The organism is Erwinia sp. CGal63 (assembly GCF_037026505.1).
Taxonomy (GTDB): domain Bacteria; phylum Pseudomonadota; class Gammaproteobacteria; order Enterobacterales; family Enterobacteriaceae; genus Erwinia.
In genome coordinates this window covers 115,343-229,030 of the sequence record NZ_JAKUMN010000003.1, presented here as the reverse complement: position 1 = coordinate 229,030, position 113,688 = coordinate 115,343, and the positions used below count along the sequence as shown (strand labels likewise).

Here is a 113,688-nt window from a genome sequence, read left to right as displayed (position 1 = left end):
ATCTCGGCGTCGGGCAAAATGACGCGAAAACCCGCCTGCGCCAGCGCCACGCCAAAATAGCTGTAAACCTCTTTCGACGAGGTGAAACCGTGATAAAAAAGAACGGTGGGCAGCGGTTCGTCTCTTTTGCCCGCTGGCGCGGCGTGCAGGCATTCAATACCCGCGAAAAATTCCGTACTGACTTCAATCATCGCTTTCCCCTTAAGTCATCGCACTACAGGCTATAAATACAAATAGCCAGCTAATCATGCTGTTATTTGAGTTTATTGCTTATTTCGTTGATCTATCTGCTGAATTCGCCACTAAATATTTCCCGCTGCCCGCCGTTAACCGTTATGACCCCTTCTTATAATCAACAGGTTATTTTATGAAATTTCTCGCATTCGGGCGCTGGAGCCTCGGCGTTAAGCTGTCGGTGATCACCTCGCTAAGCGTAGCCGCGCTGTTTTTAGTTTTGACTCTGGCGTTAACCAATAACGCTTCAAACCAGATGCAGGCACTGACGCTGGAAAACATGGAAAACCAGGTCGACGGCATCGGCGATATGGCGACGATGTTCAACAGTACGTTAAGTGAAGAAGTTGCCAACTATACCGCGCTTTTTCAAAGCTTTTTGCCCAAACAATTTTCTGTCGATGCGACCCAAACTGTTGCTATCGGCGCAGAGCAGGCGCCCGTGCTGCGCGCAGGGCTGAAAACCCTGAACCTGGATGAGGGCCTGGTCGATGATTTTCTGGCACGTACCGGCGCAATCTCTACTATTTTCGTGCGTACCGGCGACGACTTCCTGCGCGTTTCTACCTCGCTGCGCAAAGAGAATGGCGATCGCGCTATCGGCACGCGTCTGGATCGCAGCAGCCCGGCCTGGAAACTGGCGCAGCAGGGCCAGATTTTTCAGGGCGTCGCCATGCTGTTCGGTAAACGCTATATCACGCAGTATCAGCCGGTGAAAGACGCCAGCGGCCAGGTGGTAGGCATTCTCTTCGTCGGCGTGGATATCACCAAACAGTACGCGCTGATCAGGGAAAAAGTACTGTCGAAGAAGCTGGGCGAAAGTGGCCACTTCTCCGTGCTGAACGACGCGGAAGGCAAAAGTCGCGGCCAGTATGTCTTCCATCCTGACCGCGAAGGCCAGCTGCCTGCGTGGCCGGAAGCGACCCGCCAGCTGCTGCTGAGCAAAAGTTCCGGTACGGTGCAAGTGCAGGACGCCAACGGCGAAACGCAAATCATGGCCTGGCACCATCTGCCGGACTGGCATTGGGTCATTCTGGGCGAGGTAAATAAAGCCAGCCTGTTGGCGCCAATTCAGCACACGCGCAACCTGTTCCTGATGCTGGGCGCCGCGCTGGTGTCGCTGTTCGCGCTGGGCTTTATCACCACCACCCATCGCTGGGTCAGCAAACCGCTGCAGCAGGTGATTGAACTGGCTGAGCACTACTCCGCCGGCAACCTGCAGGCAACGCTGGAAACCCGCCGTCATGACGAGGTCGGCAAGCTGATCGTCGCTATCAACGGCATCGGCGACGGCCTTGACCGCATCGTCTCCCAGGTGCGCGAAGCCGCGCAGGAGATCAGCAGCGGCACCGACGCCATCGCCTCCAGCAGCGAAAACATCAGCGAGCAGATTACGCGCCAGGCGGCCAGCGTTGAAGAGACGTCGGCCAGCATGGAGCAGCTTAGCGCGACCGTGGCGCAGAACGCTGCTAACGTCTCCCAGGCGCTGACACTGGTCGGCGAAGCGGCAGAGGCGGTCGGCAAGGGCGGCGAAACGGTTTCGCGCTCCGTTGTGACCATGACCGATATCAAAAGCGCCTCGCAAAGTATCGCCGATATCACCCATGTGATTGAGTCGATCGCTTTCCAGACCAATATTCTGGCGCTTAACGCCGCAGTGGAAGCCGCCCGAGCCGGCGAACACGGTAAAGGCTTTGCGGTGGTGGCGGCAGAAGTGCGCGCGCTGGCGCAGCGTAGCGCCACGGCGGCGAAAGAGATTGATGGCCTGATCGAAAACTCACTGAGCAAAGTGGTTCAGGGACACGATCTTTCCGAGCAGACGCGCCAGTCGATGGAAAATATCGTCGGCCGCATCGAACAGGTGAAAGTGCTGATGAGCGAGATCAACATCGCCTCGAAAGAGCAGTCGGCGGGCATTGGTCAGGTCAATATCGCCATGAACCAGATTGGCCAGGCGACGCACGAAAGCACCGAACTGGTCGCTACGTCGGAACTGACCGCGCATGAGCTGAGCCGTAAAGGGCATCACCTGACCGATCTGGTGCAGGTTTTCCGCGTCAAGGCATAAAACGCGGGGATAGCTTACACTTGAGGCTGACCCTCCGGAGAAGCCTCTATGCGCAAGTTATCCCTGTTTTTCATGCTGCTGCTGGCGGGCTGTAGCCAGTTCAAAACCACGCCGGAACCGCCGCCGCCGGTAAAAGCGCAGGCGCAGGAGATTACCCGCGCGCAGAGCATGACGCTGACGCGGCTCGGCACCGTCAGCGTCTCGGTTCGCGGCTCTCCGGACGACGCCCAGCGCGCGATTGCCGCAAAGGCCAACGCGGCCGGCGCGAAGTTTTACCTGATCCAGATGGTCAGCGAAACGGTGATGCCGGGCCGCTGGTACTCGACCGCCATCCTGTACGGCCCGTCAGCTTCCGCCGGTAGCGCGCAGTAGCAAACGCTGACAAACTTTTTCCGACAGCGGCGACGCTCCGCGCAGCTGTCGGCACCAGGCATCGGCGATACAGGGTTCCAGCTGTGTCAGCACCTGCACGCCGCAGGCCAGGCTGAACAGGCTTTCACAAATCGCGCGCGCCTGCGTTTCCTGCGGATGACGCAGCAGCAGTTTCAGCTGTCGCCACGCGCTGTCAAAATAACGGCTCTGCCCTTTTACCGCGTCAAATTCTTCCGCCAGCAGCGCTACAGCGGCTGGCTGCTTGCCGAGCACGCGCAGCACGTCCAGGCACATGACGTTGCCAGCGCCTTCCCAGATGCTGTTGACCGGCATCTCACGGTAGATCCTTGGCAGTTCGCTCTCTTCGCAATAGCCGACGCCGCCCAACACTTCCATCGCCTCCGCCACAAAGCTGATGCCGCGCTTGCAGACCGCGTACTTGGCCACAGGCGTAAACAACCGGCTGAAAAGCTTCCCTTTTTCGCCGCTTTCCGGTGACCACGCGCCGGCAAGCCGCATCAGCATCGCCGTTTGCCCTTCCAGCAGCAGCGCCTGCGTACAGAGCTGCTGGCGCATCAATGGCTGATCGACCAGCTTCTTGCCCTGCACCTGACGCTGGTGCGCATGGTAGAGCGCCACGGAAAAGGCGCGCCGCATCATGGCGTGGCTTGCCAGCGCGCAGTCGAAGCGCGTATAGCCGCCCATTTTTAAAATCTGTTTTACGCCCTGCCCCTCTTCGCCGATCGGCCAGCCGCTGGCGGCCGCAAACTCCGCTTCGCTGCTGGCATTAGAACGGTTGCCCAGCTTCTCCTTCAGCCTTTCCAGCCTTACCGCGTTGCGGCTGCCGTCCGGCAGCAGGCGCGGCACAAAGAAACAGGAAAGTCCGCCTTTGGCCTGCGCCAGTACCAGATGCGCGTCGCTCTGCGGTACGGAGAAAAACCATTTATGGCCGGTAAGGCGGTATTCACCGCCGCCGATGGCTTCGGCACGCGTGGTATTGCTTAGCACGTCGGTACCGCCCTGTTTTTCGGTCATGCCCATACCGATAAGCAGGCCGCGCTTCTGCCCGCCGGGCTGCAGATGCGGATCGTACCGGTCGGAAAGTAGAGGCGTCAGCCAGTCGCGATAAGGCGCGGGCAGCTGCGCCTGCAGCAGAGGAATAGCGCCGAAAGTCATGGTAACAGGACAAAGCGTGCCCGCTTCCACCTGCGCATGCAGCATAAAGCGGGCGGCCCGCGCGACGAATGCCGCTGGCGGCGCGTTCTCCTGCCACGGCAGATTATGCACGCGGTTGCTGCACAGGCCCTGCATCAGCAGATGCCACGCGGGATGAAAGCGCAGATCGTCCAGCCGCTCGCCACGAGGATCGTAACGCAGCAGCTCTGGCGGATAGCTGTTAGCCAGCCTGCCCAGCTCCAGCGATTCGGCGCTGCCCAGCTGCTGCCCGACAGAGGCCAGCAGATCGCTGTCCCAGTCCGCCCCTTCACGCACGACGGCTTCGCGTAGCGGCGTATCGGAAAGAAACAGATTGCTGTTGGTCAGAGGTCGGGGTTGATTAAAAACGGTATGGGTTTTGTCCATCCTGACGTCCTTCTCGTTCACACACACTAAGTATGCGAAAGAGCGCGCGACAGGCGAGCAGCAGAGCGGAATTTCGGGGCGCAGGTCACGCCCCGGAAGGATTATTTAGCGCGCTGGCGCACCGCCTCGAACAGGCAGATGCCGGTAGCGACCGACACGTTCAGCGAGGATACCGTGCCCGCCATAGGGATGCTAATCAGCTCGTCGCAGTGCTCGCGGGTCAGACGACGCATACCTTCGCCTTCTGCACCCATCACCAGCGCCATCGGGCCGGTCATTTTGCTCTGGTAAAGCGTGTGGTCGGCTTCGCCCGCCGTGCCGACGATCCAGACGTTGGCTTCCTGGAGCATACGCATGGTGCGCGCCAGATTGGTCACGCGGATTAGCGGTACGTTTTCCGCCGCGCCGCAGGCGACCTTTTTCGCCGTAGCGTTCAGCTGGGCGGAGCGATCTTTCGGCACGATCACCGCGTGGACGCCAGCGGCATCGGCGCTGCGCAGGCAGGCGCCCAGGTTATGCGGATCGGTGACGCCGTCCAGGATCAGCAGAAACGGGGTTTCCAGCTTTTCCAGCAGATCCGGCAGGTCATTTTCCTGATACTGGCGGCCAGCCTTGACGCGCGCCACGATGCCCTGATGCACGCCACCTTCGACCTGGCTGTCCAGCCACTGACGGCTGGCGAGCTGGATGACGATGCCCTGCGCTTCCAGCGCTTTCACCACCGGCTGCAGACGGCGATCGTCGCGGCCTTTAAGGATAAAGACTTCCTGAAAGCGCTGCGGATCGCTGTCGAGCAGCGCCTGCACGGCGTGGAGTCCAAAAACTATTTCACTCATTCACTGTTACTCAACTGGTCGTGGCATGCCGCATCCGGGATGCGGCGAAATAATGCGCCTGACCGCATTCAGGATGCGGCGGTGTCGTTCTTTTTCGCGGCGCGTTTGGAACGGGTCGCGGCGGCGATTTTACGGGTTTTGTCCGACGGCTTGCGCGGTTTTTTCTCGCTTTTCGCGCTTGCCTCTTTGCCTTTGCCGCCACGGAAGGCGCTGTCCGGCTCAAAGTTGACCTTTTTGCCCTGATCGCGACGACGCTTGCCGCTATTCTGGGCGGCCGGCTTTTTGGCGCGATCGCGTTCGGTTTTGCCTTCGCCGCGCGGCTTGCGCGAGCTGGAGATCAGGGCAAAGTCGATTTTACGCTCGTCCATATGCACTGCGTCCACGCGCACTTCCACCGTATCGCCCAGGCGATAAGTTTTGCCGCCGGACTCGCCAATCAGGCGCTGGCCTACAGCGTCGAAACGGTAGTAGTCGTTGTCCAGCGTGGAGACATGCACCAGGCCATCGATAAAGAGATCGTTCAGGCGGACAAAGAAGCCGAATCCGGTGACGCTGGAGATAACGCCGGTAAAGGTTTCGCCTACCTGATCCTGCATGAAATCGCACTTCAGCCAGTCGGCTACGTCGCGCGTCGCCTCATCGGCGCGGCGTTCGGTCATCGAGCAGTGCTGGCCGAACTGCAGCATCTGCTGCATCTCATAGTGGTAGCCGCCGGTTGGCGTAGTGTTGCCCTGCAGCGTATTGTTTTCTTTCGCCAGCAGATATTTGATTGCACGGTGCAGCAGCAGATCGGGATAGCGGCGGATAGGCGAGGTAAAGTGCGCATAGGAAGCCAGCGCCAGGCCAAAGTGGCCGCGGTTTTCCGGATCGTAGACCGCCTGTTTCATCGAGCGCAGCAGCATGGTTTGCAGCATTTCGGCGTCCGGGCGCGACGAGATTTGCGTCAGCAGCTCGGCGTAGTCCAGCGGATGCGGTTTCGCGCCGCCGCCCAGCGTCAGGCCCAGCTCGTTGAGCACCGAACGGAAGCTTTTGATGCTCTCTTCGGTCGGACGATCGTGATCGCGGAACAGCGCAGGCTCGTGGTTTTTCTCCACAAAACGCGCCGAGGCGATGTTCGCCAGGATCATGCACTCTTCGATAAGCTTATGCGCATCGTTGCGCGTCACCTGCTCTACCCGCTCGATGCGGCGATCGGCGTTAAAGACAAATTTGGCTTCGTCGGTTTCGAAAGAGATGCCGCCGCGCTGCTCGCGGGATTTCTCCAGCACCAGATACATGCGGTGCAGCTCTTCTAAATCTTTCACCAGCGGCTGATACTGTTCGCGCAGCTCCTGGTCGCCCTGCAGAATGCTCCAGACCTTGTTGTAGGTCAGGCGCGCCCAGGAGTTCATCACCGCTTCGTAATGCTTGTAGCCGGTGAGCTTGCCGGTGGCGGAAATGGTCATCTCGCACACCATGCACAAACGATCCACCTGCGGGTTCAGCGAGCAAAGGCCGTTGGAGAGCACTTCCGGCAGCATAGGCACTACCTGCGACGGGAAGTAGACCGACGTGCCACGGTTGACCGCTTCATCATCCAGCGGCGTGCCCGGACGCACGTAGTAGCTGACGTCCGCGATAGCTACCCACAGGCGCCAGCCGCCGCCGCGCTTTCTTTCGCAGAAAACGGCGTCGTCAAAGTCGCGGGCGTCTTCGCCATCAATGGTTACCAGCGGCAGATCGCGCAGATCCACGCGGCCCACTTTGGCTTCTTCCGGCACTTCTTCTTTCAGTTTGGCAATCTGGCGTTCCAGCGCTTCCGGCCAGACGTGCGGAATATCGTGGGTGCGCAGCGCCATTTCCACGGCCATGCCGGTGCCCATATTGTCACCCAGCACCTCCACCACTTTACCCACGGCTTTGCTGCGGCGGGTCGGACGCTGCGTCAGCTCCACCACCACCACGAAGCCCATGCGGGCATTCATCAGCTCTTCCGGCGGGATCAGGATATCGAAGCTCAGGCGGCTGTCGTCCGGCACCACGAAGCCTACGCCAGCTTCGGTGAAATAGCGGCCGACGATTTGACTGTTGCGGGGCTCCAGCACGCGCACCACGCGCGCTTCACGGCGGCCTTTACGGTCGGCGCCCATCGCCTGAGCCAGGATCACGTCGCCGTGCATACACATCTTCATCTGCTCGGCGGAGAGATAGAGATCGTCTTTGCTGCCTTCGACGCGCAAAAAGCCGAAGCCGTCGCGGTGACCGATAACTTTGCCGCGCAGCAGGTCCAGACGTTCCGGCAGCGCATAGCACTGACGACGAGTGAAAACTAACTGGCCGTCGCGCTCCATCGCGCGCAGGCGACGGCGCAGCGCTTCGATTTGCTCTTCGCCGTCGATAGAGAGTTCGGCCGCCAGCTCTTCACGGCTGGCGGGTTTTTCGCGTTTATCTAAATGGGAAAGGATAAATTCGCGACTGGGAATGGGGTTGTCATATTTTTCAGCCTCCCGTTCCTTAAATGGATCTTTTGACATTGCGGTTCCTCCGTTGTCATCAGCTGCGGACTAAGGGTTGCTCAATCTGCAGCAATTGGTAGAGCGGATGGTTGTCGGCCACCAGGTCGGCCAGCGTGTAACTGTCCAGCACGGCAAGAAAGCTTTCCACGGCCTCATGCAGCGCCTTTTTCAGCCGGCAGGCTGGCGTGATATGGCAGAAGTCGCTGTGGCAGTTCACCAGCTGGAGCGGCTCCATATCGCGAACGACCTGGCCTACCACGATCTCGCTGGCCGGTTTTCCCAGCCGTAGACCGCCGTTTTTTCCGCGCACGGCGGCGATATAGCCTGCCCGACTAAGCTGATTAACAATCTTGACCATATGGTTACGCGATACGCCGTAAGTCTCGGTGACTTCGGTGATGCTGGTCATTCTGCCTGGGGGCAGAGCGGCCATAAAGATCAGCGCGCGTAGGCCATAATCAGTAAAACTTGTTAGCTGCACGGTTACCTCGGCGGCATAGCGCGACAAGCGCCAGCAATCCGCTCAAAAATAATATTGTAAATGATGATAAACCAGCCTTCGTATTCGAGGCCATTTTATTTCAGTAAGCGCTGATAAAGAGAGAGCGGGACGAGAGAGCGGGAGAAGGAATCAGGCCGGGCAATGCCCGGCCTGGATAACATCTTATGCGTCAAAAGGGTCACGCAGGATCATCGTTTCGCTACGGTCAGGGCCCGTAGAGATGATGTCCACCGGCACGCCGGTCACTTCTTCCACGCGCCTGATATAGTCGCGCGCCGCCTGCGGCAGGCCTTCCAGCGTTTTCACGCCGAAGGTGCTTTCGCTCCAGCCTGGCAGGGTTTCGTAAATCGGCTCAATGCCTTCCCAGCCTTCTGCCGCCAGCGGCGTGGTGGTCACTTCACGGCCGTCCGGCATACGATAGGCGACGCAGATCTTCACCTCTTTCAGGCCATCCAGCACGTCCAGCTTGGTCATGCAGAAGCCGGACAGGGAGTTGATCTGCACCGCGCGGCGTACCGCGACCGCATCCAGCCAGCCGGTACGACGACGACGGCCGGTGGTGGCGCCGAACTCGTTGCCCTGCTTACACAGGAACTCGCCGGTTTCGTCAAACAGCTCGGTCGGGAACGGGCCTGCGCCGACGCGGGTGGAGTAGGCTTTCACGATGCCCAGCACGTAATCGACATAGCGCGGGCCGATGCCGGAGCCGGTTGCGACGCCGCCAGCGGTGGTGTTGGAAGAGGTCACGTACGGATAGGTGCCGTGATCGATATCCAGCAGCGTACCCTGCGCGCCTTCGAACATGATCAGCTCGCCTTTCTTACGCGCGCCGTCCAGCAGCTCGGAAACGTCCACTACCATGCCGGTCAGGATATCGGCGATCGCCATGATATCGTTCAGCACTTTGTCGTAGTCGACCGCTTCTTCTTTATAGAAGTTCACCAGCTGGAAGTTATGATAGTCCATCACTTCTTTCAGCTTGGCGGCAAAGGTTTCTTTGTTAAAGAGATCGCCAACGCGCAGACCGCGACGGGCGACTTTATCTTCATAAGCCGGGCCGATGCCGCGACCGGTAGTGCCGATCGCTTTCGCGCCGCGTGCTTTTTCACGCGCCACGTCCAGCGCGACGTGATATTCGAGGATCAGCGGACAGGCTTCGGAGATAAACAGGCGGTCGCGTACCGGAAAGCCGCGATCTTCCAGACCCTTCATCTCTTTCATCAGCGCGGCCGGAGAAAGCACCACACCGTTGCCGATGATGCTGGTAACGTTTTCACGCAGAATACCAGAGGGAATTAAGTGGAGGACGGTTTTTTCACCGTTGATGACCAGCGTATGGCCAGCGTTATGACCACCCTGATAGCGAACCACGTATTTCGCACGTTCGGTCAGCAGGTCAACAATCTTTCCTTTACCTTCGTCACCCCATTGGGTGCCCAGTACGACGACGTTCTTACCCATTTCTAAAATCACCGATTGCTTAAAAATGGATTCTACCACCGTAAAACACGTCTTTCAGCTCTTTTAGCACACGTTTGCGTACTTTTTTCCCCGTCGCGCGGGCCGACCGCGACGGGCGCTTTTTCGTCCGTCAGCGACCGCCGTGTACGCTGACCATATACCAAATCACCACGCCAGCCACCACCAGACCGCCGCCGAAACGCCGCAGCAGTCGGTCAGGCGTCTGCGCCATCGTCAGCACGAAACGCCGCCAGATGCGCGGCAGCAGCATCGGGCCAATTCCTTCTAAAATCAGCACTAACGCCAGTGCCAGCCACACAGTTGCATTCATAAATAACTATCCGGGAAAAAGAGCCGTAGTATGCCACGGCTTTTTACCGGGTTGACCGGGAAAATGAAAGAATTCATGTTCAGCCGTTAAAATCGCACCTCTGCTTTCAGCCACCACGAACTGGCGCTGCTGGCGCGCGCGCTGCGACGTCCGGAACCCGAATAAAAACGCGAGGATGGAGCAAACCAGGCGGCGCTGGCCTCGAGCTTCACGTGCGGGTTGATTCGCCAACCCGCCACGATATCCAACGCCGATCCCAGCGTTTTGGTGGTCAGGCGATCGTATTTCGGATCCAGTTCCGTGCTGTTTTTTACCAGCGCCGCCAGCCGATGCTGGCGATAGTAGTGGTAAATAAAATCAAGCGAAGTCTGACTGGTCGGGCTGATGCCGATACCTGCGGTAAAAATATGCATATTGCTCAGTTCGGGATCGAGCGTATCGCCATAGAGCTTGTATTTGGTTTCGCCGCCGAGCCAGGTTTCATTTCCCTGCTGTCCGGTCTGGCGATAACGTCGAGAGACGCCGTCGCCGCTGTCGTCGTCACCGCTGCCCCAGGCGTAGCCCAGCGTCAGTCGTGGACGCAGCGGCAGCGGCTGATACGTCCAGGTGACGCCGCTATCCAGCGCGTAGCCGCGCAATTTCTGCTCATCTTTTTGCCCCCGCACCGCGCCGATATCCAGCCAGTGGCTGAAGGCCTGCCGCGGCGGAGAATAAGAGCGCAGACCAACATTGAGCTGACGCCCGCTTTCCGTCGCGCGGTTGTATTGCCAGAAGGCGTAGCCGCCGATGCGCCAGTAGTCATCCATTTTGTAGCGTGAGAACAGCATCAGCAGATTGGTTTTATCGCCGCGCGTGTCGCTATCCAGCAGATTGCGCTGCCAGTAGTTGATGCGGCCGGCGCCCACTTCTGTTTTCAGCCTGTCGCCGAAGCGCGCGTAAACGCCATCCACGTTTTCATCGATCAGCCATTCACGCTCATCACGCAGCAGCCAGCGCCCCAGCCGCAGATCGGTGTCCGGCAATAAGGATTCGTCAAAACGCAGCCAAAGCTGATTGAAGTTCAGCGTGTCCGTAGTAGTGGGCGCGCTGCCCGTCTGACGCTTTCTTTTTTGAATAAACTCCAGCTCGCTGAAAAAAGAAATCGGCTCGCCCTTAAAACCGCGAACGTTCAGCCGCAGAGTCGGCTCGGTCTGAATTTTGTTGCTGCGATCCTCGCCATAGCGAAGCTTGCTGTTCTTTAACTCTTTCGCTTCATAAATCGCCCGCAGATGAAAAGTTATCGGCCCTTCGGGCGTTGGCGGCTCCGCCCGACCGGCCAGCGAGAACACACAGAGCAGACAACAGAGGGATGCGCCGCGCGTCTTCATCAGCGCGTCTCCCATTCAGGCAGACGTTTCAGGCGGCGTTCGCACAGGCTCAGCAGCGCTTCCGTGGTGTGATGGCGTCCCGGAAACAGCAGGCTGATTGCGATATGACGCGCCAGCGCCAGCGTGGTAAAGATGCTGAGATTGGCGATATCGGCGTCTGTCGACGCCGCCAGCCAGGCATCCACAAAAGCGTCTTCATGAGCGACCAGCGCATCGGGAGCGCCATAGTCGCGCAGCGCCTGCTCGCGAAGATGGGCAACGTAGTTGCCCGCATCCAGAGACGGCGGCCCAATCGCCGCGAGATCGAAATCCAGCACGGCAAGCTGACCCGATCGCGCGGACGCCAGCAGCAGCTGAGCCGGATAAAAATCGCGATGCAGCAACCAGCTGGCTGAAGGCGTCAGCGTGGAGGCCAGCTGTACGCAGGCCCGGCTGACGCTGGCGATCCTCTCCGCCCAGGCTGGTCGTGCGGCGGCAGCCTGCGTCAGCTGCTGCCGCAGCATCGCCAGTTCATCATCGACCGTCCAGCTTTTGCCCGCCACGGCGCGCAGCGCGGCGCGGCTGTGCTGCAGCCTGGCCAGCGCCCTGCCAACAAGCGCGCCGGTCGCCGCCAGCCGATTGTCGCCCGCAATCAGCGTCTCCGTAACGCGCTGGCCCGCAACCTGCCGCTGCAGCCAGAGTTTTTTCTCCGCAAGCGCGGCCAGCGGTTCAGGCACGATAACCTCGCTGTCGCCGCGAAAACCGTCGTGCCACAGCGCCTGCTGGACATTAAAGCCGTGCGGATCGAATCCTTTCTGCCGGTACTTACCAATAACCCTCAGGTCGTCCGGCGCTGACCGCCAGCGATACGCCAGCACCGCGCGGCGGCCGGGCTTGCTGGTAAGCAGCGTCGCTTCCGCCAGCGTGGCCGATGCAGGCAAGCTCAGCGCCTGACGCAGCGGCTCCGCCATGCGATCGCTGTTCAACAACCCGGACAGCGCCGCCGTGAACCTGTCTTCCACCGACGGCTCGCTTTGCGCCATCAGCTGTTCGACGCGCTGCAGCAGCAAAATAATCTGCTGCGGCCACTCCGTGGCGCGCTTGCGGAAAGGTTCGGCGGCCAGCTGCAGCAGCGCCAGCGCCGTAAAATCGGCAAGCGATAAAGGAAGCTCGCCGCGCTGCCGCCGATAGCCCGCATGAAGCGCGGCGATGGCCCGGCTGGCCTGTAAAGGCGTCAGGGTTTTTTCAATCACCTGCAGCTCCAGCCTGGCCTGAAAGGTCGCCAGATCGGCTGCGGGATCGCCGGCTCTGCCCCTGTCCCAGTCAATAAGCTGTAGCCGGTTATCCGCCGCGCGCCTGACAACCTGATCGAAAGTGAAATCGCCGTGACTCGCTACGCTTTGCAGCGGATGATTCGCCAGCTTTTGCTGCAGCCTGTGCAGCAGCCCGGTAAACAAAACAACCCGATCGGGAATAACGGCGCGCAGTGTGTTCAGTACCTGTCCGGCTTCCTCAATGCCGCTTCGCGGCGGCGCTTCGGGCAGCGTCAGTTTCAGACGATGCACGTCTGCCAGCCGGCGTCCCAGTTGATAAACATCCTGTTCCGGCAGGCTGCCGCCCTGCTCCGGACAGAGCGTGTGGCCCTCAACCCAGCGCACGATCAGCAACCGAAGTTTGGGCAGCGTCGCCAGCAGCGCGATCTCGCCGGTGGCGTGACCCAGCTGGTTGCCCGTCAGCATCGCCGCAAAGCGTTCCGCGCTGGCAAAGCGCAGCGTGGCCCAGGGTTTGCCGTCGCAGCTCAGCAGCGCCAGCAGCCGACGCTCCGGCTTGTAGCGCAGAATCTTCAGCTCAAGGTGCGCCTCTTGCGCTATCTCCGGCAGCCAGCGACGCAGCTGTGCATCACGCTCTGGCGAAGCGTTAAGCAAAGAGAGGCAAAGTTCCCGATCGTGCTGCGGATAGCTCAGGATGATCCCCAGCGCCGGGATCGCCAGCGGCGCGAAGGGATCTTTTTCGATCACCAGCTTTTGCCGTTTGGGATGGCGCCAGGAAACCTCAAACCGCGCCAGCGTCAGCGCTTTGGCGGCAAGATGGCATCGCTGCCCGTCGGCCAGCTTCAGGATCAGCGTGGCGACGCAGCTGGTGCCGGGTTTATAGCGTAGATAGTCGATGCTGAGCGAGCGCAGCCCGGCAAAAGGCGGTAAAGCGCGCAGCTTTTCCGTAAGAAGGTCATGATCAAGCAGCGCCGCCAGTCCCGGCAGATCGCGATCTCGCTGCGCCAGCTCGACGTCTTTATCCTGTAGCATAAGATACGTCCCTGTTGTTGCTTTGCTGTAGCGCCCAAAGCTGGGCGTAGCGTCCCTGGCTGACCAGCAGCGCCTTATGCGTTCCCTGCTCCACGATCTCGCCCTCTTCCATCACGAGGATCCGCTGCGCCCGCGCGGCGAAAGAGAGATTGTGCGTCACGATAATCGTGGTGCGATCGGCCATGAGTTGCAGCAGCGCGTCGATCAGCAGATGTTCGCTTTCGCTGTCCAGTCCGGTGCCCGGCTCATCCAACAGCAGTACCGGGCTTCGCCTGATGGCGGCGCGCGCGATGGCGATGCGCTGTCGCTGGCCGCCGGAAAGCGAATTGCCTCTTTCGCTGAGCACGGTGTCGTAACCCTGCGGCAGCCGCATGATGAAATCGTGCGCTCGCGCCAGCCTGGCCGCGGCGTAAACCTGTTCGTCCGTGACCTCATGCAGCGCCGCCATCGCGATATTTTCCCGTACGCTCAGGCCGAACAGCAGGCTGTCCTGCGGCACATAGCTGATGTTTTCCCGCACGCTTTTAATCGTGCAGTGCCGCAGATCCTGACCGTCGAGCAGGATGCGGCCCGCCTGCGGATCGTACAGCCGCAGCAGCAGGCTGAGCAGCGTGGACTTGCCGGTGCCGGAAGGCCCGACGATAGCCAGCGACTCGCCGGGGCTAAGGTGAAAGCTGACGTGGCGCAGCGTGCCGCGCGCTTTCGGGCCGCGATAGCTGAAGCAGAGGTTTTCGCAGCAGATCTCGCCGCGCACGAGGCTTAATGTTCGCGCGTCGGGGCGATCGGTGATCTCAGGCTGCACATCCATCAGGCCGGTGATGCGTTCGCCCGCCGCCAGCGCCTTCGACAGGCGACCCGCATATTTGGCGTATTCGCGTACCGGCCGGAACGAATTTTTAAGGTAGGAGACGAATATCAGCAGATCGCCCGGCGACATGCGGCTTTTTAACACTTCGCTCGCGCCGTAATAGAGCACTATCGCGGTGGCGAAAGCGATAATCAGATCGACCTTGCGCTCCAGCCCGGCCAGCAGGCGGCGGGAGCGAACGTTCTGCTGCAGGCTTTTCCCGTCGTCGGCGGCGAAACTGCTGGCCGCGACCGGCTCCAGCGACAGCGCCTGTACCACGCCAATGGCGCCGAGGAACTCGGCGGCGCTGGCGGCCAGCGCGCCTTCCCGCTTGCGCTGATCGCGGCTGACCTTATGCACCTTTTCGCTGGTGCTGCGGGTGCTGAACAGCAGCAACGGCATCAGCAGCAGCGACAGCAGCGTCAGCTCCCAGTTGATATAGAGCATCATGCTGAACATGCCGGTCAGGATCAGGATATTGGCCAGCATCGGCACCATCGCCGTGATAATCGCCTCACGCAGCATTCCGATATCGTTAATCAGCCGGGTAGTGAGATCGCCGGTCTTCGCCTGCCGGTGAAAGCTCAGCGACAGGCTCTGCAGATGATGAAACAGCGCCAGACGCAGCATACTGATGATCCGGCTGCCGGCGATCGCAAGACCAATAGTGCTCAGATAGCTCAGCCCGGCCTTAACGGCAGCAATCAGGATCACGCTGGCGGCGCAGAGCAGCAGCAGCTTCTCCACGCTGAGCTGCGCTACCAGGCTATCCAGCTTGCCTTCGACCGGCACGGTATGCTGCGTCAGCAGATCGTCGATAATAAACGCCAGCGGCCACGGCTCCAGCAGGCGCGTGCCCGTCGCCAGCAGCAGGAAAAGCAGCGAGCGCAGGATCAGGCCGCGCTGCTGGCGCAGCCAGGGAGAAAAGCGGGAAGCGACCCGCAGCCACGGCAGGCGCATTACGGCGCGCTCCCCGACGGCTGGAACGCTATCCGCAGGATCTCCCTCGCCACTCGATCCCAGCTGTGATGCTCGGCCACAAAGCGGCGGGCAGCCTCGCCCAGGCGCCTGCGCAGCTGTGGCTCATCCACCAGCTGACGCAGCGAGGCGCACAGCGCCAGCGGATCGTCCGGCGGCACCAGCAGCCCTGTTACGCCGTGGTTGATGACCTCGGACAGGTGGCCGACGCGCGTAGCGACTACCGGCAGCTGCGCCGCCATATATTCATAGATTTTCAGCGGTGAAAAATAGAAGTCCGCCAGCTGCGGATAGGGCGCGACGGCAATATCCATTCTGCTCAGCCAGTCCGGCACCGTGGCCGGATCGACGGCGCCGGCAAAAGCGACGCCGGAGATCGATCTGGACTGCACCATTTTCTGCAATTTCTGCCGCTGCGGCCCGTCGCCGACGATCAGCAGCCAGACGTCCGGCCTTTGCAGCTGCAGCAGCGCAAAAGCCTCCACCAGGGTTTCCACGCCGTGCCAGGGTTTTAACGTACCCACAAAACCGATAGTGACCGCGTCCTGCGCCTCGCCCGGCTGCGGCGCGGGCGCAGGCATAAAACGCAGCGGATCGACGCCGTTGGCGATAACGTGAATGCGTTCAGCGGAACCGGTAAAACCGGTCAGCCACTTTTTCACGCCCGGCGATACCGCAATCACGGCCGTGGCGCTGGCAAGCAGCTTTTTCAACACCCCGACAGCCTGGCGCTCCGCCACCAGCTCGCGGTAGCGCCTTTGTTCCTCAATCAGCGGCGCATTGACTTCCAGTATCGTACGCCAGCCCTGCCGATGCGCATACACCAGACCGGCGAAGCTCCACAGCGAGTAGCGCTCATAGACCAGATCGAACGGCCCTTCCGCCTGCAGCGCCTGCTCCAGTTGCGCGTTGGCGGCCAGCGCCGCTTCCGCGCGCACCCGCGCGTCACCGGCCGGCAGCGGTTCCAGCGCGACCAGTTTGACCTTTTGCAGATCCTCCGGCGGCGTAGCGAGACGGCGGGCGAAAAGTACAATCTCCGCGCCCTCTCTCAACAGCGCGCGCAGGACTTCCTGAATATGAACGGAGGCGCCTTTGCAACCAAAAACGGGGATCCCGCCATCTGCACAGATGAAGGCAATTCGCATGGGTGAAAAATCCTTTTTTGAAACGCAGAACTCATTTCTGCTTCAGAGTAAATATTTCGCGCAGTCTGCCGCTGTTACGATCGGCATCGTAATCGCGAACGATCGTTTTACGCGCCTGCCGCGCCAGCTTTTCCCGCAGATCCTGGCCGCTCAGCAACATCGCCATCGCCTCGGCCAGTTCGCTGTCGCTGCCGGGCGTGACGCACAGGCCGGTTTGTCCATTGATGACCAGCTCGGGAATGCCTGCGACCTGAGTTGAGATCACCGGCGTGCCCAGCGCCATCGCTTCCACCAGCACGGTTGGCAGGCCGTCGCGATCGCCATCTTCGCTAATCACGCAGGGCGCGACCACCATCGCGCTCTCCTGAATAATGGCTGCCACTTCCTGACGCGGCAGTATCCCGGTAAAGGTCACTTTTTCCTGTAGCTCACCGGCAATGACCGCGGCCTCCAGCGCTTCCCGCTCCGACCCGTCGCCGATCAGCGTACAGCGAAACGGAATCGCTTTGGCCTGTAGCCGCGCCAGCGCGGCAATCAATACGCGAAACCCCTTTTTGGCCACCAGACGTCCAACGCCCAGAATATGCGCCGGACGCCTGTGCGGCGAGAGCCAGGGAAACTGGCGCAAATCCAGCCCGTTATAAAGCCGACTCACTTTTCGCCGATCGCCGCCGTAGCGTTCGCACAGCCAGGCGAGATTATAATCGGACACGGTTACCACATGGCTGGCTTCCCGGATTTTACGGGCCAGCTGGATATCCGTTTCATAGCGGTAATAGATATCTTTCGCATGGGCGGTAAAGCTCCAGCTGACCTCGCTGAACTTCGCGGCCAGGCGCGCCACCGTAGCGGCCTGGGTACCGAAGTGTGCATGCAAATGCTGAAGCTGACGCTGCCGAACCTCCAGCGCCAGCCCGATGGCCTGCGCCAGTTCATGCACGTTCTGCTCCCGCTCTTCTTCCAGCCGCGCCGCAAAATTCGGCAGCGCTTTCATGCCCTCGTTCACCAGGTTCCAGAACTGCTCGACGTTGCGCTGCTTATCCGTCATGCGAATCACCGGCGCTTTGACCGCGCCGATATCGGGCTGAAAATGCGACTCCATCACCGGCCCCAGCGCGAAGATAGCAAGGCTGAGCCCGGCACGTTCGTGCGCCAGAATCTCGTTGACGATAAAGGTTTCTGAAAAACGCGGGTAGCGCTTCAGCACGTAGCCGACGCGTAACGAATTCAATGCCATGAAATGCTCTCCCTGACCCTTGCCTGACCGACCGCCTCTCTGACGCTGGCGGCAACCTGTTCCAGGCCGTCGAAACTGAGCTTCTCACGGGGATCGCTAAAGTGCCTCGGCTGCGCGAGCCAGTCGCTGAGCCGCTGCGGCGTCAGGCTGTCAGGATGCAGGACGTCGACCAGTCCCATGTCAGCCAGCCTGCTCGCCCTAATCCACTGTTCCTGACGAGGCGAAACGCGCGGGACGATCAGCGCCGTTTTATGAAAAGTCAGAATTTCCGTCAGCGTGTTGTAGCCGCCCATCGCGACCACGCGGCTGGCGTTGCGCAGCAGCTTAAGCGGCTCCGCCACGAACTCCACGATGCGCTTTTCCGGGAAAATGGCGGCAAGCCGCTTAAGTTGCAGCCGCTGCGCCTCCGGCATCATCGATCCGGTTACCAGCATACCGCTCATGCCGGCGGGCAGCCTGGCGCTGATAAAACTCTCTGCCAGGCGAAACCCATCCTGACCGCCGCCCACGACGCAAAGCGCATAGGGCTGAGCTACTGGCGCGACGGCGTCATTATCGTGCGGCGTTTGCAGTCGGCGCGTTGCGTCAAGATAGCCGGTGAAGCGCATTTTGTTTTTAACCACGGCATCGAAACCGTACTCTTCGCCTGAATCATAAAGTCTTTTGTCGCCATAGACCCAGATAGCGGAATAGAACTCGCCAATAGCCGCGCTGTTATCCTGCTTTAGCCACTGCTGTCTTACCGCCTCAGGCTCGTCCAGAATATCGCGCAGCCCCAGCACCAGATGCGTTTTCCTTGCGGCCAGCAGCGGCAGGCTGAGGTCGAGTTCGCGCATGGCGCCTCGTGGAACGTTGTCCACAATCATAATATCGGGAGAGAAGGCGTTGATCGCCGCATAAATTATTTGCGCACGCAGTTTGACCAGCGGTTTAATCTTTTTGCCCAGCGCCCGGGGACGATATTTTCCCTCGGCGGTTTTGTACCATGAAGGTAATATCAGGCTGTCTGCGCCGGGCGGCAGCGTAAATGCGCCAGCCTCGCGCACCCCGGAAATAAGTAAGATTTCCGCCTCAGGGCAGGCTGCCGTTATTGACTGGCTGAGCAACATATTCCGGCGAATATGACCGAATCCCATCGTGTCATGGGAATAAAAAACACAGCGTGTTTTTCTGGAGGAATCCATTTCCATTTATCCTGTTATTAGCGCCACTTCCTGTTGAGTTAACCCGTTTATTTAATCCATAAAAGCGGTCAACAGAATGAAAATGGCGCAGAGGCGATCCATCATGCTTAATTTATTAACAGAATTAACTGTTTCCTGAATTAAGAAAAAAAGGCTACACAAAGCCAAAGCGGACGTCAACGCAAAGAAATAAAATGCGGAATAATCACATTTTAGGGCGGATGCTCATTAAAAAACAGGCGATGTAAATCAGAACTAACCGACAAATAACCATAAAAAAAGCCGGGAAACTTTCCCGGCTTCTGAGTAAAAACAGCGGTTAGCGCGTGGCTTTCGAAGGCGACTGCATAAAGCGGAAGAAGTCGCTGTCCGGGCTGAGCACCATCACGTCCTGACTGCTGTTAAAGCTGCTGTCATAGGCGCGCAGGCTGCGGATAAAGGCATAGAAGTCCGGATCCTGGCTGAAAGCGTCGGCAAACAGCTTCGCGGCTTCCGCATCGCCTTCACCGCGCGTCATCAGCGCGGTACGCTGCGCTTCCGCCAGCGTGCGGGTAACTTCATAATCCGCCGCCGCGCGCAGTTTTTCCGCCTCTTCCTGGCCCTGTGAACGCTGGCTACGGGCAACGGCTTCACGCTCGGCGCGCATACGGTTATAGATGGCATCGGAGACTTCGGTCGGCAGGTTAATCTGCTTGATGCGCACATCCACGACCTGAATCCCCAGCGCGGCCATACTGTTCGGGTTCACCGCAGGCTCTTTGCTGCTGGTTTCGCGCTCTACCCTGGCCGCTGCGGAAGCGATAGCGTCGTCTGCCGCAGGCGTGGCGATTTCGTCATCCTGGCCGGCGCTGCCGGTATTCAGGGCGTCGCGCACGTCGGTAGTCAGACGTCCACGCGAATCGGTCACGATATCCTTCACGTCCAGGCGACCGATTTCGGAGCGCAGACGGTCGCTGAATTTACGCTTCAGCAGCACTTCCGCCTGGGAAACGTCGCCGCCGCCGGTAGCCAGATAGTAGCGGCTAAAGTCGCTGATGCGCCATTTGATATAGGAGTCCACGATCAGATCTTTCTTCTCTTTGGTAACGAAGCGATCGGCCTGGTTATCCATCGTCTGCAGGCGCGCGTCCAGCGTCTTAACCGACTCCAGGAACGGCACCTTGAAGTGCAGACCCGGCTCGTAAACCAGCGGTTTATTTTCGTCGTCGCGCAGAACCTTGCCAAAGCGCATCACAATGCCGCGCTGGCCTTCCTGCACCACAAACAGCGACGCGTAAAGCGCCACCAGCACCACAATTAGTACCACGATTAATGGCTTACGCATCCTTAATCTCTCCCTTCGCGCTGGGTGTCGTTACGCTGAGCATTCACCCGACGCTGATCCATAATGCTGTCCGGGCTGAACGACGAGCCGTTGCTGGCGCGCGTGTTGTTGCCCGAGGCTGGCGGCAGACGCAGCAGGTTGCCGCTCTCCTGACCCGCCGACGGCGCGGCGCTCTGGCCCCGCATCAGCTGATCCAGCGGCAGCACCATCAGATTGTTGCCTTTGTCGTTAACCAGCACCTTACGGGTATGGCTGAGCACGCGCTCCATCGTTTCGATATAGAGGCGTTCGCGAGTAATTTCCGGCGCGGCTTTATATTCCGGCAGCAGCTTGGCGAAACGAGCCACTTCACCCTGCGCTTCCAGCACGATACGGGTTTTGTAAGCGCGCGCTTCTTCCAGAATACGCTGCGCCTGACCGTTGGCACGCGGCTGTACCTCATTGGCGTAGGCTTCCGCTTCACGCACGTACTGCTCACGGTTTTCGCGAGCGGCAATAGCGTCATCAAAAGCTGCTTTCACCTCTTCCGGCGGACGAGCGGCCTGGAAGTTGACGTCCAGCAGCGTGATGCCCATATCGTACGGGCGAATCGTCTCTTCCAGCTCGCGCTGGGTATCGCTACGCACCACGGTACGGCCTTCGGTCAGAATGCGATCCATGGTGGAGCGCCCAATGACGCCGCGCAGCGCGCTGTCCGTTGCCTGACGCAGACTGTCGTCCGCGCTGGTGACCGCAAACAGATAGCGTTCCGGATTGGTGACGCGATACTGGACGTTCATCTCGACGCGTACCACGTTCTCATCGGAGGTCAGCATGGTGCCAGACGCGGCCAGTTCGCGTACCGCCTCAACGTTAACGGCGCGAACCTGATCGATAAAGGTCGGTTTCCAGTTCAGGCCCGGCTCCACCAAATGGCTGAATTTACCAAAGCGTGTCACCACGCCGCGTTCCGCTTCTTTGATCGTATAGAAACCGCTGCCCGCCCAGATAACCACGGCGGCGACCGCGACAATCCCAATCAGGCGGCCGCCGCGACCCGTAGTCGGCTGGCCGTTGCCGTTACCGCTACCGCCAAAGCCGCCAAGCTTTTTGCTCAGCTTGCGGAAAATATCATCCAAATCAGGAGGCCCTTTATCGCGCCCTCCTTTGTTTCCCCCGGAGTTGCCGCCTTGATTATTGCTGCTCCCCCACGGGTCGCGGTCCTGTCCGTTATTCCCGGGCTGATTCCACGCCATGTTTCTGCTCCATTTATTGTGTATGCGGTGTTATCCCAGAGCCGGGATACGCGAGTCGGGCGTTAAACAATATAATCCACCAGCTCCGGCTCCTGTTTACACAGGCGGCGCCAGTCAACGATGGGCATGCGCACCTGTAGCCCTACGCTGCCGTCATCTTCATTCCACTCTTTCTCTATCGCCTGCAACTGATAAAAACGACTGCGCAGCCGCCCCGCTTCCGGCGGCAGCCGCAAATCATACTGCGCAATCTCGCCTGCCAGCCGCTCGGTAAGCGCCTGGAACAGCAAGGGAATGCCTTCGCCCGTTTGCGCGGAAAGCCAGACACGTACGGGCAGGTTCTCTTCGTTGCGATCGATGCGCGGCTCGAAACCTTCCAGCGCATCTATCTTATTCATTATTTGCAGTGTGGGAATCTCGTTGGCTTCGATCTCTTCCAACACTTCTTCAACGGCTTCGATGTTTTCATCCACGCGCAGATCGGCGGCGTCGATGACGTGTAGCAGCAGCGTAGCCTGGCGCGTCTCCTGCAGCGTCGCCTTAAAGGCGGCGACCAGGTCGTGCGGCAGATGGCGGATAAACCCTACGGTATCCGCCAGCACTACTTCGCCCACGTCCGCCACGTCCAGCCGACGCAGCGTGGGATCCAGCGTCGCGAACAGCTGGTTGGCGACGTAAACTTCGGCGGAAGTGATGCGGTTAAACAGCGTGGATTTGCCGGCGTTGGTATAGCCGACCAGCGACAGCGTGGGCACATCGGCCTTGTTGCGCGCCTGACGTCCCTGCTCGCGCTGTTTTTCCACTCTCTCCAGGCGAGAAAGAATAAGCGTAATGCGGTTGCGCAGCAGACGTCGGTCGGTCTCCAGCTGCGTTTCGCCAGGCCCACGCAGACCGATGCCGCCTTTCTGGCGTTCAAGGTGGGTCCAGCCGCGCACCAGTCGCGTGGCGAGATGGCGCAGCTGGGCCAGCTCAACCTGCAGCTTACCTTCATGGGTGCGCGCGCGCTGGGCGAAGATATCCAGAATCAGGCCGGTACGATCGATCACGCGGCACTGGCACAGCGCCTCGAGGTTGCGCTCCTGCGCCGGACTCAGGGCGTGATCGAACAGCACAAAAGAGGCACCGCTGGCTTTAACCGCCTCGGCTATCTCTGTGGCTTTACCTTCGCCAACGAAATATTTCGGATGTGGCGCCTTGCGGCTGCCGGTAACTACGCGTAATGCTTCGACACCAGCGGAAGAGACAAGAGTTTCAAACTCCTGTAGATCTTCCATATCTCTGTCCTGGGAGAAATAGATGTGTACCAGTACGGCCTGCTCACCGGCATCATAACGGTCAAACAAACTTGAAACCTCTCAGAAACCTTGTTGAACCTGCTTTACGATGGCCATACTGCTTAAAATCAGGTGCGAAACGCACGATTGCGCCACAGGTTTATGGCGCGGTGCCCGTTTCGCTTTAACGTCGTCTAAGCGCGGGTCGGCATGTCATTGCCAGGACGGGCTGACCCGTCCTGAAAGAAAAGCGATTACTCTGCGTCGTCACTTTCCTGCTGAGGCTGCGATGAAGCCCCCTGATTGTTGCCACCGTGATGATAGTTGCTGCTTCCGCCACCCGTGTTGTTGCTATGATGGGAGACCGGACGGGACGGAACAACGGTAGAGATAGCGTGCTTGTAAACCATCTGGCTGACCGTGTTTTTCAGTAAAATTACAAATTGGTCAAATGATTCAATCTGACCCTGCAGTTTAATGCCATTCACCAAATAAATCGAAACCGGAACACGTTCGCGACGCAGTGCGTTCAAGAACGGATCTTGCAATGATTGCCCCTTAGCCATTCTATCTTTTCCTTATATGCTTGTTGTTTACTACTTAAGAGCCTGCGCTCTGAAATACTGCGTAAAAATTTGCGCACGATAACGCACCAATTGTACACAATCACCCGGCCTTCGCACTAATAACCTGTAATACGTTCGCCAGCGCCGCCTCGGGTTGTTCGCTATCCAGCCAGTGAACATCCTTCCAGCCGCGCAGCCAGGTTATCTGGCGCTTGGCCAACTGCCGCGTCGCGCAAATTCCCCGATAAACCATTTCATCGTAATCGATCTCGCCCTGCAGATATGACCACATCTGGCGATAACCGACACAACGAATGGAAGGCATGTCCGTATGCAAATCACCTCGTGCAAAAAGTGCCCGAGCCTCCGCTTCAAAGCCTGACGCCAACATCTGCTGAAAGCGCAGCGCGATACGCTGATGAATCAGTTCGCGCTCCCGCGGGGCGATCGCGAACTGCACGACCTCGTACGGCAACGCTTCGCCAGCGGTTTTCGTCAGTTCTGTTAAAGTTTTACCTGAAATAAAAAAAACTTCCAGTGCTCGCGAGAGTCTCTGGGGATCATTCGGATGAATACGATTCCCGGCAACGGGATCTATTTCACATAATTGACGGTGAAGCGCTTCCCAGCCCTCTTCACTCGCCCTTTGCTCTATACGCTGGCGCACCTCGGGATCGGCCGGGGGCAGCGGCGATAATCCTTCCAGCAACGCCTTGTAATAGAGCATGGTGCCACCAACAAGCAGCGGAATCCTTCCGCTTTGGGTAATCTCCGCCATTTCCGCCAGCGCATCGCGACGGAACTCCGCCGCCGAGTAGGCTTCCGCGGGATCGCGAATGTCCAGCAAACGATGGGGCGCAAGCCGCAGCTCCTCTGCCGAGGGCTTGGCGGTGCCGATATCCATGCCGCGATAAATCAGGGCGGAATCAACGCTAATCAGCTCAACCGGCAGCTGCTGACGCAGGGCAATCGCCAGCGCCGTCTTGCCGGAGGCCGTAGGCCCCATCAAAAATATAGCCTTAGGCCGGCCAGCCGTGGATAAGTCACTCATGCTTCAGGGCATTCATCGCCAGTTCAGTCTCAACGTACTGTAATAATCCGGAAGGCGGCGCTTTAATCAGCTGCGGACAGAGCCTTTCGACTTCGGCCAGCAGCGCAATCGCCTGCGAGTGATTCCAGTGCGGACGATCGGTTACGGCATGACGCGCTAACCATTGCGCTACCTGCGTAACAGAGACCTCCGGCTGTTCGGCAAGATAGCCTAACAGTTCTGGAATCAAGATTTGTAAATTTTGTTGGCGCAATGGTAAAGGTACGGCGCGCAGCGTGATGTGCTGCCCTTCCGCTTCCAGTTCTACGCCCATTCTTTTTAATAAAGCCGCATGATGGCCCGACGCTTCGCGTTCGGGTTTCGCGACTTTCATTCTGACCGGAATCAGCAGCGGCTGCGGTTTCAGCCCCTCTTCGCCCGGCGCCAGCTGCGCCTGTTTCAGCCAGCGCTCGGCGACGCACAGCGAAATCAACGCCAGACGCTCGCGGGATTCCACCAGCGCGAATTCATTGTGCAACACGGTAAGCACGCGGCCGAAACTTTCGCTATGGGCACTGAGCGAAGCTTCAGTGCCAGCTTGCTCGCGAGACGGTTTTTTCTCTGTCGGGCGCGGCTGAGCTTCCTGCGCGGCAGGCAGATCGGGCGTTTGCAGCAGCTGACGATAAAGCTCGCCCTCTTTTTTCTGGTAGCCCGGCTCCTGATGTTGCCAGCTGCCTGATTTCTGCTGCCCCGATTCCCGCTGCTGCCAGCCGCTTGATTTCTGCTGGCCGGGTTCCTGATATCGTCCGCTCGCCGTTTTTTCGCCGCTGCTCTCTCTGCCGCCGCCAGCGCTTCTGCCCGGCGCGGGCGCGGAAAAATGGTTGCCGCCAGCGGCCTGGCGGTTCTCTGGCTGCCAGCGTGCGGCTGGCTCTTCTGCGGCGATGCCCGGCAGCGTTTCGCCGCCGGTTTCCTGCAGCACGCTAATCACGCCCTGATAGATAAAGTCGTGCACCAGCCGCGACTGATGGAAACGAACCTCATGCTTGGCGGGATGCACGTTAACATCCACCTGATGCGGATCTATGGTCAGATAGAGCACATAGGCCGGCTGATGATCGCCCAGCTTGTCCTGATAGGCCTGGCGGATCGCATGATTGATCAGGCGATCGCGCATCATACGTCCGTTGACATAGCAATACTGCAGCTCGGTGACGGCGCGCGAGCCGGCCGGATCCGCCACCCAGCCCTGCAGTGCAAGATCGCCATGTTGCCACTCGATCGCCAGCGCGTGGCTAAGGAAAGCGGTGCCGCAGATAGCGCCTAGACGGCGCTCGCGCTGTTTGCTGTCGCTGACGCCGCGATACTGGCGAATCAGCTTGCCGTTGTGGGTCAGGGAGAAAGCCACGTCAAATCTTGCCAGCGCAATACGGCGGATCACTTCATCAATATGCGCAAACTCGGTTTTCTCCGTGCGCATAAATTTACGGCGGGCCGGCGTGTTATAGAAGAGATCCAACACTTCCAGCGTGGTGCCGACCGGATGCGCGGCGGGTTTGATGGTGACGTCCATATCGCGCCCTTCCGCGTAGGCCTGCCAGGCTTCAGCCTGGTCAGCGGTGCGCGAGGTCAACGTCAGGCGGGAAACGGAGCTGATACTGGCCAGCGCCTCGCCGCGAAAGCCCATTGTCATAATGGCTTCCAGATCGTCGAGGGTGGTGATTTTACTGGTCGCATGGCGAGCCAGCGCCATCGCCAGCTCCGCTTTGTTGATGCCGCAGCCGTTATCGCGAATGCGGATCAGTTTGGCGCCGCCCTTGTCTATCTCGATATCTATCCTTGTCGCGCCAGCATCCAGGCTGTTCTCCACCAGTTCCTTCACCACCGACGCCGGACGCTCCACCACTTCGCCTGCGGCGATCTGGTTGGCAAGCTGCGGCGGCAGTACCTGAATCGGCATAAAAAATCCTTGTCTACGAGGTTGGAATAGTTAACGTCTGTCCCAGCATAACATTCTGCGTTTTCATGTTATTAGCCTGCTGTATGGCTTTTGGGCTGACGCCGTAATGCGCGGCGATAGCGGTCAGCGAGTCGCCGCGAACCACCTTGTGCCGCTGCGGTCGGTTAGCGCTGACGCTCGCGCCCGAAGCAGGAACCTTCAGTCGCTGCCCGACCCAGACCACATCCTTTTTCAACGTATTCATCGAACGCAGCGTCGCCATACTTACGCCATAGTGGGCGGCGATGCCGGAAAGCGTTTCGCCTCTTTTTACCACATGGCGCGTCACCGCGCCGGTATAACGCGTGCCGGTCGGCGCCGGGTTAGGCTGCACATCAACCGCCGTTGCGGACTGCAACGGTCGGTTTTCCTCCTTTGGGACGGATTGCAGCGGGTGCGCCAGGAAGTAGTTGCGCAGGCCTTTATAAATCGCCTCGGCAATCTTCTGCTGGTAAGCGCTACTGCCGAGCAGTCGCTCCTCCGAAGGGTTACTGATAAAGCCGGTTTCCACCAGCAGTGACGGAATATCCGGCGAGCGCAATACGCCCAGGCTGGCATGTTCCGGACGGCGTTTATGCAGCGATCCGACGCGCTGCAGCTGCGCGATAACTTTTACGGCGACGTCATAGCCAACGCGCTGCGAGTGGCCGAACTGCAGATCGAGCACCGCCTGGCTGAGATAGGGATCGGCCTGGCTGTTGGCCAACAGATCGCCCGCGCCGCCCAGCAGCTCCGACTGTTTCTCATGCTGCTCCAGCCAGCCGGCCATTTCGCTGTTGGCGCGACGGTTGGAAAGCACCCAAACGGAAGCGCCGGAAGCGCTGCGGTTCGGCGCGGCGTCCGCGTGGATTGACACCAGCAGATTGGCGTTCTGTTTACGCGCCACGTCCGAACGGCCCATCACGGAAATAAAGTAGTCGCCGTCGCGGGTCATTACCCCTTTGAACATTGGGTCGCTATTCAGCAGCGCCTTGAGCTTGCGCGCGATGGCGATAGTGACGTTTTTCTCTTTCAGCCCGTTTGCGCCGATGGCGCCCGGATCCTGGCCGCCGTGTCCCGCGTCTATCGCGACGATAATCGCTTCGTCAGCGGCGCGGACTGCTTTGCCCGGCACCGCCACTTCGTTACCGTTGCTCACCGCCGTCACGGTATTGCCTTTAAACGGGTTTTCCGCCGGCGCCGAACGCGTAGCGCTGCTGACGGCCGGAGCGGATCGCTGCGCCGGTCGACTGCCGTTAATAGTAAAGACGACATTGTAATCATTGCCGTTACGCTGAGTGACGGCGCGCGTTTTTCCCGGCTGCGTCAGCTCAAAGACCAGCCGGATGCTCTGCTTATCTTTCGGCGTGCTGGCGCGAATACGCTTCACCATGTTGTCGCCGCTGAAGTTCAGCGGCAGTCCCTTTATCACGCCGCTCTGACGGATATCCAGCACCACGCGCTCAGGGTTATGCAGCGGAAAGAAGCCATAAACCGGCTGGCCGCTGAAGCTCAGCGTGACCGTAGCCCTGTCGCTACCATTCGAAACCTGTATATCCGATAAATTAGCGGCCAGAGTGGAAAACGTACTCAGTAAAACAGCCAGCAGTAAACCCAGCTTCCTCATTGTCCACTCTTCTCCATACGGGCCAGCATTGTCTCACCCGCTGGCGAGCAGGCCTCAAGCTCCGCCTGGCGGGCATCGCCCTGGTAGCTGAGCCAGAGTCGGATATCCGGCTCTGGCAAAAAGCCTGCGCCCTGCTGCGGCCACTCCACCAGGCAAAGGCTGTCGCCACTGAAATAGTCGCGGATCCCCATAAACTCCAGCTCTTCGGGATCGGCCAGCCGATAGAGATCGAAGTGATAAACCCGGCGATCCGGCAAAACGTAAGGTTCCACCAGCGTGTAGGTCGGGCTTTTCACGTTGCCCTGGTGCCCCAGCGCCTGTAAAAAACCGCGGCTGAAAGTGGTTTTCCCCGCGCCCAAATCGCCATACAAATAGAGGGTTGCCGCGCCGTGACAGGCGCGGGCCAGGCTAGCTCCCAGTGCGAGAGTGGCAGCCTCGTCGGACAGTGCGATTACGGTCTTCATTCTTTTCTGTTCAGGATCTCTGGGTTAACAAACAGGTGCAGCTCGGAAAACAGATCGGTCGCCAACATGCCGCGCGTGCCAAGCCGTTGCGATACGGCTTCCGCCGCCGCGCCGTGAGCCACGCAGCCAGCGCAGGCTGCATCATACAGCGAGAGCTTTTGGCCTGCCAAACTGCCGATGATGCCGGAAAGCACGTCACCCATGCCGCCGGTCGCCATGCCGGCATTACCGACGTCGGCAAAGGCGATCTCGCCCGTTTCACTGGCGATAAGCGTACCGGCGCCTTTCAGGACAACCACGCCGCCATAGCGTTTAACCAGGTTGCGGGCAGCAAGTAAGCGGTCACTTTCTACTTCGCTGGTTTTGATGTTCAGCAGCCGGGCCGCTTCGCCCGGATGAGGCGTAATAACGCGATTTTGACGTTTATCGCCCGCGATTGCCAGCAGGTTAAGCGCGTCGGCGTCCCAAAGCATCGGTTTGGCGGATTTTTTCACTTTTTCCAGCGCCTCTTTCCCCCAGTCGCGCTGGCCAAGGCCCGGCCCAATCACCACCACATCGGCCCACTCCAGCGCTTCCTCAATCGCCTGCGCGCTAAGCTCTTGCACCATTAGTTCGGGCCGCGCCGTCAGCAGCGGCGAAAGATTATCTTTGTGAGTGAGTACTCGCACAAGACCTGCTCCGGCGCGCAGCGCAGCTTCGCCCGTCATGCGGATAGCGCCAGCCGTGCCGTGATCGCCACCGATAATCACCAGTTTGCCGTGATCGCCCTTATGCGATGTCGGCTTGCGCGGCGGCAGCCAGCGCGCCAGTGCGGAAGCGTCGTAACGGGCCATCGGCGCCGTTTGTCCGGCCAGCCAGGCATCAAGGCTGAGCGCGTGAAAATGCAGCTGGCCTACGTGATCGCGCGCTTTGCCGGTCAGCAAGCCCGGTTTCAGCGCGATAAAAGTCAAAGTGTGAACGGCGTTAATCACCGCGCCTGGCGTCGTACCGTTAGCCGCCACTAACCCTGAAGGAATATCCACGGCGAATATCGGCGCGCTCGCCGTGTTAGCCTTCTCGATTAAGCGTGCATAATGTTCGCCGGGCGCGCGATTCAGTCCCGTGCCCAGCAGCGCGTCTACGATAAGGTCAATCTGTTCAGGCCAGGGCGCTGCCGGCCCATGAATTTCACCCCCGGCGCTCAGCCAGGCTTCCTGCGCCTGCTGTGCCTCTTCCGGCAGCGGCTTTGCGCCTTCACAGGCGATTAGCGTTACGCTCAGCCCGGCAGACTTAGCGAGACGAGCGACGATATAACCGTCGCCGCCGTTGTTGCCATGACCGCACAGGATCAACCAGTGCTGCCTGTCCGGCCAGAGCGTGCGTATTTTGGTAAAAGCCGCCTCGCCCGCTCGCTGCATCAGCTCAAACAGCGTGATCCCCAAGGCGTCCGCGCCTTCGCGCTCCAGTTGCGCTATCGTCTCTACAGGCCAGACGGAATAGGGTAAACTGGTCGGGTTATTTAGCTGGTTCAGGTTACTCATGTCGCATCCTCTCGATCTTTCTCAATTCGCCCTTGAAATCAAACAATGGGGGCTGGAGCTCGGCTTTCAGCAGGTCGGCATCTGCGATACCGATCTTAGTCTGGAAGAGCCGCGTCTGCAGGCCTGGCTGGACAAACAATATCATGGCGAAATGGACTGGATGGCCCGACACGGCATGATGCGCGCCCGTCCACACGAACTGCTGCCCGGCACGCTGCGCGTGATCAGCGTGCGTATGAACTATCTTCCTGCTAAAGCGGCTTTCGCCAGTACTCTGAAAAATCCACAGTTGGGTTATGTCAGCCGCTACGCGCTGGGGCGTGATTACCACAAAGTATTGCGTAATCGCCTGAAAAAGCTCGGCGATCGTATTCGGGCGCGCTGCGAAGAGGCGGAGTTTCGTCCCTTTGTCGATTCCGCGCCGCTGCTGGAAAGGCCGCTGGCGGCCAAAGCCGGTCTGGGCTGGACAGGAAAACATTCGCTGATTTTAAATCGCGAAGCCGGCTCATGGTTTTTTCTGGGCGAGCTGCTAATCAACCTGCCTTTACCGGTTGATCAACCGCAGCAGGAGCAGTGCGGCCGCTGCGTCGCCTGTCTGACCACCTGCCCGACCGGCGCCATCGTCGAACCTTACGTCGTGGACGCCAGACGCTGCATCTCCTATCTGACTATCGAACTGGAAGGCGCCATCCCGGAAGCGTTCAGGCCGCTAATCGGCAACCGGATTTACGGCTGCGACGACTGCCAGCTGATCTGTCCGTGGAACCGCTACGGTCAGCTAACGGATGAGGAGGATTTCAGCCCGCGCGCGGTGCTGCACGCGCCGCCGTTAACCGAGCTTTTCGCCTGGGACGAAGCGAAATTTTTGCGCGTGACGGAAGGCTCCGCGATCAGGCGTATCGGTCATCTGCGCTGGCTGCGCAATATCGCGGTGGCGCTGGGCAATGCGCCCTGGACGCCGGAAAACGTATTGTCGCTGCAGAGCCGTCTGGGCGAAAACGCCATGCTGGACGAACATATTGAGTGGGCGCTGGCTCGCCAGTTGGCAAGGCGCGCGGAAAACGCTGTCGAGGTACAGAGCGGGCAGCAAAAACGGCTGGTGCGCGTTATCGAAAAGGGTTTGCCGCGCGATGCATAAATGACCGCGCAGGGGTAATCCGCCGAAGAGATCGGTTTTCCACATCCTGTGCATAAAAATAAAAAGCCGTTGACATTCAACTGCCACAGAAAGCGCAAGCGATCGATGTAGCAATTTGAAATATTATTATGACGTGTTAAATCAATACGTTACTCAACCCGCACGGCGGTTTTTCTTTTTTCCTGCCGGTCCTGGCGCAGCGATAACCTGTGGATAACTCTGTTGAAGATGTTCTCCGAACGCGAGAAAAAAGCGAAACGGAGCCGGAGCAGCTTTGTGGATAACTTATAAGGAAGTTCTGCCTGAAGCGGAAAATCGGTACTGTGAGCGCGCGAAAAAAGTCGGTAAAACTGCTCTGCGGCTGCCGGACGGTTTACGTAAGGAACCGCTTTAGCGTGGTTCAACGTGCCTTAAAATCTATCTTATTGATTTTAAAGGTTTTATTTTTACGTAACCTCTGAACGGGTGCGATTATGACCGTATCGAACGGGAAAAACAAGCTTTTTCCTGCACGGCGACCGTCATGCAGCGGTGGCGCTGTTAACCGCTTAAGCGATGGCAAAGGCTTAGCCGGAATTAAGCCGACATTAAGACCTTGCCCGTGTCAGTAACGCGCCGCCGCTACTTAATCTGCGCACTTCTTATTTGTCGCGCTCGGGAGGGCAAACAGCAAGGCAACGATCGCTCGCCGAGAACTTTTCTTATGCGGATAAAAATTCTTCGGCCGTTGAAGTTTTCATTTTCTTAAGCGAATAACGTTTTTCTACCGCAAAAGGATTTATTAATCCTCCATTAATATTTCATCAGCGCTTAAGTGGAGCGTTAAAGCTTATCCACGGATAACGTTGTTTAGAAACCGTCGCCTTTGTCTTCTACATCTGCAATTTTTATTAAAATCATAAATTTCAACAAGTTATGAAAAGGTTATGTTACTCACTCGCGAGTTACCCAGCTAAAGCTATTTTTTATTACTATAAAAACAGGCCTCTTAATATAAGGAAAATAAAATATTCCATACCTATCCTTACGCTTGATATCAATAATTGAAATTACCTTTACTCACCTGACATTGACAGAAAATTTGTGGCTGCATGCCATATTTTCACACCGATTTTTTTATAGTATTCTTCGCGGCGTGAAAAAAGATTTTATAAAAGCCATAAAAAACACGTAAATGTTAATTATTTGCTGATAGCTAAAAGGATAAATTTCACCATGGAAAGTCATGCCCCGCTTGCCTATTCTGTCAACGATCAGGTCATATTTTTACCGCACGCCAACAAGCTGATTTCCTGCAAAACCGGTCAGGAATTCACGCTTTACGTGACTGCCGCACGCTGTTTTTGCCTGCTGATAAAACAGCAGGGCCAGAAGGTTTCCCACCAGGCGCTGTATGAAACAGGCTGGGAAAAACATGGCAAAATCGTCACGCCCAACACGCTCTATCAGACCATCTCCAGACTGCGCAAACAGCTGCAGGAAGCAGGACTTTCCGAAGAGATCATTCAGACTACGCCGCGCCAGGGATGGACACTCAGCGACAGAGCGGTTATCAAGACATTACAGGCGGATACGGTGTTGGGCAGGCAGGCGAAACCTCTGCAGCAGCCTGATAGCCACAATAACTTCTGCAAAAGGATGCTTGCTCTCGGACGCAGCAAAGTAGTGACTTTCACCGCTCGTTTGCGGCTGGTGCAATCTCTTTTAGCGCTAAAGCAATGGGTGACTCTGGCGGGCGTAAAAGAACAGCAGGAGCCTGGCGCAGCGGCAAAGCCAGCGCAGCTTTATCATGATAAAAATGGAGGTTGAAACCGAAGAAAATCTGGAGCGGGAAACGAGACTCGAACTCGCGACCCCGACCTTGGCAAGGTCGTGCTCTACCAACTGAGCTATTCCCGCTTGGGTGGTGCAGTAACTTTTGGAGCGGGAAACGAGACTCGAACTCGCGACCCCGACCTTGGCAAGGTCGTGCTCTACCAACTGAGCTATTCCCGCTTAGGGTGGTGCAGTAACTTTTGGAGCGGGAAACGAGACTCGAACTCGCGACCCCGACCTTGGCAAGGTCGTGCTCTACCAACTGAGCTATTCCCGCTTGGGTGGTGCATTAAATTTTGGAGCGGGAAACGAGACTCGAACTCGCGACCCCGACCTTGGCAAGGTCGTGCTCTACCAACTGAGCTATTCCCGCCCGACGTATCAGGTAAAAACTCTCCTGTACGGGGAGCGCATTATACGAGAAATCAAATTCGCCGCAAGCCTGCAAAGCGACTTTTTTTCGCTTTACAGGCTTAACTGCTGACAAAACCAGCATAACGCTAATTTTGTCAGCAAAACCCGCCCTGCCGTTACAGGCGGATAAAGTTTTCGCGGTAGTACGCCAGCTCGGCGACTGATTCACGAATATCGTCCATCGCCTGGTGCGTGCCCTGCTTTTTAAAGCCGGTCAGAATTTCCGGCTTCCAGCGGCGCGCCAGCTCTTTCAGCGTGCTGACGTCCAGGTAGCGGTAGTGGAAGTAAGCTTCCAGCTCCGGCATATACTTAAACAGAAAACGGCGATCCTGAGCGATGCTGTTGCCGCAGATAGGCGAGCAGTTTTGCGGCACCCACTTTTGCAAAAATTCCAGCGTCGCCAGCTCGGCCGCGCGATCGTCGTAGCGGCTCGCTTTCACTCTGTCGACCAGGCCGCTGCTGGTATGGGTGTTGACGTTCCACTCATCCATCAGCGCCAGCTGCGCATCGGACTGATGGACGGCAAACACCGGCCCTTCAGCAAGAATATTCAGATCGGCATCGGTCACCAGCGTGGCGATTTCGATAATACGATCCTGTTCCGGGTCAAGGCCGGTCATTTCAAGGTCAATCCAGATCAGATTACTGGCATTTACTGTCATAGGGTTTCTCGCCGTGGCTTATATCATCATACGTTAGGGTGTATCATAAACGTTTTGCCCTGTCAGGGCGAAGCTAAGCCGTGTGAGGAAGAGTGAGCAAGAACAAACTGTCTAAAGGTCAGCAACGTCGCGTCAGCGCCAACCATGAACGCCGCCTGAAGCAGCGCGCCGACAAGCCCGAGCCGGACGATAGCCTGTTTGGTGAGGCGCGTGACGGCGTGGTGATCAGCCGTTTCGGTATGCACGCCGACGTAGAGGACGCGGACGGCAGCGTCCACCGCTGCAATATCCGCCGCACCCTTCGTTCGCTGGTGACCGGCGACCGCGTGCTCTGGCGTCCGGGCGTACAGAGCGCTAAGGGCATTGTGGAAGCCGTGCATGAACGTACCTCGGTGCTGACCCGCCCTGACTTTTACGACGGCGTAAAACCTATTGCCGCCAACATCAATCAGATCGTTATCGTCTCGGCTATTCTGCCTGAACTGTCGCTGAATATTATCGACCGCTACCTGGTGGCGAGCGAAACGCTGGACATTGAACCGCTGCTGGTGTTGAACAAAACGGATCTGCTGGATGCCGACGGCATGGCTTTTGTGGAAGAGCAAATGGCTATCTACCGTGCTATCGGCTACCGCGTGATTATGGTTTCCAGCCACCGTAAGCAGGGCCTCAGCGAGCTGGAAGCGGCGCTGGTTGGCCGGGTAAGCATTTTCGCCGGTCAGTCGGGCGTCGGCAAATCCAGCCTGCTCAACGCGCTGCTGGGGCTGGAGCTGGAGGCTGAGATCCTCACCAACGACGTTTCCGACGTCTCCGGTCTGGGCCAGCACACCACCACCGCCGCTCGCCTTTACCACTTTCCGCACGGCGGCGACGTTATCGACTCGCCAGGCGTGCGCGAATTCGGTTTATGGCATCTGGAGCCGGAACAAATCACCCGCGGATTTGTCGAATTCCGTGAGTTTTTAGGTCACTGCAAATTTCGCGACTGCAAGCACGATACCGATCCGGGCTGCGCGATCCGCGAAGCAGTGGAAAAAGGTGAAATAGACGAGTCGCGTTTTGAAAACTACCACCGCATTCTGGAAAGCATGTCCGAAATGCAGCAGAAAACGCGGCGCAGTTTCTCAGAAAACAGCGACTGAATCCGCGCGGCGGGCGTCGTAGCCGGGAGAGCCGGACGCTGTTACAATCCGCACCCTTAATTATTGCAGAAAGCCAGGAGGCTATTGTGTTGGATCGTCTGAAGCTCGGCCTGAATGCCGTTTTGCCCAAGAAAGGCCTTACTGAACTTGCCGGCTGGGGCGCAGGCAAGCGCGCTGGCTGGCTGACCAAAGCGGTTATCGATGTTTTTGTCTGGTTCTATAAAGTCGATATGAGCGAGGCGCAGAAGCCGGATACCGCCAGCTATCGCACCTTTAACGACTTTTTCGTGCGTCCGCTGCGCGACGAGGCGCGCCCGATCGAAACCGACCCTAACCTGCTGGTGCTGCCGTGCGACGGCGCAATCAGCCAGCTGGGCCATATCGAAGGCGACCAGATCTTCCAGGCGAAGGGTCATACCTATACGCTGGAAGCGCTGCTGGCTGGCGATGTCGCCATGACGGAAATGTTCCGCGACGGCGAGTTTGTAACTACTTACTTAGCGCCGCGCGACTACCACCGCGTACATATGCCCTGCAACGGCATTCTGCGCGAGATGATCTACGTGCCCGGCGATCTCTACTCTGTTAATCCTTTGACGGCGCAGAACATCCCTAACCTTTTTGCCCGTAACGAACGCGTGATTTGCCTCTTCGATACCGAGTTTGGCCCGATGGCACAGATCCTGGTTGGCGCCACTATCGTAGGCAGCATCGAAACCGCCTGGGCAGGCACCGTGACTCCGCCTCGCGAAGGCGTAATCAAACGCTGGCGCTGGCCGGGCGCGGATGAAGAAGGTTCCGTGGTGCTGTTGAAAGGCCAGGAGATGGGCCGATTCAAGCTGGGCTCCACCGTTATCAACCTGTTCGCACAGGGCAAGGTGAAGCTGGCGGAAAGCCTGACGCCGGAAACCAAAACGCGTCTGGGTCAGCCGCTGGCTATCGCCCTGCAGAAAACCAGCGCCGAAGAAGTCTTACATCACCCATAGCAGAGAAGCATGTTACGCCTGATAGTTACTCTTTTGCTGGGCTGGGCGCTGCTCCAGCCCGCCTGGGCCGCCAGCGCGCCCGACGCCGCGCAGATCAAGCAGGCCCTTGAGGAGGCGAAATCCAACCAGGATACGCCGAATCAGGCGGAAACGGTGGAGGCGCTGCAATCCACGCTGAACTGGCTGGAGGATCAGCAGAAATCGCAGGCCAACGCCAGCGACTACCAGCAGGTCATCGACGATTTCCCCCGACTCTCCCGCGAGCTGCGCCAGCAGCTGGTGGCGCTCGCCGACAGCAATAAAACGGTGCGCGCCACCATGACGGCGGCGGAGCTGGATCAGGAGATTTTACAGGTCAGCAGCCAGCTGTTGGAAGAGGGTCGCCAGGCGCAGCAGGAGCAGGATCGCGCCCGGGAAATCAGCGATTCCCTCGCCCAGCTGCCGCAGCAGCAGACCGATGCCCGCCGCGCGCTCAATGAGATCGAACGTCGCCTGCAGGGACAGCCGACGCCGGTCACGCCACTCGCTCAGGCGCAGCTCTTCACGCGTCAGGCGGAGTCCGCAGCGCGCAAAGCGCGAGTCGATGAACTGGAGCTGGCGCAGCTGTCGGCCAACAATCGTCAGGAGCTGGCGCGTATGCGCGGCGAGCTTCATCAGCGCAAGGCCACCCAGCTTGATAACTATCTGCAGGAGCTGCGCAACCAGCTGAACAGCCGCCGCCAGCGCGAAGCGGAAATCGCGCTGGAGAAAACCGAACAGCTGGCGGAAAACAGCGGCGAACTGCCGAAAAAGCTCAGCGAACAGTTTCGCGTTAACCGCGAGCTTTCCGCCGCGCTGAATCAGCAGGCGCAGCGTATGGATCTTGTCGCCTCGCAGCAGCGCACCGCCGTCAATCAAACCATCCAGGTTCGTCAGGCGCTGAGCACTATCCGCGAGCAGTCGCAGTGGCTCGGCGTCTCCAATGTGCTGGGCGAAGCGCTGCGCGCGCAGGTGGCGCGTCTGCCGGAAATGCCCAAGCCCCAGCAGCTGGATAACGATATGGCGCAGCTGCGCGTTCAGCGCCTGCATTACGAAGATCTGTTGGAGCGCCAGCAGCAGCTGCGTCAGCTTAAGCAGGACGACGGCACGCCGCTAACCAGCGAGCAGCGCAAAATCCTCGACGCGCAGCTGAAAACGCAGCGTGAGCTGATCGGCTCGCTGCTCTCCGGCAGCGACAACCTGATCCTGGAAGTGACTAAACTCAAGGTGGCGAACGGCCAGCTGGAGGACGCGCTGCGGGAAGTCAAAGAGGCGACCCATCGCTATCTGTTCTGGACGGCCGACGTCAGCGCGCTGCACCTGGATTTTCCGCTGCTGCTGATGCGCGATCTGCGTAATCTGCTGTCGCTCAACACGCTGGGCCAGCTGGGCGGCGCGCTGGTAATGATGTTCACCAACCGCGAAACGGTTCTGCCGATCCTCGGCGCGATCCTGCTGGTCGGCTTTAGCCTCAGCTCTCGTCGCCACTACCGCGATTTTCTTGACCGCTCCGCCAGCAAGGTCGGCAAGGTGACGCAGGATCGCTTCGGCCTGACCATGCGCACCGTGTTCTGGTCGATTCTGGTTGCCCTGCCGCTGCCGGTGCTGTGGATGGCGCTGGGCTACGGCTTACAACACGCCTGGCCTTATCCCGTGGCCGTGGCGATCGGCGACGGCATCACGGCGACCGTGCCGCTGCTCTGGGCCTTTATGATCAGCGCGGCCTTTGCCCGGCCTAAGGGCCTGTTTATCGTTCACTTCCGCTGGCAGCAGAATCGGGTGGCGCGCGCGATGCGCTTCTATACGCTCTGCATCGGGTTTGTGGTGCCGCTGATTATGCTGCTGATCGGCTTCGATAATCTGGACGAGCGCCACTTCTCCGCTACGCTGGGCCGCGTTTGCTTTATCCTGATCTGCGGCGCGCTCAGCCTGGTGACCATCAGCCTGAAGCGCGCGGGCATTCCGCTCTATCTGGATAAAGAAGGCAACGGCGAAAACTTTATCAGCAACGTGCTGTGGAACGTGATGATCTGCATTCCGATGATTGCCGCCTTCGCTTCCTGCATCGGCTATCTGGCGACCGCGCAGGCGCTGCTGGCCAGAGTGGAAACCTCGCTGGCTATCTGGTTCCTGCTGCTAATTATCTATCACATCATTCGCCGCTGGATGCTGATCCAGCGACGGCGCATCGCCTTCGATCGCGCGCGCAATCGTCGTGCGGAGATCCTGGCCCAGCGCGCCAAAGGCGAAGAGGAAACGACCGCCACGCAAAGCACGGAAGCGGAAGTGGACGAGCCGGTCATCGATCTGGATGCCATCAGCGCCCAGTCGCTGCGGCTGGTGCGCTCGATCCTGACGCTGATTGCGCTGGTATCGGTGATTGTGCTCTGGTCGGAAATTCACTCGGCGTTCGGCTTTCTGGAGAATATCCGGCTGTGGGACGCCAGCACCACGGTGCAGGGTGTGGAAAGCCTTGAGCCGATTACGCTGGGCTCGGTGCTGATTGCTATTCTGGTGCTGATTATTACCACGCAGCTGGTGCGCAATATGCCGGCGCTGCTGGAGCTGGCGCTGTTGCAGCATCTCAACCTGACGCCCGGCACTGGCTATGCCATCACCACGCTGACCAAGTATACGCTGATCCTGATCGGCGGCCTGGCGGGCTTCTCGATGATCGGCATCGACTGGTCGAAGCTGCAGTGGCTGGTCGCCGCGCTGGGTGTGGGGTTGGGATTCGGCCTGCAGGAGATCTTCGCCAACTTTATTTCCGGCCTGATTATCCTGTTTGAAAAGCCGATTCGCATCGGCGATACGGTTACCATCCGCGATCTGACCGGCAGCATCACGCGCATCAACACGCGCGCCACCACCATTACCGACTGGGATCGCAAAGAGATTATCGTGCCGAACAAGGCCTTTATCACCGAGCAGTTTATCAACTGGTCGCTCTCTGACTCGGTGACGCGTGTGGTGCTGACCATCCCGGCTGCGGCGGAAGCCAACAGCGAGGAGGTCACCAATGTGCTGCTGACCGCCGCGCAGCGCTGCCAGTACGTGCTGGAGACGCCGCCGCCGGAAGCTTTTCTGGTAGATCTGCAGCAGGGTATTCAGCTGTTTGAACTGCGTATTCACGCGGCGGAGATGGGACACAGGATGCCGCTGCGCCATGAGCTGCACCAGCTGATCCTGCAGGGCTATCACGAGCACGGGCTGGAGATGCCCTTCCCGCCTTTCCAGGTGCGTATGGAAACCATTGGTCGCAAAACGCCGGTCAACAACGGCGTCCCGGCCGCCAGAACCTATAAATCTGGCGGACTATAAAAAAAGGCCCGGAAGCGATTCCGGGCCTTTTTTTACGGCGACAATCAGCAGCGGTCGACGGAGAAAGCGATCACTTCGCTCAGCTGCGACGCCTTCAGCGCCAGCATCACGATACGATCCACGCCCAGCGCCACGCCGGAACACTCCGGCATACCGTGCGCCAGCGCAGCCAGCAGATTGTTGTCGATCGGCTGCTGCGGCAGGCCCATCGCCGCGCGCTTGCGGTTATCCTGCTCGAAGCGTTGACGCTGTTCGCGACTGTCGGTCAGCTCGCGGAAGCCGTTGGCCAGCTCAATGCCCTTGAAATAGACTTCGAAACGTTCCGCCACGCGGTGATCCTCGGTGCTGATCTCCGCCAGCGCCGCCTGGCTGGCCGGGAAATGGTAGACAAAAGCCGGCTTCTCTTTGCCAATCTGCGGCTCCACGCCGGTGACGAACAGCAGCTGCAGCAGCGTATCGCGATCTTCCTCGCGGTTGGCTAAATCGCCCACGCCCAGCTTTTCGGCAACCTCACGCATCTGCGCTTTGTCCGCCGACAGCGGATCCATCTCCAGATGGCGAATAAATGCCTGCTGGTAGGAGAGCGTCTCCGCAGGCGCGCACTCCAGCACCTGCTGCAACAGATCGTCTACCTCGTTCATCAGCCGGTACATATCGTAGTGCGGACGATACCACTCCAGCATGGTGAATTCGGGATTGTGGTGACGACCCGCTTCCTCGTTGCGGAAGCAGCGGCAGAGCTGAAAAATCGGCCCGCTGCCTGCCGCCAGCAGCCGCTTCATATGGTATTCCGGGCTGGTCATCAGATAGAGATCCAGGCCCTGCGCGGCGCCCGGCCCGACAAAACGCGTCTGAAAAGGAAACAGATGGATATCGGTTACGGTCGCCTGGCTCATCGCCGGGGTTTCCACTTCCAGCACCCCACGATCGGCAAAGAAACGCCGGATCTCAGCCATTATCGCCGCCCGTTTTAATAAATTAGTAACGGGCGCGCTCGGCTGCCAGCTGGCCGTATCGCTCATAGTTTGTACTCCTCAGGGATCAGGGTGAAGCAGTCTACCCGAGGCGCCACGGACAAACAAACCCGCGCCGCTAAAAAATTCTTCGTCGCCAAAAGCGTTAGCGCCTTAACACTATTGCCGACGTTTTTTCACCTTAATGCCTGAACACATCAATTTTGCCCGCTACTGCCGCTTTTATACTGGGCCTTCCGTTAACCGGGGGCCAATCCCTCATCCATCCCATAACGGCCTGACAGGGAGAATATCGTGCAAACCTTTACTGCCGATCTGGTGATTGTCGGCGCGGGCGGCGCCGGGCTGCGGGCGGCTATCGCCGCTGCCGAAGCCCATCCCACGCTGACTATCGCGCTGGTTTCAAAAGTCTATCCGATGCGCAGCCACACCGTGGCCGCCGAAGGCGGTTCCGCCGCCGTAACCCAGGAGCATGACAGCTTCGACCTGCATTTTCAGGACACCGTCTCCGGCGGCGACTGGCTGTGTGAACAGGACGTGGTGGATTATTTTGTGCGCCACTGTCCGCAGGAGATGGCCCGGCTGGAACGCTGGGGCTGTCCGTGGAGCCGCCGTCAGGATGGCTCTGTCAACGTGCGGCGCTTCGGCGGCATGAAGATCGAACGCACCTGGTTCGCCGCCGATAAAACCGGCTTCCATATGCTGCACACGCTATTCCAGACCTCGCTGAAATATCCGCAAATCGTTCGCTTCGACGAACATTTCGTGCTCGACCTGCTGGTGGATAACGGCGAGGCGCGCGGCGTGATGGCGATGAATATGATGGAAGGCGCGCTGATAAAAATTCTGGCCAAGTCGGTGGTGCTGGCGACCGGCGGCGCGGGCCGCGTCTATCGCTACAACACCAACGGCGGCATCGTCACCGGCGACGGTATGGGTATGGCGCTGCGTCACGGCGTGGCGCTGCGCGATATGGAGTTTGTGCAGTATCACCCAACCGGCCTGCCCGGCTCCGGCATTTTGATGACGGAAGGCTGCCGCGGCGAAGGCGGCATCCTGGTGAATAAAGACGGCTATCGCTATCTGCAGGATTACGGCCTGGGGCCGGAAACCCCGCTCGGCGAACCCAAAAACAAATATATGGAGCTGGGCCCGCGCGACAAGGTTTCGCAGGCTTTCTGGCACGAGTCGCAAAAGGGCCGCACTATCCATACGCCGCGCGGCGAAGTGGTGCATCTCGATCTGCGTCATCTCGGCGAGAAAAAGCTGCAGGAGCGACTGCCCTTTATCTGCGAGCTGAGCAAAGCCTATGTCGGCGTCGATCCCGTCACCAGCCCGATCCCAATCCGGCCGACGGCGCACTACACCATGGGCGGCATCGCCACGGACGCTAGTTGTGAAACCACCGTGCGCGGGCTGTTCGCCGTCGGCGAGTGCTCCTCGGTCGGCCTGCACGGCGCTAACCGACTGGGATCGAATTCGCTGGCGGAGCTGGTGGTGTTCGGTCGCCTGGCCGGGGAAAACGCTGCCACCAGATCGCTGGAAAGCCGCAACTTCGCCACCGCCGCGCTGGACGCGCAGAGCCGCGACTGCGAGCAGCGGCTGAAGGCGCTGGTCAATCAGCCGGGCGATGAGCGCTGGTCGACGCTGCGCGACGAAATGGGCACGTCGATGGAAGAAGGCTGCGGCATCTACCGTACGCCAGAGCTGATGCAGCAGACCATCGACAAGCTGGCGGAGCTGAAAGCGCGTTTTGCCCGCGTACGCATTCGCGACAGCTCCAGCGTATTCAATACCGAGCTGCTTTACGCCATCGAGCTGGAGCATGGGCTAAACGTGGCGGAATGCATGGCGCACGCCGCTTTTGAACGCAAAGAGTCGCGCGGCGCGCACCAGCGTCTGGATGAAGGCTGCCGCGAAAGGGACGACGAACGTTTTCTGCAGCATTCGCTGAGCTATTACAACGCGCAGGGCGCACCAACCATCGCCTGGGACAAAGTGACGATCACTCGTTTGCCGCCGGCCAGACGCGTTTACGGCGCGGAATCGGAACATAAGGAGACGCAGCATGGCTGACTGTAAGATTGCCATCCAACGCTATAACCCGGAGACGGATTCGGCGCCGCACTTTGAAACCTATAGCGTGCCCTGGGATGAGCAGACTTCGCTGCTGGACGCGCTGGGCTATATCAAAGACAACCTGGCCGGCGACCTCTCTTTCCGCTGGTCGTGCCGCATGGCGATCTGCGGCTCCTGCGGCATGATGGTGGATGGCGTGCCCAAACTCGCCTGCAAAATCTTTCTTCGCCACTATCCGCAAGGGATGCGCGTGGAGCCGCTGGCGAACTTCCCCATCGAGCGCGATCTGATTGTGGATATGAGCCGCTTTATCGAAAGCCTGGCGGCGATTAAGCCCTGGATAATTGGCGATGAGCAGCCGGCGCAAAGCGGCCCCAACCTGCAGACGCCGGCGCAGATGGCGCGCTACCACCAGTTCTCCGGCTGTATCAACTGCGGCCTCTGCTACGCCGCCTGCCCGCAGTTCGGCCTTAATCCAGAGTTCATCGGCCCTGCCGCCATTACGCTGGCGCACCGCTATAACCTCGATAGCCGCGATAAAGGCAAACGGGCGCGAATGCCGCAGTTAAACGGCGATAACGGCGTCTGGCCCTGCACTTTCGTCGGCTTCTGTTCAGAGGTTTGTCCAAAACATGTCGATCCAGCAGCGGCTATCCAGCAGAGCAAGGTGGAAAGCGCCAAAGACTATCTGATCGCCACCCTCAGACCACAATAAGGAGTCGCCAGATGAGTTCCAAACGCAAGGCTTACCACCGTCCGGTTACGGCCGACTGGTGGCGTAAAGTGGGCTTTTATCGTTTCTATATGCTGCGCGAAGGCACGGCGCTGCCGGCGCTGTGGTTCAGCATTGAGATGATTTTCGGGCTGTACGCGTTAAAGCGCGGCGCAGAGAGCTGGGCCGCCTTTATGGATTTTCTGCAGCATCCCGTGGTGTTGCTGCTGAATATGATCGCGCTGGCAGCCGCGCTGCTGCACAGCAAAACCTGGTTTGAGCTGGCGCCGAAGGCTTCGATAATCATTATCGGCGATAAAAAGCTGTCGCCTGGCCCGATCGTAAAAGGCCTGTGGGTGGCGATGGCGCTGATTAGCCTGGTGATTCTGGCTATCGTTCTGCTGGCGCGGGAGGGAGTATGAAAAAAGATCGTTCCGACGAACCGCTGTTTTGGGGGCTGTTTGGCGCTGGCGGCATGTGGGCCGCGCTGGTGTCGCCCGTCGTGGTGCTGCTGGCTGGCGTGATTATGCCGCTGGGGCTGACCTCGCCGTCGGCCTTCAGCTTCGAGCGCATCCTGAGCTTCGCGCAGAGCTGGCCTGGCCGTGTGTTTCTTTTGCTGGCTATTGCGATGCCGCTCTGGTGCGCGCTGCACCGGCTGCACCATATGATGCACGACCTGAAGATCCACCTTCCCGCCAGCAAATGGCTTTTCTACGGGCTGGCCGCCATTCTGACCATCGTCACCGCCATCGGCGTTCTGACGCTCTGACCGTCGGGCGGCGACGGGCCGCCCGCACAAAACTCGCCTATACTTAAGCGGTTAAAACGCAAAGGAATCGCTTATGTCTCTGTGGAAAATGCTGGCGGCAGGCGCCGGCGCCCTTCTCTCTGTCGCCTGCACCACCACGCCGCCAAAAGGCGTTACGCCCGTCGAGGGCTTTAATGCCGATCTTTATCTGGGTAGCTGGTATGAGATCGCCCGCCTGGATCACCGCTTTGAGCGCGGACTGGATCACGTTACCGCCACCTACAGCAAACGCGACGATGGCGGCCTGAAAGTCGTCAACCGCGGCTATAACGTGAAGAAACAGCGCTGGCAGGAAAGTATCGGTAAAGCGTACTTTACCGGTTCGCCGAGCCAGGCGGCGCTGAAAGTCTCTTTCTTCGGCCCCTTCTATGGCGGCTATAACGTTATCGCGCTGGACAACGCTTATCAGCATGCGCTGGTCTGCGGGCCAAACCGGAACTACCTGTGGATTTTATCGCGCACGCCGCAGCTTGACGACAAGGTAAAAGAGGAGCTGACTGCCAAAGCGCGCCAGGCCGGTTTTGACGTCAGCAAACTGATCTGGGTGAAACAGGAGTAATTTATCCTGGCGTAGAAACAACAAGGCCGGTGCGCAAACACCGGCCCCTGTTTTACTGCGCGCTTCGCTGAATCGCCCGTCCGCCTGCGGAAACGTCTTCGCCGACACCACGGGTGGTGTTACAGGCGGTCAGCGCAGAAGAGAGCACCAGAACGGAAAAGATCGCGACAATACTTTTCTTTAACATAACCAGATCCTTTTAATTAGAAGTAAAAGTACAGCGTGTTAAGCATAGTCGTAATTTTGCGAATGCGTCTGGCAAGGCGAAAAAGAGAAATACTTAGCTGGCGGCGTGAGAGAGAATCCTGCCAGAATGCCGGATATTCTCGCTTAAATCGCGAAAGGTGTTGCAGGCGCTAAGCGCAGATTATTAACAGGGCGACGGCGATAAACCGGAAGAAGATCAGGGTGGGCTCGTTAAAAAATAAGGGCCTGACTGAGCAGGCCCATACGACTTATTTTACGCGAGAGACGTATTCGCCCGAACGGGTGTCTACTTTAATCACTTCGCCAATCTGCACGAACAGCGGAACTTTTACCACTGCGCCGGTAGAGAGTTTAGCTGGCTTGCCGCCGGTACCCGCGGTATCGCCTTTCAGGCCTGGATCGGTATCCACGATCTCCAGCTCAACGAAGTTTGGCGGCAGCACCTGAATTGGCTTGCCGTTCCACAGCGTCACGATACACTCTGCGTTGTCCAGCAGCCATTTCGCCGCGTCGCCAACGGTTTTCGCTTCCACAGGATGCTGCTCGAAGGTTTCCGGGTGCATAAAGTGGTAGAACTCACCGTCGTTGTACAGGTAGTTCAGGTTGGTATCTACTACGTCTGCGCCTTCGGCGGAGTCGGTAGATTTAAAGGTCTTCTCAACGCGAGTGCCGGTCAGCAGGCGACGCATTTTAACGCGTGCGAAAGCCTGGCCTTTACCTGGTTTAACAAACTCGCTGGCTTCGACGGCGTAAGGTTCGCCTTCGAACATGATTTTAAGACCGGGACGGAAATCGTTGCTAGAATAAGTCGCCATAAAGGCCCTCTACAATTTAATACTGGTACTTAGCCAAAAAAATGGCACACATTGTAACCCTAAATACCCCTTCGCGAGAAGAATGGTTGCATCAACTTGCAGATGTAATCACTGACCCTGATGAATTACTCCAGTTTTTAGGCCTTGATTCGCATCCTGAGCTACGGAACGGCGGCGACGCGCGCCGTCTTTTCGCGCTGCGTGTCCCGCGCGCCTTCGCGGCGAGAATGCGCAAAGGCGATCCGCAGGATCCGCTGCTGCTCCAGGTGATCACCCAAAGCCAGGAATTTATTGATGCGCCGGGTTACAGCACCGATCCGCTCGACGAGCAAAGCAGCGTGGTGCCGGGTCTGTTACATAAATATCATAATCGCGCGCTGCTGTTGGTCAAAGGCGGCTGCGCCGTTAACTGCCGCTACTGCTTCCGGCGGCATTTCCCCTACGCGGACAACCAGGGCAACAAGCGCAACTGGCAGCAGGCGCTGGAGTATATCCGACAGCAGCCGCAACTGGATGAAATTATTTTTTCCGGCGGCGATCCCTTGATGGCCAAAGACGGCGAGCTGGACTGGCTGATTAGCGAACTGGAGCGCATTCCGCACCTGAAAAGGCTACGTATCCACAGCCGTTTGCCTGTGGTTATCCCGGCGCGGATCACCCCGGCGCTCTGCCAGCGGCTGGCGGAATCGCGGCTGCAGACGTTGCTGGTGAGCCATATCAACCACGCGCGCGAAATCGACGACGAGCTGCGGGAAGCGATGCATCAGCTAAAGCGCGCTGGCGTGACGCTGTTGAATCAGAGCGTGCTGCTGCGCGGCATCAACGACAGCGCCGCTGCGCTGGCCGAGCTGAGCAACGCGCTGTTTGATGCCGGCATCCTGCCCTATTATCTTCACGTGCTGGATAAAGTTCAGGGCGCGGCGCACTTCTACGTGTCGGACGAGCGGGCGAGAGAAATCATGCGGGAACTGCTGGGCCAGGTTTCCGGCTATATGGTGCCGAAGCTGGCGAGAGAGATTGGCGGCGAGCCGAGCAAAACGCCGCTCGATCTGCAGCTGCGGCAGCAATAAAAAAGGAGAGAAGCGCTTCTCTCCTGTCTGTATAGCTCTGGTGCCGTTAACGGCTCAGGGACACTTGTAAACCTGGCCGCTCATCTTGCTGTCCAGCGGCGCAAAGCTCGACCAGATATTCTGGGTCGGGCTGGTGGCGCCGTAAATCACATTGCCGCCCATTTCCGCCGCGCGATTGCGCAGGTCGTTAGCCGCGCCGCGCAGCGAACTGCTTTCGCCGCCGCCCGCGCCGCTCAGCCAGTTGCTTTGCGTACCGGTCAGATTGCCCAGTAGCTGGCAGCTGCTTGCCGGCTGTTGATCGGTGAAGGTGACGCGTTCGCCGGCAGAACTCAGTTGGGTAGAGCTGCTACAGCCCGCCAGCAGCAGCGCCGCGACAGAGAGCCCCAGCAAGACGTTAATCCGCATTTTAATCTCCATTATTATTAACAGACTCCCCCGCAGGTTAACATAAAATCGCCGACGCGCCTGTACTTCTGTGGTCATGCCCGGCGAAAGTCCCTGGCGAAGCGACCGCAGTAAAAACGCGTTAGATTCCCATTCACAAAAATAATCTATTTACTGCTTTATGCCTGAGAGGCTACGGCAATCATTACAGGCCGAAAAACCAATGAGTAATAGCCCAACGTTGAAGCTGAGTTTAATTTACTCGGGCACTCCACCATTAAAATAAATATTAATTTCACGTTTTTTATTAGAAATTTCCTTTTTTAAGGGTTTACTATGCTTTCATCACCCGCTATAACCAGGCTGAAAATAGCAGGCGCGCCATTTGCGTTTTTCCTGTTAGCAGTTCATTCACCTTTTTCTTACGGCGCACCAAAAGAAGTTAACATAAATAACGAACATATTTTTCTTAATACCCCTCAGGATGAGGAGACCGTTTTTAATATCACCAATGGCGGAAGTTTAACGGTCAGCAGTACCACGGCAGGTTTTCTTCCACCACGCAGTCTCATACTCTGAATGATGCGACGCTGACGCTGAATAGCGAGGCGGTATTTTCCGGCGATATTACAAGCGCAAACAGCCATATCCTTTTTTCCTATAGCACCTACTCAGGAAATATTCGCGCCGCAGGCTCAGAGAGCCTTGGTGACGTTTATATTAATAGTTCTCTTTTCAATGGCGGTATCAGGACGGGTGCCAATAACGCAGGCTATACGATAACGGTAAAAGACAGTACTTTTCAGGGACAGGGGTTTATTTCGCCGTTAGCTATCTATAGCGGGGGCCTGGTTGCGGAAAACAGCACGCTGTACAATCATAACTTTGTTGTAGCCGATCTAAGAAATGTCGATTCGGCGATCATGCAGAATATAAAAATCGTCAACACCAGCGATTACACTGGACCCAGCGCATTAGGCGTGGCCGGCATCTATATGGAAGATACGCACAACGCCGATATTCTTAATTCCGATATATACAGCGCAGGCACGGCGATAAGAGTGCGCAACAGCGCCGAAGACGATATCGTCAATAATCTGCTTATCAAAAACTCCATGCTGAAAGCCGAAGCCGCGGCGGCGCTGGAAGCCACCAACAGCAATCTCATTATTTACGCATCCAGCCTTGATTCGCTCAGCGACGGCAGCGCAATTGCCTGTTATGCCGGCAGCGCCGCGGTCAACGGCTGCGGTGCCCTGAATCTGGAAGGCACAAACGTACTGGTCAGCCAGCATTCGGCTATCAACAGCAATAATGTTGGGGTTTTTATTACCGGAAAAAAAGAAACCCAGCTTGATATTATTGACTCTACCATCAATGCGCAAAAAGCAGCTTTCAGCGTTAATAAAGGTGATACTACGATCGCGGTCTACAACAGCCGTGCATCGATAAAGCTGACGCCTTCCATCACCAGTAAAGAAAACCGGCTGCTGGAAGCGCTTGACGGCAGCAAGGTCGATTTTTCACTGTACAACGTCTATACCCGTGGCGATATTTTTGCCGACGAAAGCAGTCGGGTAAATGTGCTTTTAAGCGGCGCGAGTTTGCTGGAAGGTAATATAGCAGGTGTGGATACGCTGGAGATTAGCCGCAATGCAAGCTGGAAGATGACGGCAGATAATCATCTCAAAGAGATGCTTTTTACTGGCGGTTCCATTCTGCTGCCGGATGTCGGCCCAAATAATCAGTTTCATACATTAACCATAGAGAGCCTGACCGGCGCGGGCTTATTCGGCCTGAATACCAATTTGCAAACCATGCAGGGCGACAGGCTGAACATCACTAAAGATCTCTATGGCACATTTTTGCTGCGGATCGCCAACAGCGGTACGGAACCAGAAGATGCCGACGCTATGCTGAAGGTGGTTCAGGCTCCCAGCAATACCGCGCTTTTCGCGCTTTACGGCGGCAAAGTGGACGCGGGCGTCTGGCAGTATGACCTGGTACAGAAAGGCAATGACTGGTATCTGGCGAACAGCAACCGCCCCAATACGCCTGACGTGCCTGACGCACCCGACGCGCCTGATCATGGCGGAACGCCGCCCTCACAGCCTTCGCTTACGCCTTCTGCCAACGCCGTGCTGAATATGGCCGCCGCACCGGTCACTATTTTTAATAACGAGCTGCAGAATTTACGCCAGCGTAGAGGCGACGGTAAAAGCGGCGAAGAAGGCGGCGTTTGGGGCCGTTATATCCACCAGAACGCCCGGATAAATAGCGGGATAAGCAGCTGGCGGCTGGGACAGAACGGCTTTGAACTGGGCGGTGACAAGGCGGTTGCGGTGCGCGAAGGCGATCTCTTCGTCGGCGTAATGGCCTCCATCACCCACAACAGCGTCAGGGACGATCGCGGCGGCAACAGCCAGATTGACAGCTACAGCGCCGGCGCTTACGCCAGCTGGTTCGCGGATAGCGGCCTTTATATTGACGCCGTAGTCAAAGCAAACCGGTTTAATAACCGGCTACATACGCAGATGAGCGACGGAACGGCGGTCAGCGGCGGCTACAACCAGAACGGCCTGGGCGGCGCGCTGGAGAGCGGCTGGCACATCGCGCTGGCGGATAATTACTGGGCGGAACCCTTCGCCAGGCTCAGCGCTTTTCGGGCCGGCGGAAAAAGCGTAACGCTCAGCAACGGCATGAAGGCGCAAATCCGGCAGCCATCCTCGCTGCAGGCGGAAACGGGGCTGCAGTTCGGCAAGCGCATCCAGCTGGAAAAAGCCTCGCTGAATCCTTATCTGAAAGCCAGCGTGGCGCATGAATTCGTGAAAACCGGCAAAGTCTGGCTCAACGACAGCTGGGATTTCAATGAGGGTGCGGCAGCGACCAGCGGACGCTATGGCGCGGGCATCGATATCCGGCTGACGAAAGATGCTTCGCTGTTTACCGAAGCCGATTACCAGAAAGGCCGTACGATTGAATCGCCGGTGACGGCCAACCTCGGTTTCCGCCTGAATTTTTAAGGCATAAAAAAAACCTGCCATCGCTGGCAGGTTTTTTCGCTTATGAACGACGGGCGTCGTCTTACATCATGCCGCCCATGCCGCCCATTCCACCCATGCCGCCGCCTGCGCCCAGGTCTGGTGCGTCAGCTTTCGGCAGGTCGGTGACCATGCACTCGGTGGTGATCATCAGGCCCGCAACAGAAGCCGCGTACTGCAGCGCAGAACGGGTCACTTTGGTTGGGTCCAGGATACCGAAGTCGATCATATTGCCGTACTCTTCGGTCTGTGCGTTGTAGCCGTAGTTGCCGTCGCCCGCTTTCACGTTGTTAGCAACCACAGATGGCTCTTCGCCTGCGTTGGAAACGATCTGACGCAGTGGTGATTCCATTGCGCGCAGCGCAACTTTGATACCCACGTTCTGATCTTCGTTCTGGCCTTTCAGCTCGGACAGCAGAGCTGCAACGCGTACCAGCGCTACGCCACCGCCGGCAACCACGCCTTCTTCCACTGCTGCGCGGGTAGCGTGCAGGGCGTCTTCAACGCGTGCTTTCTTCTCTTTCATCTCAACTTCAGTTGCCGCGCCAACTTTCAGAACGGCTACGCCGCCTGCCAGTTTAGCCACGCGCTCCTGCAGTTTTTCACGATCGTAGTCGGAAGTCGCTTCTTCGATCTGCTGACGGATCTGGGTAACGCGGCCGGAGATCACGGACTCTTCGCCCACGCCATCGATGATGGTAGTGGTGTCTTTGTTGATCACAACGCGTTTTGCCTGGCCCAGGTCTTCCAGCGTCGCTTTCTCCAGCTCCATACCGATCTCTTCAGAGATCACGGTACCGCCGGTCAGAACAGCGATGTCCTGCAGCATGGCTTTACGACGATCGCCGAAGCCTGGCGCTTTAACCGCAGCCACTTTCACGATGCCGCGCATGGTGTTAACCACCAGCGTAGCCAGCGCTTCGCCTTCAACATCTTCTGCGATGATCAGCAGCGGCTTGCTCGCTTTCGCAACGGCTTCCAGGACTGGCAGCATTTCGCGGATGTTGGAGATTTTCTTGTCAGCCAGCAGGATGAAAGGGGATTCCAGCTCAACCGCGCCGGTTTCCGGCTTGTTGATGAAGTAAGGAGAGAGGTAGCCGCGATCGAACTGCATACCTTCAACCACGTCCAGCTCGTCCTGCAGGCCGGTGCCTTCTTCAACGGTGATAACGCCTTCTTTGCCTACTTTTTCCATCGCCTGAGCGATCAGCGTACCCACGCTCTCGTCGGAGTTAGCGGAGATAGTACCAACCTGAGCAATGGCTTTAGAGTCGGAGCAAGGAACGGAGAGTTTTTTCAGCTCATCAACCGCAGCGATAACCGCCTGATCGATGCCGCGCTTCAGATCCATCGGGTTCATGCCCGCAGCGACGGCTTTCAGGCCTTCGGTGATGATGGACTGCGCCAGTACGGTTGCAGTGGTGGTGCCGTCGCCTGCTGCGTCGTTCGCTTTAGAGGCGACTTCTTTCACCATCTGCGCGCCCATGTTTTCGAACTTGTCGTCCAGCTCGATTTCACGCGCGACGGAAACGCCGTCTTTGGTGATGGTTGGTGCGCCGAAGGATTTATCCAGCACCACGTTGCGGCCTTTCGGGCCCAGGGTCACTTTTACCGCATCTGCCAGTACGTTAACGCCACGGAGCATTTTTACACGTGCGTCGTTGCCGAATTTTACGTCTTTAGCTGCCATTATCAATATCCCTTAAATTCGTTTCGTTCAATGAGTTACGTAAATTACGCTTCAACAATTGCCAGAATGTCGCTTTCAGAAATGATCAGCACTTCCTGGTTGTCGATTTTCTCAGTTTTCGCACCATAGCCTTCGTTGAAAATCACGACGTCGCCGACTTTCACGTCCAGCGGCTTCACTTCGCCATTTTCCAGGATACGGCCATTGCCAACAGCCAGCACTTCGCCACGGGTAGATTTACCTGCTGCGGAGCCGGTCAGAACGATGCCGCCAGCTGATTTAGATTCCACTTCTTTACGCTTGACGATAACACGGTCGTGCAATGGACGAATTTTCATTGATAGCTCTCCTTTGAGAAGTCCAATCAGTCATTTTGGGATGAATGCCGGGCTTCACTGGCGCCGGCCTCGTGACGGAAGAGATAGGGACAGGCTTCCACCCTTTCAAGGGGTAAAAAAATAAAAATTTTGCTTCTGCGTTACGACTGCACAAATAACAGCCAGCAGAAAGGAGGAAAAAAGAAAAGGCGGGAGGCCCGCCTTCAGAGATTAACGCTCGTCGCGTTTGTCGTCGTGCTCAATCAGCGTCGTCTCTTTACGCTCATACTCGCCGTCCACGGTATAGCCGCTGTCCGGGCCGGCGCCAGGCCCGCGCCAGGTGCGCAGATGCGGCATCAGCTTCAGCGTCAGGTGCTTCTGCACCGGCGGCAGCAGCAGCAGCAGGCCCAGGAAATCGGTGAAGAAGCCGGGCAGCAGCAGCAGGAAACCGGCCAGGATCAGCGAGACGCTCTTCAGCATCTCCGCCGCCGGGCTTTCGCCTGCCGCCAGCTTCTGCTGCATCAGCATAAAGTTCTTCATGCCCTGATTTTTCACCAGCGAGATGCCGATAGCGGAGCTGAAGATTACCAGCAGCAGCGTCACCAGCACGCCTAAGACATGAGCGACCTGAATAAAGAGGGAGATCTCAATCCAGGCGAGAATAAAAAGTACCAGAAACGGTAACCAGCGCACCACAGTCTCCTGTCGGTTAGAGCCGCCGCGCGCCAGGCGCAGCGGCAGAAAAAGGGTATTAGTTAAAGATGGGCACGCCGCAACCGCTTTTCAACCGCAGGCGCAAAATTCCCTGGCGCGGCGCCAGCTAAACGCAAGCGATATGGCGCTGAAAAAAATGTCGCTGAAAGTGAAACCCGTCAATATTTTACCGAATATAGTCGTGCTCCCGATGGTGCAAAACGTTAACATATCGACCCGGACTGATGGCGACTAACGAATCACTCTGACACGGACTATAAAGAGTATAACCGGCAGCAATAACAAGAAGGTGCTCATGGCTAATGACATTCGTATCGAAGAAGACCTGTTAGGTATGCGTGAGGTGCCGGCGGAGGCCTATTACGGCATTCATACGCTGCGCGCGATCGAAAATTTCTATATCAGCAACAGCAAAATCAGCGACATTCCCGCCTTTGTGCGCGGCATGGTAATGGTAAAAAAAGCGGCCGCGCTGGCCAATAAAGAGCTGCAGACCATCCCGCGCAATATCGCCAACGCGATCGTTAAAGCCTGCGATGAAGTGTTGGAGAACGGCAAATGCATGGACCAGTTCCCGGTCGATGTTTACCAGGGCGGCGCCGGCACCTCGGTCAACATGAACACCAATGAAGTGCTGGCCAACATCGGCCTGGAGCTGATGGGCCATCAGAAAGGGGAATATCAGTACCTGAACCCCAACGATCATGTTAACAAATGTCAGTCCACCAACGACGCCTACCCAACCGGTTTCCGCATCGCGGTTTACAGCTCCATCCTGCAATTACTGGAATCTATCGGCAAGCTGAGCGAGGGTTTCGAGCGTAAAGCCGTGGAGTTCAACACCATCCTGAAAATGGGCCGCACCCAGCTGCAGGACGCCGTGCCGATGACGCTGGGCCAGGAGTTCCATGCGTTTAACGTGCTGCTGAAAGAAGAGATCAAAAACATCCTGCGCACGGCTGAACTGCTGCTGGAGGTCAACCTGGGCGCCACGGCCATCGGTACTCGCCTGAATACGCCGGACGGCTATCAGCAGCTGGCGGTGCAGAAGCTGGCCGAAGTCAGCAATCTGCCCTGCGTGCCGGCGGAAGATCTGATCGAGGCGACCTCGGACTGCGGCGCCTATGTGATGGTACACAGCTCGCTGAAGCGCCTGGCGGTAAAACTGTCGAAGATTTGCAACGATTTGCGCCTGCTCTCTTCCGGCCCGCGCGCCGGCCTGAACGAAATCAACCTGCCGGAACTGCAGGCGGGTTCTTCTATTATGCCGGCGAAGGTCAACCCGGTGGTGCCGGAAGTCGTGAATCAGGTCTGCTTTAAGGTTATCGGCAACGACGTCACGGTAACGATGGCGTCGGAAGCTGGCCAGCTGCAGCTGAACGTTATGGAGCCGGTCATCGGCCAGGCGCTGTTTGAGTCGGTGGATATCCTGACCAATGCCTGCGCCAACCTGCTGGAAAAATGCGTCGACGGCATCACCGCCAACAGAGCGGTTTGCGAAGCCTACGTCTTTAACTCAATCGGCATCGTCACCTATCTGAACCCCTATATCGGCCATCATAACGGCGATATCGTCGGCAAAATCTGCGCCGAAACCGGGAAAAGCGTGCGGGAAGTGGTGCTGGAGCGCGGCCTGCTGACCGAAACCGAACTGGACGACATCTTCTCGACGCAAAACCTGATGTATCCGGTCTATAAAGCTAAACGCTACACCGATGAAGAGTAACTGTCCGCTATAGGCAGAAAAGGCACGTTGGTTCGCAGAACTACGTGCCTTTTTTTATGCGCGAAGTTACATGCTATCAACTAATTTCTAACCAAAAACACCACGGGAGCAAACCATGATTTTACCAGAGCTTATTGTCGTGCTGGCGGCGATCTATCTGGGGGCGCGACTGGGCGGCATCGGCATCGGCTTCGCCGGCGGCGTGGGTATGCTGATTTTAACGCTGGGTTTTCAAATCAAGCCAGGAACGATTCCGTTCGACGTCATTGAAATCATTATGGGCGTCATCGCCGCCATCGCAGCGATGCAGGTCGCAGGCGGCATGGACTATCTGGTCAGCCTGGCCGAGCGTCTGCTGCGCAGGCATCCGCGCTACGTCACTTTTCTGGCGCCGCTGGTGACCTATCTGATGACGCTGCTGGCGGGTACCGGCCACACAGCGTTCTCCACGCTGCCGGTGATTGCCGAAGTGGCGAAGGAACAGGGCGTTCGCCCTTCCCGGCCGCTCTCTATCGCGGTGGTCGCTTCACAGATTGCGATTACCGCTTCGCCTATCTCTGCCGCCGTGGTTTTCCTTTCCGGCATTCTGGAACCGAAAGGCGTCAGCTATCTGGGCCTGCTGGCCGTCGCGATCCCTTCCACGATGGTGGCGATCTTTATTGCCGCGATGATCACCAATTTCCTGGGAAAAGAGCTGCATGAAGATGAGATTTACCAACAGCGGCTGGCGAAAGGCGAGGTCACGCTGCGCGGCGCAACCCGCTTTGAAGAGAAGCCGGGCGCGAAGCGTTCGGTGCTGCTTTTTCTGACAGGTATTATCGCCGTGGTGCTGTACGCCACGGCGATCAGCGATACCGTCGGCCTGATTAACAATCCTGTGCTGCCGCGTAACGAAGCGATCGTGGTCTTTATGCTGACCATCGCGGCGCTGATCTGCCTGACCTGCAAAGTGGATACCGCGAAGATTCTTACGGCCAGCACGTTCCGCTCCGGTATGAGCGCCTGTATCTGCGTGATGGGCGTCGCCTGGCTGGGCGATACCTTTGTAAAAGCGCATATCGGCGAGATTCAGGATTTCGCCGGCAGCCTGCTGCGCGACTATCCGTGGATGCTGGCGGTGATCCTCTTTTTCGCCTCGACGCTGCTCTATTCGCAGGCCGCTACCACCAAAGCGCTGATGCCTGCGGCGCTGCTGCTGGGCGTATCGCCGCATACCGCTATCGCCTCTTTCGCCGCCGTTTCGGCGCTGTTCGTGCTGCCGACCTACCCTACGCTGCTGGCCGCCGTAGAGATGGACGACACCGGCTCTACCCGCATCGGCAAATTTGTGTTTAATCACTCTTTCATTGTGCCGGGCACGCTGGCGATTGCGCTTTCTGTCGCCTTTGGTTTTGTTTTCGCCAATCTCTTTCTGTAATGTCGCCGGCGGGCCGCCTCAACGGCCCGCTTCATTAAACCTTCCGTTAACATCGCGCAGAATAGCGCTTCCCGCCGCAGCCGGTTACATCCTGCAAAAGCAGCCATCGTGAGGCCGTGATATAGTTTGCGCCTTGCACGAGATCCCCGCCTCAGCCAGAACCGGGGATCGCCGTTTGGTTTATGTCGTTAGTGGAAAGTGATTCCTGTCATGATTAAGCGCATCTTTACCAGCCTGTTGCTGACGCTGGCCGTCCTTTTCAGCGTCGGCGCCAGCGCCTCGCTGTTCGGCCAGAGCGCCAGCAGCCACTTTGGCACCGTCGATCAGGCTTTCAGCTTTGACTTCACCCAGCGGGCCGATCGGCTGACGCTCAGCTGGCGGATTTCCCCCGGCTACTACCTTTATCGCCAGCAGATTACCCTGACCGCGCACGGCGCGAAGCTGGCCGACTGGACGCTGCCCGCAGGCAAACCGCATGAAGATGAGTTTTACGGCAAGACGCAAATTTATCCCGACAGCCTGACGCTGCCGCTGACGATTACCCAGGCGGATAAGGGCGCGACGCTGAGCGTTACTTATCAGGGCTGCGCCGCCGCAGGTTTTTGCTATCCGCCGGAAACCCGCAGCGTGCCGCTAAACGAGGTTGCCGCCGCCAGCCAGGCCGCCGCAGCGCAATCAGCCCAAAGCTCAGCGACCGCGCCGCCGGTGGAGAACAAACTGCCCTTCTCGCCGCTGTGGGCTTTGCTGATCGGGATCGGCGTCGCCTTTACGCCCTGCGTGCTGCCGATGTATCCGCTGATCTCCGGCATTATTCTTGGCGGCAATCGCCGCTATTCGCTGAAGCGACTTTTTGCGCTCTCTGTGGTGTATGTCCAGGGCATGGCGCTGACCTATACGGCGCTGGGCGTCATTGTTGCCGCCGCCGGGCTGCGCTTCCAGGCCGCGCTGCAGTCGCCTGCGGTGCTGATCGGTCTCTCCGCGCTGTTTATTCTGCTGGCGCTGTCGATGTTCGGATTGTTCACCCTGCAGCTTCCTTCCTCGCTGCAAACCCGGCTGACGCTGCTCAGCAACCGTCAGCAGGGCGGCTCGCTGCCCGGCGTCTTTTTGATGGGCGCGCTGGCGGGATTAATCTGCTCGCCCTGCACTACCGCGCCGCTCAGCGCCATCCTGCTTTATATCGCCCAGAGCGGCAATATGCTGGCTGGCGCAGGAACGCTCTGGCTTTACGCAGTAGGTATGGGATTGCCGCTGATTATCGTTACGCTGTTCGGCAATCGCCTGCTGCCGAAAAGCGGCGCGTGGATGCAGACGGTGAAAGAAGGTTTCGGCTTTGTGATTCTGGCGCTGCCGGTGTTCCTGCTGGAGCGTGTGGTCGGCGAAGTGTGGGGAATGCGTCTGTGGAGTATGCTGGCCGTGGCCTTTTTCGGCTGGGCTTTTACCAGCCTCAAAGCCGCTAACGGCTGGCTACGTCTGGGACAAATCGTCATGCTGGCGGCCGCGCTGGTGTCCGCCCGTCCGCTGCAGGACTGGGCATTTGGCGCGCCCGCCGCGCAAAGCCATGCGGCGCTGAATTTTACGCGTATCGACAACGTTGACCAGCTCGATCGGGCATTGCAGCAGCATAACGGCATCACCATGCTCGATCTCTACGCCGACTGGTGCGTCGCCTGCAAAGAGTTCGAAAAGTATACGTTCAGCCAGCCCGCTGTACAGAATGCGCTGAATAACGCGCAGCTGCTGCAGGCCAACGTCACCACCAACGGTGCCGAAGAGAGAGCGCTGTTGGCGAAGCTGAACGTGCTGGGACTGCCTACCATTCTGTTTTTCGACGCCAGCGGCCAGGAGATCCCCGGCTCGCGCGTAACCGGTTTTATGGATGCGACGGCGTTTCGTCAGCATTTGCAGAAAGTCGCGCAGTAAACGACACTGGTGGGGAATTTTACGGTGACCGTAAATAATGCATTCAAGAGGAGAGTCGCTTGCAACGTGAACAGGTACTCGAGCATGCACTGAACGTACTCGAGCAAAACGGGCTGGCCGCCTCAACGTCCTTCGCCATGATGGCGGAGGCGGCGGCCTGTCGACAGGAAGATCTCCAGCGTTACTGGCCCGATCGCGAGGCGCTGCTATATGACGCCTTGCGCTATCACAGCCAGCAGGTAGATATCTGGCGGCGCAAGCTGCTGCTGGATGAAACCTTAAGCCCGGCGAAAAAGCTGCTGGCGCGCTATCAGGTACTCGAAGAGGCGGTGAACAACAACCGCTATCCCGGCTGTCTGTTTGTTGCGGCATGCAGCTTCTATCCGCAGCCGGATCACCCTATCCATCAGGTCGCCGAGCAGCAGAAACGCGCGTCCTGGCAATACACCCACCAGCTGCTGACGCAGCTTGAAACCGATAATCCTGAGCTGCTCGCTCATCAGATGGAGCTGATCCTGGAAGGCTGCCTGAGCCGCCTGCTGGTGAAGCGCAACGTGCAGGAAGTGGTTACAGCCCGCTCGCTGGCGGAAGATGTGCTGAGCATCGCGCTGTGCCGTAAGAATGGCGCGCTGACCTGACAGCGGTCGTGGCAAGCCAGGCCGACGGCCCGCTCCGCCACGCAGGCCGGGAGGTTTTGCATAACTTTCGGGCTGACTGTCTGAAAAGCAGGCAGTCAGTCACGCTTTATCGCTTTTTTATGACAAAGCCGTTGACGGCGGACGCCCTTTACGGTTTAATGCGCCCCGTTGCCCGGATAGCTCAGTCGGTAGAGCAGGGGATTGAAAATCCCCGTGTCCTTGGTTCGATTCCGAGTCCGGGCACCATCTATTAAAGTACGCTGGTTAAAGGTCATCCTTTAACGGGCGGAACAAAGGAGATGGTAAGTCGGCATCGCAGTGTTTAACGAATTTGTACACTCGATGTTGATAGCCAGATTCCTCTAAAAAAGGACACCTGTTCGCGCAGGTGTCCTTTTTTTATATCGTTAATTATTCCCACCGCTGGTTAAAATGTCTAACCTCCTCTGGCTGACGGCCATCCCACAGCAGGCTCGCATACTGTGTATGCAACCGATCGGTTAGCGTTGATTTCAGCGCCCCGCTCTCGCCGGTATGGGTTTGCTTTGTGTTTTGTCTGCCGCATCCGTCCTTTGATCATCCTTCTGACTATTGAGAATATGTTTGGCTTGAAATAGTCCGGGCAGGGCAATTCCAAACTCTTTTTAGTTTATGGAAAGAAAGCCTGGGGGAACAATGAATGCTCGTTTCATGAGCTTGTTGGCAGTGCCAACAAGGTTGCTTTGTGACCAGGCATAACCGGGAAATTAACAAGAAGACCTTTAACGACTCCTTCATTTATTCTTTAGTCAGCGTTCACGAATACCACGCTGCAACATTGCTTTTGGGGGATGTAAAATGCAATAATCAGCGTTAATTTTGCATTTATATCCCGATTGCCGAGTGTAAAGTATGAAAATTAGCGCCCTGACTGAGCGACTCTCGCAGAAAATCGTTGGCCTGATCGATACCGGCAACATTGCACCGGGCGCGCACCTGAGCGTGCCTAAACTGGCCGAAACCTTTGACGTCTCGCGCTCGCCGGTGCGCGAGGCGCTGGTCTATCTCGAGCAAAAAGGCGTTCTGCAGCAGAAGCTCAATCGCGGTTTTTTTGTTAAAGAGGATTATGCGCCGCAGCAGCATGACGAAGCGGCGCCTGCCGACGGCAGCGACCTGCCGGAGTATTACCAGCTGGCGGAAGACTGGCTACAGGACAATATCGACGCGGAAGTCACCGAACTTTATCTGATGAAACGCTACAACCTGACCAAAAGCCAGCTTTCGACGCTGCTGGCGCGCGGCATCAGCGAGGGTTGGGTGGAGCGCAAGCAGGGTTACGGCTGGCGTTTTCTGCCGGTGGCGAAAACCAAAGCAGCGCTGGAAAACATCTTTAGTTTTCGTATGGTAATTGAGCCGATGGCGATTCTGGAGCCCACCTTCAACGCTCCTCAAGAGAAAATCGACGAGCTCCGGCGAGAGCTGGAGATGCTGCTCGACAATGGCATCGCACGCCTGTCGCCAAAACAGCTGCAGCTGGCTGGCTATCGCTTTCACGAGACGGTCATCGGCTTCTCCAATAACCCCTTCTTTGAAATCTCGCTGCGCAACGTCAACCGCATGCGTATGCTGATGGACTACCGCATCATGGACGATCGCAGCCGCTACTACGCTGAGGTCAAAGATCATATGCGCCTGCTGGCGCTGATTGAGTCGGGACAGCGTATCGAAGCCTCTTACATGATGAAGCAGCATCTGGCGGTGGCGCTGGAAAATAAAAAAATGCGCCGTATCAGCGCGGAAGCCTGAAAGGTAAACGACTCATTCCCTGAGCCGTCTGTTTTTATGCCGCGGTGGAATAGATGGGATAAAGCCCCAGCAGCAGGCCCGAAGCCAGAAAAATCATACAGAGCAGAAATGCCCACTTAAAGGTGTATTTCTGATGGTCGCTAAATTCGACGCCTGCCAGCCCCACCAGCAGATAGGTTGACGCCACAAGCGGACTGAGCAGGTGCACCGGCTGCCCAACCAACGAGGCGCGGCCAATTTCAATCGGCTCGATGCCGTACACTTTCGCCGCTTCCGCCAGCACCGGTAGCACGCCATAGTAAAAGGCGTCGTTCGACATGAAGAAGGTGCCCGGCAGGCTGATCAGCGCGGTGATCGGCGCCAGATAGGGCCCCCACGACTGCGGTAGAATAGCCAGTAGCGAACCGGACATCGCCGTCACCATGCCTGTACCAGACAGGATCCCGGCGAAGATGCCCGCAGCAAGGAAGATCGAGGTCTGATTAAGCGCCGCCGGCGCATGCGCGGCGATACGCTGACGCTGCGCATCCAGATGGGGATAGTTGATCAGCAGCGCCAGCGCGAAGGCGACCATAAACAGCACCGACAGCGGCAGCAGCTCCATCACCAGTGACGCCATCAGTATTAGCGTCAGACCAGCGTTCAGCCAGAAGAGTTTCGGCCGACGCAGCTCTTCGTTTACCTCATTAATCGCGGGCAGATAACTCTCCGCGTCCTCTTCCACCACCGAACCGTCGGCGCGGGTCTGAATGCTCAGTTTTCCCAGGCGGCGACGCTCGCGAATACCTATATACCATGCCAGCACCAGCACACCGACAAAGCCGCACACCATCGATGGGATGAGCGGAATAAAGAGATCGCTCGACTCTACTTTCAGCGAGGCCGCTACGCGCGCCAGCGGCCCGCCCCACGGCAGCAGATTGGTAATGCTGCCGGCGAGGAACACCACACAGGTTAATGAGAGTGGATCCAGGCGGATACGTTTGAACAGCGGCAGCATCGCGGTAACGCAAATCATATAGGTGGTGGAGCCGTCGCCATCCAGCGAAACCATCGCCGCCAGCACTGCGCTGCACATAACTGCTTTAACCGGATCGCCATTAATAATTCGCAGGAAGAAGCGAATAATGGGATCGAATAAACCGGTATCGAACATGGTGCTGAAATAAAGAATGGCGAAGATCACCATAATGGCGGTCGGTGCGACTTTCTTTAATCCCTCTATCATCATCTCGCCCATCTCGCCGCCAAAACCGGCAATTAACGCGAAGATTATGGGAATAATCGTCAGTGCGACCAGAGCAGAAAGCTTTTTAGTCATAATCAGGATCATAAAGACCACGATCATGCCGTAACCCAGCAAAGAGAGCATAAGAGCCTCCGGCACCCTTATAAATAAAGGCGCGAGTAAAGTTGTCATCGTTATATTTTTTACAGCGCGGGAAAATTAGCTCATATGCATACCGCCGTTGACGGAGAAATTCGCGCCGGTGGCGTAGCCCGATTCATCGGAGGCGAGCCAGGCGCAGATTGAGGCGATTTCCGACGGCGATCCCAGTCGACGCACCGGGATCTCCTGCACGATCTTGTCAATCACCTGCACCGGCGTGACGGTTTTCAGCTTGCTGGTGGCGAGATAGCCCGGCGACACGGTATTCACGGTGACGCCGCGCGCGGAGACTTCGCGCGCCAGCGCGCGGGTAAAACCGCGTACCGCATATTTTGCCGTGGAGTAGTTCACCTGGCCGACGGTGCCGATTTGCGCATTAAGCGAAGAGATATTAATAATACGTCCCCAGCCGCGCGACATCATGCCATCGATCACCTGGCGCGTGACGTTAAACAGCGAATTCATATTGGTATCAATAACCGCTTGCCACTCCTGCGGCTGCATATCACGGAATAACGCATTACGCGCGGTGCCGGCATTATTGATTAGCACGTCTACTTCGCCAATCTCACGCCGGATCTTTTCAAAGGTTTTAACGGTAGAGTCCCAGTCAGCGACATTACCTTCCGAGGCGATAAAGTCGAAGCCCAGTTTTTTATTATCATCCAGCCAGGCCTGTTTTCTTTTTGAATCAGGACCGCAACCGGCAATGACTTTAAAGCCGTCTTTTGCCAGCCGACGACAAATCGCCGTGCCGAGACTGCCCATTCCAGAGGTGACATACGCGATACGTTGGGTCATACCCTTACTCCCAGATGCATTTTTTTAACATTTGTTTACTTCGCATTAACAGTAAGCGGCGTGCCCGATTTTTCTGCAATCTGCCTGCGTCGAAAATGTGAACAGGATCGGCTAATTTATGCTTTTAAAGATATGTAAATGCAATGATGCAATATGGCCGATAAAAGTGCTTTTAGGGATTCCGCAGTTTTATCAGCGCTTAAAATCCGCTTAGTATCGCTTTTATTTAGTGATTTTAGTTAATGCCGTGAGGTTCATCACAAGATAAACAATGCATTTGTATTAATATAAATGCATTGATCTGGAGGGTTGCATGACATTTGCCTATGTGGGTTGCCGAACGTCCGCCTGGCGCGGCGCGCGTGGAAAAGGAATCGAAGTCTATCAGGTGCTGCCAGATGGCGAGTGGCGGCTTATTCAGTGCGTAGAATCGGTGCAGGAGAACCCCTCATGGCTGACGCTGGATCCGCTTCGCGATCGTCTTTACGCGCTGCACGGCGACGGGGATGTTGTTGCGGTCTGGAAGCGCAATCAGGAGAGCGGCCTGCTAAGCCTGCTAACACAACAGACCACTGGTCCGCGTCATGCACATCCCGATCTCGATCCGCAGCGACGCAATAACCCGGTCGGCGCGGCGTTGACGCCTGATGGCCAGTATCTGCTGATCGCCAACCATGAAGCGGGCAATATTGCGGCGCTCGCTATTGATCAACAAGGATTGCAGCCGCCCCACTCGCTGGCACGCCTTCCCGGCCACTCTGCCATGCAGGAGGCGCCGGAAAGTCTGTCCCGACCCCATGAAATTGTCTTTGCGCCCGGCAGCGATCTGTTCGCCGTGCCGATACAGGGACGCGCGGCGGGCAACGGCATCGATATGATCCGGCTTTATCGCTGGCATCAGGGTGAAGCGCGGCTGCTGGATGAAATCAGGCTCGCGCCCGGCAGCTGGCCGCGCCACGTCGACTTTCATCCCAGCGGAAAATGGCTTTACGGCCTGAGCGAGCTGAGCAGCACGCTGACGGTACTGGAGGTTGATGCTCAGCGCGGCGCGCTGAGGCTAAAACAGACGCTGAGCGCGCTGCCGGAGGGCTATCTGACACGCAGCGACGCCAGCGAGATTGAGGTGCATCCCAGCGGCCGTTTTGTCTACGCGGCGAATCGCGGTCATGACAGCATCGGCGTGTTTGCGGTGGATGTGCAGGCGGGTACGCTCAGCGTGATTAACTGGGTGGACTGTGGCGGCAAAACGCCCCGCTTTACCACGCTTTCCCCGGACGGGCGCCGCTTCTTTAGCGCCAATGAGGAGTCCGACACCATTGAGGTGTTTGACGTCGATGAGCAAACCGGCCTGCTGCGCAGGCGTGGACAGACGATAGTCACGGCCAGCCCAACCTGTCTCTGCTTCGCTAGCGCAACGTAACAACGCTGCCTGCCCCTTCCTCCTCCTGACCACGTTTGTTGGCGGCGGTCAGGCTTTCAATCAGGGTTTTTACCGAGGGCGACGCCAGCGCATGCGCCTTGACGCCCAGCAGCAGCTCCCGCTTCGCCCAGGGCTCCGCCAGCGGAATGGCTCGCACGTCGCGGTGTAGCGAGGCGGGCGCGATCTCATTCACCGGCAGGATGGCGATACCAAGCTGCTGGCTCACCAGCTCCGCCATCGAGACGAAGCTGCTTACGCGCAGCCCAATACTGAGCGTTCTGCCCAGCCTGCGCGCCTCGCGTTCCAGAATATGGCTGACGGCGCTGTCGCGATGCGGTCCGATGATCCGTTCCTCCAACAGATCGGCCAGCCGCAGCGACGGGCGCGCCGCCAGCGCATGGCCGTGCCATACCAGTACGGAGAGCTGATCCTGCTGCCACGGCCAGACGTCGATGCCGGACGCGGGCGTCCAGCTGGAGAAGATGCCGACGTCGGCGTTGCCCTCCAGCAGCCCCTGCACTACGCCGACGCCGGTCTGCTCTTCAATATCGATATCGGTTTGCGGATAGTGCGTCAGAAACTGGCTGATGGCGCGCGGCAGACAGTGCATCAGCGCCGCGGAAATCGTGAAGATGCGGATATGGCCGCGGATCCCTGCGGCGTAATCGCTCAGCTCCTCTTCCATCTGCTCCAGATTGCGGAATATCTGACGCGCGTGATAGAGCAGCGAATGGCCTGCTGGCGTCAGCTCGATGCCGCGCGGCAGGCGCAGCATTAGCTGCGTGCCCACCTGCTGCTCCAGTTCGGCGATGCGCTTACTTACCGCCGAAACCGCAGTATGCTTGCGCCGTGCTGCGTGGGTCAGGTTTTGCGTTTCCGCCACGGCGACAAAGAGAGATAACGAGACCAGATCGTAACGCATAGTCAGCCTTTCAGGGTTTGCTGAATAACAAAGGGCAAGATGCCGCCATGCAGCAGATAGCCAAGCTCCTGCTGCGAGTCGATCACCGCCGTCAGCGCGAACTCGCCGAGTAGCCTGCTATCTCGACTGATGCGCAGCTGCAGCGGCGTTGTGCCGGGCTGTAAATGTTCCAGCCCGACGAAATCCAGCGTTTCGCTGCCGTCCATCTCCGGGAGACGCGCCGCCTCGCCCGCGCAGAAGTGCAGCGGCAGGATCCCCATGCCAATCAGATTGGTGCGATGGATGCGCTCAAAGCTCTCCGCCACTACCGCCTTAACGCCCATCAACGCCTGCGCTTTCGCCGCCCAGTCGCGGCTGGAGCCAGCGCCGTAGCGTTCGCCGGCGAACACCACCAGCGGCACGCCGGGCGCCAGCCAGCTCTGCGCCGCTTCATAAGCAGGCAAGATCTGCTGATGGTCGGCATCCCAGGCGAACCCGCCGCCGCCGCGTTTTTCCGGCGGCAGCAGCCGGTTCGCCAGCGCCTTGTTGGTGAAGGCGCCGCGCACCATCACCTCATGATTGCTGCGTCGCGTCGAGTAGAGATTGAGATCCTGCGGATCCTCATGGTGTTCCAGCAGCCATTTTCCCGCCAGGCTGGTGGGCGGAATAGCGCCCGCCGGCGAGATATGGTCGGTGGTAACGTCGTCGCCGAACCACAAAAAGGGGCGCGCGTCGTGCAGCGAGAGCGGCGCAGCGGGATCGCGCGGCAGACGCTGCAGATAACCAGGACGACGCAGATAGGTCGAACTCGCTTCCCACGGATAGTGCATGCTGCCCGGCGCGGCGATCTGCTGCCAGTGCGGTGTGCCCTGCCAGATAATCTCGCGACGTTTAACGTAAAATTCCCGCTTCATGGCGCGCTCGACCCACTCTTCCACCTCTTCGCGCGTCGGCATTAAGTCTCGCATGCGGATCGGCTGCTGCTGCGCGTCGTAGCCCAGCGCGTCGTGAACCATATCATGGGAAATATGGCCCGCCAGCGCCCAGGCGATCACCAGCGCCGGAGAGGTGAGATAGCCGTGCCCGAGGCTGGGATTGACGCGACGGGGAAAGTTACGGTTGCCCGACAGCACGCAGACCGCCTGCAACCCCTCGTTCACCAGCGACTCCATAGCAGGCTGCAGCGCGCCGGAGCTACCGATGCAGGTCATGCAGCCATAGCCGGTAACGTCGAAGCCTGTCTTCTCCAGCTCGCTCAGCAACCCGCAGGCGCTGAGATAGTCGGTGACGCCGCGCGAACCTGGTGAAAATGAGGTCTTTACCCACGGTTTGGGCTTCAGGCCATGCCGCGCGGCGTTGCGCGCGAACAGCGCCGCCTGGATCACCAGCCAGGGATTGGCGGTGGTGGTGCAGCTGGTAATGGCGGCGATAGCGATAGCGCCCTGCTCAATCGCCTGCGGATAAGCGGCGTGCTGCCAGCGGCCGTTACGCGCTTCAGCCGTCAGGCTGTCGTAAAAGCTTTCGGCGGCGCGGCCCAGCGGGATCTGCTGATGCGGATTCATCGGCCCTGCCATACAGGGTTCGATGCTGCCGAGATCCAGCGCGATCAGCTGAGTAAATTCAGGCGTCGGCGTCTCCGGCGAACGCCACAGATGCTGCTCTCGCATATAAGCGTGGATAATCGCCTGCTTCTCTTCACTGCGTCCGGTCATCTGCACATAGTCGGCGCTGCGATCGTCCCACGGGAAAAACACCACCGTGGCTCCATACTCCGGTGCCATATTAGCGATGGTGGCGCGCGACTCCAGCGGCAGCAGATGTAACGACGGGCCGGTAAATTCGACGAACTTGCCGACCACGCCCTTTTCGCGCAGGAGGCGCGTAATATGCAGCGCCAGATCGCTGTCGCTGACGTCAGCGGCCAGCGTGCCCGACAGCGAAATACCGATAACCTCCGGAAAGCGCAGCGTGACCGGTTCGCCTACCAGCGTCGCCTGGCCTTCCAGTCCGCCGACGCCCCAACCCAGAATACCCAGCGCGTTGATCATCGGCGTATGGCTGTCCGTCGCCACCATGCAGTCGGCGTGCAGCAGCGGTACGCTTTCCCGCTCGTCCACCGTAACCACTTCGGCAATCGCCTCCAGGTTCATCAGGTGAATAATGCCGGTGCCCGGCGGAATGACGCGGAAGTTGTCCAGGCTCTGCTCGGCCCAGCGAATAAAGCGATAGCGCTCGGCGTTGCGGCGAAAGTCGAATTGCAGGTTCTGCTCCAGCGCGTCGGCGGAGGCGTAGCGTTCGACAATAACCGAGTGATCGATGGTCAGCACCGCCGGAATATGCGGATTGATGCGCTGTGGATCCCCGCCGAGTTCGGCAGTGAGATCGCGCATCGCGGCAAAGTCCGCCAGGGCAGGCAGGCAGGTGGTGTCGTGAAACATCAGGCGGTCGGGATAAAACGCGACTTCTCCAGCCCGCTCTTCACCCTGTAGCATACGCAGGAAATGGGGCAGCGCCTGCGGCGAGCGCAGCGCGACGTTCTCCAGCAGAATACGCAGGCTGAACGGCAGGCGCTGTAGCTGGTCGAGCGGCAGCAGACGGGTCAGATCGAGAAACTGAAAGGGGCGGCCATCAATGACCAGCGTTGAGCGTTCCAGAGATAAGGGCGATGTCATACAAACCTTCTGCTATCACAGCATTGTTATGTTCTCAGATGGATAACGTGCCACGTCAGGAAAGGATTGAAAATTGAACCTTAAATAAGAAAGCGTTCTCATAACGAGAACGCTCTGCGAGCGGTTCAGGCGTCAGCCAGATAGCGGTTAATGATGGATTGCAGGCTGCCATCCTGCTGCCACTGGGTCAGCAGTTCAACAAGTTTTTCATAGCGCGCTGGCTGCTGGCGAGGCACGCAAATCGCCTGGTTGATGGCGCCAAAGTTGTCCGGCAAAACACGGTAGCCCGCTTGTTCGCGGGCGGCGCGTTCCAGCGGCTGGCGAATGCCGGCCGCCATATCCCCTTCTCCTCTCAGAAACGCGTCTATCGCCTCCTGTGAGGAAGCCAGACGATTCAGCTTCGCGTGCTGCAGCTGGCGCGTCAGATGCAGATCGTAGGCGGCGCCCTTGCCGACATTAATCACCACGCCCGGCTGATCCATCTGGTCAACGCTCTGCCAGTTGCTCTCCGCTTTCACCAGCACGGTGCCCTGAATTTGAATATAGGGCTGCGTGAAACGCAGCACCTCTTCACGTTTGGGATCGACGGCGAGAAACGCGATATCCCAGCGGCTATTTTGCGCGTCGTCCACCACTTTTCCTGCAGTAAGGTAAGTGACGAACTGCGGCTGACTGCCGAGCGCGGCCGCTATTTTACGGGCAATCTCGACGGTAATGCCGCCTGGCGCGCCGTCTGGCAAGGTGTTGGCCAGAACGGCGTTGCCGAGATTAATAGCGAAACGGATTTCTGAATCAGCGGTGACTGACATGCGGTTCCTCCGGGAAGCGGTCGTTTGGCTCCTGCTGGCTGGTCTCGAAGTTTAACCGCTGGATTTTACCGGCAACGAAGAGATAGCAGCAAAGGTTCAGGAAGGCGCAGATGCCCACGAAAATCAGTGCGCCGTTAAAGGAGCCTGTATCCTTAATAATGTAGGCGATGATAATGGGCGTGAAGATCCCGGAGATATTGCCAATCATATTAAACAGGCCGCCGCTCAGACCTACCGCTTCTTTTGGCGAGAAGTCAGAGACTACGCACCAGCCCATAGCGCCGAACCCCTTGCCGAAGAAGGCGAGCGACATGATCGCCACCACAACCCAGGCGGAGTCGACGTAGTTGCAGATCACCATGCTGACGGCCAGCAGCATGCCGATGACGATCGGCGTTTTACGCGCCGCCGACAGGCTAAAGCCGCGTTGTAGCATAAAGTCGGAGAGCACGCCGCCCAGCAGCGCGCCCGCACAGCCGCACAGCGCCGGAAGCGAGGCGACAAAGCCCGCTTTCAGAATGGTCATGCCGCGATCGTGTACCAGGTAAACCGGGAACCAGGTCAGGAAGAAGTAGGAGAGCACGGTGAAAAAGAACTGCCCCATATAAACACCCAGCGCAAGGCGGCTGGTTAGCAGCTTTTTGGTGTAGCCTCTGCCGCTGACGTCTCCTTTTTTCGCGGTTTTAAGGTTGGTCAGGCCGCCGCCGGACTGAATGTATTCCAGCTCGGCATTGTTAACCAGCGGATGGACTTTCGGCGTATCGGCCAGCACGCGGCTCATCAGCAGCGATATCAGGATGCCGATGCCGCCCATAAACCAGAACACCGATTCCCAGCCGAAGGTCCAGGAGAACCAGCCCATCAGCGGCAGGAAGACCACCAGCGCGAAATATTGCGCGGCAGTGGTAAAGCCAGAAGCCTTACCGCGTTCACGCGCCGGGAACCAGGCGGCGAGAAAGCGCGAGTTGGCTGGCAGCGTTGGGGCCTCGATCAGTCCCATCATAAAGATAAAACCGAACATCAGGACGCGCGTCACCCAGACGTTGTCAAACGCGGTGCTGAACCCCACCAGAAAAACAAAGAACGACCAGACGAAGACACCGGTCACCAGCACTTTTTTCGAGCCAAAGCGATCCAGCAGCCAGCCGCCGGGATATTGTCCCAGCACGTAAGCCCAGGTGAAGGTAGAGATAAGATAGCCCAGCGCGACAATATCCAGGCCGGCGGCTTTCACCATATCCGTTCCGGCGATAGAGAAAGTGGCGCGATCGCCGTGATTCAACGCAATACTGAGGAACACCATCAGCAAAATCATATAACGATAGTGCGTCGGCTTATTTTTTCGTGGTGCAGAGTGTAAGGTATCCATTATGTCGGCCTTTTTTGCCATTCGATTAATTAAATCGGTAAAGTTCAGCCGGATTTGCCACAAATAACTTGTGCCGAACCTGTTCATTACTTGCCCAGTGAAAGACTTTCGAAAGAATTAACGCATCGTCTGGCATTTTTTTATTTGCGCTTATCAGGCTAGGGTGCGGCCAGTCGCTTCCCCATAACACGCGTTCTGTCGCTTCATGCAAAAAACTTTTTATAACGGCGGACATGTCTGACACATCCTCACGCTGTGACTGATGGTAAAGTCCGGAAAGCTTGACCCAGCAGCGCCCCCGGTTGATCAATTCCCACGCCAGCCGCCAGACCGGATGCGCCATCGGTTCAGGCTGCGGCAGGCGGAAAACATGGTCGATAACCAGATTGCCCGGCATCTGCAGTAGAAGTGGGCGCAGCGACCAGAGCTGGTCGGCTGAGGCATGGATTTGCAAATGCCAGCCGCGTGCCGACAGCCGGTGCGCCAGCGGCAACATCATCTCCGGTGTGGTGGCGCTGCCAGCGCCGAAGTTGAAACGGACGCCGGTGACGCCCGCCTGACCAAGCGCGTCCAGCTCCGCGTCGCTGACCCGATCCGTCACCACCGCTTCGCCGCGCGCGCAGTCGCCCGCCTGCGCCAGCGCCGCCAGCAGACAACGATTGTCGGTGCCGTAGGAAGAGGGCTGCACCAGAACATGCCGCTGAAAACCCATCCACCTTTTAAAGCGCGAATAATCGTCAAGCGTCGCGTTCGGTAAATTGCGCGTATCGTCCGGCGCGCAGGGAAAACGATCGTCATAAATATGGTGATGACAGTCGCAGCTGTTTTCTGGCAACAGAGTTTCTGGCGGAGAGGAAATAGCGCTGTATTTCACCTCCTCCTTAATAGAGTGGCTGTTCACGGTTGGCCTTTATTATTGACGGTTGGAAAAGAAATCAGGCCATCAGGCGTTTTAATTTTGCTACGGCGGACTGCGCGCTGCTTAATACCGGACAGGCAGCGGCCGCTTTTATCTCCTCGAAAGCGACTTCCATTGAAAAATGGGCCAGAACAATGGCGTCGACGTGCGGGTTCTGGCGCGCGGCCTCGACCACCAGCCGGTTATGATGTTCAACATCGCCCGCGCTTAGCGCGGCGCGCGCGCCGGCTACCACCTGCGTTCTCAGCGTCGCCGTCGAGCCCTGTGCGGCGGCGAGCTGGTGAAATTCTGCCTCCATGCTCGACACGGCAGGCGCGAACGTTGCAAGCATCAGAATGTCATTGCCCTTCGCCAGCGCCGCTTCAAACATCGCTTCATTGGGCTTCAGCACCGGCAGCGCGTGTCGCCGCGCGCTGGCGTCGATCGCCTCGCCCAGCGCCGAGCAGGTAAAGAGGATCGCTACGGCACGCATCGACAGCGCATATTCCACAAGTGCGTCGATACGTCGGTAAAACTCAGGCGTCAGCGCCGCAACTTTGCCGCGATCGCCGCTCAGCGCGTCATCCAGCAGGTTGGCGATCTCCGCCTCGGGCCATTGCCGTGCGAAAGTATCGTTGACCGGCGCTACCGCCAGCGGCGTGGCGTGGATAAGCACAATGCGTTGGCTCATGATGTTCTCCCTAGAAAAGGCCGCCGCCAGTGCAGCAGCCTGACGTCAGCCGTTACGCGCGGATGGCCGCAGCCACGCGCTCCGCGAACGCTTTGGTGCCGCAGTTGCCGCCCAGATCCGGCGTACGCGTTTCGGGATTTTCCAGCACTTCGTCGATGGCGCGATTAATCTCCTGCGCCGCTTTCAGGAAGGTCGGCTGGTTATGCTTTTCCGCATACCATGCCAGCATCATCGCCGCCGACAGGATCATCGACACCGGGTTGGCCTTGTCCAGATTCTGGATATCCGGCGCAGAGCCGTGCTGCGCCTGCGCGCAGCAGTGGGTATCGCTGGCCATAATGGAGCCTGCCAGACCCAGGCTGCCTGACAGCTCGCTCGCCAGGTCACTGATGATGTCGCCGTAGAAGTTGGTGGCGACCAGCACGTCGAAACGCTCGGGGTTACGCACCAGGTGCGCGGTAGAGGCGTCGACCAGCAGATCGTCCAGCTCGACTTCCGGGAACTCTTTGGCAACGTCGCGCACCGCTTCCAGGAAGAGGCCGTCGGTCATATGGAAGCTGTTGGCTTTATGGATCGCGGTGACTTTTTTACGGCGCTGCATCGCCAGCTCAAACGCCTTGCGCGCAATGCGCTCAGAGCAGTGGCGAGTAATTTTACGCGTTGAAAGCGCCATATCCGGGCTCGGCATCACTTCTCCCCAGCCGCGCGTCATGTTGCGATCGGGATAGAAGCCTTCGGTCGCCTCGCGCATGATCACCAGATCCATGGTCTTGCCCTCTTTCATATTCGAGGTCAGGAATGGACGAGTACGCGCCGGACGTACGTTGGCGTAGAGGTCAAGGCCGATACGAAAACCGGCGGAGACGTTGCGTCCGCCCTTTTCCGGCGCCGGATAGTCGGCGTGTGACTGGGTGCCGAGAATAATGCCGTCGTAGGTTTTCGCTTTTTCCAGCGACTCCTGACGCAGCGTGGTGCCGTGCAGCTCCAGGCTTTTAAAGCCGACATCTTCATAGTCAAACTCAAAACCCAGTCCATAGGCTTTGTCCAGTGAGTTCAGCACGGTTACCGCAGCTGAGGTGATTTCAGGGCCGATGCCGTCACAAGGCAGAACCAGAATACGCATATACACTCCAATAGTGGGTCAGTTTTGATTGCATTTTTATACCAATAAATGCATTAGACACAAGGTGATGAAGATCACATTTATCACACAAAAAAATCACATTCTTACAAGGCTGTTGAATTTCAGTCAGTTAGCGACGCAGAGCCTTCAGCAGCTTACTGCTTTTTTTTCTCCTTTCCGTACGCCGTTTACTGCAATCAGTAGCCATCCGCCTTCGGGATTAAATTTGTGATCTTAACCACAAATTAACATTGATGTACTTTGCATTTATAAATATATAAAAGCAGTATTAGCGCATTCATTGAGCACGAAGGGAAAAAGTATGATCAGGTTAGGCGTTATCGCCGATGACTTTACCGGCGCCACGGATATAGCCAGCTTTATGGTGAACGCTGGCTGGAAAGTGGTGATGTTTAACGGCGTGCCAGAGGAGGCATTCGCCTCTGAAGGCGTGGACGCGATCGTCATCGCGCTCAAGAGCCGTTCAATTGCGGTAGAGGATGCGGTAAGCCAGTCGCTGACCGCATCCAACTGGCTTAAGGCGCAAGGTTGCCAGCGTCAACTGTTTAAATACTGTTCGACGTTTGACTCCACGGCGCAGGGCAATATTGGGCCAGTCACGGATGCGTTGATGAAAAACCTTCACGCTGAGATGACGCTGGTGTGCCCGGCGGTACCGGATAACGGTCGCACCATCGTGCACGGCCATTTGTTCGTTAAAGGCGAGCTACTCAACGAAAGCGGCATGCAGCACCATCCGGTAACGCCGATGAAAGCGTCGTCGCTGAAAAAGCTGATGGAGGCGCAGTCAACCGGCCTGTGCGGCAACATCATCCTTGATACGGTAAAAAACCATCCGGATCAGATTCAGGCTCAGCTGGCAGCGCTGCAGAGGAGTCAGGCTCGCTATGTGATTTTCGACGTGCTCGATAACGCCGATCTGCTGACCGTAGCGCGCGCCACCGCCGCGTTTCCGCTGGTGACGGGTGCCGCCGGGCTGGGCTACGCCATCGCGGCGGTCGATACGCAGCAGGCGCGTGGTGCTGGCAGCGACATGACTATTGAGGCGGCGGGCTACAGCGTGGTGCTGTCGGGCAGCTGTTCTTCGATGACGCGTCAGCAGGTCGACTTCTACCAGCAGCGCGCCGCTTCGCTGGCGCTGGACGTCGAAAAAATCCTTCACGATGCGGCCTATTTGCCCGTCGTAGCGGAGTGGGTACGCCAGCACGCTGAGGACGCCCTCGCCCCGATGGTCTATGCCACGCAGCCGCCGCACATCATCGCGCTAATCCAGGAAAAGTACGGCGCCGCGCGGGTGAGCGAAAAGATTGAAGCGTTCTTCGCCGCGCTGGCGCAGACGCTTAGCCAGCAGGGCTTTAACAAATTTATTGTGGCGGGCGGCGAAACCTCCGGCGCCGTCACGCAGGGACTGCATATTCGCGGCATGCTGATCGGCGACGCCGTCGCACCTGGCGTGCCCTGGACGCAGGTTCTTGATGAACGGAAATGGGTGATCCTCAAATCCGGCAACTTTGGCAACAGCGATTTCTTCCTGAAAGCACAGGAGCCTTTCCATGAGTGAATCTCAACTGCGCCAGGATCTGGTGCGCTACGCCCGCTCAATGTATCAACGCGGCTACAGCAGCGGTGGCGCGGGCAATATCAGCCTGAAACTGCCTGACGGCAACGTACTGGCGACACCGACCAACTCCAGCTTCGGCGATCTGGACCCCGACACGCTGAGCAAAGTGACGATGACAGGCGAGCTGCTGGCGGGAGAGAAGGCGTCGAAAGAGATCCTGATGCATCTCGCGATCTACCGTCAGCGTCCACAGTGTGGCGGAATCGTGCATTTGCATTCGCCGTGGCTGACCGCCCTCTCCTGCCTGCCCGATCTGAATAATGAGAATGCGCTGCCGCCGATTACGCCTTACTACGTGATGCGCGTCGGCAAACTGCCAGTGGTGCGCTACCTTCGTCCTGGATCGCCGGTGATTGCCGAAGAGGTCGAAAAGCTCGCCGTCGAGCATAATGCGATGCTGCTGGCGAATCACGGCCCAATTATTTCCGGTAAAAATATTCGCGAAGCGGTATTCAACGCCGAGGAGTTAGAGGAGACCGCCCGGCTCTATTTTATGCTTAAACCCTTTGGCATGAATACGCTGACGCCGGAAAATGTCGCCGAGTTAGACGCCCTTTTTAATATGAAATAACGTTAACGCGCCCAGGTTATTTATAGCCTGGGCTTTCTGTACCTGTAAAAAATAAAAACAGAGTTAATTCGACCATGTCATTGATGCTGATTACCGGGATCGTCATGTTTATCGTGCTGACCTGGTGTTTACTGAAAAATAGTTTTCCGCCAGGCATTCTGTTTATTATCCTGCCTACCCTCGCCGCGCTGGTGTGCGGATTCGGCTTCCGGGAGCTGGGCGACTATGTCGCGCTGGGGCTGAAGTCAGTGGTCGGCACCGCCACGCTGGTGGCCTTCAGCGCCATGTTTTTTACGCTGATGAAAGAGGCGGGCGTATTTGACGTGATCGTGCGTTTTATCCTGCGCTTCGTCACCCCGTCGACCTTTTCCGTGCTGCTGGCGACGCTGGTTATCGCCTCCGTCTGTAGCCTTGACGGCAACGCCTACGCCACCCTGCTGGTGACCGTGCCCGCGCTGCTGCCCATCTACGAGAAGATGAATATCAGCCGAAAAACGCTGCTGCTACTGGTGACGGTTGGCGTCGGTGTCACCGGCATTACGCCCTGGGGCGGATCCCTCAATCGCGCCATCGCGGTGACTCATCTCGATATTCTTGCCGTTTATTATCAGCTGCTGCCGCTGCAAGGGGTGCTGTTTGTGCTGGGCGTCCTGCTCTGCGCCTGGATGGCGCGCGTTGAGAACCGCAAGGGGTCGGGCATTACGCCCGAAGCCTTCTATCAAATGCGCCAGGAGATGCTCAACCCGCAGACGAATCCGCGTCCCTGGCTGCTGAAACTCAATTTTGCGCTGGTGATCGCCACCATCGTGACGCTGGTGGCGGGCTGGGTGGCAGGCAATTATCTGTTTATGATCGCCTTTGCATTGGCAGTCATGATTAATTATCCCGACGCCAAAAAAGCGCAGCAAAAAATCAAAGAGTACGCGATCACCATATTTCCGGTTATCGTCATTTTTCTCACTATCGGCGTCTTTGTCGGCATACTGCAGAATACCGGCATTATTAAAGTGCTGGTCAGTGAGCTGGCGGCGATATTTCCTGACAGCCTCGGCCCGTATCTCTATCTTATTCTGGCGGCCTTTAGCGTGCCGGTGGTGATTTTAATCGGCTCCGACGCATTCTATTTTGCCCTGCTGCCGCTGGCGGTAGGACTGGGACAGAGTTTCAACGTCTCGCCGCTGCATGTCACCATTGCCATGCTGATCACTGAACAGATTGGTTTGCTGCTGAGCCCGGTTATCCCGGCGACCCATCTCGGCCTGAGTCTGCTCAATTTGCGTGTGGATGAGCATATTCGTCACTCCATGATCAAGGTCTGGATCCTGAGCGTTAGCGCGCTGCTGGCGGCGATGCTGCTTGGCATCGTACCGGTGTAACGCCATGATCCCGGCAGAACGACATCAACATATTCTCGATGCGCTGACCGACGAATCCTGCCTTAGCTTTGCGGCGTTGGCGGATCGGCTGCGCGTCTCGGTGATGACCATTCGTCGGGACGTCGCCGAGCTTTCCGCCTCCGGCGCGCTGATCGCCGTGCGCGGCGGGGTCAAATCACTCGCTTCCGGCGCACGCAGCCGCGATGGCGTGACGGAGAGCCGTTCGCTGCTGCACGTGGCGCTGAGCTATCTTAAAGAGAGTCGCGTTATTTTCCTCGATAGCGGCGCGCTGTGTCGCCAGCTGGCGCAGCAGATCCCCTGGACGACGGCGATGACGGCGGTGACCAACGACTTTCTGATCGCCAGGGATATCCTGCGTGACACACCCGCGCAGCTTTTTTTCATAGGCGGCGAACTTAGTCGCAGCGACCATAGCGGCTATAAGTCGCTGGAGTCGCTCGGCTCACTGAGCTTCGAGTTGCTTTATCTGTCGCCGATGAGCTGGAGCGAGCGCGGCGTCTGGCATCATGATGAGCATCGTCAGCGCTGGTATCGCGCGCTGGCCGCAGCGTCGCGCCGCACGGTACTACTGGCGGACAGCTGCCGCTATGATCAAAGCGGCCTGTTCCACCTTTACAGCCTCAACATCGCGGACGTGGTCATCACCAATTTTCCCGCTGCGGAAAGAGTGCTTCAGGGGTACGTCGATCCGCTGAAGCTGCATCCGCTGCGGGACTGACTCAGGCTTACACGACGGGGAGAGAACGCACGACGCATAGCGCATCCGGTGCCTGGCTGACATGAGCGCGACGGCGGCGCGCACACCATCGGTTCAGAAATGCTTCCGCCACCGAGACGATGAAAATTATACGGATTTAGGGTTCGCCGGACGCCATCCGCACGCTGGTATAAATCGGCGAAACGCGACCGATTACGGCGGAGCGCATTATCAAAGAAAGAGGAAAAGAGAATGCCTGAGATTGTGGTGTATGCGGTAGAAGGCCGTTCTGCCGAGCAGAAGAAAACCCTGATGGTGAAGATTACCGAGGCCGTGGTAGAGAGTTTCGGCGTAGAGCGCGATCGCGTGGTGGTATCGATCGTCGAAACCAAAGCCAGCGACAAAGCGCGCGGCGGCGTGCTCTATAGCGAGCGTGGGAAATAGCGATAAGCGCGGCCCCGGCGCAATGAAAATGAGGCTGTGTATAGCCTTATTTTTTTGCTTTGGCATTTTTGCTTATGCATCGCCGTAACAGCATGCAAAGAGGACGCCACCGCACCCGATAAAAAGCCAGACTCTTTCTGGCCGAATTCACTGCCCGCCAGCGGCTTAGTCTGATGCCATTTGCGCAGACAGTCGTGCCGAATCAACCTGCCTGCTTCATGCTTCTTACTCATTAATCCTGCCAAATAGATGCAATCAGGCCGCTGAACATGATGTGTGGGGCCGATCACATCTAAAGAAAATAGATGTTAACCTCAATGGTATTTTGTTGATCTAAAGAACCGCAAAAAGCTAGATTGATGTTGCTCATGTTAAAAGTAAGTAAATAAATCCTTGGGTAATTCCCTACCTCTTACTCATCCGGACGTGACACCAGGTCTGGAATCAACGCAGAGAAAGACGATGGTCAACATCACTGAAACCAAAGATAAAGCCGCAGAAAAAGAGAGAGAGAACCAGCCGGCCTGGGTCAAAACCTGGTGGAAACTTATGGACTTCGATATTGGTATCATTCCATTACCGGTCTACATCGTCATGGTTATTCTGATGATCGGCTTTACGGCTATCAACGGCATCACCAAAGAACTGGCAATGGTTATTGCTATTGCGGCTACCTTTGCCTTTACCCTGGGTGAGATTGGTAACCGACTGCCTTTATTAAGAAATATTGGCGGCGGTGCGGTGCTGGTGACCTTTGTCCCCTCTCTTTTAGGTTATCTGGGCTGGATCCCGCAGCCAATGACCGACAGCGTAGGCGAATTCTTTAAAACCAGTAAAATTCTCAACCTGTTCATTGCCGCTGTCATTGTTGGTTCGATCCTGAGTATGGATCGCTCATTGCTGATTAAAGGCTTTCTGAAAATCTTTGCTCCGCTTGCCGCAGGCACAGTCTGTGCAGGCATTGTCGGGACCGGTGTTGGCGTGCTGATGGGGATCGACCTACACCAAACATTTTTCTATATCGTGGTGCCCATTATGGCTGGTGGTGTCGGTGAAGGTGCGATCCCGCTGACAATTGGCTATTCGCAAATTCTGGGGCAGGATCAGGGGGAAATGCTGGCGAAAGTGATGCCTGCCATCATGGTCGGCAACCTGACGGCGGTGATTCTTGCCGGCCTGCTGGCGAACCTGGGTAATCGGCTGCCCCATCTGAGCGGTAACGGTGTCCTGCAGCCAGGCGCTGAAGATCTGTTGGGCAAACAGCCAAAAGCAGAGAAAGGCTGTGATATTCGTGCCGTTGCAGCCGCTGCCATCGTGGCAGTCATGCTCTATTTGGTCGGCGTGTTGATGCATGACCTGCTGAAGTGGCCCGCGCCTGTCGTAATGCTGTTCCTGGCAGTGTTGCTGATGCTGTGCCATCTGATTTCGCCGCGTATTCAGGCGGGCTCAGCGGTGGTTTACAAGTTTGCGCTGACGGCAATGGCCTTCCCGATTTTATTCACCTTCAGCCTGGTTCTTACGCCGTGGGAAAGTCTGATTGCGGGCTTCGCGCCGGCAAACCTGATAACCATCGTGGCAACGGTGCTGGCAATGGTAACAGGCGGCTTCTTTACTGCTCGCTTCGTCAATCTCTATCCTGTTGAAGCAGCAATCGTTACCAGTACCCATAGCGGAATGGGCGGCGCGGGCGATATCGCTATTTTGACCGCGAGTAACCGCATGCGTCTTATGCCGTTCGCGCAGATTGCTACGCGTATCGGCGGAGGCATCACCGTGGCGGTCGCCCTGATCATGATGCATCTGATGTATTGAACATGCTGCCTCTGTCAAAAAAGCCCGGACCTTGTCCGGGCTTTTTATTTTGCCTGCTTCTCGCGAGAAGCATCTGAAAGGTGTATACGCATGTAGTCGGAAGCCGCCTCTCTGTCATTTTCAAGTAGCAATCCGATCAAGACTAAATGCTCTTTACAGCGGCGCAGGGCCTGATCGCGGTCCACCGCTTTCGTATACTCCATCAGGCGACGCACGCGGTTTAAACGCCGTAATGAGTCAAGGATAAACATGTTGCCTGAACAGGTAGCAATGGCCTCATGCAGTCGGGTATTAGCATCAAATATTTGGGCTGGCGTCACGGAAAAAATGGCACCGTTGCATAGCCACTCCTGCTCTTCCTGACACTGAAGAATGCTGGCCCTGTCGAGTCTGAAGGTGGGTTCAAGAATCCCTGCTGGTTCAATGATCTTCCTGAAACGATAGCTTTCGTTATAAGCCCCACCGGATGACATCGACTCTGCAAATATCCAGCCATGACCGGGCAGCCGTTCTATCCAGCCTTCATGATGAATGCGCAGCAGAATATCGCTGAGCAGGCTACGAGTAATGCCGTAGCGGCGCATCATTTCATTCTCAGTGACTTTCTCTGGCAGTTCACCGTTCAGCCTGTCGTTAGCAATTTTGAAATAGATTTCATCCGCACTGCTTTTCACCGGCTCGGTAAAAGGCGAACAGGAAAGCGCACCTTCCGCCACCACATAGCCCCCTTCCGGATGGCGGCTAATCAACTCTTTATCAGCCATTTTGGCCAGTGCAGTACGTACTGGTGAACGGGAAACACGTAAGTGCTCAGCCAGGGCACGCTCAGGGAGGCGCGCCCCGACAACAAGCGAGTGATTATTGATGTACTGAATGATGCTTTGTACTAACTGCGCTGACAGCGTTTGGGGCATAGCGACTCACCCTGTAAAAAACTAAAACCTGATTTTAACCCGAGAGAGTTAAACCCGTAAATTTGTGGCCAGGACGCAAATGTGACTCTGATAACAAAAAAATACCACAACAATTGCTTCACACTAACTTTATGGTATTTTGACAAAACAAGATACCAAAGAGGTGACTATGTCTGGGGCATTTTTATCGGAAAATATCTTCGGGGCGTGCGACAGCCACGTTCATCTTTTTATGCCTGATATCTTTTCCTATTCCAGCGACCGTCGCTACACGCCAGCCTCTGCAACACTGATTGACTTAGCGGCCCATAACGAAATGTTGGGCGTGACGCACAACGTGCTGATTCAGCCCAGTTGCTATGGCACAGATAACCGCGCGCTCTGTCATGGCCTGACGGTTTTAGGATCTGACCGCGCACGTGGCGTGGTCGTTATCGATGTTGACCATGTCACTGATGAAGAGCTGCGCGCTTTGCATCTGAAAGGCGTCCGCGGAATCCGTCTAAACCTTTCTGTTTCGGGCGCAGGCGATATCGCCCGCCTTCGCGCTGAAATGGACAGCGCAGCAAAACGCATCGGCCCGCTGGGCTGGCATATGCAAATTTTCGCCAGTTCAACACAGCTGGCGCTGTTGCTGCCGGTTATTCGCGACAGCAAAATAACGGTTGTACTGGATCATTTTGCAGGCGGCGCTGCGTTGGCTGACCAGATAGCAGAGCTGCTCCAGTGCCCCAACATCTGGGTAAAACTCTCTGCACCGAGCCGGGTATCCAGCGCCGTGGATCATGCCGATCTGGCCAGCGTGGTTAAACGTTTTATAAGCATTGCGCCCGAACGTCTAATTTGGGCATCCGACTGGCCTCATACCGGTGGTCATGGTCGCCGCAGCGGCACGATTGAAGAAATTGAACCTTTTGCTGCCGTTGATGACCGGCAGGATCTCCACCGCCTTGCCTGCTGGATCGATAACGACGACCTGTTTCGCCGCATTCTGACTACCAACGCATACGCGCTTTACGATTTCTGAAACTGAAAAAAAGGCCGAATCATGATTGTTACTGTTAATCCCGCTACTGGTCGCCCGATTGCTGAGTATCCACTGCACTCATCTGCGGACGTTGAGAAACGTATCGCAGGTGCATACGACGCGCAGAAATCCTGGGGTAAGAAGCCGGTTGCTGAGCGCGTGACGCTGCTGAACAGCGTGGCTGAGGTGCTGCGTTGTAACAAAGCTCGTTATGCGGCAACCATCACCAAAGAGATGGGCAAGCCTGTTGCCGAAGCCGAAGCCGAAATTGAGAAGTGCGCAGTGACCTGCGAGTTTTATGCAGAAAACGCGGGAAAATTTTTGGACGACACGCAGGTGCCGAGCAATGCTACTGACAGCCGCATCGTTTACGATCCGTTGGGTGTTGTACTGGCCATCATGCCGTGGAACTATCCGTTCTGGCAGTTCATTCGTTTCGCCGCGCCTGCACTCGCTGCCGGTAACGGTGCCTTGCTTAAACATGCTAACAATGTGGCCGCCTGCGCTATTCAGCTTGAGGAGCTGTTCCGCGAAGCCGGGACGCCGGAAGGCCTGGTATCGACGCTGCTGATAAACTCGTCCGACGTGGCGGGCGTGCTGGCAGATGAGCGTGTGGCAGCCGTTACGCTGACAGGTTCAACGGAAGTGGGCAAAATTGTCGCTTCCCAGGCGGCCAGCCTGATGAAAAAACAGGTTCTTGAGCTGGGCGGTTCCGATCCCTTCCTGGTTCTGGCCGATGCCGATGTCGAACTGGCCGCAAAAATGGCGGTAAAAGCGCGCTTTTCTAACACCGGGCAGAGCTGCATCTCATCCAAGCGCTTCATCGTGGACGCAACCGTGGCAGATAAGTTCGTTGAACTGTTTGTCGCAGGCGTCAAACAGCTGAAAACCGGCAGTCCAATCGATCGAAATAACACTATTGGCCCGATGGCGCGTGAAAATCTGCGCGATGCACTGCACACACAGGTTGAGCGCAGCGTTCAGGAAGGGGCAACGCTGGTTACCGGCGGTCGCGCTGTCGATAGCGAAGGCTATTACTACCTGCCAACGGTGCTGGATAACGTTACGACGCAGATGACTGCCGCTATCGAGGAAACCTTTGGCCCGGTAGCCGCCATTATTCGCGTGCAGTCTGAGGAAGAAGCGATTGCCGTGGCCAACAACACCGAGTTTGGTCTGGGTGCGGCTGTCTGGACCAACGACGTCGAAAATGGCTACCGCGTCGCCCGCCGCATCGAAGCCGGCGCCGTATTTGTTAACGGGCTTGTCGCTTCCGATCCACGCCTGCCGTTTGGCGGAATCAAGCAGTCTGGCTATGGTCGTGAGTTGGGCGAGCTGGGCATCCGCGAGTTTACCAACGTCAAAACAGTGTGGATCGGCCCCGCTAAGTAAAGAGGATGATGAGCATGATTAAAACAGCATCGAATTCATATCTGCTGCATCCGGCAGATATAAAAAAACATGACCGTGGCGGCGGCGCCAGCACAACACCTCTGGTGACGGCAGGGATGGGCGCCAGCGCTTTTATTACCGGTTATACCGAATTTGCGGGTGGCGCGAAAATTCCGTTCCATTTCCATAACTGTGAAGAGAGCGTGCTGCTGGTTGAGGGCAACGCAATTTTTGACATCGACGGGCAGGAGTTTGCGATCCAGCCTCAGGATGTCACCTTCATCCCGGCAGGCGTTCCGCATCGCTTTCGCAACGCCTCGGAAACGGAGCCGATGAAGATTATGTGGGTGTATGGTTCACCCGATGCTAATCGCACGCTGGTTGAAACGGGCGAGACGCGGCCCATTGCGGCAGAGCATAAAAGCTAATCAGATTAACGTAAGGAAAAGTCATGAAATTTCTCGTTCTGCCGGGTGACGGTATCGGTCCTGAAATCATTGAATCAGCCGTCGCGGTGCTGAAAGAAGTCGACCAGAAGCACGGTTTAGGCATTGAGTATGACTATCAGGATATCGGCTTCGCCAGCCTGGAAAAATATGGCACCACGCTGCGTCCTGACCTGCTGGAAAGCGCGCGCGCCTATGAAGGCATTTTGCTGGGCACCATTTCTCACGCCGATTACCCCAGGCCAGATAAAGGCGGCATCAACGTTTCTGGCGCATTCCGCGTAGGCCTGGATCTTTACGCTAACGTGCGTCCGGCACGCACCCGCCCTTATATCACCAGTAACCTGCGTGAAGGCAAAACCATGGACCTGGTCATCATGCGTGAAGCGACGGAAGGCTTTTATCCCGATCGCAACATGGCCCGTGGCTGGGGTGAAGTGATGCCGAGCCCGGACATGGCGCTTTCTACGCGTAAAATTACCCGACACTGTTCTGAGCGTATCGCCCGCCGTGCATTCGAACTGGCAGCCAAACGCCGCAAAAAAGTCACCGCTATTCATAAAGCCAACAGTTTCCATATGACCGACGGGCTATTCCTCGAGGCAGTACGCACCGTAGCTAAAGACTTTCCGGACGTGCAGCTGGACGACCTGCTGGTCGATGCATCAACTGCGCATCTGGTACGTAACCCCGAGCGTTTCGACGTACTGGTCGCCACCAATTTCTACGGTGACATCCTCTCTGATCTGGCAAGTGAACTGTCGGGCAGCCTGGGCCTGGCCGGTTCGGTCATGGCAGGCGATCATCAGTGCTGTGCTCAGGCGCAACACGGTTCAGCACCTGACATCCAGAACCAGGATAAAGCGAACCCGACCTCCATGATCCTGTCGGTAGCCATGCTGCTGGAGTGGATTGGCGAGAAGAAAGCGATGCCTTTGTGGACAGAAGCAGGCGCAACCATTCACAACGCGATTGAAAAAGTGCTGGCTGAGCCAGCGCACCGCACCGTTGATTTGGGCGGTAGCACAGGCACCAGGGCTTACACCACGGCGGTTATCGAGCAGATCCGTAGCCGGTAGCCGGTAGCCGGTAGCCGGTAGCCGAAAGTCAGAATGTGGGCCGTGGACCAGGGACGTCCACCTGATTAACGCAAAAGGTGAGAGACAAACATGCCAGAGATTGTGGTGTATGCGGTAGAAGGCCGTTCTGCTGAGCAGAAGAAAAAGCTGATGGTGAAAATCACCGAAGCGGTCGTTGAAAGTTTTGGGGTTGATAAAGATCGTGTCGTCGTGTCCATCGTTGAAACCAAAGCGACAGATAAGACGCGTGGCGGTGTGCTTTACAGCGAACGCAACAAGTAAAGCCGAGAAGCGGGCGCTGCTGCCCGCTTTTTTATAAGGAACAAAGAATGATCCATGTCATTGCGATAATTACCGCCAGACCCGGCATGCGGGATGAAATTATTGCCCGAGTTCAGGAAAATATTCCAGCGGTTGTCGCTGAGGAAGGCTGCATCGAATATCGTCCTGTGGTTGATTTCTCAGCGGAAGCCGCAGCCGGCTTCGGTCCCGACACGCTAATTATTATTGAAAAGTGGCGCGATGAAACCTGTCTGAAGGATCACGCAGCTGCAGCACACATGAAAAATTACGCTGAAAAAGTGAAGGATTTCATTCAGGAACGAACTATCCGCATTTTGAAAGACATCTGACCTAACCTGCTCGTTAATTAAAACGCAAACTATTGGCTTCACCGCCAACGGCTTGCTCATGCTCACTGAACGCTCACCACAATTTCCGGAGCCTGCAGATGACCACGCATTCTCGTTTAAGCCAGCAGTTAGCGGCTTATGGTATTACCTCCTCCGCTGACATTATTTACAACCCTGATTACGCCACTCTGTTTACTGAAGAGACGCGCGCCGATTTGACCGGCTGGAATGGTCAGGGCAAGCGTATTTCGATTAAAGATACTCGCGCCATCATCAACGCGATTCTGCGCGGTGAAGCGGATAGCGCAGTGACCTTTACGTTACCCGTTTTTAACCTTGCCGTACCGCATGGACTCAATGCCCTTTCACCCGAAATCCTTGACCCAAGAGCATCCTGGGAGAGCGAACAGCACTGGCGGGATAAAGCCCTGTTCCTTGCTAACAAGTTTGTCACCAATTTTGAGAAGTTTACCGATACCGCAGAGGGCCAGGCCCTCTCAACGGTGGGGCCGTTAAATAAATAAAAATCTTACCCCGTACCTGTGAAGGAGATGCACATGATTTCACGTCGTTCTCTGTTAAAAACCCTGCCGCTGGTCGGCGTAGCTGCAGGCGTCAATGCAAAACTGAGCTGGGCTGCGGCCATTTCATCTGACAATTTTGCCACTAAGCTTAAGTTTATTCCGCCATCAGGCAGCTGCGACTGCCATGTGCATGTGTTTGATCCTGAACATTTCCCCTTCACGGAAGAAAGGGTTTATACACCCGACCATGCTCCCATCAGCGATCTGGAGCGTCATCTTAAAGAGCTGCACATAGATCGTGTGGTGCTGATCCAACCGAGTCCGTATGGCACGGATAACCGTTGCATGCTGAATGCAGTTAAAGTCCTCGGTCAGAAAAAGGCGCGTGGCGTGGCCGTGGTTGATGATGATATTTCATCTGAGGACCTGAAGAAGCTGCACGAACAGGGTGTGCGCGGCTTGCGTCTGAATATGGAAGCGCGCGCTGGCGGTAAACTCAGCGCCGAAGAGAGCGGCAGCTATTTGAAGAAAATGGCGGATAAGATCGGCGCCCTGGGCTGGCACCTGCAGATTTATACCACTCTGCATGAAATCGCCGCGCTGAGCGCCACAATCACTACGCTGCCCGTTCCGGTCGTCATTGACCACCTCGGCAAGCTGAAAGCAGAAGAAGGGGTGCAGCAACAGGGTTTCAGCGAGCTGCTCACCCTGCTTGATTCTGGCAACGTCTACGTCAAACTTTCAGCCCTCTATCGGGTGACGAAAGATACGACCTGGCAGAACGTTAGCCCGTTTATCGACGCGCTGGTTTCCCGCAAACCTGACCGCCTCCTCTGGGCCTCTGACTGGCCGCATACCATGCCAGCCCCGGGTAAAAAACGCACCAGAGAAGGCATTGAGTATTTTTACCCGGTTGATGACATTTCCATTCTTAATGCGTTCGGTTTATGGCTGCCTTCTGAAAAGGTTCGACAGGCGATTTTTGTGGATAACCCTTCCCGGCTTTACTGGGCTAAATAACTTTTTGCAGGGCGGTTTTATTGTTCCACTGTGATAGTGTCGTCGGCATCATTAATGCCGGCGCCTGAAAGAGTCCCTCAATTGTGACTACCGCAAGCTTAATCAGCCACCTTATTTATTTCCGGTAAGACCAGAAGAAAATCAGCAAGGCTTGTGAATCACTGGTAAGGAACACTCACCGCTGCATCCGCATAAAACGCATTCGCCAGCACGGAAAAAGAAACAGAAATGCCAAATCTGTGACCTGGTAAGCTTTTCTCACCTTAGATGCTCAAGTTTGCTCCCTCATTTATAGACATTTCTCTGTGCCTGCAGATAATGAAAAGGAATGAATATTTCAACGTCGGGTAAAAAATGAAAGAAAAGTTCATATTACCTCTGTTACTTCAACAGGAAACGAGAGCCGTCTGCGAACGTTTGATTTTAACCTTGCCTGCAATTTCAGTTTTTCTTCTGCCTGCTTCCCCAGCGGAGCGTGCCAATGCTCCCCGTAACGTTCAACCTGATGAGAAAGCCTGATGACGATAATGATTGCTAATGCTCCCTGCAGCTGGGGCGTGGATGACCCTAAAAATCCCTGGCTACCTTCCTGGCAAAAAGTTCTGCAGGAAGCGGCGATGGCAGGATACAGAAGTATTGAACTTGGGCCATGGGGCTATTTGCCGATACAGGCCGATGAGCTGACAGCCGCGCTGAATCAGCATCAGCTCTCGCTGGTTGCCGGCACCCTTTTTGACGATCTGGTTAGCGAAGCGAACTTTCCGGCTATGGTGGAGCTGACGCATAATATTTGCCGCAACCTCAAAGCGGCGCCCGTGGCGGAAAAACTGCATGGCGACAATCATCCTGCCCCCTATTTAGTCATTATCGATTTTGGCCATCCGGAACGTGCTGCCCTGGCAGGACAGCCGGCAAAGGCGCCTCGACTCTCTTCCGCTGACTGGCAAACCATGATGAAACACATCATTACGCTCAGTGAGATTGCCTGGAAAGAATATGGGGTGCGCCCGGTGATCCATCCTCATGCCGGTGGATGCATCGAATATGAGGATGAGCTGGCGCAGCTGGTTCAGGCTATTCCTCATTCGGTAGCCGGCCTCTGCCTGGATACGGGCCATCTCTTTTACTCCGGCATGGATCCCATCACCGCGCTCGATAAATACTGGGATCGTATTGATTATCTTCATTTTAAAGATATCAACATCTCGGTCTGGCAGAAGGCGATTGCCGAAGAAGTGGACTTTTTCTCCGCCTGCGCCCGCGGCGTCATGTGCCCGCTTGGCAGCGGCTCAATTAACTATCCGCAAATACACCGCTTTTTGTGCCAGCGTCACTATCAGGGCTGGATCACCATTGAGCAGGAAAGAGATCCGCGTAATGTGGAAACCAGTCTGCACGACGTCACCGCGAGCCTGAACTATCTGCAATCGGTTGGCTTCTGAGGAGAACAATATGATCAACGGCATCAAACCGCTCGGGTACTCGTTACGCTGAGCCAGCATCGGCAGCGGTGGAACCAGCCAGAGAAGCGGTTTCCACCGTTCCGCAGCATGACGTGACGCTCCCCGCGCTTATGGCCAGCGGCCGATCATATTGCCGTTTTCCTGTTTACTCCTTTCAAATCCCTTACTCTTCCGAATAAGCAAGGCGATAGCCATTTTCAGCCCTGAGAACGCGGGCAAACCCGGCCTTAGCCAAATGCATACCTGCGATAAGCAGTTTTTCCTGCGCGGCCTGCTCAAGGATTTTTTGACGTGTTTCACTGGCCTGGACAGGATCGACATCAAACGCAATGCCAACCGTTGGGCAGGCTGACTGGATATGCGGAAAATGGACGATATCGCCCCATATCAGCAGGCTCCGATCCCCTGAATCAATACGGAAGCCCGTATGGCCAGGCGTATGGCCGGGCAGCCACAGCGGGACAATCTCCGGGATAATCGCATTGCCATTAAAGAACCGTACGTTATCGCCATAGGCTTTCAGCGTTTGACGCACCAGGGCAAAATTACGTTTGCCACGTTCGCTGGCCCCTTTTTCTTTTTCGCTATCCAGCCAGTACTCCGCTTCCAGCGAATGCAGATGAAGCACGGCCTGTTTGTAGACCGGCTCGCCTTCCGCATCCAGCAGGCCGCCAATATGATCCGGATGGCAGTGCGTCAGTAAGATCGTATCCACCTCCTCAGCGCTGACGCCTGCCGCCGCAAGATTTGCCTTAAGCTCGCCTCCGGTCAGATCGCTCCCTGTGCCGGCGTCAATCAGAAGAGTTCTTCCCTGACCGCGGACAAGGTAGCCGTTTATATGGATATCGCCGGGCTGAGCGATTCCCGCGTTGTGTTGAAGACTCTCCGCATCCGCTTTTTCAATGCCTGACAGTAAATCCAGGCTGGCCGACATAGTACCGTCACTCAGCGCTGTTACCTGAAAATCACCAATCTGACGAGACGGAAAAACTAAAGCGTTCATAAATACCTCAAGATTATTTTCTGAGCTGTCTCTTTTTTGCGAAATAGTTAAAACGGTTCAGGCATAAATTTATGGTGCCATTTCCTGATGCTTATTAAGAAAATTCCACAAAGGTAATGCGAAAGAATTGCCACTGCGTAAAAGCGCTGAGAGATAATAAAGCCGATGGCGCCAACAGTAAGCGCACTGTATTCTGCTTTTTCCGAATCGCTGAACCTTCCACCTTCACCTCTATCTTTAATGACTTTTCATCATACTACGGGCTGATTTCACCGCTTTAAATCGATAATATGTCACGGTTTAGTGACATTAACTCATTGAAAGCGCTTTAAGCGCGCTAAGTCAGGGATCGCCCGATGCGCAAAAAAATACCCAGCAGCACTTCTCTTCAGGCTTTTGAGGCCGCCGCAAGGCACGGTAATTTTGCCCGGGCTGCCGAGGAACTTTCGCTGACGGAAGGCGCCATCAGCCGACAGATTGGCCGGCTTGAATCTTTGCTGAACCGTAAGTTATTTGATCGTACAGGAAGCCGCGTAAAGCTTAATCCGGCTGGCGCGCGCTATGCGCATCACGTCCGTGAAACCCTTGAGCGTCTGGACAGAGATACCCAATACATAATGGGTATGCCGGAAGGCGGTAAAAGTCTGGATATCGCCGTTCTGCCGACCTTCTCCAGTCGATGGCTTATTCCTCGCCTGAACGGCTTTAACACCGCGTACCCGAATATAACGGTCAATATCGCAGCCCGGACAAACCCTTTTATCCTGTCCGGAAGCGGCTTTGACGCCGTGGTGCATTTTGAGCATCCCGCCTGGGCCGGTATGCGTACGCAGTTTCTGTTTCAGGAAAAACTGGTGCCGGTATGCCATCCAGCCCTGTTAACAAATAGAGATGTCAACGAACAGCTGAACGAGCTGCCGCGGATCCACCGCCGACAGAATCCGGATGCCTGGCATCACTATGCCCGGGAAAGCAACATCATCATTGATAACCCAGCTCAGGGTGTTCGCTATGATCTGCATGAAATGGCAATAGCTGCCGTAATAGCCGGACAAGGTGTCGCTCTGGTACCGCGTATCTATATCGAACATGAACTGCGTAGCGGCAGGCTTGTTTCGCCCTGGCCAGCCTCGGTCAGCCTGAGTAAAAAATTCTGCTTAGTGAAACCCACCGAAACGGGGATAAATGAAACGGCATTAAATGATTTTGAGCGCTGGTTACTTGCTGAAATAAACCGCCTCACCTGATTATTGCTCTCGTCAAACGGTAGCGTGCCGCCGCTTTCACCTGAAGCGGAGATCGACCGGCGATCCTGCTCTGCGCCAGTACTGCTATAAATTGCCGAAGGCGCGTTCGCACGAGCCGCCTGAGCAAAGCCATCACAGACGCGGCCATATGCGCGGCATTTCAGGCCTGTTCGTTATCTCTGTAGACACGATAAGAGAGGAGATTTCCTCTTGAAAGATGATCTGTTTAATTTCCCCGACAGAGCGGCCATTTTCCAGGGAGAAGTTCCTCCAAAATATGAAAGCAAAATCATATGAATTATTTCTTAAGAAAAATCCTATAACCCTTTGAATTTAATAACCTAATCAATATAAATCTTGTTTTAATCTAACTTCACCCAAAATATTCGGAATAGTCTTATTCAACATATTTATCCAATAACGCTAACAGACAGAATAAAGTAATGTGAATTCCCTTATTTAAAATTTTGCACAAATTAAAAACGTGATGTATATTCTTTTCATCACCATGACAGATGATGATATTTTATTTACAAATCTTCTGGATATCGACAATGAAACCGCGATTAATAAAGCGATCTCTTCGTTAAAAATAACCCGTATTATTGTGGCTCACCGCCCTTCCACGATCGCTTCGGCAGACAGGGTTATCACCTTGCAGTAGCGGCGCTTACAGAGAACCGCTATAAAAGCTTATCTGCAGGTTCAATGAAGACCACGTCGATGCGCAGTCCCAGTGGGTAACGCGTTGCTTGTGAAAAGCTCCTGTGCAGGCACAGGAGCGATAATCAGAACTCGCGCTTTACGATAATATAGCCGTTGAAATTTATGTCGCACTCATAATCATTTGCAATGGCAGAGACAAGAAAGATATCCTCTTTTCCCTCCTTATTTTTAAGCGTGAACTTAATTATAAGGTTTCTTGGGTTATCTTCGGAATATATCTCTTTATATTTACTTATCGATAAGCCGTTATCGGCCTCGTAACTTTTTTCTGCATAATATTGTGATAGAACATCAGAGACAGGCTCGTTAAAAAGTAATTCCGTAGTCACACCTTCGGACGGTATGCTCTTGATGTCAATATGCATCTTTTCGCGCACTTCATCCATCATTACCACAGCGGTACCCGATATAGGGGATTTACAGTTATTGTCGAGCACCTGAGCCGCAAACGTACTGGTGCTGGCGATAATCAAGGGCAGAATAAAATATTTCATTCAACAATAATCTCCCTGTCTTTAGATTGCCATATCCGCTCACGAAACCCTCGTGCCAATATGATACAACCCTTTGACGCCGTACCTGGCTCTTTTTTACTGTCGCCATGAATCAAAAAGCCATCGCGGCCACACATACTGTTACCTTTATCCGGCTCCAGTCGTAGCGTGAATTTCCCCGCATTATTGTGCGTAAACGGAACGCCCACAATCCTGTATTTGCCGCGAGGCAGCGGGCCTTTATCGCGCAGGCATTCATACTCAGGATTATCCTTATAGCCCGGCGCGCCAGCGTAACGCGCGCTAAACTTGTATTCGCCATTATGTTTAAAGGTTTTCAGCATTACATTATAAGTCCATGCCATTGTTACTCTCCTTGTTTGTAGCAACTGACTGTCACGTCTGCGCTATGGCACTTAACAGAATTGCTGCAAATATTGCTATAGCGGTAAGGCGAAATTAACGAATCGTATAACCCTAATCAAAAAAAGCTGGATTTTTTACGCCAGCGGCGTAATTTTCGATCAGCATAGGCGTTTTGCGCATATAGCGTTTCGCCATGATGAACCTCGCACAACAGCTTTTGCGCTTGCTGGCTCTGTAGTGAACAGGTCGTCAGCTATCGCATAAAGGCGCCAACCAATATATCCAGCTGCGAGCGCACGCCATAAAGTGATCCTGCGCCAGAAGACACAACGCATATTTAGGACTAATGGTGGTTTTGCAAAGCGGTAATCGCAGGTAATAATCCCGACCAATGCGCTAAGGCAGGATTTGCCTGTTCAGGAAGAGCGCCAGAAAAAAGGATTTTTACCATGCCCGTCATCCTGGTCATCGACGACCACCCGGCCATCTGTTTCGCCGTTAAGGCCATTCTGGCGCCGCTGGCGGAAAACAGTATTCATACCGCCACCAGCGGCGCCGGCGCGCTCTCCGCTATCAAAGAACATCGGCCCGATCTGGTGATTCTGGACATTATGCTGAACCGTATGGACGGCCTGCAGCTGCTGCAGCATATTCGCCGTCAACAGCTGACGCCACAGGTAGTGGTCTACACCAGCCTCTCCACGGAAACCTATGCGCCACGCGCGATGAGGGCCGGCGCCGCGGCTTTTTTCAGTAAGGATGCGGATATCCGTCAGCTGCTGCCGCTGTGTCAGCTGGTACTGCAGGGCTACAGCTGCTTTCCGCACGCCACGCTGGCCGCCGCGTCCACCCCCGCCGCAGAAGAAGATCCGCTGGCGGCGCTCTCTGATCGCGAGCTCACCGTGCTGCGCTACCTGGTCAGCGGCCTGAGCAATAAAGAGATCGCTGCGCGCCTGCTGCTGAGCAATAAAACCATCAGCACCTATAAAAGGCGCCTGCTTGATAAACTGCAGCAGGAGAATATCGAGTCGCTTCGCGCCCTGCTGGAATCGCAGGATGCGTAAATGGCTAATCCTGCTGCTTCTCTGTTTGTCAGCGCAGGCGGACCGGTCGCCAGCTACCGCGAGCTGCAGCCGAACAGCCGCGAGCAGATCCAGCTTGCCGAGCCGCCGCTCAGCCATGACGACTGGCAGTGGCTGCGGCACAAGCGCACGCTGCGCTACGGCTTTGCGGCACTGGAGTACGCACCTTATGACCTCATCATAGGCTACCGCGATTACGATGGCCTGGACGCTGACTATCTGGCGCTGCTGGCGTTTAACCTTAATATCCCGATTGCGATCCACGTCTATCCCAATAAAGCCCAGCTGCTGACCCCGCTGCGCCAGGGCGACATCGACCTGATCGGCCGGGCCAGCTTGCAGGAGGCCAAAGAAAACGATCTTCTGCTGACCCGACCTTATTTTTCCACGATGCCCGCGCTGGTGGAGCGTACGGACAGCCAGCCGGATACGGCGAAGCGCGTTGCTATCGGGCCGCTCTTTCACACGCGGAAAAGTCTGGCGGGCAGCGCGGTGCTGCATCAGGACGGCGTGACGTTCGGGCAGACGCTGGGCGAAACGGTGGCATTGGTTGAGGTGCCGGAAACAGGCGGCATCGGCGTGATCAATCAGTACGGCACGACCACCGACGCGCGCGGGTTCGCAGTTATCGGCAATCTGACCCCCTACAGGGTCAACGAGCTGATGCTGGACAGTTTCTCGCTGCAGGATGAGCGGACGCTGCCGAATGCGGAAACAGAAGTGGTTCCTACCGCAGGCGCTATTATGTACAGCCGGTTTAAGCCGCCGGTCGCCGCAGAGTGAGGCGACCGGCGGCGCGAAAGCTTACTTCGCGTAGGCTTCGGTCGTGATGGTCAGCTTCACTTCGTCGCTGACGGCAGGCACATATTTGTCCAGCTTAAAGTCGGAGCGTTTGAACGTGGTGGTGGCGTCGAAGCCAACCGCCTCTTTCTTCACCATCGGATGCATACCCTGCTTGTTCAGAACAGCGTGCAGAACGACAGGCTTAGTGATGCCTTTAATGGTCAGATCGCCATGCACATCCATTTTATCTTTACCGGTGCTGACGACTTTGGTGCTTTTAAAGGTGGCGTTCGGGTATTTGGTGACGTCGAAATAGTCGGCGCCTTTAAACTCTTCGGTCAGCTTGTCCACATGCGTGTCGATGCTGTTAACCGGAATAGTTACGTCTACTTTGGAATCGCCGATTTTGCTGGCGTCAAAATCGATGTTGCCGGTGATGCCGGATAAATCAGCCGTTGGATGAGAAAAGCCGAAGTGCGTCCAGGAAACAACAACGGAAGTATGTCCGCTGTCCATAGCGTAGCTGACAGGCGCCGCAGCGGAGAACTGTGACCAGAGCGCGGAGCTGACTAATAACGGCAGAGCCATTTTTTTGATGAGCGACATGCGATTTATCCTTATTTTCACCGGAAAGGTTTAAGGATAGTGCAGGATTATCGCTTTGCCCGATAGTGAAGATATTTGACCGGCTTTGTCAAAAAGATTAGGCAATAGCGTGGCGGAAGCGGGAGAGCAACGCGCTCTCCCTGGCAATACTCAGGCGCGGGCCACAAAAGCTTTTACCACTTCCTGCCACGGCGTGGTGGCGCGGCCGATTAGTTTGCTTAACGTCCGGCTGTCGTCATAGAGCGCGCCTTTCGCTGCGCCTGCGTCGGAATCCGCCAGCATTTCCGCCAGCGCCTCCGGCAAACCGGCACTTTTCAGCGCGGCAGCGAAATCCGCCTGCGGCAGATTAAGGTAATTGACCTCTTTGCCGCTGGCTTTGGCGATCTCCGCAGTAAACTGCGCCAGCGTGTAGGCCGTATCGCCCGCCAGCTCGTAGACTTTATTAGCGTCAGTTTCGCCCGTCAGCACAACCGCGGCCGCTTCGGCATAGTCCTGGCGGCTGGCGGAAGCGATTTTCCCCTCGCCCGCCGCGCCGATAAATACGCCGTGCGCGAGCGCGGGCGCGATGCTGGCGGCGTAATTTTCGCTATACCAGCCGTTGCGTAAAATGAGCCAGGAAAGGCCGGAAGCGATTAGCGCCTGTTCGGTGGCGCGGTGTTCGTCGCCCAGCCCCATCGGCGAGCTATCGGCATGCAACAGGCTGGTATAGGCCAGCAGTTTCACGCCTGCCGTTTTTGCCGCGTCGATCGCCGCTTTATGCTGCGCTTCGCGCTGGCCGATTTCGCTGGAGGAGATCAACAGCACTTTCTCCACGCCGCGAAAAGCCCCGGCAAGCGTCTGCGGTTGGTTATAGTCGCCCTGCCGCACCTGTACGCCCAGCGCCGCAAGATCGGCGGCCTTTTCTGGCGAACGCACGACGGCGACAATCTCTTCGGCTGACACTCTTTTGCGTAAAGCGTCGATGACCAGGCGGCCAAGCTGCCCTGTAGCTCCGGTTACTGCAATCATGATGCACTCCTTTCAGTCGATAAAAGCGGGCCCGGCATCGCGCCGGAAACGTTGTATTGACTCAGCCTATGCCATACACTAACTAAAAGTAAGTACTTACAGGTTTGTTAGTATGCAAAAAAATAGTCTGATTTCCCTTCGCGATAAGCTGCAGCGCGGCGAGCTGCTGAACAGCGACTGTCCGTCGCGCGAGGTGCTAAAACGGCTGACCAGCCGCTGGAGCCTGCTGGTGCTGCTTGCGCTGGAAGAGCGTACGCTGCGCTTCGGCGAGCTGCGTCGCAAAATCGGCGGGGTCAGTGAAAGAATGCTGGCGCAGACGCTGCGCTTTATGGAGGAAGATGGCTTTGTGGAGCGTATCGATTATGAAGTGATCCCGCCGCACGTCGAATATCGCCTTTCGCCGCTGGGACACGAGGCGCGCGATCGCGTCACCGGCCTGGCCGACTGGATAGAGACGAACCTGCAGCAGATTATTGCTAACCGCAGCCATCCTGCGGCGAAAGAGTAAAGAGTGCGGCTGGTTCGGTTCAGATATGTGGCAATAATGTGATGTTCGTCCGCGTTACCCGCGGATAAAAGCCATTGCGTAGAATAGCGGAGTTTCGCCAGCGACCTCATCCCATCTTGCGATAACGCGACGGCCAGATCTGTTCGGGCCTGACGCCCAGCGCTTCCGCAATCAGCCGTTCGCCTTTCGGCCAGTGGCGATTCAGGGCGTTCGCCAGCGTGGACGAAGCCAGCCCGGCCTCGCGCGAAACAGCGGAAAGCGAAGTCCCCTTTTTCCTCAATCCGGCGATGATATCCGCCGGATGCCAGTCCTTGTGAGTTATCCCGTTCATCCTTGTCTGCTTCCGTCAGGCGTTACTTGTTGAGTATCACTAAACAACTACCATGTTAAGTAATGCTAAACAGTAAGTCAATGTATGATCGTTGATGGTGTGACTGATGATTCCAGCCCGGCTTAAAGCGGCCCGACTACGCGCTCGTCTGACTCAGGAAAAGCTGGGCGTTCTGGCTGGTATTGAAGAAGAGACGGCGCGTTCCCGCGTTTCGCAGTATGAAGGCGGCATCCACCGTCCGACCTTTGAAACCATGTGCGCTTTCGCGCGCGTGCTTAACGTGCCGGAATGCTATTTCTATACCCTCGACGATGAATTTGCCGAAACCGTTTTAGCTATCTGGTTAAAAAAGCGGAATTTAGCCTGATAGCGCGCCACAGCGGCCAAACGCCTTCCCTTTCTACCCAAAGCTTTTTCAGACAACAGCCATAACGGGCACCGCCTGCCTTGCTGCGCGCCGCCTGCGGCACGATTTCCCGCCTGGCGAACCGCAAAAAATCGCTTATCGGGCTTGATCGTTTGCCGCAAATGATAATACTGTATTTATATACAGCTTATTTCGGGATAACCCCATGAATTTACTTCGTCCTGCCGAGGTGCGCGCGCTGGTGCAGCTGCCGCTTTTTTTGACCCGGGTGCCCTGCGGCTCGCCGGCTGCCGCGCAAGACCATATAGAACAGCGGCTGGACTTAAACGATCTGCTGGTGCAGCGGCCGGAAAGTACCTATTACATTCGGGTCAGCGGCGATTCCATGCGCGACGCCGGTATCGACGATGGCGATCTGCTGGTGGTCGATAACGGCATTATCGCCGACCATGACGATATCGTGGTCGCGGCGGTAAACGGCGAATTCACGGTGAAAAAACTTCAGCTACGTCCGGACGTTCGGCTGCTGGCGATGAACGCGGCCTGGCCGCCGATAGTGCTGGCGGAGGAAGAGCAGCTGGAAATTTTTGGCGTGGTGACTTTCACGATTAAATCGATGGAGTAACTATGTTGAAAAATCGGGTTTATCGCGCCTGCGCGGCCACAACCCAGGCCAGCCAGCCGTCTCACCAGGTAAAATTTTTGTTTGCCCGGCTACAGGATCTGCTGCCGACCAATGACGACTGCTACCTCAGCGCCTGCAACGGCAGCTACTGCATTATCGACCGTTATCGTCCCGCCGTAGCGGGCAGCCGCGTGCTGATCGATATCGCAGGCCGTCGTGAATGGGCCACTATTCGCTGCAATCCGGAGCAGATTGTCACCGCAGCGGGCACGATTATTGAGAGCGAGCAGCTGCAGGAAGTGACTATTCTTGGAGTAGCTATTCAGGAAGTGCTGTCGATATACCAGCATCGAACAGCGCAGAACGCGCCCGTATAAATCGCGGCCAGCTGCGGATAAAAAAAGAGACGGTCAGAAGAGTGCGTTATTTCAGCCTTGCGTTGAGCCATGAATGAAAAAAGCCTCCCTTGCGGAGGCTTTCAACCATTAACGATGGATTAGCGTTTCGGCGCTGCGTCCGGATACATCGCCAGCAGACGTCGCGTTACGCCGTTGGTCCAGCCAAAACCGTCCTGCAGCGGATACTCGCCGCCGCCCGCTAATACCGGCGCGCGTCCGGCCACATTATACTTCTCGACCATCTTATGGTGACGATGGTAGGTGGCGCCGGTAACCTGCAGCCAGCGCGCGGCGATCTCTTTCGCCAGCAGCTCCTCGCCATAGTTGTTGAAGCCTTTGATCGCCATCCACTGCATCGGCGCCCAGCCGTTGGGCTTGTCCCACTGCTCGCCGGTTTCTTCAACCGTGGTCAACATGCCGCCCGGCGCCAGCAGATGCGAGCGAACGGCTGCCGCCGTAGCGGCCGCCTGCTCCAGGCTCGCCATGCCTACATACAAAGGCGTTACCGTCGCCGCTGAAAACGCGCCTTTTTCACGCTCGCGCCAGTTGTAGTCGCGATAGAGTTCAGCCTGTGAATCCCATAGCCAGGTATTCACGGCCTCGCGGCGGCGCTCTGCTTTCTGCTGATAGAGCTCTGCCGTAGCGCGATCGTTTTGGCTGGCCGACAGTCGGGCAATCGTGGTTTCCAGCTTATAGAGAAAAGCATTGAGATCGATCGGCACAATACTGGTGGTCTGAATGCTTTCCAGCCGTCCCGCCTCGCTCAGCCAGCGGGAAGAGAAATCCCAGCCCGAAGCCGCGCCCGCGCGCAGATCGCGATAAACTTCGCTGGAAGGGCGCGCCGAGTTTCTGGCGGTTTCCACGTCTTCGATCCAGGATTCATCGCGCGGCGTATCACGATCGTCCCAGTAGCGGTTCAGCACCGAACCGTCCGGCATCATTACCGCGTGACGATAAGCCTCATTGGGCGTCAGCGATTCCGCGCCATCCATCCAGAAAGCATATTCGCGCTTGAGCTGCTTAAGATAGCGATGCGCCTTGCTCACGCCATCTTTCTCGAACAGCTCCACCATTAGCGCGAATACCGGCGGCTGCGAGCGGCTCAGATAGTAGGTGCGGTTGCCGTTCGGGATATGACCGTAGGTATCGATCATCCAGGCAAAATTGTCCGCCATCTGGCGCAACAGCTCCATCTGCCCACTGGCCGCAAAGCCCAGCATACTGAAGTACGAATCCCAGTAATAAGTTTCGCCAAAGCGGCCGCCCGGCACCACGTAAGGCTCCGGCAGCGGCAGCAGCGAAGAGAATTCAGAATGTTTTTCCGGCTTGCGCGTCAATACCGGCCACAGCGAGTCGATATGCTCGCTCATGCTTTTTTCCGGATCGGCGACATAGCGGCTGTCGTTGATTTTCGGCAGATCGAAATTTTCCAGCACGAAGGCCAGCAGGTTAAAGTCCTCCTGCTCCCGCTGCATAAAGTAGCGGTAAAGGATCCTTTCCGGCTCGATTTTGGGCGCGCAATCCGCAAAGGTTTTGCTGTCGGCAAAAATCCTTGCGCTCTGCACGGCCTCGAAAAGTTCCTGGTAACGATCGGCAGGCGTCAGGATATCCGGCGCAGGCAAACCACGGATAGGTTCGGGCTGCGGTTCGGCAAAAACATCCAGCGCTTCGTAATCGTGATAATAAGCTTCATAATCCGCCAGGTTATTGTCAATGGTCAGGTCGTTATGATTAAAAGCGATAAAAACCTCCTGATGTCTCTGATTGACAATGTGGTATTCGGTTTATTTTGCATAAACAATAAGTGTAGTACTCCTGTCTCATAATGCAAACCGCCAATAATATGACAAGAGATAAGATAATATTTCAAAAAATAAATGATTCACGGCAAAAAAAAGGTTTTACGCTTTACCTGACAGAAAAGTAATGGCTGGTAAACGCTTTACGTTTTTGAAAAAGGCTTAATTATTAATCTGCTTATCGTTCAGGTTGCGTCCGGCTTTTACGCTGGCCACGCGCCGATCGGGCGCAGTCCCTCGTTCATCTGCGAACAAAATTTGCGCGCCCAGGGAATAAATCGCCTGTTTTTTGCACGCTAAAAAAATATTCCATACTTTTATTTACATTAAATTTAAACTGTCCGATATTAGTGCACGTCAACGCTGTTTTGACTATGGCAGCAATAAGATTATCTGATAGAAAACCCGCCTTTTAAATACAAACAAGGACACTCTCGTGGCACCGGCAGTAAATAAATCCGCAGCGTTACACCCGGAAAGTCTTACCGAAGAAAATGATAGTTTAGTTTCTCCCGCCAACTCGCCAGACATAGATAAAACTTATATTGTCCGCGGTACACGACGCTTTATGCACGCTACCCTCGCGCTGTTCTGCGCCGGACTTTCCACCTTCGCCGTGCTCTATTGCGTACAGCCTATATTGCCGGTCTTCTCGCAAAGCTTTCATCTGACGCCAGCGCAAAGCAGTTTGTCGCTTTCGGTCACTACCGCCATGATGGCGCTGGGCCTGCTGGTAACCGGCCCGCTTTCGGACGCTATCGGCCGTAAGTCGGTGATGTCCGTCTCCCTGTTGCTGGCCGCAATTTTTACGCTGATCTGCGCGACCATGAACAGCTGGGAAGGCGTACTGGCGATGCGCGCGCTGACCGGTCTGGCGCTAAGCGGCGTAGCGGCAGTCGCGATGACCTGGCTGAGCGAAGAGCTGCATCCGGTGTTCCTCTCTTTCTCAATGGGGCTTTATATCAGCGGCAACTCCATTGGCGGGCTGGTCGGGCGGCTCTTTACCGGTATGCTGGCGGATCATTTCTCGTGGAAGGTTTCCCTGTTCGTGGTTGGCCTGTTCGCCTTAACGGCTGCCGGACTCTTCTTCCGCCTGCTGCCGCCTTCGCAGCATTTTCGTGCCGGTTCGCTACGTCCACGCAAGCTGCTGATCAATTTTATGTTCCAGTGGCGCGATTCGGGCTTGCCGATGCTGTTCCTGGTCGGCTTTATCCTGATGGGCAGCTTTGTGACGCTGTTTAACTATGTCAGCTATCGTTTTCTGGCCGCGCCGTTTTCACTGAGCCAGACGGTAGTGGGATTGCTGTCGGTGGTCTACCTGACCGGCACCTACAGCTCGCCGAAAGCGGGGATGATGACGGCGCGTTACGGACGCGGCGTGGTGCTGATGGGCTCGCTGCTGCTGATGCTGACCGGCCTGATCGCGACCCAGTTCACCACGCTGCTGCTGGTGCTGCCTGGACTGATGCTGTTTGCCGCCGGCTTTTTCGCCGCGCATTCGGTTGCCAGCAGCTGGGTTGGCCATCGCGCCCGCCGCGCCAGAGGCCAGGCTTCATCGCTCTACCTCTTCTTCTACTATTTAGGCTCCAGCGTGGCGGGCACGCTGGGCGGCGTATTCTGGCACGGCTACGGCTGGGCGGGCGTTTCGGCTTTTATCGCCGTGATGCTGCTGGGCGGCCTGGTGCTGGCTAACCAACTGCGCCAAATCCCGGTGCTGGTGAAAAAAGTGCGTTAGTTTTACGGGGCGGCTCGCATTCTCCGCCCCGATCCGCTTTTGCTCAATTTACTTCCCTTTGCTCAGCCATTAAGCTACTGCCAGTTGTCCGCTTCCTGCCGTCGTACAGGGATTATTTCTGAAGGAAAATCGTCATGTCGCTTCATCTCTGGCTGGCCTATGTTGGCATTATCGGGGTTCTTATCGCCGTTCCCGGCCCGTCCGCGCTAATCAGCATGACGCACGGTCTGCGCTATGGAAGACGCCGGGCGCTGGCGACGGTTATCGGCGGCGTGACGGCGGCGATGACGCTGATGACCGCTTCGGCGCTGGGCCTGGGTGCGATTCTGGCCGCTTCTACCACCGCTTTCACCGTGCTGAAGGTTGTCGGCGCCGCCTATCTGATCTGGCTGGGTATCAGCGCCTGGCGCAGCAGCGCGCCGGCGGAAAGCATCATCATCAGCGGTCAGCCGCAGGAGATGCCGGGCGTCCTTAAACTGTTTCGCAAAGGCTATATGGTCGGCATCAGCAATCCAAAAGACCTGCTGTTTTTCGCCGCGCTGTTCCCTAACTTTATCGACGCCAGCCAGCCGCACGCTATTCAGTTCGCCACGCTGGCTGTGACCTGGGCTATCACCGATTGCGGCCTGATGTTCGCCTACGCCTGCGCCGGGCGACGTCTCTCTGGCGTATTCGCCAACCCTTCGCGCCTGCGCCTGCTTAACCGCGCCGTCGGCAGCCTTTTTGTCTTTGCTGGCGGCGCGCTGGCGATCTCCGCCCGCTAATGAGCGATATTGAAAACCTGCACGCGATGGTGGTCTTTGCCCGCGTGGTAGAGACGCTGAGCTATACCGAAGCGGCAAAGCAGCTAGGCATGTCGAAATCTGCGGTCAGCAAGGAGATCTCCGCGCTTGAGGTACGCCTCGGCGCAAAGCTGCTGCTGCGTACAACGCGTAAAATCGCCGTTACCGAAGTCGGCATGACCTGGTATCGCTACTGCGCGCGCATTCTTAGCGAGGTCAAAAGCGCCGATCTCTTTATCCGCCAGTTTCACGAAGAGCCAACCGGCAGCCTGCGCGTCGTGGCGCCGGTCACCTTTGGCTGCCAGTGCATCGTGCCGGTGCTGAATCAGTTTGTGGCGGCCAATCTGCACGTTAGCGTGGATCTCGATCTCACCGATCGGCCAGTGAATCTGGTGGATGACAATATCGATCTGGCGATCGTCATCCGCCGCGAGCGGCCCGAACATCCCCACAGTTTGCCGCTGGTGGATATCAGCTGGGGGCTTTACGCCGCGCCGGACTACCTGGCGCGTTTTAAAACTATCAGCAAACCGGAAGATCTGACGCGTCACGACTTTATTCTGTTTCGCGGCCCGGCCCATACTATTTCGCTGCCGTTCCGCAAGGAGAAGCAGAAGCGGGATATCGAGGTACGCAGCCGTTTTCGCGCCAATAACAGCACGGCGCTGGTGAACTCGGCAATCGCGCAAACCGGCATCGCCTATCTGCCGGACTATATCGCTATGCAGGCGGTGGAAGAAGGAAAGCTGAGCCGGATACTGCCGGAATGGGAAATGGATCTTTATAAATCCTGGATCCTGACCAAAGAAGACGGACTGATCTCGCCGCGCGTCAGGCTGTTTATTGCTGCGCTGCAAAAGGCGTTAAGCTAAACGAGGCGGCAGGCAGCTTCATATTCATTATCCAACCTGGTTAACAGTTACGCTTTGGATAAGAAGCGTATTATTCGGCTGGCGTATTTTCACCACGACTTAAAGAGGCTCAGGATGAGCAAACGTAGCGAAATAATTGAAGGCAGGATGGCAAAAGCAGCGACTTCCGGGTTGGTCTATACAGAGGTGCTGGGTTGGGTTGACCTGGGCCATGCGCAAGGCAACGATATCAAAAATCTCTTTAAACAAATCGACGCAGGGGAATTTTCCGGAAAAGCTTACTACGACGTAAATTACTCGCAAGCTATGGCATATCCCCCCTTTAACATGAAAATAGGGAAATTTATTACCTGGCGTATCAAACGTGGCCGTCCATATTATGAGCGTAAAAGCATCGCGCTGGGTATGATGATGTCCATAACCCGAAAATTTGAAGGGCTTCAGGCTTCCTTTCCTGCCTGCCTCGTAACTGACAGCGGCTTTAGCGGGGAAGACCTGGTATCAAATTTATTAGGCTTTTATCGCGTGGTGACCAATCTGGATATTTTCACGCTGATTAAGCCCGTTAGCAAAAAAGAGGCGCTTAAAAGATGGGATCGCTATGGCAGAATCGGTGCCTGGAAAAACAGAGATTTTACGCCAATCCTGTTTCCCGATCCTGATAAATACCCTGATGCCAGACCACGTAAAGGCGTGTTACCTGCTTTTATGCTGTCCGAACGACCCTGGAGCGATTTTCAATCCGGTAAAGTAAGGATCGTCTCAGCCGACGGTTCTTATATGGATAAATACAAGGGAGGTAGCTTGCCCTATGCGTAATTCTTTTAAGGTACTTAGCTTTATTGCTATCGTCGCAGGCGCGTCAACGCTCTATGCCTGGTCCTGGCTTAAGATGGGTTTTGCCGAAAGCGCCCGTTATACAGAGCAGGATAAAAAGGAATACGATTTTTATACGCCTGATATACTGAAGAATATACCCAGAATCTCTACGCGCTATGAGTTTCATTACGCCAATATTTCTGGCCCGGCATCGCTTGTACACGCTATCCATTTTTATGACACGAGCGATGCAAGCGAGATAAACCGTTATCTTAAAGCTTCAGGTTATAAAAAACAGCCTACCTGCATTGTAGAAGCGGATTGCTGGCAGAAGCAGGATCCCAATGAAGTGATTACGGTAGGCACTTTTTCCGACCTTCACATGGTGCTGGTCGCCGTTAACGAATATTCTCTGCCCGTAGAGATGGAAAGCCCGCAATTGCGGGCTAACGCTAAAGGCAGCTCAACGCCGACTCAGTAGTAGTTACCGTGGCGGTAATCCCAGGTCGTAAAGGTATCCGACAGCATCGACATGATTTTATCCACGTCCAGCCCTTTACGGATCAGCACCGGGCAAGGCGTAATATTGCGTTCGCCCTTCTGCTCCGGCACCAGCTTGCCGTTTTCATCCACCATCGCCACCATCACGCCCTGCTCGTAGCGGGTTTTCTCCGTCTCGTTAGGCTGGATGGACTTCACGTAGTCGTTGGCTTCGATAATCAGATCCGCCTGGGATTCGATACGTTCACCGATGCCCTCGACCAGGCCGCGGTTGCCTTTGCCTGACGGGTTAGCCGAGCTGGCGAAGGAGAATTTACCGTGGTTTTCCCACAGCTCTTTGGCCAGCTTCTCGCCAGGCACGCCGAATTTAATTACGAAGCAGCTGGTCTGACGGCGATCCATCATCAGCTCTTTTGAACCGTCGTCCGGAATACGCGCCACGGCTTCTTCTTTCCACGGCAGAATACAGCCCAGCAGCACATCGTTATCCCAGTGCTGCTGATACAGGGATTCGATTTCCGGGTTCAGCTGCGCCAGCTCTTTCAGCTGCTCCAGCGAGCCGCACAGCACTACGCCAGGCTTGTTGCGGTTACGCTGCTTGGCGTCGAACTTGCGCTCCAGCCCTTTGGCATCGGAAGTCATGATGATGTAGCCCACTTTGGTCGGGCAGACGATCATGCCGCCGTCGGCGGACAGAATGTTAACCGCTTCCGGCTGTAAGCCGCCGTTCCAGTGAATTGTTTTATCGTTCATGGTCGCACCTGCAAATCTAAGAGTGAATGCTGAAGGTCAGCGCCTGACGCCCTGACCGGATAAAACCATCCTAACGCCGCCGCTATTTTTCGCAACAGTAATGGGCACAGCTCCTGTATTGTTTCCATAGAGAAACAATTGTTGCCGGCGGGATTGCGTTATAAAGCATAGCGTCCGCCTGATTTTTTCCCCCTGTCCGAACTACTCTCACTGCTGCGCCACTCACTTTTTTATCCTGAGCGAGAATTTTATGCAGATTGCCTTTTTCACCGCGGAAGATCGCCTTCCCCTGAGCGGCTGGTTTACTTCACAAGCCGCCGTTACGCAGTGGGCCGGCCCCAACGTTGCCTGGCCGCTGGAAGACGCTTTTCTCAACACGCTGCTGGATTCTGCCAGCCAGCAGCCCGCCAGCCTGCTCACCTTTGCTGCCAGGATCGATGGCGAACTGGCTGCCGTGGCGCAACTCGGCTTTGACTGGAATAATCACCTGGCCTGCGTCTGTCGCGTAGTGGTCAATCCAGCGATGCGCGGAAAAAACCTGGCGGAGAGGATGCTGCGGCAGCTGGTCGCCACGGCTTTTAAGCAGGAAGCGATAGAGCGAGTTGAACTGCGGGTTTATACCTTTAACCTGGCGGCGGTACGTACCTATGAAAAGCTGGGCTTTGTGCGGGAAGGCGTGCAGCGCCAGGGCGTGGCGGTAGGCGACGAACGCTGGGACTGCGCGCTGTATGGCATGTTACGCGAAGAGTATCTTATGCGCAGCGTCGCCTGATAAAGGCTACGCTGCGCAGTGCTGAGCGCCGGCTGAAATCAGCCCGGGATCAGTTTTTCCGCTTTCAGCTTATCGAACAGCGCAAAAAAGGCGTCGCGCGTGGACTGATAGCCGATAAAGCCCGCCTTGCGGCTTTTGCTGACGTCGGTGATAACTTCCATCAGGCGTCCCAGATCGGCATCGGTATGCCACCAGGAAACCAGCCTGCCGATATCGTCCTCTTTCAGATCAAACTGACGCGCAATGTTTTTCCACTGCTCCGCCGCCGCGTCCATTCGCCCATCCAGCGGCTGCATCTCATCAGGATAAGGCGCGGCTTCAATACCGAAATAGTCGGCGATCTCGCCCCACATCCATTTCCAGCGGAACACGTCGCCGTTGACCACGTTGTAATCTTCGTTCTGCGCCGATGGCGTAGTGGCAGCCCACTCCAGCTGCTCGGCCAGCACGCTCGCGCTGGTCATATCGGTTACGCCGTCCCACTGCGTTTTCGAGCCCGGGAACACAAATGGCTGGCCGGTTTGCTTGCAGAGGCTGGCATAGACGGCCAGCGTCTGTCCCATATTCATCGCATTGCCCAGCGCGAAGCCGATAATGGTGTGCGGACGATGCACGCTCCAGGTGAAGCCATATTTTTCGGCGCCTGCAAAAACTTCGTCTTCCTGCGCGTAGTAGAAGTTATCGACCGGCTGGCGGCCCTGTTCCTCACGGAACGGCGTCATCGGCACGGCGCCTTTGCCGTAGGCGTCGAACGGGCCAAGATAGTGTTTAAGGCCGGTGACCAGCGCCACGTGGCCGCCTTTCAGGCCGTCGCCCAGCGCTTCGATAACGTTACGCACCATGGCGCCGTTGACGCGAATATTCTCTTTCTCATTGGCCTGGCGCGCCCAGACGCTGAAAAAGACCTTGTCCACCTTTATGTCCGCCAGCGCTTTTTTAACGGATTCGCTATCGGTAAGGTCAGCGGTCAGCGAGGTGCAGCCAGCCGGAACCGCAGTGCGTCCACGTGAAAGACCGTAAACCTGCCAGTTGTCGCCGGTCAGCTGCTCTGCCAGCGCGGTGCCGATAACGCCGCTGACGCCAACAATAAGTGCGCGTTGTTGCATAATTTTTCCTCCTGATTACGATACCAATAAGCTTAATAGAGAATTTAAATCTTATTTAAGGTATAAATTCACACCATTTGAGAATTTGAATCACAAATCATGGTCAGTCAGGATCGCCTTAAAGACATTACGCCTTTCGTCGCCAGCGTGGATCACGGCAGCTTCACCGCCGCCGCTGATTACTTGCATCTCACCAGTTCGGCGGTCAGCAAAAGCGTGGCGCGGCTGGAAACGCGGCTTGGCTCACGGCTTTTTGAACGCACCACGCGGCGGCTGACGCTGACGGACGCCGGGCAGGCTTTCTACGATACCTGTACGCGGGTGTTAAGCGAGCTGACGGAAGCGGAAGCGGTGCTGGCCGCTCAACGCGCTATTCCGGTTGGACGGCTGCGTATCGCTGTTCCCAACACCTTTGGCCGTATGCGCGTAATGCCGCTAATCAACGAGTTTTGTCGGCAGCACCCGGAGATGCAAATCAGCCTCTCTTTCTCTGACCGCTTTGTCGATCTGTTTGAGGAAGGTGTGGATATCGCGGTACGCATCGGCGGTTCCACCGATTTTCCGCCCTCGCTGGGCTGTCGATTTTTGGGGAATGAGCGGCTGATCTTTTGCGCCTCGCCCGACTATCTGGCGCAGCACGGGATGCCGGACTCACTGCAGTCGCTGACCGAAAGGCGAGCCATTGTCTACGAGCGGGTAGACGGCAGCACCAGTCCGTGGCGTATCAGCTCGCCGGATGGGCGAACCCTGACCCGAACCATGCCTTACCGTATGGCGCTGGGCGATGGTGAAGCCCAGGTCGCCGCCGTCACCGCCGGACTCGGCGTGGCGCAAATGGCGACCTGGCTGTTGGAAAAAGAGTTGGCCAGCGGGGCGCTGGTGCCGATCCTGCCAGAGCTAACGGTAGAAGGGCTGCCGCTGTTTATCGTCTGGCCGCGCAGAAAGCAGCTGCTGCCAAAGGTTGACGCGCTGCTGGCCACGCTGGATCGGCTTAAAATCAGTCAGTAGTGGGTTTATTAACGTTGATGCGCCACGGCACGCCAAATTTATCAATCAGCGTACCAAAACCGGCAGCCCAGAAAGTTTCTTCCCATGCCAGCGTGATTTTACCGCCTTCGGCGAGGTTATCGAACCAGCGTTTGCCTTCGGCAGGATCGTCGCTGGAAAGGCTGACGGCGAAGCCGCTGTAGTTCACCGCCTCGACGCTGTCGCAAACCTGCAGCTCGCCGTTGCCGATATGCAGCAGCGCGTGCATGATTTTGTCATCGCCAGGCTGCTCCGCGCTCGGGCTGTTCTGCTTCTGCGGCTGCTGTTTTTTCTCCGCAGGTACGTCGCCCCAGGTCATTTTGAAATTCAGCTCGGCGCCCGTCGCCTGCTGATAAAAAGCGATAGCCTCTTCACAGTTTCCCGCAAAGTACAAATAAGGCGAAAGTTGCATAACATCTCCTTCGTTTGAGGTATGTGCTGAAGCATAAGCATCGAAGAAAGTGTAGCAGGCGAGAAATATCCGGCGCCTTATTGGAAAAATTAAAGCAATAACAGACAGTCAGGCCGGAGCGCACTGGCGACACTCAGCCCTTACGCCAGGCATCTTGCTGGCCGCCGATCGCGCATGCTACTTTCATTCACAGCATTTTTCTGTCCGCCTGTTGAAACCTGCCTCAGTCTGCCCGGAAAAGGAAAAAAGAATGCGTTCGCCTGAAGCCCGACTGCAAGATTTACTGCGCCAGCTCGTCGTGAAAGATTTTCCTGCCGTGTCGATAGCCGTCGGTAAAGGTGACCAAACCGTCTGGCAGCATGCCGCAGGCTATTCGCAAAAAGGGATAAAAAACACGCCGGAAACCCTTTTCGGCGTAGGCAGCGTCACCAAAGTATTTGTGGCGGTAGCGATCCTTCAACTCGTTGAGGAAGGACGGATCGCGCTTGACCAGCCTCTCGCCCGCTGGCTTGAAAAGCCCGTTCTTTTCGGCATCGCAAACGGGGAAAACGTAACGGTCAAACAGCTGCTGTCGCATTATGCGGGCGTTCCCAGCTGGGAGGATCGACCTCTCTGGATCCGCGAAGCGCGCGGCCAGCAGGCTGATCCGACAAAACGATGGCTGCCTTCTGACACGCTGGCCTGTATCCGCGGAGAGAAGCCTTTGTGCCGTCCTGGCGAAGCCTTCTACTATTCCAACAGCAACTTTACGCTGCTGGGTTTATTAATTGAGCGGGTAACGCAAAACAAGCTTAATGATGAATTAAAAAACCGGATTTTCAGGCCGCTTTCGCTCGCGCGTACCGGCCTGGAAGGGTTTACCGCTTTTGTCAGGCCGAACACGGCGGACAGATTTCATCGTCTGGATGCCTCTTTTATCCGCAATGCCGGTATTTCAGATTACTTTAAGCCGGCACCGGGCAAACTCCTTAACGTCTCTGCGACCAACCTCTGCGTGGAATGGGCGGCTGGCGGCCTGCTTTCCACGGCGCAGGAGCTAATGACGTTTATGCTGGCGCTGAAAAATGGGCGGCTGTTGAATCCGCAAAGTTTGCGAGAAATGCAGCGCTGGCTGCCCGCCGACGAGGCGCAAATAGGGTTGAGCCTGTTTCGGATAAAAACGCCTTACGGCACGGCGCTCGGCCATGGCGGCAACGTGCTGGGCTTCAGCGCCTGCGTGTGGTGGTATGAAGACGTTGACAGCGCCGTAGCGATTTTAACTAATGTAGGCTCAATGCACGCCGCTCCGGCAGCGAACTGCGCCAGCGCCCTTTTCAAAAATTCGGAAATCGGCAGGCTGGCGCAGGAGATTAGCGCGCGAGGTGGCTGATCCGATCCAACAGCAGGAAAAACCATAAAAAAAAGCGGCCAGTTTAGCGGCCGCTTTTTTCCGAATGAAACCCGTTACTTCACTTCAATCAGCTTTTCGATATCCGCGCTGCCCTGCTGCTCAGCGTCGTTTTTACGCACTTTCGCCACGTCGCTGGCGCTGACCTGTTTTTTGGCCGTGTTACCCCAGCTAGTGCGGATAAAGTTCACCACGTCCGCGACCTGCTGGTCGTTCAGTCGCCAGCCGAAAGCCGGCATGGTGATAGCGGAAGGCGCGCCCTTCACGCCCGGCAGCGTCGCGCCGCTTAAGACAACATGGATAAGCGAGGTCGGATCTTCCGCCAGCACCACCGGATTGCCGCTCAGCTGCGGGAAGAAGCGTTTATAGCCGCTGCCGTCTGTTTTATGGCAGGCTGCGCAGCTGTCGACGTACACCGACGCGCCAGACTTGCTGTCATCGCCTTTCCACAGCGCTTTCGCTACCTTGTCGTCCGCCGTGAAGCCGACCTGATTGAGATCTTTCGCGCCCAGCGATTTCAGATAGCGCGCGATAGCGGTGATATCTTCGTCGCTCAGATGCTGCAGGCTGTGCTGCACCACTTCAGTCATACCGCCGAACGCCGCGGTGTGATCGTTGCGGCCATAGCGCAGGAACTGCGTCAGATCGTCTTCGCTCCAGCGGCCCAGACCGTCGCGGTTATCGCCGCGCAGATTGCTCGCCGTAAAGCCGTCGATCGGCGCACTGCTGCCGGCAAGATAGTCGCTGCCTTCGCTGTCGTTCAGCGCTTTTTCCTGCATGGTGAGGCTGCGCGGCGTATGGCAGGCGCCGCAGTGGCCCAGACCTTCCACCAGATACTGGCCGCGAGCCAATACCGCATCCTGACCTTTAATCGGCGTAAAGGCTTTCACGTCCGGCGCAAAGAGTCCGCGCCAGATCGACAGCGGCCAGCGCATCGACAGCGGCCACGGAATATCGCTTTTCTGGTTGGCGGCCTCGACCGGTTTTACGCCATGCATAAAATAAGCGTAAAGCGCGTGCATATCTTCATCGCTGACTACGGCGTAAGAAGGGTAAGGCATCGCCGGATAGAGCGTGTCGCCATTCTTCGCCACGCCGTGACGCACCGCTTTCTGGAAATCGTCATAGCTGTAGTCGCCGATGCCGGTTTTTTTATCCGGCGTGATATTGGTCGAGTAGATATTCCCGATTGGCGTCGCCATCGACAGGCCGCCAGCGAAAGGCTCGCCGCCCATTTTGGTGTGGCAGGCCACGCAGTCGCCCGCGCGCGCCAGATATTCACCGCGTTTGATCAGCTCAGCGCCGTTGTCGTCCGCCGCCGCCGCGGCAAAAGTCGTCATGCCCAGCATCAGTGCCGGGATCAGCATTTTCATTATGGTCATCCTTACGCCTGCACCAACGGCCCTGGGTTTTTAAGGTACTGTTCACGAATCGCTTTCGCCGACCAGTAAGTCAGCGCCGCCACCATGCCGGTCGGGTTGTAGCCCAGGCCCTGTGGGAAAGCGGACGCGCCCGGAACAAACACGTTGTGCACGTCCCAGCTTTGCAGATAGCGGTTAATCGCGCTGGTTTTCGGATCTTCACCCATAATCGCGCCGCCGTTCATATGCGTGGTCTGATAAACGGTGGTATCGAAATGCGTGCCCGGCATTTTCGGCGCTCCGCTGATCAGCTTAGGATTCATCGCTTCGGCGATTTTGTGCATCCGACCGTGCATAAACTGCGACATTTTGATGTCGTTTTCCTGCCAGTCGAAGGTCATACGCAGCAGCGGCTGGCCGAAAGCATCCTTGTAGTTCGGATCCAGATCCAGATAGTTGTTGCGATAGGACTGGTGCGCGCCGTGCGCATCCATCGAAACATGGTGCGTATAGTGATCGGCGACCGCGGCCTTCCATTTGCTGCCCCAGGTCGGCGTGCCTGGCGGCGTCGGCAGGCCGGAAATCGGCTTCACGCCTGCCTGGTTGACCCAGAATGGCGAGCCACCGACAAAGCCATATTTGCCGTGATCGAAGTTGTCGGCGTTGAAGTCGTCCACGCCAACGCCCGCGCCGCCCGCGCCGATAAAGTTGTTGGTGAAAACGTCTTTATCGAAGAAAGCTTTGATGGTGGAGATGTTCTGATAGGCGAAGTTGCGGCCAACCACGCCTTCGTTGGTGACCGGATCGTAAGGCTTGCCGATACCGGAAAGCAGCATCAGATGCACGTTATGGAACTGGAAGGCGGAAAGGATCACCAGATCCGCAGGCTGTTCAATCTCACGGCCCAGCGCGTCGACGTAAGTGACGCCGGTAGCGCGTTTCTTATCATCGGTCAGGTTAACGCGCAGCACGTTGGCGTTTTCACGCAGCTCGAATTTCGCTTCCTGACGCAGCGCAGGCAGCACGTTTACGTTCGGCGACGCTTTGGAGTACATATAGCAGGCGTAGCCGCTGCAGTAGCCGCAGAAATTGCACGGCCCCATCTGCGCGCCGTAGGTATTGGTGTACGGCGCAGAAGTGTTGGCGGAAGGCAGATCGTAAGGATGATAGCCTACGGATTCCGCAGCCTGCGCGAACATCTGCGCGGAGAAAGTCCGCTTCTGCGCCGGCAGCGGAAACTTATCGGAGCGATCCGGCGCAAACGGATTGCCTTTGCCCTGACCGATCACTTTGCCTTTAACGCTCCATTCGGAACCCGAGGTACCGAATACCTTTTCGGCTTTGTCGAAGTACGGCTCCAGTTCGTCATAGGTGACGCCAAAGTCCTGAATGGTCATGCCTTCAGGAATGAATTTTTTGCCGTAGCGCTCTTCGTAATGGCTGCGCATCCGCAGCTCGATTGGATCGACGCGGAAATGCACGCCCGACCAGTGCAGACCTGCGCCGCCGGTGCCGGTGCCGGGCAGAAACGCCGCCAGCTGACGATAAGGCTGCGCGGTTTGCGCCGAATTATGGCGAATGGTCACGGTGCTTTTGGAGAGATCCTGAAACAGCTTTTTACGGATGTTATAGGTCAGCTCGTCGATCACCTGCGGGTAAGCGCCATCGGGATAAGTGTCGCGATGCGGGCCGCGCTCCAGCGCCACCACGTTGAGTCCCGCTTCGGTCAGCTCTTTGGCCATAATCGATCCGGCCCAGCCGAAGCCGACGATCACCGCGTCTACTTTTTTCATTTGATTTGCCATTACGCTCTTTCCCCACGAATCGATACAGGCGGGAACGGATAGCGCTCGCCGCGCTCAACCCAGTCCATAAAATCGGCGCGCGCGCCCGGAAAACCGATCAGCTGCCAGCCGACCATGTTCTGATTGCCGCCGTGGATCGGATCGCTGAAGAAACCTTCGCGAGTGTTCTGCAGCAGGAAAGAGAAGAAAACCTTTGCGGGCACCTGTTTAAACTCCGCCTTGCCCGCTTCAAAAGCCTGCAGCAGCGCGTCCTGCTGCTCAGCGCTCAGATCCGCGAAGACCTTGCCGTGCTGCGCTTTGGCAAAAGCGTCCGCGTCGGCCAGGCCAAGACGGTAGATGTCACGCGGGATCAGCGGATACTGATAGCCCAGCTCTTTATCGGCGTCGGGATGGAAAGGGCCCTGCATATACCAGTTTGAGCCGGTGGCGTAAGGCGTGTTCATCTGGCGGTCGATATATTCCGGCACGCCCGCTTCCAGCGCGCCCGGGCCGCGATCGTCGGCGGGGATCAAACGAGCCACGGCGGCCTTAACAAAAGCGTACTCTTCCGGCGTAAACCAGGTTGGCTGGTAGTCGCGGGCTTTTTGCGGGCCAGCGGGTTCCGGCGCCGCTGCAGCTGGCGCTGGCGCGGTTAACGCGCCAAGGCCCGTGCCGCCAATCGCCACGGCGGGCGCAAGCGTAATAGTTCTCAGCAGAAAGTCCCTGCGGGAGCTTCCGATCTTTTCTTTCGACATGACATTGCCCTATCAAGAATGGCCTGGTTTTATGGCTAATTAAGAATTTGCGATCCCTGACCCACCGACCTGTTTTTTTATAAAAATGGCGCGTCGGCGTGATCTGCATCAATGTTACCGGTAACAATTTCTGAATTTTAACAGGTATTGCCGCAAATATTTAGCGCAAACAAACAAAATGGCACAATTTCATTAACAAATATCAACATGCCGTCGGCCCTGCACCTGGCAGAGAGGAGATGACAAAGGCGAGATGAGTCGCAAAGCGGACTGGCTGACGTTATCGCCAAAGGCCAAAACCATGTCTTACGCTGACGTGACGTGCAGGCATTGGGGCCAAGCTTCTGAGCTATAGGCTATCAGCGGAGTCCATTGCGCCTGAGGTGCGGTTGATGCTGTGTGCATCTAACGATTGAGAGTTTCACTGCCGGGCTGTTCTGGCACCAGATATCGGGAGGCGATTTTTGAGATCCTCCGCCGGTGTTTTTCAGGGCGCATGATAACTACATTGTCATCCCCAGCCTGAAAGCCAGGGATGCCTCATTAAATGATACCTTTTTGGGCGAATTTGACGCGGGTCGCTTCATTTAAATCCATGCTTTTTATCGCTTCAGGCGCGACCCAGGCTATTTCCTGAAACTCTTCGTTAAACGTAACGGCGCGATTAGCGCTGATGCAATCAAATATCAGATAAATCATATAGATATCTTCAGTGGTGCCATCCGCATAGGTTTTAGTCCGAATGTCGTCACGAAAGGCCCACGGCTTAATATCGGTGATAATCAGCTCGTCGCCTAACTCTTCCTTGATTTCGCGCCTGAGAGCGGCTTCCATCGTCTCACCCGGCTCCATACCACCA

Annotated in this window: 103 protein-coding genes, 5 tRNA genes and 3 pseudogenes (2 of these 111 only partly in view); 53 read left to right on the top strand and 58 right to left on the bottom strand. The window is 56.8% G+C overall.

Annotated elements, in window-relative coordinates:
* Positions 1-191: the beginning of an esterase gene (yjfP, locus tag MKZ79_RS12330; protein WP_336142597.1), read on the bottom strand. 559 nt of this gene lie to the left of the window's left edge; only the first 191 of its 750 coding nucleotides appear in the window; the start codon lies at positions 189-191; its stop codon lies off the left edge, out of view.
* A gap of 176 nt (positions 192-367) precedes the next feature.
* Between yjfP and MKZ79_RS12325 the strand changes: the two genes are divergently transcribed.
* A complete protein-coding gene (locus MKZ79_RS12325; RefSeq protein ID WP_336142595.1) occupies positions 368-2,302 on the top strand; it encodes a methyl-accepting chemotaxis protein in 1,935 nt (644 codons plus the stop codon).
* A gap of 48 nt (positions 2,303-2,350) precedes the next feature.
* Positions 2,351-2,674, top strand: coding sequence for a biofilm peroxide resistance protein BsmA (gene bsmA / locus MKZ79_RS12320; protein ID WP_336142593.1), 324 nt, complete (start codon positions 2,351-2,353; stop codon positions 2,672-2,674).
* Here bsmA and MKZ79_RS12315 read toward each other — a convergent pair.
* The 21 genes from MKZ79_RS12315 to nnr form a co-directional block, all read right to left on the bottom strand.
* Positions 2,648-4,255, bottom strand: coding sequence for an isovaleryl-CoA dehydrogenase (locus MKZ79_RS12315; RefSeq protein ID WP_336142591.1), 1,608 nt, complete (start codon positions 4,253-4,255; stop codon positions 2,648-2,650). The two genes, bsmA and MKZ79_RS12315, sit on opposite strands and share 27 nt — an antisense overlap.
* Positions 4,256-4,356: 101 nt before the next feature.
* Entirely contained in the window at positions 4,357-5,091 is a 735-nt protein-coding gene (gene rlmB, locus MKZ79_RS12310) for a 23S rRNA (guanosine(2251)-2'-O)-methyltransferase RlmB (RefSeq protein ID WP_336142588.1), read from the bottom strand.
* 68 nt (positions 5,092-5,159) lie between these two features.
* On the bottom strand, positions 5,160-7,604 hold the full coding sequence (rnr, locus tag MKZ79_RS12305) for a ribonuclease R (RefSeq protein ID WP_336142585.1): 2,445 nt from the start codon (positions 7,602-7,604) through the stop codon (positions 5,160-5,162).
* 19 nt (positions 7,605-7,623) lie between these two features.
* Positions 7,624-8,067: a nitric oxide-sensing transcriptional repressor NsrR gene (nsrR, locus tag MKZ79_RS12300; RefSeq protein WP_336142865.1), complete on the bottom strand. Its 444-nt coding sequence runs from the start codon at positions 8,065-8,067 to the stop codon at positions 7,624-7,626.
* 183 nt (positions 8,068-8,250) lie between these two features.
* The gene (locus MKZ79_RS12295) at positions 8,251-9,549 is read right to left on the bottom strand and encodes an adenylosuccinate synthase (protein ID WP_336142583.1); all 1,299 of its coding nucleotides are present in this window, start codon (positions 9,547-9,549) and stop codon (positions 8,251-8,253) included.
* Between the two features lie 130 nt (positions 9,550-9,679).
* Positions 9,680-9,880, bottom strand: coding sequence for a DUF2065 domain-containing protein (locus MKZ79_RS12290; protein ID WP_336142582.1), 201 nt, complete (start codon positions 9,878-9,880; stop codon positions 9,680-9,682).
* 86 nt (positions 9,881-9,966) lie between these two features.
* Positions 9,967-11,247 carry an alginate export family protein gene (locus tag MKZ79_RS12285; RefSeq protein WP_336142580.1) on the bottom strand — a complete coding sequence of 427 codons (1,281 nt, stop codon included), beginning with the start codon at positions 11,245-11,247 and terminating at the stop codon, positions 9,967-9,969.
* Complete coding sequence (locus tag MKZ79_RS12280) at positions 11,247-13,529, bottom strand: phosphotransferase family protein (RefSeq protein WP_336142578.1); 2,283 nt, start codon at positions 13,527-13,529, stop codon at positions 11,247-11,249. The genes MKZ79_RS12285 and MKZ79_RS12280 overlap by 1 nt, the downstream gene beginning before the upstream one ends.
* Complete coding sequence (locus tag MKZ79_RS12275) at positions 13,516-15,336, bottom strand: ABC transporter ATP-binding protein (RefSeq protein WP_336142577.1); 1,821 nt, start codon at positions 15,334-15,336, stop codon at positions 13,516-13,518. The genes MKZ79_RS12280 and MKZ79_RS12275 overlap by 14 nt, the downstream gene beginning before the upstream one ends.
* Positions 15,336-16,499: a glycosyltransferase family 4 protein gene (locus MKZ79_RS12270; RefSeq protein WP_336142575.1), complete on the bottom strand. Its 1,164-nt coding sequence runs from the start codon at positions 16,497-16,499 to the stop codon at positions 15,336-15,338. Before MKZ79_RS12270 ends, MKZ79_RS12275 begins: the two co-directional genes overlap by 1 nt.
* A 31-nt stretch (positions 16,500-16,530) precedes the next feature.
* On the bottom strand, positions 16,531-17,736 hold the full coding sequence (locus tag MKZ79_RS12265) for a glycosyltransferase family 4 protein (protein ID WP_336142574.1): 1,206 nt from the start codon (positions 17,734-17,736) through the stop codon (positions 16,531-16,533).
* Positions 17,727-18,920 carry a glycosyltransferase family protein gene (locus tag MKZ79_RS12260; RefSeq protein WP_336142572.1) on the bottom strand — a complete coding sequence of 398 codons (1,194 nt, stop codon included), beginning with the start codon at positions 18,918-18,920 and terminating at the stop codon, positions 17,727-17,729. Before MKZ79_RS12260 ends, MKZ79_RS12265 begins: the two co-directional genes overlap by 10 nt.
* A 319-nt stretch (positions 18,921-19,239) precedes the next feature.
* A complete protein-coding gene (gene hflC, locus MKZ79_RS12255) occupies positions 19,240-20,244 on the bottom strand; it encodes a protease modulator HflC (RefSeq protein WP_336142568.1) in 1,005 nt (334 codons plus the stop codon).
* A 2-nt stretch (positions 20,245-20,246) separates the two neighbouring features.
* A complete protein-coding gene (gene hflK / locus MKZ79_RS12250) occupies positions 20,247-21,479 on the bottom strand; it encodes an FtsH protease activity modulator HflK (RefSeq protein ID WP_336142566.1) in 1,233 nt (410 codons plus the stop codon).
* A 62-nt stretch (positions 21,480-21,541) separates the two neighbouring features.
* Positions 21,542-22,822, bottom strand: a complete 1,281-nt coding sequence (gene hflX, locus MKZ79_RS12245; protein WP_336142565.1) for a ribosome rescue GTPase HflX — start codon at positions 22,820-22,822, stop codon at positions 21,542-21,544.
* Between the two features lie 185 nt (positions 22,823-23,007).
* Complete coding sequence (gene hfq / locus MKZ79_RS12240) at positions 23,008-23,319, bottom strand: RNA chaperone Hfq (RefSeq protein WP_336142562.1); 312 nt, start codon at positions 23,317-23,319, stop codon at positions 23,008-23,010.
* A 100-nt stretch (positions 23,320-23,419) separates the two neighbouring features.
* On the bottom strand, positions 23,420-24,370 hold the full coding sequence (gene miaA, locus MKZ79_RS12235; protein ID WP_336142561.1) for a tRNA (adenosine(37)-N6)-dimethylallyltransferase MiaA: 951 nt from the start codon (positions 24,368-24,370) through the stop codon (positions 23,420-23,422).
* A complete protein-coding gene (mutL, locus tag MKZ79_RS12230) occupies positions 24,363-26,306 on the bottom strand; it encodes a DNA mismatch repair endonuclease MutL (RefSeq protein ID WP_336142560.1) in 1,944 nt (647 codons plus the stop codon). The genes miaA and mutL overlap by 8 nt, the downstream gene beginning before the upstream one ends.
* Before the next feature lie 13 nt (positions 26,307-26,319).
* Complete coding sequence (gene amiB / locus MKZ79_RS12225) at positions 26,320-27,951, bottom strand: N-acetylmuramoyl-L-alanine amidase AmiB (protein WP_336142558.1); 1,632 nt, start codon at positions 27,949-27,951, stop codon at positions 26,320-26,322.
* Complete coding sequence (tsaE, locus tag MKZ79_RS12220; protein WP_336142555.1) at positions 27,948-28,415, bottom strand: tRNA (adenosine(37)-N6)-threonylcarbamoyltransferase complex ATPase subunit type 1 TsaE; 468 nt, start codon at positions 28,413-28,415, stop codon at positions 27,948-27,950. The genes amiB and tsaE overlap by 4 nt, the downstream gene beginning before the upstream one ends.
* On the bottom strand, positions 28,412-29,935 hold the full coding sequence (gene nnr / locus MKZ79_RS12215) for a bifunctional ADP-dependent NAD(P)H-hydrate dehydratase/NAD(P)H-hydrate epimerase (RefSeq protein WP_336142553.1): 1,524 nt from the start codon (positions 29,933-29,935) through the stop codon (positions 28,412-28,414). Before nnr ends, tsaE begins: the two co-directional genes overlap by 4 nt.
* Between nnr and queG the strand changes: the two genes are divergently transcribed.
* Both queG and MKZ79_RS12205 read left to right on the top strand, forming a co-directional pair.
* Entirely contained in the window at positions 29,934-31,073 is a 1,140-nt protein-coding gene (queG, locus tag MKZ79_RS12210) for a tRNA epoxyqueuosine(34) reductase QueG (protein ID WP_336142551.1), read from the top strand. The genes nnr and queG overlap by 2 nt on opposite strands.
* Positions 31,074-32,288: 1,215 nt before the next feature.
* Positions 32,289-32,882: a winged helix-turn-helix domain-containing protein gene (locus tag MKZ79_RS12205; RefSeq protein WP_336142549.1), complete on the top strand. Its 594-nt coding sequence runs from the start codon at positions 32,289-32,291 to the stop codon at positions 32,880-32,882.
* 14 nt (positions 32,883-32,896) lie between these two features.
* On the opposite strand, the gene MKZ79_RS12200 is transcribed toward MKZ79_RS12205, so the two are convergent.
* The 5 genes from MKZ79_RS12200 to orn all read right to left on the bottom strand — a co-directional run bounded on the left by MKZ79_RS12200 (position 32,897) and on the right by orn (position 33,964).
* Positions 32,897-32,972, bottom strand: a tRNA-Gly gene (locus MKZ79_RS12200).
* Positions 32,973-32,992: 20 nt separating this feature from the next.
* Positions 32,993-33,068: transfer RNA gene (locus MKZ79_RS12195), tRNA-Gly, on the bottom strand.
* A gap of 21 nt (positions 33,069-33,089) precedes the next feature.
* Positions 33,090-33,165: transfer RNA gene (locus MKZ79_RS12190), tRNA-Gly, on the bottom strand.
* Positions 33,166-33,185: 20 nt separating this feature from the next.
* Positions 33,186-33,261: transfer RNA gene (locus tag MKZ79_RS12185), tRNA-Gly, on the bottom strand.
* A 157-nt stretch (positions 33,262-33,418) separates the two neighbouring features.
* A complete protein-coding gene (gene orn / locus MKZ79_RS12180; protein WP_336142548.1) occupies positions 33,419-33,964 on the bottom strand; it encodes an oligoribonuclease in 546 nt (181 codons plus the stop codon).
* A gap of 92 nt (positions 33,965-34,056) precedes the next feature.
* Here orn and rsgA point away from each other — a divergent pair, with 92 nt between their 5' ends.
* The 3 genes from rsgA (at position 34,057) to mscM (ending at position 39,431) form a co-directional block, all read left to right on the top strand.
* Positions 34,057-35,106 (top strand): small ribosomal subunit biogenesis GTPase RsgA, encoded by a 1,050-nt coding sequence (rsgA, locus tag MKZ79_RS12175; protein WP_336142547.1) that lies wholly within the window; start codon positions 34,057-34,059, stop codon positions 35,104-35,106.
* Between the two features lie 86 nt (positions 35,107-35,192).
* On the top strand, positions 35,193-36,092 hold the full coding sequence (asd, locus tag MKZ79_RS12170) for an archaetidylserine decarboxylase (protein WP_336142545.1): 900 nt from the start codon (positions 35,193-35,195) through the stop codon (positions 36,090-36,092).
* A 9-nt stretch (positions 36,093-36,101) separates the two neighbouring features.
* Positions 36,102-39,431, top strand: a complete 3,330-nt coding sequence (mscM, locus tag MKZ79_RS12165; RefSeq protein ID WP_336142543.1) for a miniconductance mechanosensitive channel MscM — start codon at positions 36,102-36,104, stop codon at positions 39,429-39,431.
* A gap of 44 nt (positions 39,432-39,475) precedes the next feature.
* On the opposite strand, the gene epmA is transcribed toward mscM, so the two are convergent.
* Positions 39,476-40,453, bottom strand: a complete 978-nt coding sequence (gene epmA / locus MKZ79_RS12160; RefSeq protein WP_336142540.1) for an elongation factor P--(R)-beta-lysine ligase — start codon at positions 40,451-40,453, stop codon at positions 39,476-39,478.
* Between the two features lie 246 nt (positions 40,454-40,699).
* On the opposite strand from epmA, the gene frdA reads away from it, so the two are divergent.
* The 5 genes from frdA (at position 40,700) to MKZ79_RS12135 (ending at position 44,563) form a co-directional block, all read left to right on the top strand.
* Positions 40,700-42,481, top strand: a complete 1,782-nt coding sequence (gene frdA, locus MKZ79_RS12155; RefSeq protein WP_336142535.1) for a fumarate reductase (quinol) flavoprotein subunit — start codon at positions 40,700-40,702, stop codon at positions 42,479-42,481.
* Positions 42,474-43,199, top strand: a complete 726-nt coding sequence (locus MKZ79_RS12150; protein WP_336142534.1) for a succinate dehydrogenase/fumarate reductase iron-sulfur subunit — start codon at positions 42,474-42,476, stop codon at positions 43,197-43,199. Before frdA ends, MKZ79_RS12150 begins: the two co-directional genes overlap by 8 nt.
* Before the next feature lie 11 nt (positions 43,200-43,210).
* Entirely contained in the window at positions 43,211-43,618 is a 408-nt protein-coding gene (gene frdC, locus MKZ79_RS12145; protein WP_336142533.1) for a fumarate reductase subunit FrdC, read from the top strand.
* The gene (gene frdD, locus MKZ79_RS12140) at positions 43,615-43,965 is read left to right on the top strand and encodes a fumarate reductase subunit FrdD (RefSeq protein ID WP_336142531.1); all 351 of its coding nucleotides are present in this window, start codon (positions 43,615-43,617) and stop codon (positions 43,963-43,965) included. The genes frdC and frdD overlap by 4 nt, the downstream gene beginning before the upstream one ends.
* A gap of 73 nt (positions 43,966-44,038) precedes the next feature.
* The gene (locus tag MKZ79_RS12135; RefSeq protein ID WP_336142529.1) at positions 44,039-44,563 is read left to right on the top strand and encodes a lipocalin family protein; all 525 of its coding nucleotides are present in this window, start codon (positions 44,039-44,041) and stop codon (positions 44,561-44,563) included.
* 52 nt (positions 44,564-44,615) lie between these two features.
* On the opposite strand, the gene MKZ79_RS12130 is transcribed toward MKZ79_RS12135, so the two are convergent.
* Together MKZ79_RS12130 and efp are read right to left on the bottom strand one after the other, a co-directional pair.
* Positions 44,616-44,750 carry an entericidin A/B family lipoprotein gene (locus MKZ79_RS12130; RefSeq protein ID WP_034939964.1) on the bottom strand — a complete coding sequence of 45 codons (135 nt, stop codon included), beginning with the start codon at positions 44,748-44,750 and terminating at the stop codon, positions 44,616-44,618.
* Positions 44,751-45,018: 268 nt separating this feature from the next.
* Complete coding sequence (gene efp, locus MKZ79_RS12125) at positions 45,019-45,585, bottom strand: elongation factor P (protein WP_336142526.1); 567 nt, start codon at positions 45,583-45,585, stop codon at positions 45,019-45,021.
* A 41-nt stretch (positions 45,586-45,626) separates the two neighbouring features.
* Here efp and epmB point away from each other — a divergent pair, with 41 nt between their 5' ends.
* Positions 45,627-46,655, top strand: coding sequence for an EF-P beta-lysylation protein EpmB (gene epmB / locus MKZ79_RS12120; protein ID WP_336142523.1), 1,029 nt, complete (start codon positions 45,627-45,629; stop codon positions 46,653-46,655).
* A gap of 54 nt (positions 46,656-46,709) precedes the next feature.
* Here epmB and MKZ79_RS12115 read toward each other — a convergent pair whose 3' ends face one another.
* Complete coding sequence (locus MKZ79_RS12115; protein WP_336142522.1) at positions 46,710-47,060, bottom strand: DUF4156 domain-containing protein; 351 nt, start codon at positions 47,058-47,060, stop codon at positions 46,710-46,712.
* A gap of 315 nt (positions 47,061-47,375) precedes the next feature.
* Between MKZ79_RS12115 and MKZ79_RS12110 the strand changes: the two genes are divergently transcribed.
* Both MKZ79_RS12110 and MKZ79_RS12105 read left to right on the top strand, forming a co-directional pair.
* Positions 47,376-47,618: a hypothetical protein gene (locus MKZ79_RS12110; protein ID WP_336142521.1), complete on the top strand. Its 243-nt coding sequence runs from the start codon at positions 47,376-47,378 to the stop codon at positions 47,616-47,618.
* A gap of 344 nt (positions 47,619-47,962) precedes the next feature.
* Positions 47,963-50,062 (top strand): autotransporter outer membrane beta-barrel domain-containing protein, encoded by a 2,100-nt coding sequence (locus MKZ79_RS12105; protein WP_336142519.1) that lies wholly within the window; start codon positions 47,963-47,965, stop codon positions 50,060-50,062.
* Positions 50,063-50,123: 61 nt separating this feature from the next.
* On the opposite strand, the gene groL is transcribed toward MKZ79_RS12105, so the two are convergent.
* From groL to MKZ79_RS12090, 3 genes are all read right to left on the bottom strand, one after another.
* Positions 50,124-51,770 carry a chaperonin GroEL gene (gene groL, locus MKZ79_RS12100; protein WP_336142517.1) on the bottom strand — a complete coding sequence of 549 codons (1,647 nt, stop codon included), beginning with the start codon at positions 51,768-51,770 and terminating at the stop codon, positions 50,124-50,126.
* A gap of 44 nt (positions 51,771-51,814) precedes the next feature.
* Positions 51,815-52,108 (bottom strand): co-chaperone GroES, encoded by a 294-nt coding sequence (locus MKZ79_RS12095; RefSeq protein ID WP_336142515.1) that lies wholly within the window; start codon positions 52,106-52,108, stop codon positions 51,815-51,817.
* Between the two features lie 210 nt (positions 52,109-52,318).
* Entirely contained in the window at positions 52,319-52,780 is a 462-nt protein-coding gene (locus MKZ79_RS12090) for an FxsA family protein (RefSeq protein ID WP_336142513.1), read from the bottom strand.
* A 316-nt stretch (positions 52,781-53,096) separates the two neighbouring features.
* Here MKZ79_RS12090 and aspA point away from each other — a divergent pair, with 316 nt between their 5' ends.
* The 6 genes from aspA to MKZ79_RS12060 all read left to right on the top strand — a co-directional run bounded on the left by aspA (position 53,097) and on the right by MKZ79_RS12060 (position 60,287).
* Entirely contained in the window at positions 53,097-54,527 is a 1,431-nt protein-coding gene (gene aspA / locus MKZ79_RS12085; RefSeq protein WP_336142512.1) for an aspartate ammonia-lyase, read from the top strand.
* A gap of 115 nt (positions 54,528-54,642) precedes the next feature.
* A complete protein-coding gene (locus tag MKZ79_RS12080) occupies positions 54,643-55,944 on the top strand; it encodes an anaerobic C4-dicarboxylate transporter (protein WP_336142510.1) in 1,302 nt (433 codons plus the stop codon).
* A gap of 210 nt (positions 55,945-56,154) precedes the next feature.
* The gene (locus MKZ79_RS12075) at positions 56,155-57,864 is read left to right on the top strand and encodes a protein-disulfide reductase DsbD (RefSeq protein ID WP_336142508.1); all 1,710 of its coding nucleotides are present in this window, start codon (positions 56,155-56,157) and stop codon (positions 57,862-57,864) included.
* A gap of 59 nt (positions 57,865-57,923) precedes the next feature.
* Entirely contained in the window at positions 57,924-58,502 is a 579-nt protein-coding gene (gene dicD, locus MKZ79_RS12070; RefSeq protein ID WP_336142505.1) for a division control transcriptional repressor DicD, read from the top strand.
* A gap of 170 nt (positions 58,503-58,672) precedes the next feature.
* Positions 58,673-58,748: transfer RNA gene (locus MKZ79_RS12065), tRNA-Phe, on the top strand.
* A 645-nt stretch (positions 58,749-59,393) separates the two neighbouring features.
* A complete protein-coding gene (locus tag MKZ79_RS12060; RefSeq protein WP_336142504.1) occupies positions 59,394-60,287 on the top strand; it encodes a GntR family transcriptional regulator in 894 nt (297 codons plus the stop codon).
* Between the two features lie 34 nt (positions 60,288-60,321).
* Here MKZ79_RS12060 and MKZ79_RS12055 read toward each other — a convergent pair whose 3' ends face one another.
* Together MKZ79_RS12055 and phbB are read right to left on the bottom strand one after the other, a co-directional pair.
* Positions 60,322-61,659 (bottom strand): CitMHS family transporter, encoded by a 1,338-nt coding sequence (locus MKZ79_RS12055; RefSeq protein ID WP_336142502.1) that lies wholly within the window; start codon positions 61,657-61,659, stop codon positions 60,322-60,324.
* A gap of 75 nt (positions 61,660-61,734) precedes the next feature.
* Positions 61,735-62,478: an acetoacetyl-CoA reductase gene (phbB, locus tag MKZ79_RS12050; RefSeq protein WP_033748825.1), complete on the bottom strand. Its 744-nt coding sequence runs from the start codon at positions 62,476-62,478 to the stop codon at positions 61,735-61,737.
* Positions 62,479-62,791: 313 nt separating this feature from the next.
* On the opposite strand from phbB, the gene MKZ79_RS12045 reads away from it, so the two are divergent.
* Positions 62,792-63,898, top strand: a complete 1,107-nt coding sequence (locus MKZ79_RS12045; RefSeq protein ID WP_336142498.1) for a lactonase family protein — start codon at positions 62,792-62,794, stop codon at positions 63,896-63,898.
* Here MKZ79_RS12045 and MKZ79_RS12040 read toward each other — a convergent pair.
* The 7 genes from MKZ79_RS12040 to MKZ79_RS12010 all read right to left on the bottom strand — a co-directional run bounded on the left by MKZ79_RS12040 (position 63,885) and on the right by MKZ79_RS12010 (position 72,361).
* Positions 63,885-64,820, bottom strand: a complete 936-nt coding sequence (locus MKZ79_RS12040; protein WP_336142495.1) for a LysR family transcriptional regulator — start codon at positions 64,818-64,820, stop codon at positions 63,885-63,887. The genes MKZ79_RS12045 and MKZ79_RS12040 overlap by 14 nt on opposite strands.
* Before the next feature lie 2 nt (positions 64,821-64,822).
* Positions 64,823-67,471: an aconitate hydratase gene (locus MKZ79_RS12035; protein ID WP_336142493.1), complete on the bottom strand. Its 2,649-nt coding sequence runs from the start codon at positions 67,469-67,471 to the stop codon at positions 64,823-64,825.
* A 125-nt stretch (positions 67,472-67,596) separates the two neighbouring features.
* Entirely contained in the window at positions 67,597-68,280 is a 684-nt protein-coding gene (locus MKZ79_RS12030; RefSeq protein WP_336142492.1) for a transporter substrate-binding domain-containing protein, read from the bottom strand.
* The gene (locus MKZ79_RS12025) at positions 68,264-69,649 is read right to left on the bottom strand and encodes an MFS transporter (protein ID WP_336142490.1); all 1,386 of its coding nucleotides are present in this window, start codon (positions 69,647-69,649) and stop codon (positions 68,264-68,266) included. The genes MKZ79_RS12030 and MKZ79_RS12025 overlap by 17 nt, the downstream gene beginning before the upstream one ends.
* Positions 69,650-69,674: 25 nt before the next feature.
* Complete coding sequence (locus tag MKZ79_RS12020) at positions 69,675-70,484, bottom strand: amidohydrolase family protein (protein ID WP_336142488.1); 810 nt, start codon at positions 70,482-70,484, stop codon at positions 69,675-69,677.
* Between the two features lie 100 nt (positions 70,485-70,584).
* The gene (locus MKZ79_RS12015) at positions 70,585-71,238 is read right to left on the bottom strand and encodes an arylsulfatase (protein WP_336142486.1); all 654 of its coding nucleotides are present in this window, start codon (positions 71,236-71,238) and stop codon (positions 70,585-70,587) included.
* Positions 71,239-71,290: 52 nt separating this feature from the next.
* Positions 71,291-72,361: an isocitrate/isopropylmalate dehydrogenase family protein gene (locus tag MKZ79_RS12010; protein WP_336142485.1), complete on the bottom strand. Its 1,071-nt coding sequence runs from the start codon at positions 72,359-72,361 to the stop codon at positions 71,291-71,293.
* A gap of 322 nt (positions 72,362-72,683) precedes the next feature.
* Here MKZ79_RS12010 and otnK point away from each other — a divergent pair, with 322 nt between their 5' ends.
* From otnK to MKZ79_RS11980, 6 genes and pseudogenes are all read left to right on the top strand, one after another.
* Positions 72,684-73,943: a 3-oxo-tetronate kinase gene (gene otnK / locus MKZ79_RS12005; RefSeq protein ID WP_336142484.1), complete on the top strand. Its 1,260-nt coding sequence runs from the start codon at positions 72,684-72,686 to the stop codon at positions 73,941-73,943.
* Complete coding sequence (gene otnC / locus MKZ79_RS12000) at positions 73,936-74,574, top strand: 3-oxo-tetronate 4-phosphate decarboxylase (protein WP_336142482.1); 639 nt, start codon at positions 73,936-73,938, stop codon at positions 74,572-74,574. The genes otnK and otnC overlap by 8 nt, the downstream gene beginning before the upstream one ends.
* A gap of 74 nt (positions 74,575-74,648) precedes the next feature.
* Positions 74,649-75,950, top strand: coding sequence for an SLC13 family permease (locus MKZ79_RS11995; protein WP_336142480.1), 1,302 nt, complete (start codon positions 74,649-74,651; stop codon positions 75,948-75,950).
* A gap of 4 nt (positions 75,951-75,954) precedes the next feature.
* The gene (locus MKZ79_RS11990) at positions 75,955-76,689 is read left to right on the top strand and encodes a DeoR/GlpR family DNA-binding transcription regulator (protein ID WP_336142478.1); all 735 of its coding nucleotides are present in this window, start codon (positions 75,955-75,957) and stop codon (positions 76,687-76,689) included.
* A 219-nt stretch (positions 76,690-76,908) separates the two neighbouring features.
* Positions 76,909-77,112: pseudogene (locus tag MKZ79_RS11985) on the top strand (tautomerase family protein); the annotation flags it as partial.
* A gap of 393 nt (positions 77,113-77,505) precedes the next feature.
* The gene (locus MKZ79_RS11980) at positions 77,506-78,924 is read left to right on the top strand and encodes a 2-hydroxycarboxylate transporter family protein (RefSeq protein ID WP_336142475.1); all 1,419 of its coding nucleotides are present in this window, start codon (positions 77,506-77,508) and stop codon (positions 78,922-78,924) included.
* Positions 78,925-78,968: 44 nt separating this feature from the next.
* Here the strand turns inward: MKZ79_RS11980 and MKZ79_RS11975 are convergent, their stop codons facing one another.
* The gene (locus MKZ79_RS11975; RefSeq protein WP_336142473.1) at positions 78,969-79,838 is read right to left on the bottom strand and encodes a GntR family transcriptional regulator; all 870 of its coding nucleotides are present in this window, start codon (positions 79,836-79,838) and stop codon (positions 78,969-78,971) included.
* 169 nt (positions 79,839-80,007) lie between these two features.
* Between MKZ79_RS11975 and MKZ79_RS11970 the strand changes: the two genes are divergently transcribed.
* The 9 genes and pseudogenes from MKZ79_RS11970 to MKZ79_RS11930 all read left to right on the top strand — a co-directional run bounded on the left by MKZ79_RS11970 (position 80,008) and on the right by MKZ79_RS11930 (position 87,400).
* Entirely contained in the window at positions 80,008-80,865 is an 858-nt protein-coding gene (locus MKZ79_RS11970; protein WP_336142471.1) for an amidohydrolase family protein, read from the top strand.
* 21 nt (positions 80,866-80,886) lie between these two features.
* On the top strand, positions 80,887-82,257 hold the full coding sequence (locus tag MKZ79_RS11965) for an NAD-dependent succinate-semialdehyde dehydrogenase (RefSeq protein WP_336142469.1): 1,371 nt from the start codon (positions 80,887-80,889) through the stop codon (positions 82,255-82,257).
* Between the two features lie 8 nt (positions 82,258-82,265).
* Positions 82,266-82,685 carry a cupin domain-containing protein gene (locus MKZ79_RS11960; RefSeq protein WP_336142468.1) on the top strand — a complete coding sequence of 140 codons (420 nt, stop codon included), beginning with the start codon at positions 82,266-82,268 and terminating at the stop codon, positions 82,683-82,685.
* A 23-nt stretch (positions 82,686-82,708) separates the two neighbouring features.
* On the top strand, positions 82,709-83,782 hold the full coding sequence (locus MKZ79_RS11955) for an isocitrate/isopropylmalate dehydrogenase family protein (protein WP_336142465.1): 1,074 nt from the start codon (positions 82,709-82,711) through the stop codon (positions 83,780-83,782).
* A gap of 90 nt (positions 83,783-83,872) precedes the next feature.
* On the top strand, positions 83,873-84,064 hold the full coding sequence (locus MKZ79_RS11950; protein WP_336142463.1) for a tautomerase family protein: 192 nt from the start codon (positions 83,873-83,875) through the stop codon (positions 84,062-84,064).
* A gap of 47 nt (positions 84,065-84,111) precedes the next feature.
* Positions 84,112-84,414 (top strand): putative quinol monooxygenase, encoded by a 303-nt coding sequence (locus MKZ79_RS11945; RefSeq protein ID WP_336142461.1) that lies wholly within the window; start codon positions 84,112-84,114, stop codon positions 84,412-84,414.
* 218 nt (positions 84,415-84,632) lie between these two features.
* A pseudogene (locus MKZ79_RS11940) lies at positions 84,633-84,938 on the top strand (phosphoenolpyruvate carboxykinase (ATP)); the annotation flags it as partial.
* A 33-nt stretch (positions 84,939-84,971) separates the two neighbouring features.
* Entirely contained in the window at positions 84,972-85,958 is a 987-nt protein-coding gene (locus tag MKZ79_RS11935; protein WP_336142458.1) for an amidohydrolase family protein, read from the top strand.
* 518 nt (positions 85,959-86,476) lie between these two features.
* The gene (locus MKZ79_RS11930) at positions 86,477-87,400 is read left to right on the top strand and encodes a TIM barrel protein (RefSeq protein WP_336142456.1); all 924 of its coding nucleotides are present in this window, start codon (positions 86,477-86,479) and stop codon (positions 87,398-87,400) included.
* A 184-nt stretch (positions 87,401-87,584) separates the two neighbouring features.
* Here the strand turns inward: MKZ79_RS11930 and MKZ79_RS11925 are convergent, their stop codons facing one another.
* A complete protein-coding gene (locus tag MKZ79_RS11925) occupies positions 87,585-88,424 on the bottom strand; it encodes an MBL fold metallo-hydrolase (RefSeq protein WP_336142454.1) in 840 nt (279 codons plus the stop codon).
* 356 nt (positions 88,425-88,780) lie between these two features.
* Here MKZ79_RS11925 and MKZ79_RS11920 point away from each other — a divergent pair, with 356 nt between their 5' ends.
* Positions 88,781-89,671, top strand: a complete 891-nt coding sequence (locus tag MKZ79_RS11920; RefSeq protein WP_336142453.1) for a LysR substrate-binding domain-containing protein — start codon at positions 88,781-88,783, stop codon at positions 89,669-89,671.
* 532 nt (positions 89,672-90,203) lie between these two features.
* A pseudogene (locus tag MKZ79_RS11915) lies at positions 90,204-90,335 on the top strand (hypothetical protein); the annotation flags it as partial.
* 124 nt (positions 90,336-90,459) lie between these two features.
* Here the strand turns inward: MKZ79_RS11915 and MKZ79_RS11910 are convergent.
* Positions 90,460-90,891: a hypothetical protein gene (locus tag MKZ79_RS11910; protein WP_336142450.1), complete on the bottom strand. Its 432-nt coding sequence runs from the start codon at positions 90,889-90,891 to the stop codon at positions 90,460-90,462.
* Entirely contained in the window at positions 90,888-91,235 is a 348-nt protein-coding gene (locus MKZ79_RS11905) for a tlde1 domain-containing protein (protein ID WP_336142448.1), read from the bottom strand. The genes MKZ79_RS11910 and MKZ79_RS11905 overlap by 4 nt, the downstream gene beginning before the upstream one ends.
* A gap of 471 nt (positions 91,236-91,706) precedes the next feature.
* Here MKZ79_RS11905 and MKZ79_RS11900 point away from each other — a divergent pair, with 471 nt between their 5' ends.
* Positions 91,707-92,321 (top strand): response regulator transcription factor, encoded by a 615-nt coding sequence (locus MKZ79_RS11900; RefSeq protein WP_336142446.1) that lies wholly within the window; start codon positions 91,707-91,709, stop codon positions 92,319-92,321.
* The gene (locus tag MKZ79_RS11895; protein WP_336142444.1) at positions 92,322-93,122 is read left to right on the top strand and encodes a fimbria/pilus outer membrane usher protein; all 801 of its coding nucleotides are present in this window, start codon (positions 92,322-92,324) and stop codon (positions 93,120-93,122) included.
* Positions 93,123-93,143: 21 nt separating this feature from the next.
* Here the strand turns inward: MKZ79_RS11895 and MKZ79_RS11890 are convergent, their stop codons facing one another.
* Together MKZ79_RS11890 and MKZ79_RS11885 are read right to left on the bottom strand one after the other, a co-directional pair.
* On the bottom strand, positions 93,144-93,728 hold the full coding sequence (locus MKZ79_RS11890; RefSeq protein WP_336142442.1) for a YceI family protein: 585 nt from the start codon (positions 93,726-93,728) through the stop codon (positions 93,144-93,146).
* A gap of 150 nt (positions 93,729-93,878) precedes the next feature.
* Entirely contained in the window at positions 93,879-94,736 is an 858-nt protein-coding gene (locus MKZ79_RS11885) for an SDR family oxidoreductase (RefSeq protein ID WP_336142440.1), read from the bottom strand.
* Positions 94,737-94,848: 112 nt separating this feature from the next.
* Between MKZ79_RS11885 and MKZ79_RS11880 the strand changes: the two genes are divergently transcribed.
* A complete protein-coding gene (locus MKZ79_RS11880) occupies positions 94,849-95,244 on the top strand; it encodes a winged helix-turn-helix transcriptional regulator (RefSeq protein ID WP_336142439.1) in 396 nt (131 codons plus the stop codon).
* Between the two features lie 106 nt (positions 95,245-95,350).
* Here the strand turns inward: MKZ79_RS11880 and MKZ79_RS11875 are convergent, their stop codons facing one another.
* On the bottom strand, positions 95,351-95,566 hold the full coding sequence (locus MKZ79_RS11875) for a helix-turn-helix domain-containing protein (protein WP_336142864.1): 216 nt from the start codon (positions 95,564-95,566) through the stop codon (positions 95,351-95,353).
* A 115-nt stretch (positions 95,567-95,681) separates the two neighbouring features.
* Here MKZ79_RS11875 and MKZ79_RS11870 point away from each other — a divergent pair, with 115 nt between their 5' ends.
* The 3 genes from MKZ79_RS11870 to MKZ79_RS11860 all read left to right on the top strand — a co-directional run bounded on the left by MKZ79_RS11870 (position 95,682) and on the right by MKZ79_RS11860 (position 96,944).
* A complete protein-coding gene (locus tag MKZ79_RS11870; protein WP_336142438.1) occupies positions 95,682-95,942 on the top strand; it encodes a helix-turn-helix domain-containing protein in 261 nt (86 codons plus the stop codon).
* Between the two features lie 205 nt (positions 95,943-96,147).
* On the top strand, positions 96,148-96,567 hold the full coding sequence (gene umuD, locus MKZ79_RS11865) for a translesion error-prone DNA polymerase V autoproteolytic subunit (RefSeq protein WP_336142436.1): 420 nt from the start codon (positions 96,148-96,150) through the stop codon (positions 96,565-96,567).
* A 2-nt stretch (positions 96,568-96,569) separates the two neighbouring features.
* The gene (locus tag MKZ79_RS11860; protein WP_336142430.1) at positions 96,570-96,944 is read left to right on the top strand and encodes a hypothetical protein; all 375 of its coding nucleotides are present in this window, start codon (positions 96,570-96,572) and stop codon (positions 96,942-96,944) included.
* Between the two features lie 119 nt (positions 96,945-97,063).
* On the opposite strand, the gene treF is transcribed toward MKZ79_RS11860, so the two are convergent.
* Positions 97,064-98,737 carry an alpha,alpha-trehalase TreF gene (gene treF / locus MKZ79_RS11855; RefSeq protein WP_442897153.1) on the bottom strand — a complete coding sequence of 558 codons (1,674 nt, stop codon included), beginning with the start codon at positions 98,735-98,737 and terminating at the stop codon, positions 97,064-97,066.
* A 463-nt stretch (positions 98,738-99,200) separates the two neighbouring features.
* On the opposite strand from treF, the gene MKZ79_RS11850 reads away from it, so the two are divergent.
* The 5 genes from MKZ79_RS11850 (at position 99,201) to MKZ79_RS11830 (ending at position 103,453) form a co-directional block, all read left to right on the top strand.
* Positions 99,201-100,499: an MFS transporter gene (locus tag MKZ79_RS11850; RefSeq protein ID WP_336142428.1), complete on the top strand. Its 1,299-nt coding sequence runs from the start codon at positions 99,201-99,203 to the stop codon at positions 100,497-100,499.
* Between the two features lie 134 nt (positions 100,500-100,633).
* Positions 100,634-101,263: a LysE family transporter gene (locus MKZ79_RS11845; protein ID WP_336142427.1), complete on the top strand. Its 630-nt coding sequence runs from the start codon at positions 100,634-100,636 to the stop codon at positions 101,261-101,263.
* Complete coding sequence (locus tag MKZ79_RS11840; protein ID WP_336142426.1) at positions 101,263-102,153, top strand: LysR family transcriptional regulator; 891 nt, start codon at positions 101,263-101,265, stop codon at positions 102,151-102,153. Before MKZ79_RS11845 ends, MKZ79_RS11840 begins: the two co-directional genes overlap by 1 nt.
* Before the next feature lie 114 nt (positions 102,154-102,267).
* A complete protein-coding gene (locus tag MKZ79_RS11835) occupies positions 102,268-102,972 on the top strand; it encodes a hypothetical protein (RefSeq protein WP_336142425.1) in 705 nt (234 codons plus the stop codon).
* Entirely contained in the window at positions 102,965-103,453 is a 489-nt protein-coding gene (locus MKZ79_RS11830; RefSeq protein ID WP_336142424.1) for a hypothetical protein, read from the top strand. Before MKZ79_RS11835 ends, MKZ79_RS11830 begins: the two co-directional genes overlap by 8 nt.
* Here the strand turns inward: MKZ79_RS11830 and MKZ79_RS11825 are convergent.
* Complete coding sequence (locus tag MKZ79_RS11825) at positions 103,447-104,226, bottom strand: L-threonylcarbamoyladenylate synthase (protein WP_336142422.1); 780 nt, start codon at positions 104,224-104,226, stop codon at positions 103,447-103,449. The two genes, MKZ79_RS11830 and MKZ79_RS11825, sit on opposite strands and share 7 nt — an antisense overlap.
* Before the next feature lie 250 nt (positions 104,227-104,476).
* Between MKZ79_RS11825 and MKZ79_RS11820 the strand changes: the two genes are divergently transcribed.
* Entirely contained in the window at positions 104,477-104,998 is a 522-nt protein-coding gene (locus tag MKZ79_RS11820; protein ID WP_336142420.1) for a GNAT family N-acetyltransferase, read from the top strand.
* 38 nt (positions 104,999-105,036) lie between these two features.
* Here MKZ79_RS11820 and MKZ79_RS11815 read toward each other — a convergent pair whose 3' ends face one another.
* A complete protein-coding gene (locus MKZ79_RS11815) occupies positions 105,037-106,104 on the bottom strand; it encodes an SDR family oxidoreductase (protein WP_336142416.1) in 1,068 nt (355 codons plus the stop codon).
* A 96-nt stretch (positions 106,105-106,200) separates the two neighbouring features.
* On the opposite strand from MKZ79_RS11815, the gene MKZ79_RS11810 reads away from it, so the two are divergent.
* Positions 106,201-107,112, top strand: a complete 912-nt coding sequence (locus MKZ79_RS11810; protein ID WP_336142862.1) for a LysR family transcriptional regulator — start codon at positions 106,201-106,203, stop codon at positions 107,110-107,112.
* Here MKZ79_RS11810 and yjdN read toward each other — a convergent pair.
* Entirely contained in the window at positions 107,102-107,542 is a 441-nt protein-coding gene (gene yjdN / locus MKZ79_RS11805; protein ID WP_336142414.1) for a VOC family metalloprotein YjdN, read from the bottom strand. The two genes, MKZ79_RS11810 and yjdN, sit on opposite strands and share 11 nt — an antisense overlap.
* Positions 107,543-107,792: 250 nt before the next feature.
* Here yjdN and MKZ79_RS11800 point away from each other — a divergent pair, with 250 nt between their 5' ends.
* Positions 107,793-108,911: a serine hydrolase domain-containing protein gene (locus tag MKZ79_RS11800; RefSeq protein ID WP_336142413.1), complete on the top strand. Its 1,119-nt coding sequence runs from the start codon at positions 107,793-107,795 to the stop codon at positions 108,909-108,911.
* 74 nt (positions 108,912-108,985) lie between these two features.
* Here the strand turns inward: MKZ79_RS11800 and MKZ79_RS11795 are convergent, their stop codons facing one another.
* From MKZ79_RS11795 to nudI, 4 genes are all read right to left on the bottom strand, one after another.
* Positions 108,986-110,302: a c-type cytochrome gene (locus MKZ79_RS11795; protein WP_336142861.1), complete on the bottom strand. Its 1,317-nt coding sequence runs from the start codon at positions 110,300-110,302 to the stop codon at positions 108,986-108,988.
* A gap of 11 nt (positions 110,303-110,313) precedes the next feature.
* Positions 110,314-112,095 carry a GMC family oxidoreductase gene (locus tag MKZ79_RS11790; RefSeq protein WP_336142412.1) on the bottom strand — a complete coding sequence of 594 codons (1,782 nt, stop codon included), beginning with the start codon at positions 112,093-112,095 and terminating at the stop codon, positions 110,314-110,316.
* Complete coding sequence (locus MKZ79_RS11785; protein WP_336142410.1) at positions 112,095-112,829, bottom strand: gluconate 2-dehydrogenase subunit 3 family protein; 735 nt, start codon at positions 112,827-112,829, stop codon at positions 112,095-112,097. Before MKZ79_RS11785 ends, MKZ79_RS11790 begins: the two co-directional genes overlap by 1 nt.
* Before the next feature lie 543 nt (positions 112,830-113,372).
* Positions 113,373-113,688: the 3' portion of a nucleoside triphosphatase NudI gene (gene nudI / locus MKZ79_RS11780; protein WP_336142407.1), read on the bottom strand. Its footprint extends 110 nt past the window's final position; the window shows 316 of its 426 coding nt (coding positions 111-426); the start codon falls outside the window, past its right edge; the stop codon is at positions 113,373-113,375.

Excerpts from the sequence above, each read along its gene's own strand:
- MKZ79_RS12325 (WP_336142595.1), top strand. The coding sequence starts at position 368 with ATGAAATTTCTCGCATTCGGGCGCTGGAGCCTCGGCGTTAAGCTGTCG.
- bsmA (WP_336142593.1), top strand. The coding sequence starts at position 2,351 with ATGCGCAAGTTATCCCTGTTTTTCATGCTGCTGCTGGCGGGCTGTAGC.
- MKZ79_RS12315 (WP_336142591.1), bottom strand. The coding sequence starts at position 4,255 with ATGGACAAAACCCATACCGTTTTTAATCAACCCCGACCTCTGACCAAC.
- rlmB (WP_336142588.1), bottom strand. The coding sequence starts at position 5,091 with ATGAGTGAAATAGTTTTTGGACTCCACGCCGTGCAGGCGCTGCTCGAC.
- rnr (WP_336142585.1), bottom strand. The coding sequence starts at position 7,604 with ATGTCAAAAGATCCATTTAAGGAACGGGAGGCTGAAAAATATGACAAC.
- MKZ79_RS12295 (WP_336142583.1), bottom strand. The coding sequence starts at position 9,549 with ATGGGTAAGAACGTCGTCGTACTGGGCACCCAATGGGGTGACGAAGGT.
- MKZ79_RS12290 (WP_336142582.1), bottom strand. The coding sequence starts at position 9,880 with ATGAATGCAACTGTGTGGCTGGCACTGGCGTTAGTGCTGATTTTAGAA.
- MKZ79_RS12285 (WP_336142580.1), bottom strand. The coding sequence starts at position 11,247 with ATGAAGACGCGCGGCGCATCCCTCTGTTGTCTGCTCTGTGTGTTCTCG.
- MKZ79_RS12280 (WP_336142578.1), bottom strand. The coding sequence starts at position 13,529 with ATGCTACAGGATAAAGACGTCGAGCTGGCGCAGCGAGATCGCGATCTG.
- MKZ79_RS12275 (WP_336142577.1), bottom strand. The coding sequence starts at position 15,336 with ATGCGCCTGCCGTGGCTGCGGGTCGCTTCCCGCTTTTCTCCCTGGCTG.
- MKZ79_RS12270 (WP_336142575.1), bottom strand. The coding sequence starts at position 16,499 with ATGCGAATTGCCTTCATCTGTGCAGATGGCGGGATCCCCGTTTTTGGT.
- MKZ79_RS12265 (WP_336142574.1), bottom strand. The coding sequence starts at position 17,736 with ATGGCATTGAATTCGTTACGCGTCGGCTACGTGCTGAAGCGCTACCCG.
- MKZ79_RS12260 (WP_336142572.1), bottom strand. The coding sequence starts at position 18,920 with ATGGATTCCTCCAGAAAAACACGCTGTGTTTTTTATTCCCATGACACG.
- hflC (WP_336142568.1), bottom strand. The coding sequence starts at position 20,244 with ATGCGTAAGCCATTAATCGTGGTACTAATTGTGGTGCTGGTGGCGCTT.
- hflK (WP_336142566.1), bottom strand. The coding sequence starts at position 21,479 with ATGGCGTGGAATCAGCCCGGGAATAACGGACAGGACCGCGACCCGTGG.
- hfq (WP_336142562.1), bottom strand. The coding sequence starts at position 23,319 with ATGGCTAAGGGGCAATCATTGCAAGATCCGTTCTTGAACGCACTGCGT.
- miaA (WP_336142561.1), bottom strand. The coding sequence starts at position 24,370 with ATGAGTGACTTATCCACGGCTGGCCGGCCTAAGGCTATATTTTTGATG.
- mutL (WP_336142560.1), bottom strand. The coding sequence starts at position 26,306 with ATGCCGATTCAGGTACTGCCGCCGCAGCTTGCCAACCAGATCGCCGCA.
- amiB (WP_336142558.1), bottom strand. The coding sequence starts at position 27,951 with ATGAGGAAGCTGGGTTTACTGCTGGCTGTTTTACTGAGTACGTTTTCC.
- tsaE (WP_336142555.1), bottom strand. The coding sequence starts at position 28,415 with ATGAAGACCGTAATCGCACTGTCCGACGAGGCTGCCACTCTCGCACTG.
- queG (WP_336142551.1), top strand. The coding sequence starts at position 29,934 with ATGTCGCATCCTCTCGATCTTTCTCAATTCGCCCTTGAAATCAAACAA.
- nnr (WP_336142553.1), bottom strand. The coding sequence starts at position 29,935 with ATGAGTAACCTGAACCAGCTAAATAACCCGACCAGTTTACCCTATTCC.
- MKZ79_RS12205 (WP_336142549.1), top strand. The coding sequence starts at position 32,289 with ATGGAAAGTCATGCCCCGCTTGCCTATTCTGTCAACGATCAGGTCATA.
- orn (WP_336142548.1), bottom strand. The coding sequence starts at position 33,964 with ATGACAGTAAATGCCAGTAATCTGATCTGGATTGACCTTGAAATGACC.
- mscM (WP_336142543.1), top strand. The coding sequence starts at position 36,102 with ATGTTACGCCTGATAGTTACTCTTTTGCTGGGCTGGGCGCTGCTCCAG.
- epmA (WP_336142540.1), bottom strand. The coding sequence starts at position 40,453 with ATGAGCGATACGGCCAGCTGGCAGCCGAGCGCGCCCGTTACTAATTTA.
- MKZ79_RS12150 (WP_336142534.1), top strand. The coding sequence starts at position 42,474 with ATGGCTGACTGTAAGATTGCCATCCAACGCTATAACCCGGAGACGGAT.
- frdC (WP_336142533.1), top strand. The coding sequence starts at position 43,211 with ATGAGTTCCAAACGCAAGGCTTACCACCGTCCGGTTACGGCCGACTGG.
- frdD (WP_336142531.1), top strand. The coding sequence starts at position 43,615 with ATGAAAAAAGATCGTTCCGACGAACCGCTGTTTTGGGGGCTGTTTGGC.
- MKZ79_RS12135 (WP_336142529.1), top strand. The coding sequence starts at position 44,039 with ATGTCTCTGTGGAAAATGCTGGCGGCAGGCGCCGGCGCCCTTCTCTCT.
- MKZ79_RS12130 (WP_034939964.1), bottom strand. The coding sequence starts at position 44,750 with ATGTTAAAGAAAAGTATTGTCGCGATCTTTTCCGTTCTGGTGCTCTCT.
- efp (WP_336142526.1), bottom strand. The coding sequence starts at position 45,585 with ATGGCGACTTATTCTAGCAACGATTTCCGTCCCGGTCTTAAAATCATG.
- epmB (WP_336142523.1), top strand. The coding sequence starts at position 45,627 with ATGGCACACATTGTAACCCTAAATACCCCTTCGCGAGAAGAATGGTTG.
- MKZ79_RS12115 (WP_336142522.1), bottom strand. The coding sequence starts at position 47,060 with ATGCGGATTAACGTCTTGCTGGGGCTCTCTGTCGCGGCGCTGCTGCTG.
- MKZ79_RS12110 (WP_336142521.1), top strand. The coding sequence starts at position 47,376 with ATGCTTTCATCACCCGCTATAACCAGGCTGAAAATAGCAGGCGCGCCA.
- MKZ79_RS12105 (WP_336142519.1), top strand. The coding sequence starts at position 47,963 with ATGCAGAATATAAAAATCGTCAACACCAGCGATTACACTGGACCCAGC.
- groL (WP_336142517.1), bottom strand. The coding sequence starts at position 51,770 with ATGGCAGCTAAAGACGTAAAATTCGGCAACGACGCACGTGTAAAAATG.
- MKZ79_RS12095 (WP_336142515.1), bottom strand. The coding sequence starts at position 52,108 with ATGAAAATTCGTCCATTGCACGACCGTGTTATCGTCAAGCGTAAAGAA.
- aspA (WP_336142512.1), top strand. The coding sequence starts at position 53,097 with ATGGCTAATGACATTCGTATCGAAGAAGACCTGTTAGGTATGCGTGAG.
- MKZ79_RS12080 (WP_336142510.1), top strand. The coding sequence starts at position 54,643 with ATGATTTTACCAGAGCTTATTGTCGTGCTGGCGGCGATCTATCTGGGG.
- MKZ79_RS12075 (WP_336142508.1), top strand. The coding sequence starts at position 56,155 with ATGATTAAGCGCATCTTTACCAGCCTGTTGCTGACGCTGGCCGTCCTT.
- MKZ79_RS12060 (WP_336142504.1), top strand. The coding sequence starts at position 59,394 with ATGAAAATTAGCGCCCTGACTGAGCGACTCTCGCAGAAAATCGTTGGC.
- MKZ79_RS12055 (WP_336142502.1), bottom strand. The coding sequence starts at position 61,659 with ATGCTCTCTTTGCTGGGTTACGGCATGATCGTGGTCTTTATGATCCTG.
- phbB (WP_033748825.1), bottom strand. The coding sequence starts at position 62,478 with ATGACCCAACGTATCGCGTATGTCACCTCTGGAATGGGCAGTCTCGGC.
- MKZ79_RS12045 (WP_336142498.1), top strand. The coding sequence starts at position 62,792 with ATGACATTTGCCTATGTGGGTTGCCGAACGTCCGCCTGGCGCGGCGCG.
- MKZ79_RS12040 (WP_336142495.1), bottom strand. The coding sequence starts at position 64,820 with ATGCGTTACGATCTGGTCTCGTTATCTCTCTTTGTCGCCGTGGCGGAA.
- MKZ79_RS12035 (WP_336142493.1), bottom strand. The coding sequence starts at position 67,471 with ATGACATCGCCCTTATCTCTGGAACGCTCAACGCTGGTCATTGATGGC.
- MKZ79_RS12030 (WP_336142492.1), bottom strand. The coding sequence starts at position 68,280 with ATGTCAGTCACCGCTGATTCAGAAATCCGTTTCGCTATTAATCTCGGC.
- MKZ79_RS12025 (WP_336142490.1), bottom strand. The coding sequence starts at position 69,649 with ATGGATACCTTACACTCTGCACCACGAAAAAATAAGCCGACGCACTAT.
- MKZ79_RS12015 (WP_336142486.1), bottom strand. The coding sequence starts at position 71,238 with ATGAGCCAACGCATTGTGCTTATCCACGCCACGCCGCTGGCGGTAGCG.
- MKZ79_RS12010 (WP_336142485.1), bottom strand. The coding sequence starts at position 72,361 with ATGCGTATTCTGGTTCTGCCTTGTGACGGCATCGGCCCTGAAATCACC.
- otnK (WP_336142484.1), top strand. The coding sequence starts at position 72,684 with ATGATCAGGTTAGGCGTTATCGCCGATGACTTTACCGGCGCCACGGAT.
- otnC (WP_336142482.1), top strand. The coding sequence starts at position 73,936 with ATGAGTGAATCTCAACTGCGCCAGGATCTGGTGCGCTACGCCCGCTCA.
- MKZ79_RS11995 (WP_336142480.1), top strand. The coding sequence starts at position 74,649 with ATGTCATTGATGCTGATTACCGGGATCGTCATGTTTATCGTGCTGACC.
- MKZ79_RS11990 (WP_336142478.1), top strand. The coding sequence starts at position 75,955 with ATGATCCCGGCAGAACGACATCAACATATTCTCGATGCGCTGACCGAC.
- MKZ79_RS11975 (WP_336142473.1), bottom strand. The coding sequence starts at position 79,838 with ATGCCCCAAACGCTGTCAGCGCAGTTAGTACAAAGCATCATTCAGTAC.
- MKZ79_RS11970 (WP_336142471.1), top strand. The coding sequence starts at position 80,008 with ATGTCTGGGGCATTTTTATCGGAAAATATCTTCGGGGCGTGCGACAGC.
- MKZ79_RS11965 (WP_336142469.1), top strand. The coding sequence starts at position 80,887 with ATGATTGTTACTGTTAATCCCGCTACTGGTCGCCCGATTGCTGAGTAT.
- MKZ79_RS11960 (WP_336142468.1), top strand. The coding sequence starts at position 82,266 with ATGAGCATGATTAAAACAGCATCGAATTCATATCTGCTGCATCCGGCA.
- MKZ79_RS11955 (WP_336142465.1), top strand. The coding sequence starts at position 82,709 with ATGAAATTTCTCGTTCTGCCGGGTGACGGTATCGGTCCTGAAATCATT.
- MKZ79_RS11950 (WP_336142463.1), top strand. The coding sequence starts at position 83,873 with ATGCCAGAGATTGTGGTGTATGCGGTAGAAGGCCGTTCTGCTGAGCAG.
- MKZ79_RS11945 (WP_336142461.1), top strand. The coding sequence starts at position 84,112 with ATGATCCATGTCATTGCGATAATTACCGCCAGACCCGGCATGCGGGAT.
- MKZ79_RS11935 (WP_336142458.1), top strand. The coding sequence starts at position 84,972 with ATGATTTCACGTCGTTCTCTGTTAAAAACCCTGCCGCTGGTCGGCGTA.
- MKZ79_RS11930 (WP_336142456.1), top strand. The coding sequence starts at position 86,477 with ATGACGATAATGATTGCTAATGCTCCCTGCAGCTGGGGCGTGGATGAC.
- MKZ79_RS11925 (WP_336142454.1), bottom strand. The coding sequence starts at position 88,424 with ATGAACGCTTTAGTTTTTCCGTCTCGTCAGATTGGTGATTTTCAGGTA.
- MKZ79_RS11920 (WP_336142453.1), top strand. The coding sequence starts at position 88,781 with ATGCGCAAAAAAATACCCAGCAGCACTTCTCTTCAGGCTTTTGAGGCC.
- MKZ79_RS11910 (WP_336142450.1), bottom strand. The coding sequence starts at position 90,891 with ATGAAATATTTTATTCTGCCCTTGATTATCGCCAGCACCAGTACGTTT.
- MKZ79_RS11905 (WP_336142448.1), bottom strand. The coding sequence starts at position 91,235 with ATGCTGAAAACCTTTAAACATAATGGCGAATACAAGTTTAGCGCGCGT.
- MKZ79_RS11900 (WP_336142446.1), top strand. The coding sequence starts at position 91,707 with ATGCCCGTCATCCTGGTCATCGACGACCACCCGGCCATCTGTTTCGCC.
- MKZ79_RS11895 (WP_336142444.1), top strand. The coding sequence starts at position 92,322 with ATGGCTAATCCTGCTGCTTCTCTGTTTGTCAGCGCAGGCGGACCGGTC.
- MKZ79_RS11890 (WP_336142442.1), bottom strand. The coding sequence starts at position 93,728 with ATGTCGCTCATCAAAAAAATGGCTCTGCCGTTATTAGTCAGCTCCGCG.
- MKZ79_RS11885 (WP_336142440.1), bottom strand. The coding sequence starts at position 94,736 with ATGATTGCAGTAACCGGAGCTACAGGGCAGCTTGGCCGCCTGGTCATC.
- MKZ79_RS11880 (WP_336142439.1), top strand. The coding sequence starts at position 94,849 with ATGCAAAAAAATAGTCTGATTTCCCTTCGCGATAAGCTGCAGCGCGGC.
- MKZ79_RS11870 (WP_336142438.1), top strand. The coding sequence starts at position 95,682 with ATGATTCCAGCCCGGCTTAAAGCGGCCCGACTACGCGCTCGTCTGACT.
- umuD (WP_336142436.1), top strand. The coding sequence starts at position 96,148 with ATGAATTTACTTCGTCCTGCCGAGGTGCGCGCGCTGGTGCAGCTGCCG.
- MKZ79_RS11860 (WP_336142430.1), top strand. The coding sequence starts at position 96,570 with ATGTTGAAAAATCGGGTTTATCGCGCCTGCGCGGCCACAACCCAGGCC.
- MKZ79_RS11845 (WP_336142427.1), top strand. The coding sequence starts at position 100,634 with ATGTCGCTTCATCTCTGGCTGGCCTATGTTGGCATTATCGGGGTTCTT.
- MKZ79_RS11840 (WP_336142426.1), top strand. The coding sequence starts at position 101,263 with ATGAGCGATATTGAAAACCTGCACGCGATGGTGGTCTTTGCCCGCGTG.
- MKZ79_RS11835 (WP_336142425.1), top strand. The coding sequence starts at position 102,268 with ATGAGCAAACGTAGCGAAATAATTGAAGGCAGGATGGCAAAAGCAGCG.
- MKZ79_RS11830 (WP_336142424.1), top strand. The coding sequence starts at position 102,965 with ATGCGTAATTCTTTTAAGGTACTTAGCTTTATTGCTATCGTCGCAGGC.
- MKZ79_RS11825 (WP_336142422.1), bottom strand. The coding sequence starts at position 104,226 with ATGAACGATAAAACAATTCACTGGAACGGCGGCTTACAGCCGGAAGCG.
- MKZ79_RS11820 (WP_336142420.1), top strand. The coding sequence starts at position 104,477 with ATGCAGATTGCCTTTTTCACCGCGGAAGATCGCCTTCCCCTGAGCGGC.
- MKZ79_RS11815 (WP_336142416.1), bottom strand. The coding sequence starts at position 106,104 with ATGCAACAACGCGCACTTATTGTTGGCGTCAGCGGCGTTATCGGCACC.
- yjdN (WP_336142414.1), bottom strand. The coding sequence starts at position 107,542 with ATGCAACTTTCGCCTTATTTGTACTTTGCGGGAAACTGTGAAGAGGCT.
- MKZ79_RS11800 (WP_336142413.1), top strand. The coding sequence starts at position 107,793 with ATGCGTTCGCCTGAAGCCCGACTGCAAGATTTACTGCGCCAGCTCGTC.
- MKZ79_RS11795 (WP_336142861.1), bottom strand. The coding sequence starts at position 110,302 with ATGAAAATGCTGATCCCGGCACTGATGCTGGGCATGACGACTTTTGCC.
- MKZ79_RS11790 (WP_336142412.1), bottom strand. The coding sequence starts at position 112,095 with ATGGCAAATCAAATGAAAAAAGTAGACGCGGTGATCGTCGGCTTCGGC.
- MKZ79_RS11785 (WP_336142410.1), bottom strand. The coding sequence starts at position 112,829 with ATGTCGAAAGAAAAGATCGGAAGCTCCCGCAGGGACTTTCTGCTGAGA.